The sequence below is a fragment of the Chryseobacterium mucoviscidosis genome (genome assembly GCF_002177115.1).
GTDB lineage: Bacteria > Bacteroidota > Bacteroidia > Flavobacteriales > Weeksellaceae > Chryseobacterium > Chryseobacterium mucoviscidosis.
Genome location: NZ_MVAG01000088.1, coordinates 1 through 96,287 on the forward strand (window position 1 = coordinate 1; position 96,287 = coordinate 96,287).

General features: G+C 36.5%; 87 protein-coding genes. 35 read left to right on the forward strand and 52 right to left on the reverse strand.

Annotated elements, in window-relative coordinates; all coding sequences use genetic code 11:
* Positions 1 to 112: 112 nt before the first annotated feature.
* Both B0E34_RS05200 and tsaD read right to left on the reverse strand, forming a co-directional pair.
* Positions 113 to 517 (reverse strand): hypothetical protein, encoded by a 405-nt coding sequence (locus tag B0E34_RS05200; protein WP_087707555.1) that lies wholly within the window; start codon positions 515 to 517, stop codon positions 113 to 115.
* Positions 514 to 1,530 (reverse strand): tRNA (adenosine(37)-N6)-threonylcarbamoyltransferase complex transferase subunit TsaD, encoded by a 1,017-nt coding sequence (gene tsaD / locus B0E34_RS05205; protein ID WP_087707557.1) that lies wholly within the window; start codon positions 1,528 to 1,530, stop codon positions 514 to 516. Before tsaD ends, B0E34_RS05200 begins: the two co-directional genes overlap by 4 nt.
* A gap of 4 nt (positions 1,531 to 1,534) precedes the next feature.
* Between tsaD and B0E34_RS05210 the strand changes: the two genes are divergently transcribed.
* The 3 genes from B0E34_RS05210 (at position 1,535) to B0E34_RS05220 (ending at position 7,381) form a co-directional block, all read left to right on the forward strand.
* Entirely contained in the window at positions 1,535 to 6,331 is a 4,797-nt protein-coding gene (locus tag B0E34_RS05210) for a translocation/assembly module TamB domain-containing protein (protein ID WP_087707560.1), read from the forward strand.
* Positions 6,332 to 6,465: 134 nt separating this feature from the next.
* Entirely contained in the window at positions 6,466 to 6,936 is a 471-nt protein-coding gene (locus B0E34_RS05215) for an Lrp/AsnC family transcriptional regulator (RefSeq protein WP_029298841.1), read from the forward strand.
* Between the two features lie 67 nt (positions 6,937 to 7,003).
* Positions 7,004 to 7,381, forward strand: a complete 378-nt coding sequence (locus tag B0E34_RS05220) for a hypothetical protein (protein WP_087707562.1) — start codon at positions 7,004 to 7,006, stop codon at positions 7,379 to 7,381.
* 80 nt (positions 7,382 to 7,461) lie between these two features.
* Here the strand turns inward: B0E34_RS05220 and B0E34_RS05225 are convergent, their stop codons facing one another.
* The 17 genes from B0E34_RS05225 to B0E34_RS05310 form a co-directional block, all read right to left on the reverse strand.
* Positions 7,462 to 8,409, reverse strand: a complete 948-nt coding sequence (locus tag B0E34_RS05225) for a transketolase family protein (protein ID WP_087707565.1) — start codon at positions 8,407 to 8,409, stop codon at positions 7,462 to 7,464.
* Positions 8,410 to 8,464: 55 nt separating this feature from the next.
* Positions 8,465 to 9,316 (reverse strand): transketolase, encoded by an 852-nt coding sequence (locus B0E34_RS05230; RefSeq protein ID WP_087707568.1) that lies wholly within the window; start codon positions 9,314 to 9,316, stop codon positions 8,465 to 8,467.
* A 209-nt stretch (positions 9,317 to 9,525) separates the two neighbouring features.
* Positions 9,526 to 11,151, reverse strand: a complete 1,626-nt coding sequence (locus B0E34_RS05235; RefSeq protein ID WP_228423019.1) for a sodium:solute symporter — start codon at positions 11,149 to 11,151, stop codon at positions 9,526 to 9,528.
* A gap of 153 nt (positions 11,152 to 11,304) precedes the next feature.
* Complete coding sequence (locus tag B0E34_RS05240; RefSeq protein ID WP_175608849.1) at positions 11,305 to 11,604, reverse strand: GNAT family N-acetyltransferase; 300 nt, start codon at positions 11,602 to 11,604, stop codon at positions 11,305 to 11,307.
* A 1-nt stretch (position 11,605) separates the two neighbouring features.
* Positions 11,606 to 12,004: an OsmC family protein gene (locus B0E34_RS05245; protein WP_087707571.1), complete on the reverse strand. Its 399-nt coding sequence runs from the start codon at positions 12,002 to 12,004 to the stop codon at positions 11,606 to 11,608.
* A complete protein-coding gene (locus B0E34_RS05250; protein WP_087707574.1) occupies positions 12,004 to 12,222 on the reverse strand; it encodes a (4Fe-4S)-binding protein in 219 nt (72 codons plus the stop codon). Before B0E34_RS05250 ends, B0E34_RS05245 begins: the two co-directional genes overlap by 1 nt.
* A 1-nt stretch (position 12,223) precedes the next feature.
* Positions 12,224 to 12,802 carry a TMEM175 family protein gene (locus B0E34_RS05255; protein WP_087707576.1) on the reverse strand — a complete coding sequence of 193 codons (579 nt, stop codon included), beginning with the start codon at positions 12,800 to 12,802 and terminating at the stop codon, positions 12,224 to 12,226.
* On the reverse strand, positions 12,802 to 13,335 hold the full coding sequence (locus tag B0E34_RS05260) for an NADPH-dependent FMN reductase (RefSeq protein WP_087707747.1): 534 nt from the start codon (positions 13,333 to 13,335) through the stop codon (positions 12,802 to 12,804). The genes B0E34_RS05255 and B0E34_RS05260 overlap by 1 nt, the downstream gene beginning before the upstream one ends.
* Positions 13,336 to 13,356: 21 nt before the next feature.
* Positions 13,357 to 14,259: a pirin family protein gene (locus B0E34_RS05265; RefSeq protein WP_076395687.1), complete on the reverse strand. Its 903-nt coding sequence runs from the start codon at positions 14,257 to 14,259 to the stop codon at positions 13,357 to 13,359.
* Positions 14,260 to 14,334: 75 nt separating this feature from the next.
* A complete protein-coding gene (locus tag B0E34_RS05270; RefSeq protein ID WP_087707580.1) occupies positions 14,335 to 14,919 on the reverse strand; it encodes a hypothetical protein in 585 nt (194 codons plus the stop codon).
* Positions 14,920 to 15,032: 113 nt separating this feature from the next.
* Positions 15,033 to 15,908, reverse strand: a complete 876-nt coding sequence (locus tag B0E34_RS05275; protein WP_087707583.1) for a pirin family protein — start codon at positions 15,906 to 15,908, stop codon at positions 15,033 to 15,035.
* Positions 15,909 to 16,330: 422 nt separating this feature from the next.
* Positions 16,331 to 17,737 (reverse strand): MFS transporter, encoded by a 1,407-nt coding sequence (locus B0E34_RS05285; RefSeq protein ID WP_087707589.1) that lies wholly within the window; start codon positions 17,735 to 17,737, stop codon positions 16,331 to 16,333.
* Between the two features lie 343 nt (positions 17,738 to 18,080).
* Complete coding sequence (locus B0E34_RS05290) at positions 18,081 to 18,893, reverse strand: hypothetical protein (protein ID WP_084196489.1); 813 nt, start codon at positions 18,891 to 18,893, stop codon at positions 18,081 to 18,083.
* Between the two features lie 272 nt (positions 18,894 to 19,165).
* Positions 19,166 to 20,839: an asparagine synthase B gene (gene asnB, locus B0E34_RS05295; protein WP_087707593.1), complete on the reverse strand. Its 1,674-nt coding sequence runs from the start codon at positions 20,837 to 20,839 to the stop codon at positions 19,166 to 19,168.
* A gap of 321 nt (positions 20,840 to 21,160) precedes the next feature.
* Positions 21,161 to 22,825 (reverse strand): GLPGLI family protein, encoded by a 1,665-nt coding sequence (locus tag B0E34_RS05300; RefSeq protein ID WP_087707596.1) that lies wholly within the window; start codon positions 22,823 to 22,825, stop codon positions 21,161 to 21,163.
* 332 nt (positions 22,826 to 23,157) lie between these two features.
* Positions 23,158 to 24,363 carry an RsmB/NOP family class I SAM-dependent RNA methyltransferase gene (locus B0E34_RS05305; protein WP_087707599.1) on the reverse strand — a complete coding sequence of 402 codons (1,206 nt, stop codon included), beginning with the start codon at positions 24,361 to 24,363 and terminating at the stop codon, positions 23,158 to 23,160.
* Positions 24,364 to 24,432: 69 nt separating this feature from the next.
* The gene (locus tag B0E34_RS05310; protein WP_087707601.1) at positions 24,433 to 24,663 is read right to left on the reverse strand and encodes a hypothetical protein; all 231 of its coding nucleotides are present in this window, start codon (positions 24,661 to 24,663) and stop codon (positions 24,433 to 24,435) included.
* Positions 24,664 to 24,821: 158 nt separating this feature from the next.
* Here B0E34_RS05310 and B0E34_RS05315 point away from each other — a divergent pair, with 158 nt between their 5' ends.
* The gene (locus B0E34_RS05315) at positions 24,822 to 25,166 is read left to right on the forward strand and encodes a zinc ribbon domain-containing protein YjdM (RefSeq protein ID WP_076395707.1); all 345 of its coding nucleotides are present in this window, start codon (positions 24,822 to 24,824) and stop codon (positions 25,164 to 25,166) included.
* A gap of 766 nt (positions 25,167 to 25,932) precedes the next feature.
* Here the strand turns inward: B0E34_RS05315 and B0E34_RS05330 are convergent.
* A complete protein-coding gene (locus B0E34_RS05330) occupies positions 25,933 to 26,868 on the reverse strand; it encodes a sulfate/molybdate ABC transporter ATP-binding protein (RefSeq protein WP_087707610.1) in 936 nt (311 codons plus the stop codon).
* Between the two features lie 85 nt (positions 26,869 to 26,953).
* Here B0E34_RS05330 and B0E34_RS05335 point away from each other — a divergent pair, with 85 nt between their 5' ends.
* The 4 genes from B0E34_RS05335 to B0E34_RS05350 all read left to right on the forward strand — a co-directional run bounded on the left by B0E34_RS05335 (position 26,954) and on the right by B0E34_RS05350 (position 31,290).
* Positions 26,954 to 27,613, forward strand: coding sequence for a YceI family protein (locus tag B0E34_RS05335; RefSeq protein ID WP_087707612.1), 660 nt, complete (start codon positions 26,954 to 26,956; stop codon positions 27,611 to 27,613).
* Between the two features lie 130 nt (positions 27,614 to 27,743).
* Positions 27,744 to 28,754 carry a phenylalanine--tRNA ligase subunit alpha gene (gene pheS, locus B0E34_RS05340; RefSeq protein ID WP_076395712.1) on the forward strand — a complete coding sequence of 337 codons (1,011 nt, stop codon included), beginning with the start codon at positions 27,744 to 27,746 and terminating at the stop codon, positions 28,752 to 28,754.
* A 176-nt stretch (positions 28,755 to 28,930) separates the two neighbouring features.
* Entirely contained in the window at positions 28,931 to 30,649 is a 1,719-nt protein-coding gene (locus B0E34_RS05345; RefSeq protein WP_087707615.1) for a sensor histidine kinase, read from the forward strand.
* Positions 30,646 to 31,290, forward strand: coding sequence for a response regulator (locus tag B0E34_RS05350; RefSeq protein ID WP_087707618.1), 645 nt, complete (start codon positions 30,646 to 30,648; stop codon positions 31,288 to 31,290). Before B0E34_RS05345 ends, B0E34_RS05350 begins: the two co-directional genes overlap by 4 nt.
* Positions 31,291 to 31,802: 512 nt before the next feature.
* Here B0E34_RS05350 and B0E34_RS05355 read toward each other — a convergent pair.
* Positions 31,803 to 34,226, reverse strand: coding sequence for a DUF5916 domain-containing protein (locus B0E34_RS05355; protein WP_087707620.1), 2,424 nt, complete (start codon positions 34,224 to 34,226; stop codon positions 31,803 to 31,805).
* Positions 34,227 to 34,342: 116 nt separating this feature from the next.
* On the reverse strand, positions 34,343 to 35,113 hold the full coding sequence (locus B0E34_RS05360) for a DUF3108 domain-containing protein (RefSeq protein ID WP_076395720.1): 771 nt from the start codon (positions 35,111 to 35,113) through the stop codon (positions 34,343 to 34,345).
* A 156-nt stretch (positions 35,114 to 35,269) separates the two neighbouring features.
* On the opposite strand from B0E34_RS05360, the gene B0E34_RS05365 reads away from it, so the two are divergent.
* Together B0E34_RS05365 and B0E34_RS05370 are read left to right on the forward strand one after the other, a co-directional pair.
* Complete coding sequence (locus B0E34_RS05365; protein ID WP_087707623.1) at positions 35,270 to 36,325, forward strand: NAD(P)/FAD-dependent oxidoreductase; 1,056 nt, start codon at positions 35,270 to 35,272, stop codon at positions 36,323 to 36,325.
* Positions 36,326 to 36,388: 63 nt separating this feature from the next.
* A complete protein-coding gene (locus B0E34_RS05370) occupies positions 36,389 to 36,718 on the forward strand; it encodes a 2Fe-2S iron-sulfur cluster-binding family protein (protein WP_087707626.1) in 330 nt (109 codons plus the stop codon).
* Positions 36,719 to 36,808: 90 nt separating this feature from the next.
* On the opposite strand, the gene B0E34_RS05375 is transcribed toward B0E34_RS05370, so the two are convergent.
* From B0E34_RS05375 to B0E34_RS05395, 5 genes are all read right to left on the reverse strand, one after another.
* Positions 36,809 to 37,693 (reverse strand): restriction endonuclease, encoded by an 885-nt coding sequence (locus B0E34_RS05375; protein WP_087707629.1) that lies wholly within the window; start codon positions 37,691 to 37,693, stop codon positions 36,809 to 36,811.
* Between the two features lie 74 nt (positions 37,694 to 37,767).
* A complete protein-coding gene (locus B0E34_RS05380) occupies positions 37,768 to 39,213 on the reverse strand; it encodes an aminoacyl-histidine dipeptidase (RefSeq protein ID WP_087707750.1) in 1,446 nt (481 codons plus the stop codon).
* An 84-nt stretch (positions 39,214 to 39,297) separates the two neighbouring features.
* The gene (locus B0E34_RS05385) at positions 39,298 to 39,789 is read right to left on the reverse strand and encodes a hypothetical protein (protein WP_087707632.1); all 492 of its coding nucleotides are present in this window, start codon (positions 39,787 to 39,789) and stop codon (positions 39,298 to 39,300) included.
* A 106-nt stretch (positions 39,790 to 39,895) separates the two neighbouring features.
* A complete protein-coding gene (locus tag B0E34_RS05390; protein WP_087707635.1) occupies positions 39,896 to 40,342 on the reverse strand; it encodes a hypothetical protein in 447 nt (148 codons plus the stop codon).
* A gap of 27 nt (positions 40,343 to 40,369) precedes the next feature.
* Entirely contained in the window at positions 40,370 to 40,975 is a 606-nt protein-coding gene (locus B0E34_RS05395; protein ID WP_076395739.1) for an LURP-one-related family protein, read from the reverse strand.
* A 178-nt stretch (positions 40,976 to 41,153) separates the two neighbouring features.
* On the opposite strand from B0E34_RS05395, the gene recR reads away from it, so the two are divergent.
* Genes recR through B0E34_RS05420 form a run of 5 tightly spaced genes read left to right on the forward strand, consistent with a single transcriptional unit; the run spans position 41,154 to position 45,929 of the window.
* Entirely contained in the window at positions 41,154 to 41,768 is a 615-nt protein-coding gene (recR, locus tag B0E34_RS05400; protein WP_076395741.1) for a recombination mediator RecR, read from the forward strand.
* Between the two features lie 19 nt (positions 41,769 to 41,787).
* Positions 41,788 to 42,942, forward strand: a complete 1,155-nt coding sequence (locus B0E34_RS05405) for a hypothetical protein (RefSeq protein WP_123956553.1) — start codon at positions 41,788 to 41,790, stop codon at positions 42,940 to 42,942.
* On the forward strand, positions 42,943 to 43,752 hold the full coding sequence (locus B0E34_RS05410; RefSeq protein WP_076395745.1) for a glycosyltransferase family 2 protein: 810 nt from the start codon (positions 42,943 to 42,945) through the stop codon (positions 43,750 to 43,752).
* Between the two features lie 18 nt (positions 43,753 to 43,770).
* Entirely contained in the window at positions 43,771 to 44,901 is a 1,131-nt protein-coding gene (locus B0E34_RS05415; protein WP_076395747.1) for an NAD-dependent epimerase/dehydratase family protein, read from the forward strand.
* Positions 44,898 to 45,929 carry a WaaS/CpsH family glycosyltransferase gene (locus tag B0E34_RS05420; protein WP_087707641.1) on the forward strand — a complete coding sequence of 344 codons (1,032 nt, stop codon included), beginning with the start codon at positions 44,898 to 44,900 and terminating at the stop codon, positions 45,927 to 45,929. Before B0E34_RS05415 ends, B0E34_RS05420 begins: the two co-directional genes overlap by 4 nt.
* Positions 45,930 to 46,008: 79 nt before the next feature.
* Here B0E34_RS05420 and secG read toward each other — a convergent pair whose 3' ends face one another.
* From secG to B0E34_RS05435, 3 genes are all read right to left on the reverse strand, one after another.
* Entirely contained in the window at positions 46,009 to 46,362 is a 354-nt protein-coding gene (gene secG, locus B0E34_RS05425) for a preprotein translocase subunit SecG (RefSeq protein ID WP_087707753.1), read from the reverse strand.
* A gap of 132 nt (positions 46,363 to 46,494) precedes the next feature.
* Entirely contained in the window at positions 46,495 to 48,540 is a 2,046-nt protein-coding gene (locus B0E34_RS05430) for a M16 family metallopeptidase (protein ID WP_087707644.1), read from the reverse strand.
* 49 nt (positions 48,541 to 48,589) lie between these two features.
* Positions 48,590 to 49,903 carry a M16 family metallopeptidase gene (locus B0E34_RS05435; protein ID WP_076395751.1) on the reverse strand — a complete coding sequence of 438 codons (1,314 nt, stop codon included), beginning with the start codon at positions 49,901 to 49,903 and terminating at the stop codon, positions 48,590 to 48,592.
* A gap of 184 nt (positions 49,904 to 50,087) precedes the next feature.
* On the opposite strand from B0E34_RS05435, the gene B0E34_RS05440 reads away from it, so the two are divergent.
* The 6 genes from B0E34_RS05440 to B0E34_RS05465 all read left to right on the forward strand — a co-directional run bounded on the left by B0E34_RS05440 (position 50,088) and on the right by B0E34_RS05465 (position 59,499).
* Positions 50,088 to 51,941, forward strand: coding sequence for a PAS domain-containing sensor histidine kinase (locus B0E34_RS05440; protein ID WP_087707647.1), 1,854 nt, complete (start codon positions 50,088 to 50,090; stop codon positions 51,939 to 51,941).
* Positions 51,942 to 51,944: 3 nt separating this feature from the next.
* A complete protein-coding gene (locus B0E34_RS05445) occupies positions 51,945 to 52,307 on the forward strand; it encodes a response regulator (protein WP_087707650.1) in 363 nt (120 codons plus the stop codon).
* Between the two features lie 87 nt (positions 52,308 to 52,394).
* Positions 52,395 to 54,728: an ATP-dependent helicase gene (locus tag B0E34_RS05450; protein ID WP_087707653.1), complete on the forward strand. Its 2,334-nt coding sequence runs from the start codon at positions 52,395 to 52,397 to the stop codon at positions 54,726 to 54,728.
* Between the two features lie 133 nt (positions 54,729 to 54,861).
* Complete coding sequence (locus B0E34_RS05455; RefSeq protein ID WP_087707655.1) at positions 54,862 to 57,582, forward strand: TonB-dependent receptor plug domain-containing protein; 2,721 nt, start codon at positions 54,862 to 54,864, stop codon at positions 57,580 to 57,582.
* Positions 57,583 to 57,685: 103 nt separating this feature from the next.
* Positions 57,686 to 58,504, forward strand: coding sequence for an alpha/beta hydrolase (locus B0E34_RS05460; protein ID WP_087707657.1), 819 nt, complete (start codon positions 57,686 to 57,688; stop codon positions 58,502 to 58,504).
* Positions 58,505 to 58,731: 227 nt separating this feature from the next.
* A complete protein-coding gene (locus B0E34_RS05465; protein WP_106408104.1) occupies positions 58,732 to 59,499 on the forward strand; it encodes a phospholipase D family protein in 768 nt (255 codons plus the stop codon).
* Between the two features lie 104 nt (positions 59,500 to 59,603).
* Here B0E34_RS05465 and B0E34_RS05470 read toward each other — a convergent pair whose 3' ends face one another.
* From B0E34_RS05470 to B0E34_RS05485, 4 genes are all read right to left on the reverse strand, one after another.
* Positions 59,604 to 60,701, reverse strand: a complete 1,098-nt coding sequence (locus B0E34_RS05470) for a serine hydrolase domain-containing protein (protein ID WP_087707658.1) — start codon at positions 60,699 to 60,701, stop codon at positions 59,604 to 59,606.
* 344 nt (positions 60,702 to 61,045) lie between these two features.
* Positions 61,046 to 62,068, reverse strand: a complete 1,023-nt coding sequence (locus B0E34_RS05475; protein WP_087707660.1) for an alpha/beta hydrolase — start codon at positions 62,066 to 62,068, stop codon at positions 61,046 to 61,048.
* A gap of 20 nt (positions 62,069 to 62,088) precedes the next feature.
* Positions 62,089 to 62,472 (reverse strand): DUF3037 domain-containing protein, encoded by a 384-nt coding sequence (locus B0E34_RS05480; RefSeq protein ID WP_087707663.1) that lies wholly within the window; start codon positions 62,470 to 62,472, stop codon positions 62,089 to 62,091.
* Positions 62,459 to 63,232: a HipA family kinase gene (locus B0E34_RS05485; RefSeq protein ID WP_087707666.1), complete on the reverse strand. Its 774-nt coding sequence runs from the start codon at positions 63,230 to 63,232 to the stop codon at positions 62,459 to 62,461. Before B0E34_RS05485 ends, B0E34_RS05480 begins: the two co-directional genes overlap by 14 nt.
* Before the next feature lie 166 nt (positions 63,233 to 63,398).
* Between B0E34_RS05485 and B0E34_RS05490 the strand changes: the two genes are divergently transcribed.
* Both B0E34_RS05490 and B0E34_RS21255 read left to right on the forward strand, forming a co-directional pair.
* Complete coding sequence (locus tag B0E34_RS05490) at positions 63,399 to 64,238, forward strand: alpha/beta hydrolase family protein (protein ID WP_087707668.1); 840 nt, start codon at positions 63,399 to 63,401, stop codon at positions 64,236 to 64,238.
* A gap of 83 nt (positions 64,239 to 64,321) precedes the next feature.
* The gene (locus tag B0E34_RS21255; protein WP_442547239.1) at positions 64,322 to 64,510 is read left to right on the forward strand and encodes a bacteriocin-like protein; all 189 of its coding nucleotides are present in this window, start codon (positions 64,322 to 64,324) and stop codon (positions 64,508 to 64,510) included.
* Positions 64,511 to 64,542: 32 nt separating this feature from the next.
* Here the strand turns inward: B0E34_RS21255 and B0E34_RS05495 are convergent, their stop codons facing one another.
* From B0E34_RS05495 to B0E34_RS05535, 9 genes are all read right to left on the reverse strand, one after another.
* Positions 64,543 to 65,145 (reverse strand): hypothetical protein, encoded by a 603-nt coding sequence (locus B0E34_RS05495; protein ID WP_087707671.1) that lies wholly within the window; start codon positions 65,143 to 65,145, stop codon positions 64,543 to 64,545.
* A 7-nt stretch (positions 65,146 to 65,152) separates the two neighbouring features.
* Positions 65,153 to 65,974 carry a flavin reductase family protein gene (locus tag B0E34_RS05500; RefSeq protein ID WP_087707674.1) on the reverse strand — a complete coding sequence of 274 codons (822 nt, stop codon included), beginning with the start codon at positions 65,972 to 65,974 and terminating at the stop codon, positions 65,153 to 65,155.
* A gap of 99 nt (positions 65,975 to 66,073) precedes the next feature.
* Positions 66,074 to 66,484: a GxxExxY protein gene (locus tag B0E34_RS05505; protein WP_087707676.1), complete on the reverse strand. Its 411-nt coding sequence runs from the start codon at positions 66,482 to 66,484 to the stop codon at positions 66,074 to 66,076.
* A gap of 122 nt (positions 66,485 to 66,606) precedes the next feature.
* Complete coding sequence (gene fahA, locus B0E34_RS05510) at positions 66,607 to 67,854, reverse strand: fumarylacetoacetase (protein ID WP_087707679.1); 1,248 nt, start codon at positions 67,852 to 67,854, stop codon at positions 66,607 to 66,609.
* A 96-nt stretch (positions 67,855 to 67,950) separates the two neighbouring features.
* Positions 67,951 to 68,436 (reverse strand): hypothetical protein, encoded by a 486-nt coding sequence (locus B0E34_RS05515; RefSeq protein WP_087707758.1) that lies wholly within the window; start codon positions 68,434 to 68,436, stop codon positions 67,951 to 67,953.
* Between the two features lie 71 nt (positions 68,437 to 68,507).
* Complete coding sequence (hppD, locus tag B0E34_RS05520; protein WP_087707682.1) at positions 68,508 to 69,638, reverse strand: 4-hydroxyphenylpyruvate dioxygenase; 1,131 nt, start codon at positions 69,636 to 69,638, stop codon at positions 68,508 to 68,510.
* Between the two features lie 231 nt (positions 69,639 to 69,869).
* Positions 69,870 to 70,649 carry a hypothetical protein gene (locus B0E34_RS05525; RefSeq protein WP_087707685.1) on the reverse strand — a complete coding sequence of 260 codons (780 nt, stop codon included), beginning with the start codon at positions 70,647 to 70,649 and terminating at the stop codon, positions 69,870 to 69,872.
* Between the two features lie 135 nt (positions 70,650 to 70,784).
* The gene (locus B0E34_RS05530; RefSeq protein WP_087707688.1) at positions 70,785 to 72,059 is read right to left on the reverse strand and encodes an acetyl-CoA hydrolase/transferase family protein; all 1,275 of its coding nucleotides are present in this window, start codon (positions 72,057 to 72,059) and stop codon (positions 70,785 to 70,787) included.
* Positions 72,060 to 72,257: 198 nt separating this feature from the next.
* The gene (locus B0E34_RS05535; protein WP_087707691.1) at positions 72,258 to 73,445 is read right to left on the reverse strand and encodes a homogentisate 1,2-dioxygenase; all 1,188 of its coding nucleotides are present in this window, start codon (positions 73,443 to 73,445) and stop codon (positions 72,258 to 72,260) included.
* A gap of 123 nt (positions 73,446 to 73,568) precedes the next feature.
* Here B0E34_RS05535 and B0E34_RS05540 point away from each other — a divergent pair, with 123 nt between their 5' ends.
* Both B0E34_RS05540 and B0E34_RS05545 read left to right on the forward strand, forming a co-directional pair.
* Positions 73,569 to 75,638, forward strand: a complete 2,070-nt coding sequence (locus B0E34_RS05540) for a TonB-dependent receptor plug domain-containing protein (RefSeq protein WP_087707694.1) — start codon at positions 73,569 to 73,571, stop codon at positions 75,636 to 75,638.
* A 210-nt stretch (positions 75,639 to 75,848) separates the two neighbouring features.
* Positions 75,849 to 76,304 (forward strand): thioredoxin family protein, encoded by a 456-nt coding sequence (locus B0E34_RS05545; RefSeq protein ID WP_228423020.1) that lies wholly within the window; start codon positions 75,849 to 75,851, stop codon positions 76,302 to 76,304.
* 223 nt (positions 76,305 to 76,527) lie between these two features.
* On the opposite strand, the gene B0E34_RS05550 is transcribed toward B0E34_RS05545, so the two are convergent.
* Positions 76,528 to 76,893, reverse strand: coding sequence for a DUF1304 domain-containing protein (locus tag B0E34_RS05550; RefSeq protein WP_076395792.1), 366 nt, complete (start codon positions 76,891 to 76,893; stop codon positions 76,528 to 76,530).
* Between the two features lie 68 nt (positions 76,894 to 76,961).
* Here B0E34_RS05550 and B0E34_RS05555 point away from each other — a divergent pair, with 68 nt between their 5' ends.
* Both B0E34_RS05555 and B0E34_RS05560 read left to right on the forward strand, forming a co-directional pair.
* Entirely contained in the window at positions 76,962 to 77,534 is a 573-nt protein-coding gene (locus B0E34_RS05555; RefSeq protein WP_087707700.1) for a Crp/Fnr family transcriptional regulator, read from the forward strand.
* 65 nt (positions 77,535 to 77,599) lie between these two features.
* Entirely contained in the window at positions 77,600 to 78,043 is a 444-nt protein-coding gene (locus B0E34_RS05560) for a carboxymuconolactone decarboxylase family protein (protein ID WP_087707703.1), read from the forward strand.
* Positions 78,044 to 78,313: 270 nt separating this feature from the next.
* On the opposite strand, the gene B0E34_RS05565 is transcribed toward B0E34_RS05560, so the two are convergent.
* The 3 genes from B0E34_RS05565 to B0E34_RS05575 are packed head-to-tail and all read right to left on the reverse strand — an operon-like array spanning position 78,314 to position 80,019.
* Complete coding sequence (locus B0E34_RS05565) at positions 78,314 to 79,066, reverse strand: type 1 glutamine amidotransferase domain-containing protein (RefSeq protein WP_087707706.1); 753 nt, start codon at positions 79,064 to 79,066, stop codon at positions 78,314 to 78,316.
* 51 nt (positions 79,067 to 79,117) lie between these two features.
* Complete coding sequence (locus B0E34_RS05570) at positions 79,118 to 79,405, reverse strand: putative quinol monooxygenase (RefSeq protein WP_087707708.1); 288 nt, start codon at positions 79,403 to 79,405, stop codon at positions 79,118 to 79,120.
* Positions 79,405 to 80,019 (reverse strand): NAD(P)H-dependent oxidoreductase, encoded by a 615-nt coding sequence (locus tag B0E34_RS05575; RefSeq protein WP_087707711.1) that lies wholly within the window; start codon positions 80,017 to 80,019, stop codon positions 79,405 to 79,407. Before B0E34_RS05575 ends, B0E34_RS05570 begins: the two co-directional genes overlap by 1 nt.
* A gap of 225 nt (positions 80,020 to 80,244) precedes the next feature.
* Here B0E34_RS05575 and B0E34_RS05580 point away from each other — a divergent pair, with 225 nt between their 5' ends.
* The 4 genes from B0E34_RS05580 (at position 80,245) to B0E34_RS05595 (ending at position 83,251) form a co-directional block, all read left to right on the forward strand.
* Complete coding sequence (locus tag B0E34_RS05580) at positions 80,245 to 81,156, forward strand: LysR family transcriptional regulator (RefSeq protein ID WP_087707713.1); 912 nt, start codon at positions 80,245 to 80,247, stop codon at positions 81,154 to 81,156.
* 27 nt (positions 81,157 to 81,183) lie between these two features.
* Positions 81,184 to 82,059: an aldo/keto reductase gene (locus tag B0E34_RS05585; RefSeq protein WP_087707716.1), complete on the forward strand. Its 876-nt coding sequence runs from the start codon at positions 81,184 to 81,186 to the stop codon at positions 82,057 to 82,059.
* A gap of 335 nt (positions 82,060 to 82,394) precedes the next feature.
* Positions 82,395 to 82,664 carry a RebB family R body protein gene (locus B0E34_RS05590; RefSeq protein ID WP_087707719.1) on the forward strand — a complete coding sequence of 90 codons (270 nt, stop codon included), beginning with the start codon at positions 82,395 to 82,397 and terminating at the stop codon, positions 82,662 to 82,664.
* A gap of 140 nt (positions 82,665 to 82,804) precedes the next feature.
* Complete coding sequence (locus B0E34_RS05595) at positions 82,805 to 83,251, forward strand: lipocalin family protein (protein ID WP_087707722.1); 447 nt, start codon at positions 82,805 to 82,807, stop codon at positions 83,249 to 83,251.
* Positions 83,252 to 83,303: 52 nt separating this feature from the next.
* Here the strand turns inward: B0E34_RS05595 and B0E34_RS05600 are convergent, their stop codons facing one another.
* The 5 genes from B0E34_RS05600 to B0E34_RS21260 are packed head-to-tail and all read right to left on the reverse strand — an operon-like array spanning position 83,304 to position 87,155.
* The gene (locus tag B0E34_RS05600; protein WP_087707724.1) at positions 83,304 to 84,641 is read right to left on the reverse strand and encodes a UDP-N-acetylmuramate--L-alanine ligase; all 1,338 of its coding nucleotides are present in this window, start codon (positions 84,639 to 84,641) and stop codon (positions 83,304 to 83,306) included.
* Positions 84,642 to 84,647: 6 nt separating this feature from the next.
* The gene (locus B0E34_RS05605; RefSeq protein WP_087707726.1) at positions 84,648 to 85,085 is read right to left on the reverse strand and encodes a hypothetical protein; all 438 of its coding nucleotides are present in this window, start codon (positions 85,083 to 85,085) and stop codon (positions 84,648 to 84,650) included.
* A gap of 11 nt (positions 85,086 to 85,096) precedes the next feature.
* The gene (locus tag B0E34_RS05610; RefSeq protein ID WP_087707729.1) at positions 85,097 to 85,903 is read right to left on the reverse strand and encodes a lysophospholipid acyltransferase family protein; all 807 of its coding nucleotides are present in this window, start codon (positions 85,901 to 85,903) and stop codon (positions 85,097 to 85,099) included.
* Positions 85,904 to 85,930: 27 nt separating this feature from the next.
* Positions 85,931 to 86,557 (reverse strand): NUDIX hydrolase, encoded by a 627-nt coding sequence (locus B0E34_RS05615; protein WP_087707731.1) that lies wholly within the window; start codon positions 86,555 to 86,557, stop codon positions 85,931 to 85,933.
* A gap of 46 nt (positions 86,558 to 86,603) precedes the next feature.
* Positions 86,604 to 87,155: a hypothetical protein gene (locus B0E34_RS21260; protein ID WP_165762951.1), complete on the reverse strand. Its 552-nt coding sequence runs from the start codon at positions 87,153 to 87,155 to the stop codon at positions 86,604 to 86,606.
* Positions 87,156 to 87,520: 365 nt separating this feature from the next.
* Here B0E34_RS21260 and B0E34_RS05625 point away from each other — a divergent pair, with 365 nt between their 5' ends.
* The 4 genes from B0E34_RS05625 to B0E34_RS05640 all read left to right on the forward strand — a co-directional run bounded on the left by B0E34_RS05625 (position 87,521) and on the right by B0E34_RS05640 (position 96,144).
* The gene (locus B0E34_RS05625) at positions 87,521 to 89,179 is read left to right on the forward strand and encodes a T9SS type A sorting domain-containing protein (RefSeq protein WP_087707734.1); all 1,659 of its coding nucleotides are present in this window, start codon (positions 87,521 to 87,523) and stop codon (positions 89,177 to 89,179) included.
* A gap of 3 nt (positions 89,180 to 89,182) precedes the next feature.
* Complete coding sequence (locus B0E34_RS05630; protein WP_087707737.1) at positions 89,183 to 91,954, forward strand: hypothetical protein; 2,772 nt, start codon at positions 89,183 to 89,185, stop codon at positions 91,952 to 91,954.
* A gap of 77 nt (positions 91,955 to 92,031) precedes the next feature.
* Entirely contained in the window at positions 92,032 to 95,727 is a 3,696-nt protein-coding gene (locus tag B0E34_RS05635) for a DUF6443 domain-containing protein (protein ID WP_087707740.1), read from the forward strand.
* Positions 95,728 to 96,144: a hypothetical protein gene (locus B0E34_RS05640; RefSeq protein ID WP_087707744.1), complete on the forward strand. Its 417-nt coding sequence runs from the start codon at positions 95,728 to 95,730 to the stop codon at positions 96,142 to 96,144.
* The last annotated feature ends 143 nt before the right edge of the window (positions 96,145 to 96,287 follow it).

The window sequence follows — 96,287 nt, forward strand, 5'->3', positions numbered from 1 at the left end:
ACTTTATCTAATGATTGACATTTATAACATTTCATAATACTAATTTATGAAATATATTTTAATTTAACAATACCAAATATTTATAATCTGCCTGAATTTTTCTAACTAACTATTAAAAATAAGTTTCATTTTCGCTTAAAAATGCCACTCCTGTTTTTATGGTTGTATAAATATCGCCTTCACAATCTCTGTAGGAACAGGTGTAAATTTCCTCAATCCATTTATTGTTGATGAAAATCAAGTTCAGATATTCGTTTTTTCTTAAATTATTTTTGATGGATAAATAATCTCCCTCTTTCGGTTCATATTCAAAACTGAAAACATTTTCTGCATTAATCTGCTCAATAATTTCTTCCTTAATATTCTGAACATATCCCGTTTCTGAGCTTGCCGGAAAATAATCGGCGAAATCCTCCGATGCTTCATTCTTACCCGTTACCGTTTCTAAGATCCAGTAATATTTTGAATTCTTCTTAGAATGTTTGCCAAGTATTTTTTCTTCTAACAGTATTTTCATAAATCGTATTTTGCGGTTGCTGAAGTTCTCAGATCGGTAAATTCTCCACGCTCAAATTTTAACTGAGCAACCATCGCAATCATCGCCGCGTTATCCGTAGTATATTCAAATTTCGGAATGTAAATATTCCAGCCCAGTTTTTCATGATTGTTCTGCATCGCCGTTCTCAATGCCGAATTTGCCGAAACTCCTCCTGCAATCGCTACTTCATTAATATTTAAATCTTTGGCTGCCTTTTCCAGTTTGTTCATCAGAATTTCAATAATCGTTTTCTGTACCGAAGCGCAAAGATCATTCATATTATTTTTAATGAAATCAGGATCTTTTTTTACTTCTTTCTGAATAAAATACAGCACCGAAGTCTTAATTCCGCTGAACGAATAATCGTAATTTTCCAGTTTAGGCTTATTGAAGGTAAAAGCATCCGGATTTCCTTCTTTAGCCAGTCTGTCGATAATAGGACCTGCCGGATAATCAAGGTCGAATATCTTCCCGATTTTATCAAATGCTTCTCCTGCGGCATCATCAGTCGTTTTCCCGATAATTTCCATGTCGAAATAATCTTTAACCAGAACAATCATTGTGTGTCCGCCGCTCACGGTAAGACATAAAAAAGGGAACTTTGGCGGCACAGGATTTGCATCCTCGATGAAATGGGCTAAAATGTGCGCCTGGAGATGGTTTACCTCAATAAGCGGAACATCCAAACTCATTGCCAAAGACTTAGCAAATGACGTTCCTACAAGAAGAGAACCTAAAAGTCCCGGTCCGCGTGTAAATCCTATCGCAGAAATTGCATTTTGTTGTATATTTGCTTTTGTTAAGGATTTTTCAACAACGGGGATAATATTTTGCTGATGCGCACGCGAAGCCAGCTCAGGAACCACACCGCCATATTCTTTATGGATCGCCTGATTCGCTGCAATATTCGAAAGAATAGAATTTCCCTTGATGATAGCTGCTGATGTATCGTCGCAGGACGATTCAATACCTAAAATTATAGAGTCGCTCATAATAATGGCAAAGTTAGAGAATAATAACGAGAATGAGAACAAAAAATCAGTAGCTGGTAACTTAGGTAATCAGGTACAGAAAGCTGTTGAAAATGCGGAAGGTGTTGTAAAAGAAACAGTTAAAGAAGCATCCGAACTTGCTTCAGATGCCATTAATCATCCCATTGAAACGGCTGGAGAATTTGGAAAACAGGCGGTAAAAGACGTTACGAGTTATTCCTGGTGGGCAAAACTTTTACTGATTCTCTTCTGGCTGGGTTTGGCTTTGGTGGCAGCCATTTTTGTAATTATTAATCTTCCTTCTACAAAGCAGTGGGCAGCAGATCAGGCGTTACAAATTGTTAATCGCGACTTTAAAGCACAGATGTCAACCGAAAGTGTTGAGGTTAATTTTTTCGGAAATGTAAAAATCAAAGGTTTAAAAATCAAAGATTACAAAGGATACGATTTTATTCAGTCCAAAGAATTTATTGCGAATTCCAACTGGCTTTCTTTAGCCTCCAATATTACCAAAAATAATTCTTTAAGCTTCAATTCCCTTACTTTAAAAAATGCGGATGTAAAAGTGATTACGTACAAAGGCGACAGCATTTCAAACTTTATCCGTTTTACACAATTATTCGACAGCGGTAAAAAAAGAGATCCCAATAAACCTCCGTTTCAGCTCGATTCGAGATTGCAGATTCTGGATTCTAAAGTTTCCATCGTCAATCTGAATTCTCCGGGTGAAAAAGGAAAATGGTTAACCGCAACCAACTTTAACCTGATTGCCCCGAATGTAAAAGTAAACGGAAGAAATATTTCAGGATCAATCAATAATATGTCTTTCACCACAACAAGATGGGGGAAATCTCATTTTGTGGATACTTTTTCTACCGAGCTTTCCATGACGCCGGAATATCTTTTCCTGAAAGATCTTACTTTAAATACAGATCACTCGCTTTTACAGGGAGATATTAAATTTAACCTTCATGATGACGGTTCGTGGGCAGATTTTGCAGACAAAGTAAAATGGGACATGAACCTAAAACTGGGAAGCCAGTTAAGCGGTTACGATATCAGTTATTTTGTAACGAACTGGGATAATTTTAAACCTTTCAATGTTTCAGGAAAAATGACAGGTCCGCTGAATGATTTTAAGCTGGATAATTTTCTCATTCGAAATCCTGATGTGAATATTGCCACCAAAAAAATGAAGGTGAATAAATTGCTGAAAGGTAATTTTTTAATTGAAACCAATGATCTTTCTGCAGACTTTACGTATAAAGACCTGAAAGCCATGATGCCTTCATTCATCGCTAAAAAAATGAAGAACTTTGCGGATGATTTCGGAAAATTAAAATACAACGGAACCGCAAGTGTAAATCCTAACCGTGTCTATGTTTCAAACGGAAATCTGATGACGGGAATCGGGCAGGCAAAAATCACGAATTTTTCTTTAACGGAATACAGCTCTCCGATGCCAAAATATGTCGGAATAGCCGAAGTGAAAGATCTTAATACTTCCGTGATTACAAAAAACAAATCAGTAGGATTAATTTCTGGGAAGTTCAATATCAACGGACAGAGTTTCGATGTGAATACGATGAAACTGACAACGAAATCACAGATTTCGAGCATTGAAATTATGAATAAGGAGATCAATAATCTGTATCTCGACGGATTATTGGATCATAAAAAATACAATGGACTCATCACCGTGAATGATGAACAGGCAAAAGCAACCATAAAAGGATTAATTGATTTCAGCACTTCAAGAATTTCGATGAATGTGAATGCGGATGTTAATTATCTGAACATGAATTATTTTACCAACAAACCCGGAAACCAGATTGTAAGCGGGAAGGTAAATGGTAAAATGGCAATGTCGTCCATCAACGATTTAACACTGGATGTGGAAGCCAGCGGAATTAATTTTGCAACGGCAACTCAGAAATATTCCATTCCGAATGCAAAGCTGAAGACTTTTGTAGAAAACGGAGGTCGTGTAATTGATGTGGATGCTCCGGGAGCTGTTAACGGAAAAATTTCAGGAAGATATAATTTAGGAGATCTTGCCGGAATGGTAGAAAACGGACTCAATAAAATTCTTGTGGGTCCTGCGCCGAGAAAAATGTACAGGGGACAGACTTTTGCCATGAATTTTGATGTGCAGCAAGGTTTGGTAAGCTATTTTTTACCGGATCTTAAAATTCCGCAGGGCGCAAAAGTAGAAGGACAGTACGACGGAAATTCCAATAATCTGATCCTGAATGTAGATGCGGCTTCACTGAAATATATCATGACGAAAACTCAGGAGATCACAGAAGCGGATAAAGCTCTGGCTGCTGCAAATCCTGATTATCAGATCAACGAAAGAGATAATATTACCAGAGACAGCGCGATGGTAGACAGCGTCATGGTAAGAATCAATACCGCAAATCTTAATGAGCAGATTTATGCTAAAATCAACAGGGTTTTATACAATAAAAATGTCCTTAAAGATATTACGTTAAGCGGAAGAAATGAAGATAATACCATTCTTCATCTTGCAACGAAATTTAAGCATGGAAGTCCAGAAGATGAGCTTGATGATAATCTTAAAGAATATGCCATCAACGTTAACCAGTCTACCAACGCAGGAGGAGATTTTGTGTTCAGGTTTGAGCCTACTGAGGTGAAGTTTAATGACGTAACGTGGGCGATAGATACCAGTCCTGAACTCAACCATTCCATTACCTACCGTAAAAAAGAAGGCGATTTTGATATTCAGAATCTTAGGATTTTTTCAGACAACAGTGCATTGTTTATTAAAGATGCCCAGTTTAAGTCGGCAAAGGATTTTTATGTAGATGCGGAAGTGGATAATTTTGCCATCGAAAAGCTGCTGGATATGCAGGCCGGAGGAAATTCTATGAACATTAAAGGTCTTGCAAACGGAAGCGTGAAGATTAAAATGGATAAAAACACATTGCAGCCTTTGGTGGATATGACGATTGATGATATCATGATGAACGGAAATGATATGGGGGATATTACCATTTCTGCAACCAACAGTTATTCCCTGAATGTATACGATGTAGATATCAAAGTAAATTCCGCAGGAATTATAGGCAATAACAGCCTTCATGTAACAGGAACGGTAAACAACAATACAGCTTCTCCAACCATTGATCTTACCGCAGAAATGCGTGATTTTGATGTTGCTTTTGCGCAGCAGTTCGTGACTTCAGTTTTTGGAAATCTGAGAGGAAAAGCAACCGGAGATCTTAAAATTTCAGGGAAATTCAGCAATCTGGATTACAGCGGCGATATTGCGCTTAAGGGATTCGGGTTAAAACTTTTGTTTACCGGTGTAGATTATTCTTTTGATGATACTGTAATTCCTTTAACCAAAGGTTTGGCGATTCTGAACAGCGTTGAGGTGCATGACGGAAGAACCAATTCTAAAGGGAATATTTCCGGAGCGATACAGTTTGAAACCCTCTCATCGATGGGAGTCAACCTCGTAATGAGAGCCGATAATTTATTAATGCTGAATACCACACAGAAAGATCTGGATTTATTCTGGGGGAGAGTTTACGGACAGGGTGATCTTTATGTAGACGGACCTGTTTCTGGGTTGAGTATTTCCACGCCTAATATGAAGGCTTTAAGCGGAAGTACATTTACTTTCAACTCGGGTTCTACCTCCAATGTTGAAGAATTCAAAATGCTGAAATTTTTAAAAGAAGGAAAAGACGGTCTGGTTACTTTGGATGAAAAGAAAAAATCCGGAGCGAATATGAATATTGATTTTGCTTTGGATGTAGATAAAGGAACCACCGTAAATGTTCTTATTGGAGATGGGGTAGGAAATATCATGGTAAAAGGAGCAGCGGAAAAACTTCGTTTCCAGATGAGCCGACAGGGAAATATTGCCATGAACGGAGCGTATAAGGTAGATAACGGAACTTTTGTTTCTAAGGCTATTCTTAACAAAACGTTCCAGATTGAGAAAGGAAGCAGCATAAGATGGGACGGTGATGCAATGAAGCCTGCTTTAGATATCACAGCGAACTATGTAAGAATGGTTTCCAACGCTGGAGAATACCTGAATATGGGAAGTCTTCAGCCGATTAGTGTTCTGCTTCAGGCAAATATTACCCAATCGCTGATTGATCCTAAAATTGACCTTAATGTAACAGCTTTGGATGTTTCCAGCCAGATTAAAGAAACTTTGGCGGCAAAAATGAGTCAGGAAGGAGAAAAAGTACTTCAGTTTGGATCAGTCTTATTGTTGAGTACCTTTAATGTTTCAGAGACAGGAGGAGTGAATGTAAATGTGGGAGATGTAGCACAAAATCAAGGGTATAATTTATTGCTGAAACAATTGGGATCTGTATTGAATACGATGAGCAGCGAATTCCAGATCGACCTGAATTACGTAAAAGGAGACCAGTATTCCAATGTAGGAGACAGAGCGAATGCAGGAGTTAGTTTTGCACTTTCTCCAAGAGTTAAAGTAAAGACAGGACTGGGAATTCCGCTTACGAAAACTGAAAATACAGACGTTAATTATCTTTCCGGGGAAGGAACGATAGAATATGATATTTCCAAGAAGAACGACGGAAGCCTTTTATTAAGAGGATATTCCAAGCCTTCCAATATTGGAATGGTGAACGGAGCAGGATCAAACGGAACGGCGAACCAAGCGTATGGAGCGGGTATTGTTTGGTCTAAGAGTTTTAATTCTATATTTAAAAAGAAGAAAAAAGATAAAAAACAAACGGCTGAGCAAACTGAAATAAAAACAGATTCTGTAAAATCAGGTAGTAAATAATCAGAATATTTTAATGATTTTTGTCATATGTGTTAATTATTGTTAATCTTTGTTATAATTTTTTTTGTTAATTTATTTTTTATAAATTTGCAAAAAATATGTAGATTTTTTAAAGAAATTGTAATTTAACTAATATGAACTATCAACTGGACGAAATAGACAAGAAAATTCTTGATTTCTTAGTAGAGAACACAAGAATGCCTTTTACAGAAATTGCTAAGCAGATGGATGTTTCTGCGGGTACAATTCACGTAAGAGTGAAAAAGATGGAGGATGCAGGTATTATTTTGGGATCATCTCTTAATATAGATTACGGAAAGTTAGACTATCACTTCACTGCTTTTATCGGGATCTTATTAACCAAATCCAACAGAACTCAGGAAGTTCTGAAAGAACTATCTACTATTCCAAACGTAATTGAAGCGAGCGTAATTTCCGGAAAATATAACATTTTCTGCAAAGTGAGAGCTAAGAATACAGACGACGCAAAGAGAATCATCTATCAAATCGATGATATTCAGGATGTAATGAGAACAGAAAGTATGATTTCTATGGAAGAGTACTTAAGCGACAAAAACAGACTGATTAACGCGATCTCTGTATAATCAAATTTTAAACGAATTATATAAAAGAACTTATGAAATCTCTCATAAGTTCTTTATTTTTGTAGTTATGGAAGAATACAGCTATTTTGACGAAGATCCGAGGAAAGGGTGGGGTTTCATCCTTGCTCTTGCAGCATTGCTCTTATTTACGGTTATGGGATTCGGGATCGATCTTGATGAATATTTGCAACACGAAACCCTTAATATCCCGGCTTGGTATGCTTACACTATTTTTGCGATTGATGCCTTAATGGTGATAAGTATTGTGTTGATATTTTTTTACAGAAAAATAGGCATCTTTGCCTTTCCTGCGTTATTGGTTCTGCATTTCTTCATGCACAACTATTACCTGTCTACTTTCCTTTACACCGACGTTACGAATCTTTTCCTTTTTACAGGTTTCGGAATGTTGGCGATTATTCCGAAATGGAAGTTTTTTAGGTAAAGATTTAAATTCATAGAAATTAAATTGGAAAAAAAAAGCTGTCCCAACCGGAACAGCTTTTATAATGTAAAACAAATTGATTATTTATCTAAAATTCTCTTCACTGCTTCTTTCACGGCAGTAGAATCAATTTTATATTTCTTCATCAGTTCAGCAGGCGTTGCAGATTCTCCGAAAGTATCGTTCACTGCTACAAATTCCTGTCTTGTCGGTCTTTTTCTTGCCAACATTCCCGCAACAGATTCTCCCAGACCACCGATGTAGTTGTGTTCTTCAGCCGTTACGATTTTTCCTGTCTTTTCAACAGATTTTAAGATGATTTCTTCGTCCAAAGGTTTAATCGTGTGGATATTGATCACTTCACAGGAAATACCTTCTTTTTCAAGCTCATCTGCAGCAAGCAAAGATTCCCAAACCAAATGACCGGTTGCAACAATCGTTACATCCGTTCCTTCCTGAAGCATAATCCCTTTTCCGATCTCGAAAGGCATATCTTCCGGAATGAAAACAGGAACTACAGGTCTTCCGAATCTTAAATAAACCGGACCTTCAAAATCAGCAATCGCAAGAGTAGCTGCTTTTGTCTGGTTGTAATCACAAGGATTAATCACCGTCATTCCCGGAAGCATTTTCATCATTCCGATGTCTTCTAAAACCTGGTGTGTTGCACCGTCTTCACCCAAAGTAAGACCCGCGTGAGAAGCACAGATTTTTACATTTTTATTGGAATAGGCAATAGACTGACGAATCTGGTCGTAAACTCTTGAAGTGGAAAAGTTAGCGAAAGTTCCCGTAAAAGGAATTTTTCCTGTAATGCTTAGACCGGCTGCAAGACCCATCATATTCGCTTCTGCAATACCTACCTGAAAAAATCTTTCAGGAGCCTTTTCAATGAATTTTTCCATCTTCAAAGAACCGATAAGGTCTGCACAAAGCGCCACAACATTAGGATTTTTATCTGCAAGTTCAGCCAATCCGGCTCCGAATCCTGAACGTGTATCTTTTTTTTCTGTATATGTAAATTTCATTTTTTTTCTAATTATTAATTAAGATTACTTATTACCAATTACTCATTACTAATAATTAATAATCAGCCGGAGCCTCTAAGTATAACTGTTTGAATGCTGTTTCCAGTTGCTCATCGTTCGGAGCTTTTCCGTGCCAAGCGTGAGTTCCCATCATATAATCTACACCGTAACCCATTTCTGTATGAAGAATAATGGCTACCGGTTTTTCTTTTCCGGTTTCTGTTTTTGCTTTTTCGAGAATAGCAATTACCGCCTCAAGGTCGTTACCGTTTTTCTCTTCCAGAACTGTCCATCCGAAAGCTTCCAGTTTTGCATGAAGGTTTCCTAAAGAAAGTACGTTATCTGTACTTCCGTCGATCTGTTGTCCGTTATAATCGATGGTAGAAATAATATTGTCAACTTTTTTGGCTGCTGCGTACATAAATGCTTCCCAAACCTGACCTTCCTGCAATTCGCCATCACCATGAAGAGAGTAAACCAAAGAGTGATCTCCGTCCAGTTTTTTACCCTGAGCAACACCCAAAGCTACAGAAAGCCCCTGTCCTAAAGAACCTGAAGCTACTCTTACGCCCGGAAGACCTTCGTGAGTCGTCGGGTGTCCTTGTAATCTTGAATCTAATTTTCTGAATGTACTAAGCTCCTGAACCGGAAAAAATCCGAATCTTGCCAAAGTAGAATAGAATACCGGAGAAATATGTCCGTTAGAAAGATAGAAATGATCTTCATTTTTACCTTCCATCGTGAAAGGAAGATGATAGTTCATTACCTTTCCGTAAAGGGCTGTGAAATATTCAGTACAACCTAAACTTCCTCCCGGGTGACCGGAATTTACAGCATGAACCATTCTTAAAATGTCTCTTCTGATTTGTGTAGTAAGAGATTTTAACTCTTCAATACTTTTACTCATTATATAAGATTTATTTGTATGCGAATTTACAATTTTTTAATGGCTTACGGAAATGTGGAAAATCCAGATATTTTACCCGGATTTTGTTTGTTACTTTGTCAAAGTTGAAAATCTTTGACAAAGTTTATATTGTATTTTAACTGCAGCCCGACTTTTTTGTGACACAAAAAAAGCTGGTGCGGAAGTTGATTAGCTGCCTGAATATAATATTAATTGATAAATAGTTTAAAAATTAACCTTGCAATGATAAGAATTGTTAAGAATATGTACCAAAATTTCTTTTCAGAATCAGATTTTCCTTGTCTTATGATAAATAAACCTACAAATGTTAATAGACCATTCAAAATAATTAATTCTACCCCGATTCTGTAATCCGTATACGTTGTTACCAGATAATTGATAATGTACGTTGCTACCGGAGCTAAAATCGTTACCGCCAAAATTGAATATTTCCTTGAAATCTGAAACTTTGTGAAAATTCCGAAGGCGAAAAGTCCTAAAAGCGGTCCGTAAGTATATCCTGCAATCTCCATGATGAGGTAAACAATCGATTTGTCATTCAAAGCTTTAAAGACCATAATCAGAATAAAGAAAATGATCGTGAACGTTAAATGAACCTTCATACGAAGTTGTTTTTTCTCTTTCTCCGTTTTGTTTTTATCTTCATTAAGATTTAAAAGATCTACGCAATACGAACTCGTAATGGCAGTTAAAGCGCCATCCGCAGAAGGAAATAATGCCGAAATTAATCCGATAATGAAGATAACAGAAATGATCATCGGGAAATGCCCCTGAAGCGATAAAGCGGGAAACAGATCGTCTCCCATAATATTTTTAATGTTACCCGCAGAATCTTTGAACCCGAAAATATTGGTAACGGTTTCTCCGTCTATTTTTCCATATTCTGCACCGTTCTGCAAAGCAAAAAGATAAAGAAGACCACCTAGAAACAGGAATGCAAGATTCACAAAAAGCAGCGTTCCTGCGAAAGTGAGCATATTTTTCTTCGAATTTTTAAGATTATCCACAGAGATATTTTTCTGCATCATTTCCTGATCCAGTCCTGTCATCGCAATCGTAATGAAAATTCCCCCTAAAATCGTTTTCAGGAAAAATGTTTTGGAATTCGGATCAAAATTGATGAAGTGGGTATAATTTTTCTGTTCTAAAATCGTATATGCCTCGCCTAATGATAAATTTAAATGGGATAAAATATAAACGATACAGGCAATGAGACTGATAATCATGAATGAAGTCTGTAAAGTATCGGTAATCACAATTGTTTTTACACCGCCTTCAAACGTATATAAAAGCACCATTAACAGCAGAACTAAAGCGGTAACCCAGAAAGGAACGCCCAAACCTTCCAGAAGGAAAATCTGAAGAACGTTGACCACTAAATATAACCTTGCCGTTGCACCAATTGCCCTTGAAATAATAAAAAATATTGACCCGATCTTATGTGCTTCAACATTGAATCTTTTGCCTAAATACGTATAAATTGAGGTGAGGTTCATTTTGTAATACAGCGGAAGAAGAATTGCGGCAACAATAAAATATCCGATGAAAAAGCCTATCACCATCATATAATATTCGAATCCGCCGTAGATGTATTCAGTTCCCGTCATTTTCCCGACTGTTCCGGGAACGGAAATAAATGTTACTCCGCTTAAGCTGGTTCCGATCATTCCGAAAGCAACAAGCCACCATTTACTTTTTTTATTCCCGATAAAAAACGACTGATTATCAGAATTTCGGCTTGTAAAATAAGAAATAACCAAAAGTCCGATGAAATAGATAAAAACAAACAGCAAAAGAACAGTTCCGGAATTCATGCTTTAATTTAAATTTTAGCAAATATAGTTTTTTTCTGTTCTGCCTAAAAAGAAAAAACCTTCAGGATATATTTCCGGAAGGTTTTATATGTAATGTTGAAGTTAAGGCTGAGAACTCAGAAGCTCAAACTTAACGTCAACCTTAGCCTAAAACTAAGCCTGTGTCTTATTTACCAGAACATCCTGAAGTTCTTCATGCTTCTGGAAAGTAGCCTTTGCAAAAGGACAAAGCGGAATAATTGTTTTTCCGTTCTTTCTTGCAAAATCTACTGCCGCAAGAAGCATTTCTTTCCCAACGCCTTTTCCGTTGTATGCTTCTTCAACTTCTGTGTGATCGATGATGAATCTTTCTTCTCCAGCCCAGGTGTATGTCATTAATCCTGCATGGTTTCCGTCTATGAATGCTTCAAAATTTCCGTGTTTCGGATCGTTGGTTTGTTTTACTTCAATCATATTATGAAAATTTGGTTAGTATTTCTATATCGTTTGTAAGAATTTTATGAATCGGACACGCATCTGCTATGGCGTGAAGTCTTTTCAGTTGTTCATCATCAAGATTTGTGCCTTCAAAGCTGATGTCTCTTTTGAAAATGGCTCTTTTCGTTAAAGGAAAATTTTCCAGTTCCACTTCAACATTTATTTTTTCTACGTTCCATTCTTTTCGGTCGATGTACATTCTCAAGGTTGCCGCTGTGCAGCTTGCGAGGGAAGTGGCAAGAATTTCAAAAGGATTGAAGCCTTTGTTTCCGCCGCCTTTGTCTACAGGTTCATCTGTAATCAGCGTGTTTTCTCCCGCAACAACTTCGGTGTAGTATTTTTCTGTTCCCAGACTTGCTTTTACTGTGATTGCCATTATTTTTCTTTATTGAATTGATAACTCAGTGCTCCTGAAGGACACAGGTCGATTTGGTTTTTAAGTTCTTCTGCGGTTGCATTTTCAGGTTTCAGCCACGGTCTTTCTTTCGGGTTATACACTTTCGGAAGTGTTTTTACACAAACGGCGGCGTGGATGCACTTTTTGGGTTGCCAGAGCACGGTAATCTCTCCGTTTACATATTCGTGTGTTTCCATATCAATTTTCGTTTAAAGTTTTTTCTATTCGTCTGTCCGGAATCAGCCAGAGCAAAGCAACCGTATAATATAGTGCTACTGCAATATAAGGATAAATAAATGAAACAATAATTCCTGAAACATAAAGCACAATGGATGCATTTTCCTTAAAACGGGAAGCGATGGCCTGTTTCAGCTTAGAGCTTTCCCCTTCGGATTTTATGATCGCATTTTCCAGAATCGTATAGGCAATCGCACAAAGTACCAGTCCGAATCCGTAAGTGGCTACGGGATTTTTGGCAAAATGTGTTTCTCCGATCCATTCCGTTGCAAAAGGCATTAATGAAAGCCAGAACAGCAGATGAAGGTTTGCCCAGAGAACTTTTCCGTTTACTTTTTTCACTGCCTGAAAAAGGTGATGATGATTGTTCCAGTAAATACCTACATACAGAAAGCTGAAAATATACGCCAGAAATTTCGGGATAAGCGGTTTCAGGCTTTGCCATTCGTTTCCTTCCGGAACTTTTAGTTCCAGTACCATAATCGTGATGATGATCGCAAGAACCCCGTCACTGAAGGCTTCTAATCTTCCTTTGGTCATTATTTGCGGATCGTATTTTTGAAATTTTCCACTTTACTGTTCAGCTCTTTCAGCATTTCAGGATTAATGACACCGCTTTCCAGATCAAAATTTTCATAAAATTTAGGAAGCGAGAAAGTTTCTTTGATATCCGCTCCGAAATTCGGGAAAAACGTCTTTGCTGTGTTCATCACATTTCCGCCGCCGTAACCTCCCGGAGAAGTAGACATCAGAAACATCGGCTTGTCCTGAAAAACCTTCACGTTGATTCTTGAAGCCCAGTCGAAAACGTTTTTAAAAGCGGCGCTGTACGATCTGTTGTGTTCTGCTAGCGAACAGATAATAACATCACATTCTTCTATCGCTTTCAAAAAGTGGTGTGCTTCTTCCGGAAAACCTTTCTTTTCACGGTCTACGGAAAAAACAGGCATATCAAAATCATTCAGATCAATCAGATTGATTTCTTCATCTTTAAAATCTTTTAGAACGAATTTTACAAGTTCCCTGTTGATGGAAGTGGAAGAGGAGCTTCCTGCAAATGCTAATATTTTCATCATGTATGATTTAAAATTGAATTACGGTTTTCTGTTTAAAATAGCTTTCGGAAGCGGGACATATTCGTTTTCATCTCCCGGAACCAAAGGAAAAGCATCGTGGTTCTGGTCGTGCCAGTTCACTTTTGCCTGATCGATCAGTTCTTTTTCGGAATTTACAAAATTCCAGAATATAAACCGCTCTTCTTCAAATGGTTCGCCACCGAAAAGATAAACCGTTCCGTTTTCGCTCATGTCAAATTCGCAGAGTTGGGTGTTTTTGGCAATCATCAGTTGTTTAGATCCGTAAGAATTTCCGTCAGTAGAAACAGTTCCGTCCAGAACGTACATGGCAGCTTCTCCGTAAAGATCTTTCCCAATGCTGATCTTTTTTGCCTCTTTGGTTTTAATTTCAATAAAAAACAGCTTGCTGTGAACCGGAACCGGCGATTTTTTTCCAAAAGCTTCTCCTGCAATTAATTTATACTGAATTCCGTCTTCCTCCCAAACCGGAATTTCATCTGCTTCAATGTGGTGAAATGTGGGTTCAGACTGTTCCAGATGTTTCGGAAGTCCTACCCAGATCTGGAATCCGTGAAGTCTTTTATCAGAATGTCGTAGGTATTCCGGAGTTCTTTCGGAGTGTACCACACCTTTTCCGGCAGTCATCCAGTTTACGGCTCCCGGTTTTATTTCCAGAGCGCTTCCGATGCTGTCTCTGTGAAAAATAGATCCTTCCAGAAGATACGTTAATGTTGAAAGCCCGATGTGCGGATGCGGCGGAACATCCAGATTCTGATAATCTTTTAAGTCGGATGGTCCCATATGATCGATAAAAACGAAAGGTCCGACTGCTCTTTTTTCACGGAAAGGCAATAATCTTCCGACCAGAAAGTTTCCGATGTCCGCAGATTTTTCTTCTATAATAAGTCCGATGTTTGACATGATGCGCGTGATTTATTTGTATTAATTTTTAATTTAATTTTGAATTCTTAAATGAGGACTTTTGAGGTTGAATGTTTATAGATTCCCATAAACTACGATTTCTTCTGCGAATCTCAGTTTGGAATTGAACCATTTAATCAGATTCCGTAAAAATAATTCTTCATCCGCTGTTTCTACAGGTAATCTTGCGATCTGATTTACAATTTTTCTCATCGTTTCATTTTTATATCGGTTATGACCTGTGATGTCAAACGTTTCAGAATCGGCAGCTTTAAAAATATCAATTACATAATCGAAATCTTTAGATTGAATGAAAATCCCCCTGTCTGTTGGGATGTAATATTTTTCCAGACTGCTGTTTTCAGCCCATAATATAAATCCTATTTTATGAATTTGCTGATTTGGTGTTGCTGTAAGATATAAGATTTTTTCCTGAATTTTTTTCATGGCTTTCTCTTCATCATGCTTACAGATATGGTAATATTTTTTTGCAGTTTTATCATCACATTCAGTTAATCTGCATATCGTATTAATTTTGTTGCGATGAAATTCCTGTATACTTAATTCTACATCATTATTGTTTCTCTTCAGGAGTTTTTGGGCTGAATGTAAAGGAATGTTTATTCTGTTTCTCAGTTCTTTAATCGTATTAGTTTCCATGTTTTATTTAATGGCTTGAAATAATTAGTAAATTATCCGGATATTTTCCGAACCATCGTCTAAATATATAAAATTAAGAAAAAGAACAGCTTGATGATGATTTTTAATTAAAATTAATCTGCAAGATAACCGAATCTCCCTAAATTGAAATCTTCAAAAGCCTGCATAATTTCTTCTCTGGAATTCATTACAAAAGGTCCGTGAGGAAAGATAGGCTCATTTAAAGGCATTCCGCTGATGATTAAAACGATTGAGTCTTCTTTTGCTTCTACCGTAAAATTTTCTCCTTCATTTTGAAACAAAACGAGATGATTAAGTGGTGTTTTTTCTTCATTATTAATGACAATACTTCCTTCAATCACCAATGCAGCAGTATTGAAATTTTCCGGAAAGCTGAATGCTGCTTTTCCACCATTTTTCAGTTTTGCATTCATCATGTGAACCGGACTGAAGGTAAAAGCGGGACCTTTCTGATTTTGAAATTCTCCGGCAATCACTTCAATATGTCCGTTTTCTCCAAGATCCACTTTCGTCATATCCGAATTTTTAATTGTCTGATATTTCGGACAGCTCATTTTATAAACCGACGGAAGATTTACCCAAAGCTGAACCATCTGGAAAATTCCGCCTTCTTTTGCCCATTCTTTTTCATGATATTCTTTGTGAAGAACACCTTTTGCGGCAGTCATCCACTGTACATCGCCCTCACCGATAATTCCGCCACCTCCTGCGCTGTCATGGTGCTGCACTTTTCCTTTATACGCTATGGTTACAGTCTCAAAACCTCGGTGCGGATGAACGCCCACTCCTCGAGGCCGATCTGTTCCGTTAAAGTGAAATTTTGAATTGTAATCGAGCATTATGAATGGATCCATCCTTTTCATATCCAATCCCTGAACGCCCGGAATAAAATTATGAACCCTAAAACCGTCGCCCACAAAATGCGCAGGTTTCGGAGATACTATTTTTTCTATTTTTTTAGTTGCCATAATATGGTTGTATTGTGAAGCAAAGGTATCTTAAGCAAAAATCCTGTACATTGATCTGTGTTAATAAGGGTGATTGATTGATGATTAATGATTGATGATTGCGCTGAGCGGATTTTTTCAGTTTTTTATTTGGGATTTAAAAAATTCCACTCCTTTGGAGGGGTGGCGAAAATTTCGAAGAAATTTTTGACGGGGTGGTTCCAGAAATAAAACTGTAATTTCCTGTTGAATAAATGTACTCCACAATTTCAGAGCTCATTGAGAGGTATGTCTGAGCTCTTTTTTTGGATTCGGCGGCTGCTAAGCAGCCGCCGAATCCAAAAAAAGCGAGTAGCGAAAGCTGCAAAAAACTCCTGAAATCAATGAACAATTGATTTTTTCTTTGCCTAAACTAGGAAATCGACAAATCGGTTTATTTTTTATCAATCCTCCTTCGATTTCATATTTTTCCCATCCGAAATATGAAGCCTGCGGAAAATAAATCCGGAAATGATCGTTAAAATTCCCACGGTAAGAAAAGTAAATCTGAAAGCATTGTGGATTTCTCCGTGGATAAGATCAGTATTTTCGAAAATTTTAAGCACAATTAATCCGAAAGCAATTCCGAATCCGATGGCAAGCTGCTGATTGACTGATATAAGTGAATTTCCGCTGCTGGTCTGGAAATTTCGCAGATCTGCAATAGAAATGGTATTCATGGAAGTAAACTGAATGGAATTAAAGAATCCTAAAATGGAAATAATAGGAATAAACCAATACAATGAGGTGTTGATATCGGGAATCGCCAAAAGACAGATCAGCGTTCCGATAATAAAAGTATTCGTCATTAAAGTCTGTCGGTAACCAAAACGGTCTAAGATTTTTATCACATACGATTTTCCGAACATTGCGGTTAAAGCCATCGGAGCGATGATCCAGCCGGAAGTTACCGCCGATTGTTTGTACGCAATCTGAATCATCAGCGGTAAAAGCAACGGAACAGAGCTGATTCCTAATCTGGTGGCAAGATTTCCGACAATTCCCACTCTGAAAGTTCTTACCTGAAATAAATTTAAAGGAAAAAGAGGGCTTTCATCACGTTTGGCGTGTCTGTAGTAGTAATATAGACAAAGAAATCCTAGAATGAAAATGACCAGAACCGGTGTTGTATTCTGCATGTCTCCGAAAAGTTCCAAAGCAATGGAAAGCAGGAGAGAGGCTGCTGCAAAGATCAAAAACCCTTTCAGATCAAAATCTACATCTTTGGATGTATAATTGGGCATGAATTTTATGCCTAAAACAATTCCCAGAATTCCGATCGGGATGTTAATTAAAAAAATCCAGTGCCACGAAAGATAATCTACCATATAACCTCCCACCAAAGGACCGAGAACGGGGCCGATCAGTGCAGGAATAATGGCAAAGTTCATGGCTTTTAATAATTCGCTTTTATCGAACGTTTTAATTAGAGCTAATTTTCCGACAGGTGTCATCAAACTTCCTCCGACTCCCTGAATAACTCGCGAAATAACCAGATGCGTAAGATTTTGAGACATGGCACAAAACAGAGATCCCAAACTGAAAAGAATCAGAGAAAATATAAACACTTTTTTGGTTCCGAAACGGTCTGCCAAAAATCCGCTTGCCGGCATAAAAACGGCTAAAGTAAGAACATAACTGATGATGGCGTTTTGCATATTCAGCGGAGATTCCTGAAGGTCTTTTGCGATGGAAGGCAAAGATGTATTCAAAATAGTGGAATCCAGCATCTGCATGAAGATTGCCGTTGCAAGAATCAGCGGCAGAATTTTTTTAATTGAATTTTGGGGCGGCGAAAGTGTTTCTGACATGTATTTTTACTGGAAAAGCTTCCAGATTTGTTTGGTTCAAAAAAAATGAGAATGTAATTTTCAAAGCAATTTTTATTCCTTTTAATAAAGAGAAGATGTTAATCGATGGATTAAGCTGTTATTTCCACGAACGAGAAATCTATTTGCCGCAATATTTTTCCTGATACTCCTGAACTGTTAGCTATTTTAAGTTTTTGATGATGTTATCAATAACGACATTTATAATATTCTATTTTCTTAAATTTTACGAGAAATTGTGAATATTCGTGCAAAAATTTGTGCCATTTGTATTAAAAAATATTCCAATAAAAAAGTCCTGCGAAATTTCACAGGACTTTTTAATTTATTTTCTTGGTTTTTCAACCCCTTTCCATTCTTCGCCGGCTTTTCTGTACTGGCTTAATTCGAAAGTTTTGAAATCTTTTGTTTTGTATTCGATGTTATCTGTATTTTGCTCAAACGGCATGATGTAGTAGAAATCTGCATCTGTTCTGTCCGTTTTTGTCCCTTTTTTCACAGAAGGAACATATTTTGAGAATTTATAGCTTGGAAGATACTGCTTCACTCTCGCATAGAACGCTTTATTTTCTTTCTCTTCAGGAATAATGTCTACGATATTGAAATCATCTTTTTCTTTATTAATCCAAAGATAATACGTCTTATCTTCTCCTGTATTTCTGTTGTTGGAGTTGAAAGCATAAAGCTCTTTCGGAACCAGTTCCTTAATTTTTTCTGCATCAACTTTTGTATAATACTGTCCTTTAGAAGGATCTACATACGTTTCCAGATTGTACATTAAAACAGAATTGTTATCCAGATTTTTGTTTTTGAAATACTGGTTTAAGGATAATTCTGCGGTTTCTCTAAGTTCTTTACCTCTTGCATCCAGTTTTTTAGTCGGATTCTGAGGATTCACTTTTTTTACAAATTCATATAAAACTTTCGGTTTTATATCTTTAAGGTGAGGATACGTTTTCAGCTGTTCCGCTTTTACCAGCCAGTAGTATTGTTGGTAGAAGTCGTCTTTATCGCCATCTTTCACACTTTTATACACCATTGCCAGTTTTTTGGAGCTAAGATATTTACCATATTTTCCCTGTCCGAAAGCAAAAGTCATGGATAATAAAGCAAATAAGATAGTAATGTTTCTTCTCATTTTTTTATAATTGATATTTTCGTTTTCCAAATATAATTATTTATTAGATAATATATTTGATTAACGGTTAAATTCTGACAATATTATTAAGGTAAATGCAAAAGAAAATCCTGTATTGCTACAGGATTGATAAATTTTTATATAAAGTTTAGATTTTTAGGGTTTAGTATTTCGTTTCAGAATGCTCATCTTCTATTTGTTAAATAAAAATAAGGAAGAATAAAAAAAATCTCAAAAACTCAAAAAACACTCATACTCTCATACTTCCGAATCTATTCTCCGTAAGACGTTTCATGCACTTTTACCGCTCTTCCGCTCGGATCGTTCATATTTTTGAATGCTTCATCCCATTCCAGTGCAATTGGCGTAGAACACGCAACCGAAGGAACCGAAGGAACTGTTGCAGCCGCAGTTTCACTTGGGAAATGCTCTTCAAAAATTGTTCTGTAACGGTATTCTTCCTTGTTTTGAGGCGTATTCAAAGGAAATCTGAATTTCGCATTTGCCATCATTTCATCCGTTACTTCTTTTTCAGCAACGGCTTTTAAAGTATCGATCCATGAATAACCGACTCCATCTGAAAACTGCTCTTTCTGTCTCCATACAATAGATTCCGGAAGAATATCTTCGAAAGCTTTTCTCAGAACCCACTTTTCAATTTTTCCTTCGGAAGCACTTACCATTTTATCTTTTGGATTCACAGTCATGGCGATATCCATAAATTCTTTGTCTAAGAAAGGAACTCGCCCTTCAATTCCCCAACTCATCAACGCTTTGTTGGCTCTTAAACAATCATACAGGTGAAGTTTTCCTAATTTTCTTACGGTTTCATCATGGAATTCTTTCGCATTCGGAGCTTTATGGAAGTATAAATAACCACCGAACAGTTCATCAGAACCTTCTCCGGAAAGCACCATTTTAATTCCCATCGATTTAATCACTCTAGCCAAAAGATACATCGGAGTAGAAGCTCTCACTGTTGTTACATCATACGTTTCCAGATGATAAATAACATCACGAACCGCATCCAGACCTTCCTGAACGGTAAAATTAACTTCATGGTGAACCGAACCGATGTGTTCTGCTGCTTTCTGAGCTGCTGCCAAATCCGGCGAACCTACCAAACCGACTGCAAAACTGTGCAATCTCGGATACCACGCTTCCTGTGTATCTCCGCTTTCCACTCTCTGTCTTGCAAATTTTGCCGTAATCGCAGAAATTACAGAAGAATCTAATCCGCCTGAAAGCAAAACTCCGTAAGGAACGTCGCTCATCAATTGTCTGTGAACCGCATCTTCCAGTCCTTTTCTTAATTTCTCAATATCCGTTTCGTTATCTTTTACGGCTTCAAAACTTTCCCAATCTCTTTTATACCATTGCTGAAGCTCGCTTCCGTCTTTGCTGTACACCAAATGTCCTGGTAAAAAAGTCTCAATGGTTTTGCAGACTCCTTCCAGTGCTTTTAGTTCTGAAGCAACGTAATAGTTTCCGTTTTTATCCCAACCGTGATATAGAGGACAGATTCCCATGTGATCGCGTGCAATGAGATACACATCATTTTCTGTGTCATATAAAGAAAAGGCAAAAATTCCGTTTAATTTTTCAACAAAATCTTTTCCGTATTTTTGATATAAAGCTAAAATAACCTCACAGTCTGACTGTGTCTGAAATTCGTAATCAGAAAATTCTTCTTTCAGTTCTCTGTGATTGTAGATTTCACCGTTCACGGCAAGAACTATTTTTCCGTCTTTGGTAAATAATGGCTGTTTTCCGGAGGTAGGATCCACGATGGCAAGTCTTTCATGAGAGAAAACCACTTTGTCATTCTGGAACACTCCGCTCCAGTCCGGACCGCGGTGACGAATTTTTTTAGACATTTCAAGAACCTGAGGTCTTAATATTTCGGTTTTTTGTTTGGCGTCAAACAAACATACAATTCCACACATTTTTTTTTATTTAATTTGAAACAAAAGTAGAATAGTGGTTTAAAAATAACAACAAAAAAATTAAATAAGTTAATATTTTTAATTAATTAATTTAAAATGAAGTAAAAATTTAATTATTTTAAATTGAAAATATGATTTTAGTTGATTTTTTTAACTCAGATCTCTAATTTATTCATTACATACGAAATTATTATGAGATATTTCTTAATGTATGGTAATTTATTCTACAAATTTTAACCCTTACTTTGTGGCTCGAAATAATTTTTTTTCATCATTTGTGTTTTTACCTTCTTGCAATTCAGTTTGCGAGAAGGTTTTGTTTTATTGAGACCCTAACAGAACTCCCGAAACATTCCATGAACTGAAGCTTGTTCCTTCGCTTGCGCCCTGCGGAATTTTCACCTGAATGGTATGTTTTCCGGCTTTTAAATCTCCAAGTTGTATGAAATTTGGATTGGTAACGGTTCCGGGACACCAGTTTGATCTGCTGAGATCGGATGATGAAAGCCCGTCCGGAAAATTTCCTGAAGCCGGATTATAAAGACGATAAGATCCGCAGTCGGTTCTCCATGGGACAAAAGAATAGGTCATTTTTCCGTCTAAAAAGATCGAGTTGGCTTTCGGTACAAATTCATCGCCGTTTTCCCAGCCTCCATGACCGGTTGTTGTATATTTCAACTGGGCATTTTTCAGATCCTTTTTTAAAGTAAACTCTACAAACAGTCCTTTATCATTATTAAACATGGTAGAATAATCCTGTCCCGCCATTTCCATAATGTTCAGAGTGTTGAATAAAGGAATAACCGTATTGTTTTTATAGATGGTCTGATCGCTTTTGTGAATGGTGATTTCCAGACTGACTTTATGACCGCCTTTATCGTAATTTCCGATGAATGTTCCGATCCATAATTCCTTTTCAGAAAGAGAAGGTTTAAGATCTGTAATATCTTCACGGTACGGACTGATGGTCTGCCAGTTTTTATCTTTTAACTGAATATGATTGAACTTATTGATCCCGAACGCCGTAAAAAATCTCATCATTTCTACCGCGGGATTGTAATTTTCCGTTGCTGTAATTCCGTAATATTGTTTTCCGTTTCCGTTTTCATAAACAGGAAGTGTTTTTACGCCTTTTTCCAGTCCGTCGAAAAACGACTGCGGTTTGTCCTGTGGTACAAAAAATACGGTTCCGGTTCTGTCGTAAGCGTCGCCGTTGGATTGTTGTTTTAATTCAACGAAAATATTTTCGCCCTCGGAAATTTTAGGGAACTTAATTTTTTTCATAATAATGGTTCCGTTAGCGAATCTTTTTATGTTTTCGTCAGATTTAGATTGATCCGAAAAATTAATGGTTTCATCATCAAAAACTTTTAGGGTGGTGAATCTGCTTTTCCACAAAAGATCTCTGTAACCTAACTGATCGGTTGAATTAATCGATCCTTTCAGAATAGCATCAATGTCAGTTTTCTTAACTTTTTTAATAGATTGAGCGGTGATCAGAGAGTTTTTATTTCTTTCAATTTCCAGAACAAATCCCAGATTTTGTCCGATTACAGAAGGCCCTCCCTGAATTTTCAGATCGTTGGTATACCATACTTCAATAGTGTTGGAATTGATTTTGGTAACTGCTTTTTTGCAGGTGTAGCCTAAAATTCTCTTGGTTTCATTGGTAAATTCAAAAGTCTGTTTTGCTACAGATTCTTTGTCTGAAGTTGAAATAATTTCGTCAGATTTTAGAAACGCATAAGAAATTACCGTATTCGAAGGTTTTTCAATTTTCGTAATTTCGAAAGGGAAATCTGCTTTTTGTTCTCTGATTTTGTTATTCAGGATAAAATTTTCCTTTTCATTTGTCCAAACTAAAGTGGGAGACTGTTCTGTTAAAACTTTTCCGTTGGATGAACTGAGGTACTGTACTTCGTACGTCTGTGCAAAAGATAAACAGCATAAAAAAGTAAAGAAGCTTACTAAAATTCTTAGATGCATAATTTGAAATGGTTTTAGCAAAGATAATTGTTAACTGAATAGATATTATTTAGAAATTCATTTTTATATTGTTAGAAAATAATTGCCTGTAATTTATCTTGTTGGAAATCTTTGAGTTCTTTGCTGAGTGACACGCCTTTGCGAACTTAAAAACAGTTGGTATATAAAAGAATCTTAGCGATCCTTTGCGTTAAAAAGCAGTATGATTAATATCAGATATCAAATTAAAAAAGAAGAAAAGAAGATATAAAGATTTAAAGATTACGAAATATAAATGTAACAAAAAACTACCCTGAAAAGAGTAGTTTTGTTCATTATATAAAGAATATTTTTTAAGAAACTCTTTCAATTAAAGCCATATAGAATCCGTCATAGCCTTCACTTGGCATTACTTTTTCGTCTTTAATCATTTTAAAGTTCGGATTGTTTCTGATGAATTCATCAACCTGCAAATTATTTTCAGAAGGTAGAATAGAACACGTTGCATAAACCATTTTTCCCCCTTTTTTAAGCATTTTAGAATAATCCTGAAGAATCTGCTGCTGTTCAATTTTAATTCTGTCGATAAAAGCCTGATCAATTTTCCATTTGCTGTCCGGATTTCTTTTTAAAACGCCCAACCCTGAACACGGAGCATCGATCAATAATCGGTCTGCCTTTTCATGAAGCCTTTTGATTACTTTGTTATCAGAAATCATGCGGGTTTCAATGTTATGCGCTCCGGCTCTTTTTGCACGTCTTTTCAGTTCGGCAAGTTTCCATTCGAAAATATCCAGTGCGATGATCTGTCCTTTATTCTGCATCAAAGCGGCTAAGTGAAGCGTTTTTCCTCCTGCACCTGCACAAGCATCAACAACTCTCTGTCCTTCCTTTACATCAAGGAAATATCCGATTTTTTGGGAAGAAGCATCCTGAACTTCAAATAGACCTTCTTTAAAAGCAGTCGTCAGGAAAACATTCTTTTTTTCCTCCAATTGTACCGCATCCGGATAATTTTTAATAGGATAAGAAACGATGTTTTCATCAGAAAGATCAGAGATAAGCTCTTTCGTTGTTGTTCTCAGAGAATTTGCTCTTAAAACCGTCGGAGCCTGCTCATTCAGGGCATACATTTCTTTTTCCCACTTTTCACCCAGTTCTTTTTCTAAAGTTTCGGCAAGCCATTCCGGAATAGAATGTTCGATTGCTTTCGTAGGAACGGTTCCTTTTTTCAGTTTGGTAAGAATGTCGGCGATTTTTATTCCGTCAAATTCTTCAAATTTTTTATAGTTCGTTTTGCTCCAAAGAAGATAAGCAATGATTAATTTATAAATATTGTTGGGCTTTACACCTTCCCCCATGTAATATTCAAGGCGTTTTTTCCAACGGATGATGTGATAGAAAATCTCAGAAACCACTGCTCTGTCCTGGCTTCCCCATTTTTTATTCGCTTTCAAAAGTCTTTCGATTACTTTATCGGCGTATTTATTTTTTTCGAAAAATGTTTCCTGCAAAGCATCGTGAATTCCGATTGCCAGGTTTCTGTGTATCAATTCCATAAAATTGGGTTCTGCTATTTTGAATCTGCAAAAGTACGAATTTCTGCTGAGAATTTCTGTTTCAAAATTTTAGTCTGTGAATTCAAAATTTTGCTTTGGGCTTTCTCTGTGGTTAGAAAAATAGAAAAACAACTGAATAATAACCAAAACAACGATCATTATAAGCTGCGAATTGGCTTTATCTGATCTTTCTTTGTTGATTTTCTGATATTTGTAAATCTGGGATTTTGAATATTCTTTAGATTCATTTAAATTCTGAAAATGGTCGACTTGGTAAATTTCTTCATCAACAAATGTCATTGTGTAATTAGGAATTAAGTCAACTTCATTAAATATTTGAACAAATAACCTGAAAAACAGGACTAAAGAAATAAAAATTAAAAATCTACGTGTATATCTCATGTTATTAAATTTTAATTGAAGATATTAAAAAATTAACTTTGCAAAAAATTAAAAATATGAGTGATACTGTACTTTGTCCAAAATGCAGCTCCGAGTTTACTTATCCGAGCGACAATATGATGGTTTGTTCCCAATGTTTCTACGAATGGAATCCCGAAGAAGAAAGCGCAGATGCATCAAATTCAGGGAAAATCTTAGATTCTAACGGAAACGAGCTTCAGGATGGAGATTCTGTGGTGGTTATTAAAGATCTTCCCGTAAAAGGAGCTCCAAAACCTGTAAAAGCAGGAACAAAAGTTAAAAATATCCGTCTGAGACCGGACAGCGATCATAATATCGACTGTAAAATCGATGGTTTCGGTTCTATGGCACTGAAATCTGAATTTGTGAAAAAGGCTTAATTTTTAACAAATTTCAGCATTTAAATTTTTGTAATGCAGAACATTTTAAGGAATATTGCTGCAAGTGTCATAGGATTTATTTTATCCTGCATTGCTTTCCTTATGTTTTTTAAAATAGAAGGTCAAGGTGGTGTTCTGGCATTGGTTTTTATATTTTTACTGTATGTTATCTTACTAATATATAGTCTGGTTACAGAAAATGTTTTGTTTTTTTCTATATAAAGGTAATTCCGAAAATGCTTTTGGGGTTCCTTTTTCTATGCTTTTTATTTTTTCGGTTTTTTATTGTGTCTATTCAGAAGATTATAAACAAGTATTAAATGCTGTTTCGTTATCTATATTCTTTTTACTTCAAATTGGAGGATTTTTCTATCAGAAGAAGAAAATAAAGCAATAAAAAAAGGAAAGAATTGGACAGTGTAATCTTTCAAGAGACGGCATTGTTTGTCTAGAATAAACGGATTTCGTCTCAGGAGGCAGAAAGAGTATTAACCAAAAATTTCCTTATGCTGTTGATATACAAATGTAAGAAAAAGTTTTAAACCTGATTCTTATGTTTGTATATTTTTTTATCCACAAATCCACAGTAAGTTATGTAAAATGTGATGATTATAAAGTTTTTAGGAGCTTTTTCCAGCTTTCGCTACTCGCTTTTTCGTTGGTTTCGGGGGCGGCGGCCCCCCCCCCGAAACCAACGAAAAGAGCTCAGACACGCCGCTTAATCTGGGCTATGATTTTCAGCTTCGTCATAAATATTCGTCAGAATTTAACCGAATGAAACAGCGATAGTTCCGTTCAGTTTTTCATCAGAATACAGAATAATTTCTTTGTTTTTTGCCCTTATTTTATTCCAGTAATGGTTTCCTGCGAAACGGCTTTCCAGAACTTCCGCCTCAAAACCGCTTTCAGAGATTTTTATTTCTTTCGGATAATAAGAAAATTTTGAAATCTGAAAATCCTGCATTTCACTTTCACTGAAAATATTTACTTCCCCGAAAAGTTTGGCAACGTAAGAATTAAAAGGATTTTTAAAAGCTTCTTCCGGATTTCCTTTCTGTACTATTTTTCCTTTTTGCAATACAATAATTTCATCCAGCCACGGAATGATATCCTGAAGTTCGTGTGTGGAAATTACCAGAGAAATGTTATTCTGCTTTACGTATCGGAAAAGCTTTTCCCTCAGTTCAATCTTTCTCGGAAAATCCAGATTGCTGAAAGGTTCATCAAGGATCAGAAGCTTCGGAAGTACAGAAAGTGCTCTTGCGATGGCAACTCTTTGCTGTTGTCCGCCACTCAGATATTTAGGTAAAATAGAAGCAAATTCTTCTAACCCGACAACTTCCAGAAGTTCAGCAACCGTTTCCCTTTTTTTTGCGAGATTAATATTCGAGATAAATTTTCCTACATTTTCCGCAACCGTTGCATAAGGCATCAGATCAAAATTCTGGGCAACGAATTTCATCTCGGCTTCTCCCGGAACCAGATTTCCCTTCGGTCCCAGTAATTTTTTACCGTCAAAAATAATATCACCGCTTTCCCAGTCCAGCAATCCGTAGATCAGGCTTAGCAAAGTAGATTTTCCGCAGCCGCTTTCTCCGGCAAGCGCAATAATTTTACCTTCCTCAAAGCCGAGATTAAGGTTCTGAAACAAAGGTTTTTCTTTAGAATAGGAAAAGTTTAAATGATTTATTTCTAATAGCATACTACAAAAGTAATGAATTGAAATGTTTTTAGGAAAGAACAAAATTTTTTATTATTTTAGCAGGAATAATAAAAAATTATAAATCATGAAGAAAAAGCTGTTTTCGTTGGTTATTCCTGCATTTTTCGCGTTAGCGGCAGTAGTTTCCTGTAAAAAGGAAAAGCCTCTTACCAGCGATAGCAATGAAGTGGTAACCACAAAAGACGGAACACAATATGTTGTGGATACCCTTAACAGCAGAATGGAGTGGAAGGGATATAAAATTTTTAAATCTGAAAATACAAGCCATTTCGGTACTATTAAATTCGAAAGTGGCGATGTTACTGTAAAAGAAGGAAAGCTGGAGAGCGGAAAATTTGTGGCAGATATGGCTTCCTTAACTTCTGAAGATCTGAAAAACGATACCAAAAATTTAAACAAACTTAACGGGCATCTGAAAAGCGGGGATTTTTTCGAGGTAGAAAAATTTCCGACGGCTTCATATGAAATTACCAAAGTAACCCCTTCATCCGAAGGAGATTATAATACTTTACTGGATGGGAATTTAACCATCAAAGGAATTACAAAACCGGTTCAGTTTAAAGCCAATGTTTCCGTGAAGGAAGGTCTGGTAAATATTGCTACAGAACCGAAAGACATTATGAGAGAAGAGTTTGGGGTGAAATTTCAGGCTCCCGCCGAAAATGGCGTGATAAAAGATGAGGTAACTCTTCAGATCAACGTGAAAGCTTTAGAAAAAAAATAATTTTTTTATTTAAGTGAAATAAGTGATTGAAGTCTGCCTCCCCAAAAGAGGCAGATTTTTTTAACATTTTTAAGAAAATTATTCAACTGAAAAACCGTATTTTTGCAAAACATTTTGAAAGGGTAAAACAATGATAGAAAAGATAGAAGAATTACTCGTTGAGGTAAACGGCTTTAATGCTACATCTAAGGAGGAGATCGAAAACTTCCGAATCAAGTACAATGGTAAAAAAGGAATTCTGAATGATTTTTTTGAAAAATTCAAAGAAGTTCCCAACGATCAGAAGAAAGATTTCGGACAGAAGATCAATACTCTGAAGCAGGCTGTTAACGTAAAACTGGAAGATTTGAAAAATGCTTCCGCATCTTCTATTATCGTAGAAAAAGAAGACCTTACAAGACCTGCGTTTCCTTTGGATCTGGGTTCAAGACACCCGATCAATCTGGTGAAAAACAGGATTATCGAGATTTTTAAATCTATCGGTTTTGCTGTTGCGGACGGTCCTGAAATCGAGGACGACTGGCACAATTTTACTGCACTTAATCTTCCGGAATATCATCCGGCGAGAGATATGCAGGATACTTTCTTCATCGAGCAGAATCCGGATATTTTATTAAGAACACACACTTCTTCCGTACAGATCCGTTACATGGAAGAAAATCAGCCGCCGATCAGGATTTTATCGCCGGGACGAGTGTTCAGAAACGAAGCGGTTTCCTCGCGTTCTCACTGTATCTTCCATCAGATCGAAGGTTTATATATTGATGAAAATGTAAGCTTTGCAGATTTAAAGCAGACCATTCAGTTCTTTACAACAGAGCTTTTCGGAAAATCAAAAATCAGACTGAGACCTTCTTATTTCCCTTTTACGGAACCAAGTGCAGAAATTGATGTGTATTGGGGATTAAACTCAGAAACAGATTACAGGATCACGAAAGGAACAGGATGGCTGGAAATTATGGGATGCGGAATGGTAGATCCTGCCGTTTTAAAGAATGTAAACATCGATCCGGAAAAATATTCAGGTTATGCTTTCGGGATGGGAATTGAAAGAATTGTAATGCTTCTTTATCAGATGAGTGACATCAGAATGTTCTTTGAAAATGATATCAGAACATTAGAGCAATTCAAAACTTTATAATTCGTAAAGTCTAAATAAATTTAAATCCTGTAAAAATTCAATTTACAGGATTTTTTACTATTTTTATGGTAAACTTGTTTAAAATTTTCAATTTTTACAGAAAGTTTTAACAAATGGATCTGTTTCTTTACTGTTAAAAAATAAACAAAAACACACTTACTAATAACTTACACAAAATGTCCAAAAAATTATTGAATTTTAAAGCGAGAAAAATTATCCATTACTCATTGCTCGTTTGTATTCTGCTCATTCAGCTTCTTATTGCCGGTTTTTTCTATAATGAATTTATTTCGAGGAAAAATTTAACCTTTTTTGAAAATCAGCTTAAAGAAGTTCATACGCTGGAAAATCTTACGGACAATTCCCGCGGAGAACTCCTGAATGCACAGAGTTTTCTTCAGAAATATATGGTGAGTAATGATAATACCTATCTCGATTCTTATTTTACTTCTCTTAATAAACTGGGTAAAAATCTCGACAGCATCGGACATTACGAAAACAAATATCCGAAGCTTAAAAACGTTTTAACCTCCAAGAAGAAAGATTCTATGGAGATTAAAAAGCTGAAATCTCTGATAGATTCTACCTACGAATATTCTACGAAATCCAACTTTAAGGTAGAGAACAGCCTTCCGAAACTGGAAAAATACAGCGTCAACTACGATTTCGATAAATTTAAAGTAGAAACAAAAACAATTTCCGATACGGTAAAGAAAAAAGGGCTTTTCGGACGTTTGGGAGATGCTATTTCCGGAAAGGAAAATGTACGGAAAGAAAGTACGATTATTACAGTAAAACAGGGAAAAGAAGCCAGCCCTGCCAATATTAAGGCTGAATTCGACAGTATTTTTAATGAAGTGAACAATCATTATAAAGGAGAAATTAAGAAAATTCAGGTAAATGTGGTCAGAAACCAGAACAACAGCGGTAATTTCTATAAAATCTTTAATAATCTCCTCTTTTACAGCAATGGTCTGATGAATATTTATGATGTTGCCATTAAAGATTCGAAAGCTGAACTGGAAAAAGAATATCAAAAGCAGAATTCCGAAAGCAACAGAATCAGAAAGAATCTGGTATTCGGTGCGATGATCCTGATGTTCATTGTTTCCGTTTTGATTATGTTCCTGACCAGAATTGCATTTATTTATGAGAAAAAACTGAATGCCGCGAATAAACAGATCAGCGAAAACCTGAACTTCAAAAACAGAATTTTAGGAATGCTGAGTCATGAACTAAGATCTCCGCTGAAAATCATAGGGTTATTCATCAACAGAATTAATAAAAGAACAGAAGACGAAAAGGTGAAAGAGTATCTGAAATCCATCAGTTTTACCAACGATTCTCTGCTGATGCAGGCAAACCAGATTTTGGAATACACAAAAAATCAGGCGGTTGAAAATAAACTGATTCCGGTGAAATTTAATCTTAAGAACGAGATCACTTCCATTCTTACTTCTATTGAACCTTATATAGAAACAAGAAATAATCAATTTATTGTTGATGAAAATATTAACCAGAACATCAACGTTTATTCAGATAATAAAAAAATCAACCAGATTTTCATGAATATTCTGGGAAATGCTAATAAATTTACTGAAAACGGACAGATAAAAGTCATCACAAAAACGCAGCCTGTTGACGAAAATACAATATCTTTGATTACAGAAATCAGCGATACCGGTGTCGGAATTTCCAAATCTGATCTTGAAAAGATATTCGAACCATATTATCAGGGAGTTTTATCGGAAGATGTGGAAAATCTCGGGGCAGGATTGGGATTGAGTTTATGCAAAGAAATCATTGGTTTGTATGATGGCGATATTTCGGTTTCCAGCGAGGAAGGAAAAGGGACAACCGTACATTTTTCTGTTAATTTAAACATCAGTAAATGAGTGAAATAAAATCGGGAGCTGTGAGATTTTTGCTTGCAGATGATCATAGTCTGATAAGGCAGGGGATTGTTTTTCTTCTGGAAGATATGGATTGGGAGAGTGAGATTTCTCATGCTTCCAATTTGCAGCAGCTTATGAATTCTATACAGGAACAACCTGTGGATATTGCAATTATAGACGCTCATTTTCCCGATGGAAACAGCATTACCATTGTGCCGGAGATTAAAAAAATAAGTCCGGAAACCAAGATTCTTATTTTTACAGGAATTGAAGAAAGCGCCCATTCTTTAAAATTCTTAAATGCGGGAGCAGACGGATTTCTAAGCAAACTGAGCGAGGAAGAGGAGATTGCAGAAGCAATAAAGAGAATATACACCCATGGAAGTTATATTTCTGAGGTTACACAGGCTTTGTTGAGAAATTCCATAAGCAACCCGACACTCATTAATCCTTTATTGTCTTTAACGGAAAGAGAACTCCAGATTGCGGAAATGTATGCGGAAGGTCTTGGAAATCTTGAAATTGCCAACCGGCTTGATATTAAACAGAACACGGTAAGTACACTCAAGAAAAGAATTTTTGATAAACTTAACATCGAAAATATTGTAGAACTTATCGAAGTGATGAAAAATCATTACTAAACTTTAAAATACATTTTGAAATTGAGATCATGAAATAATAATATTTCGTGATTTTTTTTATTAAAATGATTGCTTTTTCGCTAAAATATTGAATTGTTTATTGTTGTAGATAAATATCTACAAGCTTAGCGATATATATCTAAAGGATTTATTAGAATTATATACCACAATGTGCCTACATTTGTATCAACAAAAGCAAACAATTATTAACCGATAATTAAAAGTGATTTTTGATTCTGAAAACACAAATGATGAAAAAAAATTATTTCAGAATCAGAGATACTAAGACACAAATGATATTTGTATCGTGATTGCAGAGCAGCAATGCTCTGTAACAGATACTAAAAAAAGGGTAGCAAAGGTTAGAAAGCAGCCTAAAAAAACACACACAATGAAAATCAAGCCTCCGAAATTTCGGAGGCTTGACGTTTTTAATTACTGACCTAAGAAACAAAACGTAATTAAAAACAAGATTCTATTGAAAATATACAACGGTTTTGTTAAATCAACGATTAACCTTTCTTCTTCGTCCAGTTTTTTATCCTGTTATAATCCAGAAAGTACGTTAACTTTAGAGAAATATTATTTACAGTAGGTTCGCTGAAAAGCATATCATAGTTTTTCTTCACATTCAGCCTTGAAAATTCAAGATAATTGGAAGTGGCATTCCTGTATAATAATGTCAACTGGCTTCCCGGAGCAAACCACCACGAAAATCTAAGGTCTACATTCCATGCATTGTAGGTTCCGTTTAAATTTTTATCAAAAGCATTCGTTTCTGCAAGACTTCCGTCCTGATTCAGCGTGTAAAACTGTTTGTACGTAACATCCGAAAAATAGTGTCTGAAAGTTAATGTAAGAGCCATTTTTTCATTAAAAGTATACTTTGAAGTCAGTGCATTTTCGTAAGTATTTCGCTGTCTTCTTCCGATGAAAATATCAGAGCTGTTTTTCCCTGCAAAACCTGTTTCATTATTGCTGAAGCTCGGATTAAAGCTCCAGTTTACATTAAATTTGTCTGAAAAACGGTAACGAAGTCCGAAATTGGTAAGAACCTGATTTCTGCCTTTTTCATCATACGCATAATAATCGAAACTGAAATTAAGCTGTAATTTCTTTCGGCTGTCGCTTTCAAACCAGATCCAGGAATCAAAATATTTAGGAACCTGAAGATGTCTCCCAAAAGTTCTCGGCTCGTAAATATCGTTTTGTGTAAAAGGTGTAAACTCTATTCCTCCTCCGAAAACCCTGAAATTTTTATCGGTAAAACTGTTATTGTTATTAAAAATCAGATTCTGAAAAATGAACGGTTCTAATCTGTGAAAATAATTCAGATTAAAATTCAGATACATATTATTGAATGTTTTTGTAGGCTGCAAAATTCTGTAACCGTACCACGCGTTGTAATTTCCGAAATTGGTTCTTGTAGAAAATCCTACATCGTTGATGTCCCAGTCTTTTGTAGTGACATTTCCGTTGATATTAAAACGGTTTTTGCCTGAAATTTTTGCAAAACCAAGCTCACCTTTAGTCCCGAATTTGGTTTCACCATCCATCACCCAGCTTCCTTTTAAACTTCCGAAAGTATTGTAAGTGTTTTTTTTGTTGTTGATGTCCCAGAGAATTCCCGTTGCATTCGCATCGCGGAAATCTCCATCTCTCGTAACATTGGTGTTTACCAAAGAAACAGAAGAATTTCCGTTGAATCGCTGATCAAAAACCAGAACATTGTAATTCGTCCACGGTTCTACAACCTCTCTTCTCACTTCTCCGGTTTCGTGGTTTAAAATTGTAGCTTCCATTTTTTGCGTTATCCCATTAAAAAAACCTATTCCCAATCCTTTTTTTGTTCTTCCCGAAATTTTAAAAGCATTGAATAATTTTACCTTTGAAGGATATTCCGTTACCTCTTCATTGTCATTGGTTGCAGGATATCTCGAAGGCTGTCCGCCGACTCTTCTTGAATAAAACATTCCACCTTTACTGAATAATTCGGTTCCTTCGGTGAAGAATGTTCTCTGCTCGGAAAACTGCTGTTCAAACGGGGTTAAATTTAAAATAGAATTATCAAAATTTGCCTGCCCGAAATCCGGAATCAGAGTCATATCGAAGGTAAAAGCATCATTAATACCATATTTTACGTCCATTCCGCCATTCACATTGGCAGTTGTTTTTCCGTCGAAACTGTTCACATATGTTGAAAAATAAGGTGTAAAAGACAATCGTGTCGGAGGATTGATATTTTCAATTCCGTTTAAAACACCATCAAATAATGTATAAGAGTTTTTTGCATTATCCACAAAATTCCAGTCATAAGTAGTTTTTGTACGCTGAATCCTGCGGAACATATTCATTCCCCATTCCTGGACGTTACTTTTTGGAAATCTCAGTTCAGAATAAGGGATTTTCATTTCTATCGCCCATCCTTTTTCGTTGATTTTTGCCCCGCTGTACCAGATAGAATTCCATGTATCATCTTCTCCGTCCGTTGTAATTTTTGCATCAAACTGAACGCCGGCTGCGGTTACCATAAATTCCAGACTCTGCTGTTTGTCGTTGTACCCGTTTAAAGTAACTCCGAAGAAATCATCATTTCCTACGCCGTCTCTTTCTGTGAGTTCTTTGGCAATTTTATGAGGAGTAGGATCGTACATCTGGGCTCCGAAATAAATTCCTGTATCATCATATAAAATTCTGACTTCCGTTCTGATAGAATCTGCCTGAAGTTTTCCGTTGTTGGGCTGTCTTTCTATAAAACCGGTAGCAACAGGAGCATTCCGCCATTCTGCATCATCCAGAATTCCGTCTATTTTGGGAGATGATGAGGTTTTTGTGATGACGATGTTTTTTCTGACAATCTGCGCATCTTCCTTTTTCTGAGAATAGGTAAGTAGGTAAGATAAAGTAAGGCAAATTGCCAGGATCTGAGTTTTCATAGTTCAGTTCTTAATGTTTTAAAGAAGACAACCGAAATCTGAAATCTATTACATAAGAAACAAAAAAATGTCTGCAAAATTTGCAGACATCTTATTTCTAATGATTTACAAAGAATTTATTTTGTAAACTTTAAAGGATATTTTACATTTTTATATCCGTCGATACTTGCTTTTAATGATCCGACTGCCAATTCAGCTTTCAATAAAATAGGAATATGGTTGGCGTCGTTAGAAACCCACATCGTTACTCCTTCTTTCTCTTTAAAAACCCTTCCGCTCTTCACAGACGGAATAATTTTTAAACAGTTAATTGTCCCGAATTTGGTATCCAGATTTTCAGTTCCCACCACTTTTAGCTGAAAAGGAAACATTTCATCATCAATCCATACATTCATGTTGATTACTGTTCCTGTTCTCAGTTCAGCAGCAGTTTTACTTCTTAAATAATAGAAGCAGGAAAGCATATCCTGAACTCCTTTTACAGATTTTATTACTTTTGATCCGTTTGCCGGCGTTTTCTTGTCCGTTAAAACCAATGTGTTGTTGTCGTGGTTGAATGTCGTTTCCAGATGCTGTCTGTAGCTTCCTTCCCTCACGTTTCTTACATAAAAGCTCGGAAGTTCAGTCTGCATATTGATGTAGCTTTCATAAAAATCTTCTACCTTAAAGAATGCTCTTACTGCTCCCGTTGTCTGTCCCGTTCCTCTTACATGAAGATGCGGAGCTCCTTTGAACGTAGTTTTCTGTGCCGTAAGATTAGCGGTACCCGCATTCAGAAATCCGTAATGGATTCTCAGCGTAATAGACTCTCCGTCTGCAATATTATCAATCTGTCCAAATCCCAGAATGAATATAAATATCGAAATAATACTTAAAAATTTCTTCATAATTTAAATTTTACAAAAACATTGCCAAATTCAATAACTTTAAAATATGAAATATATTTGACAAATCTCAGTTTTTTATTTAGACTGAATTAAATATGCTTCGCATTAAAATTAGTAAATTTGCGCTCACAAGTATAATTAAATTATCTTATAATTATGATAACGACGGATATATTGATCATAGGAGCCGGTCCTACAGGACTTTTTGCTGTATTTGAAGCAGGTTTATTAAAAATGAAGTGCCATATTATTGATGCACTTCCTCAACCGGGAGGACAGTTGGCTGAGCTTTATCCTAAAAAGCCTATTTTCGATATTCCGGGATATCCTTCTGTAAATGCGGGAGAGCTTGTGGATAATTTGATGGAGCAGATCAAGCAGTTTCAGCCGGGATTCACTTTGGGAGAGACCGCAGTTTCTTACACAAAAGTGGATGACGAATGGTTTGAAGTCATTACGAACAAAGGAACTGTTCACAGAGCGAAAGCTATTGCTATCGCAGGAGGTTTAGGAACTTTCGAGCCAAGAAAACCTACCATTGAAAATGTAGCCGATTACGAAGAAAAAGGTCTTGAATATTTTGTAAAAGAGCCTGAACATTTCAGAAACAAAAAAGTAGTGATTGCCGGAGGAGGAGATTCTGCACTGGACTGGAGTATTTTCTTATCTAATGTAGCGAGTGAAGTTACGTTGATCCACAGAAGAAACGAATTCCGTGGTGCTTTGGATTCTGTAGAAAAAGTTCAGGATCTTAAAAATCAGGGTAAAATTAAATTAATTACTCCTGCAGAAGTTACAGCGATTAAAGGTGACGGAAAAGTAGAAGCGATTACGGTTGCTATTGACGGACAGGATCCTTACGATATTGAAACAGATTATTTTATTCCGTTATTCGGTTTAACACCAAAATTGGGAGAAATCGGAAACTGGGGACTGAATATCGAGAAAAATGCAATCGTTGTAAACAATGCTTTGGATTATCAGACGAACATCGACGGAATTTACGCGATCGGGGATATCAATACTTATCCGGGAAAATTAAAGCTGATTCTTTGCGGATTCCATGAAGCTACTTTAATGTGTCAGAGTGTTTACAACAGACTGAATCCGGGTAAAAAATTCGTTCTGAAATATACAACGGTAAGCGGCGTAGACGGATTCGACGGAAGCAGAAAAGAAGCAGAAAAAGCTGTTGTTAAAAAAATTGACTAATTTTGTTGTCTGTTGTTGAATATCAATTACCATCAACAATCAACTATTAACGATCAACAAAAGATGAGCGATATTAATATAAAAATTACCGATAGGGAAGGAGTTACACACGATGTCGTTGCGCCAACGGATATGTCTATGAATCTGATGGAAATCATCCGTTCTTATGAATTGGCGGAAGAAGGAACCATCGGAGTTTGCGGAGGAATGGCGATGTGTGCTTCGTGTCAGGTTTACGTGACAAACGATCCGGGACTTGATGAAATGGGCGCAGAAGAAGATGCCATGTTGGGTGAAGCATTCCATGTACAGGAAAACAGCAGACTGGGCTGTCAACTGCATATCGTTCCAGAAATGGAAGGTCTGGAAGTAGAGATTGCTCCTTATCCTTAGAAAGATTTTAACTTACCATAAAATAAAAGCCTCCCGAAGATTTTCTTCAGGAGGTTTTTTAATAAGTTTTGATATTAGAAATAAAGAGATTTATTTTTTCATATAAATCTCGAAAAAATTATAATCAACTTCATAAATTACTTTAGGTTTTAACCCTAGTTCAACTTTCTCGAATAATTCAACTAATTTTTTTCCATCAATTAATTCTATCGGAGGCGCGCCATCTCGTGATGCTTCTCTTTTCGCATCTTCAGAAAATGTTCCAGTTGTAAGAATTATACCTTTATCAGCTCTTCCAATCATGGCATTTCTAAAATCTCCGATTTGGGATCTTGAGACTGTCCCTTTGTATCTTTTGCATTGAAATAAAACTTTCATACTTACAAATGGATTAAGTTCTAACGTTCCATAGCCATCGATTCCACCATCATGAGAGGCTTGCGTCACATTTACATTTTCAAAGCCATGCTCACGAAGCAATCTTTTACAAATATGTTCAAATCCATTTGGGGTTACAGACTGTAATACTTCCAATAATGTAGGAGTAATTTCATGTTCTAATTCTTCAGGTTCTTCCTCTTCTTGGAATTCAACAATTTTGGCTTTCGGTGTTTTTTCTTTTTTAGCTTTCTGATGAATTTCAACCCATTTTAAGAATATTTTTCTTGAATCGTCTAATGTTAAAAAAGTATTTTGACCTTTAGATGATAAAGTCCAAACACCTTTTTTAGAGTTGTCTAGTAAACCTTCCCATACAAGATATTGTCTTGCCCATGCTACTTGATTATCAAATCTTAGAATCCCAGATTTCATGACTTCTTCACGTTGAGAATCCGGAACTTTTTCTTTTTTAGCAATTTCTTCCACAACTTCTTTAGGTCGTCCAGAACCACCTAATTCTCTTAAAGCATTTAAAAGTGGACCAAACCAATTTGTAAATGCAGCCTGCTTAGTTTTCTTTTTTGCTTCACTCATGTTACATAGCTTCTTATAATTGAATATCCAAAATCAAAACGACTTTGGATATTCAATATAGCAATTTTACAATTTTATTTCTGAGGAATGTTGGCTAAAATATCTTTCAGGAAACTCCAGAATTTCTGGGCTGAAGGAATATTTGCCTTCTCATCCGGAGAGTGCGCTCCGCGAATGGTGGGTCCGAAACTTACCATTTCCATTTCAGGATAATTGGCTCCGATGATTCCGCATTCCAGACCTGCGTGACAGGCTACAACGTGAGGTTTTTCAGTGAATTTCTCAACATAGATTTTTTCCATCAATTGAACGATTTCAGAACCCGGTTTAGGTTTCCATCCCGGATAAGAACCACTGAAAACGGTATTCATTCCGGCAAGTTCAGCAACTGATTTCAACTGTTCAGCCACCGAATCTTTAGATGATTCTACTGATGATCTTGAAAGGTTTAAAATTTTTAATGCACCGTCTTTTAATTCAACTCTTGCGACGTTGTTGGAAGATTCTACCAGATCTTTTACATCCGGACTCATTCTATACACTCCGTTATGAAGAGATTTCAATGTTAAGATGATCTTTTTTGAATCTGCTTCTGAAATCGCTTTCTCTGAAGTTGTCGTGTTTTCGATATTGATCTGAAGACCGGCTTCAATGCTTGCAAACTCGTCTAAAATTTCTTTTTTAAGTCCGTTCGTCACTTCTTCGATAAATTCCTGAGCATTTCTTACGGAAGCAACAGCAACGGCTTCTCTCGGGATAGCATTTCTCAATCCGCCTCCGTCAATAGAAATCAACTGAATGTTTTCTTTTTCCAAAGCTTTATAAAGCAACCTCCCCAAAATAACATTTGCATTTCCAAAACCTTTGTGAATATCCATTCCGGAATGCCCTCCTTGTAAACCTTTTACTTCAAATCTCACGATTTGTCCGTTTGCCGCTTCAGTTTCGTAGTTTTGAGAAACGGTAACATCAATTCCTCCGGCGCAGCCGATATCAATTTCATCGTCTTCTTCGGTATCAAGATTCAGAAGGATATCTCCCGTTAACTGTCCCGGTTTCAGACCTAAAGCTCCCGTCATTCCTGTTTCTTCATCAATGGTGAAAAGTGCCTCCAAAGCAGGGTGCGGAATATCTGAACTTTCCAGAATAGACATGATTGTCGCTACTCCTAAACCATTGTCGGCTCCCAAAGTGGTTCCTTTTGCTTTTACCCAGTCTCCATCGATTTCCATTTTGATTCCTTCTGTTTCAAAATCAAAATTTACATCATTGTTTTTTTGGCAAACCATATCCAGATGCGATTGCAAAACCACAGATTTGCGGTTTTCCATTCCTGCAGTTGCCGGTTTTTTGATGATTACATTTCCTACTTCATCAACAGTAGTTTCCAATCCTAAGTTTTCACCAAATTCTCTGATGAACGCAATTACTTTTTCTTCTTTTTTTGAGGGTCTCGGAACCGAATTTAATTTGGAGAAATTTTTCCAGATAATCTGCGGTTCTATATTAGATAGCTCCATGAAATTTATTTTTATCAAAATTACGAAATAAAAAATGCTTCCGATCATTCAGAAGCATTCTTTTTTATTGTTTTAAATGTATTTTCAGCATCCGCATTCTCCGTAAATAGGTAGGGTAACAACCGTTCCGTCCGGTTTTTCAATCGTAAGCGTACCTTCAAAAAGTAAAGCTTCTTCTCCTTTTATTTTTTTACCTTTTACCGAGATTTTATAATCGTCGCTTTCAATTTCTTTGCTCAGTTCTTCGTCTACTTCCATATCGCTTGAAGAGATCAGATTCATGGCAAGTCTTTTTCCGTCCAGCTTCATGTAGGCTGTTTTTCCGGCATCATCTGCATAAATGTATTTTTCGTTTTCAAAATCCGACTTGCTTTTTGCAAAATAGCATGAGCATTCCTTAATTTCTTTTGGAAAAGGAAATGGATCAACAACAATGCCTGTTTTCTGGGCATCTGTTTTTACAGAATCCTGAACTACCGTTACAGAATCTTTTTTTGCCGAGTCGGAAACTGTTTCTTTATCCTTTTTGCAGGCAACCAAAAGGAAAGCCGAAAAGAAAATGATTACATATTTCATCGTGTATTATTTAATTTAACCTAAAAATTTTCGAAACTTAAAGGTATGAAAAATTTAATTTATTGATTTTTCTGATAAAGTTTGACCGTTTAAAATCATTCATATATCATTCCGAATTCATCAATTTTTTCAGAATGATATTGCTCCAGTCTCCTTCATCCGGTGAAATGATGATGGTTTTAAATCCGAATTTTTTTCCTTCCATTTCAATTCCGGCAGAATCATCAATATGAATATTAATGCCAAATTCCGGAGGAAATTTAGAAATATTTTTTCCTTTCATTTTTACTTTTCTGTCATGCAGTTGCTGATTGATGATAAAATCAACCGGAATACTGTAAGATAGAAACATCAGCTTAATTTTTAAGGTACTCTTGTAAGAAGTCGTATAAATATAAATTGTATGTTTTCTATTTCTTAATGCTTTAAACGATGCAACTGTTCCGGATCGAATCCTTTCGCATCCGATAATTTTAGCCCAAAAAGTCTCTTTTTCTAAAGGAAATCTATGGTTGGAAATAATGGTATCATCTAAATCAAAAGATATTTTCATAGATTGAAAACTGCGGAAATTCTGAGGCTATCCTCTCGCTCTTTCAAGCAGCGTCATCATAAGCAATGAAAGAATGACCAGGCTTTCTTCTTCGTCATCAATATCAACCAGTCTGTCCAGTTGAAATCTTCTTCCGAAGAAAGACGGCATTTTTTTCAGTTTAAAATATGCTTTTCCGTCTATTCCGGCTACGGTGTAGGAAGGATTTAAGAAATATCCGGTAAACATTCCGATCACAGGGATTTCGCTCACCATTCCGTCCAGAAACTTTGTCCATGCGTTGTCTTCTGTGATGGTAAATCTCTCTTTATCGTTACTGTCCAGAACGTTGTAAGTCGATTTCCAGAAAGAACGCATCCCTTTTCTCGCAAGTCTTCCAAAGCTTCTTCCTGTCGCTATTTCAGTTAAAGAATAAGAGGCATTAAAATCAAGCCATCGATCGGCTTTGATTCTGAAAAGTTCTTTAGACTTGCTTTCATCATTAAAAATGATAACGTCTTCTTTCAGTTTGAACATTTTCTGGCGCACATAAGCGACGTAATTTCCGTTTTTGTCTGTAATATTGAAATCACTTGCCAGTGTTGAAATTTTAAATTTAAAATCCAGTGGATAGTTTAAATTGTTAAGAACCATTGAGTTTTATTTTTTTAAGTTAATATTTGGATGATCAAATATAAGGTTTTTAATCTGAGCTTAGAAAACGGAACTGTGGAAATGGAGGATTATTAAAAAGATTTAAAATTTATTTTTAGGCTCTTAACATAAAAACAACAGGTAGTAAACTGTCAACAATTATCATTATTTTTGTTCTATGGATTACCCGAGTAAAGTTTTAGCGAAAGCAGTGGATGAAATTGCCGGATTGCCCGGTATCGGAAGAAAAACGGCTTTGCGTTTGGCGTTACATTTACTGAAACAGCCCAATTCCAGAGCGACGAGCCTTGGAAATTCTCTCATTAACCTCGTAAACGAAATAAAATACTGCAAAGAATGTCATAATTTTTCAGATTTTGAAATTTGTGAGATTTGCAGCAACGAGAAGCGAAATGATGAGGTGATCTGTATTGTGGAAGATGTACGCGATGTAATTGCTATTGAAAATACGGGAAAATACACAGGGAAATATTTAATTCTTGGGGGTAAAATCTCTCCGATGGAAGGAGTAGGACCCAATCAGCTAAACATTCCGAGCATCGAAAAAAAACTGAATGACGGAAAGGTGAAGGAGTTTATTTTTGCGTTAAGCGCAACGATGGAAGGGGATACCACTGCTTATTATATCTATAAAAAATTTAAAAATTTTGAGGTAAACTTTTCCAGCATTGCAAGAGGAATTTCTGTAGGAGATGAGCTGGAATACGCAGATGAAATTTCTCTTGGAAGATCGATTATGAACAGGCTGCCTTATAATGAAGGAAATTCTTAAAATTAAAAGAAAATACTTCATGGAAGCTGCATTTTCAAATATCCCAATATCAGAAAAACTGAAAACCTACAGTTTGGTCTGTATTTATCTTGCTGTAAATTCTCTTTTTATCATTAAATACGGAGAACAGTATAATATTCCAATTTTGGCAGGATATCTTATTATATTTTTCGGATTGGGTTTCTTTTATCTAAAATTTCATTTCAAAGAATTTTTTTATAAAACGGCTTTTTTCCTGGGAATATTTTTCTTCTTTCTGTTTAGCATTTACCTGAATTATAAAGTAGATGGAAATACGCTGAATGTTGATCGCTGGTCGGCAATGGAAATCGGGATAAAGGCTGTTTTCAACGGACAGTATCCTTACAACATTCCGGATCATATGGAAAGGGAATCTTCCAATCTGCCGGTTCTTATTATTTTTGGGATGCCTTTTTACCTGCTTTTCGGAAGTGTAGGCTATCTGCAGTCTTTTTCTTTCCTGCTTTTTGCTTATTTAATTTTTAAAATTTTTTCGGATTACAGGCAGAGACTGGCTGTATTAATATTGCTTTTCCTTTCGCCAAGTTATTTGTGGGAAATTTATGTTAAAAGTGATTTGTTTTCCAATTTTATTATCATTGTAGGATCGGTTTATTTAATTTGGGAAAAATTCATTAAAGAGAAAAAGATAAATTCTGCGGTTGTATCGTTTTTATCCGCTTTAATTTTACTCACGAGGCTTTCCGCGGTTATTCCGCTGACGGTTTTATTGTTTAAAAAGTTTGTTGATTTTTCAATAAAAGAAAAACTGCGTTTTACGGCTGTTTTTTTAGTTACAGTGATTGCGGTCTGTTATATTTTCTTTCAAAACGCACCAGATTTTGATGTTTTTTTGAAGCATAATCCTTTTGCTATTCAGGGAGCAAAACAACCTTTGATATTAAGTATTTCTTATATTGTTGCGGGCTGTATACTTTCATTTAAAGTAAAATCTTTTTATGAAACCCTGCTTTGGTCAGGAGTTTTACTGTTTATCTGTGTTTTTGTTCCGTTTGCGATGTTTTTCGCAGAATATGGCTATGAGAATATGATCGTTAATTCATATTTTGATATCAGTTTTTTCAATATGTCGATGCCGTTTGTAATGACCGCTTTAATTTTGGGCATTTTTAAAAATAATATAAAAGTATAGATGGTTTCCGTAATTATTCCCATGTATAATGCTGCACAATCCATTGTTTCTGCTTTGGATTCTGTGAAAAATCAGACTTTTCCACTGGAGAAATTTGAAATTATCATTGTGAATGACGGTTCCACAGACGAAAGTGCTTCTAAGGTTACAGCTTACATTAAAGATCATTCTCAGCTTAATATAACTTTATTACATCAAAAAAACGGTGGGGTTTCGAGTGCAAGAAATACAGGTTTAAGAATTGCAAAAGGAGACTATATAGCCTTGTTGGATGCCGATGACGAGTGGGATTCCGCGAAAACTGAAAAACAGATCCAGTATTTTGAAAATAGTAATCTGAAAATAGATTTTCTTGCCACGGCGAGAAATAACAATAAAATTCTTTTTCCTTACCGTATAAAAAATGGTCTTGCAGAAATTACCTTTAAAAAGCTTTTGATAAGAAACGAAGCACAGCCTTCTACGGTAATGTTCCGAAGAAAAGTTCTGGAAAATACAGGATATTTTGATGCCGAGCAGCGGTATGCGGAAGATGTAAACTACTGGATGAAGGTTTCCCTGAAAAATAAAATGTACATTCTGAATGAAAGTCTGGTTCTGGTAGGCAAAGGAAAAAGAAGTTTCGGGGTTTCGGGTTTGTCTGCAAATCTTCCCGAAATGGCAAAAGGTTTTAAAAAGAATCTGAAGGAAATGTATGATTTAAAAGAAATAAACTTTATTCAATATACCACATTTAAGCTTTTTTATAAAGCAAAATATTTACTTTTGCTCCTTCGGACTTTTTATTATAATTTAAACAGAACAAAATAAACATTTCACAAGTATCAAATGAAAATACTCATCACAGGGGGAGCCGGATTTATTGGAAGTAAGTTGTCTTTAGAACTTAAGAAGAAGGGGTATGAAGTTACGGTTCTGGATAATCTTTCTTCTCAGATCCACGGAGAAAATCCTGATGAGGATTCGCCTTTGTACAGAAATATTTTAGGGAATGTAAATTTCATTAAAGGAGATGTTGCTCATTTTGAAGACTGGGAAAAAGCGATTGAAGGGCAGGATGTTATTGTACACTTTGCGGCAGAGACCGGTACCGGACAATCCATGTACCAAATCGAGAAATATACGGATGTGAATGTTTCCGGAACGGCAAAAATGCTGGATATCCTCGTAAATAAACCCCATCAGGTAAAAAAAGTGATTATTGCTTCTTCCAGAGCGGTTTATGGAGAAGGAAAATATCTTCATCCCGAATTGGGACTGATTTATCCAAGACCCAGAAACGTGGAAGAGATGCGAAAAGGAAATTTTGAAATTATTTATCCCGACGGGCAGATTCTTCGCGCTTTGCCAACGGACGAAGAGTCTAAAATACATCCGACTTCCATCTACGGAATTACAAAATATACACAGGAACAGATGGTAATGACTGCCTGTTCTTCTATGGGAGTTGCTCCGGTTGCGTTGAGGTTTCAGAACGTTTACGGAGAAGGACAGTCTCTTCTAAATCCTTACACAGGAATTTTATCTATTTTTTCGTCCCAGATTCTTAACGGAAACGATATTAATGTTTTTGAAGACGGAAACGAATCCAGAGATTTCATTCATGTGGATGATGCCGTGGAAGCAACAATTCGTTGTATTGAAAATGATGCAGCGAACGGCGAAGTTTTCAACGTGGGAACTGGGGTTTCTACCGCAGTAACTACGGTAGCGGAAAATTTCAGAAAATTTTACAATGTCGATTTTGAAATTAATGTTTCCGGGCAGTTTCGTTTAGGAGACATCAGACATAATTTTGCAGACATCAGTAAGATTAAATCAAAATTAAATTTTCAGCCGAAAATATCTTTTGAAGAAGGAATGTCTAAGTTTACCCATTGGGTTCTGCAACAGAATATTCAGGATGTAAAGTTCAAAGAATCTCTGGAAGAAATGAAAGTAAAAGGACTTTTAAAATGATTGCTTTAAAGGGTAAAAAAATACTTTTTCTGTCGGTTAGTTTTTTTAAATATGAAAAAGCCATAGCAAAAAGACTTTCTGAACTGGGTGCTGAAGTGGATTTTTATGATGAAAGACCTTCCAATTCCAATTTTTCGAAGGGTATTATCCGTCTTAATAAAAGATTCTACCATCTTAAAATAAACAATTATTATAACCGGATTCTTGAAGAAATTAAAGACAAAGAATACGATTATTTTTTCCTGATAAAAGGAGAGGCCATTCCTGTTTTTTTTCTTGAAAAAATAAAGAATGATAATCCCGGAATGGAAATGATTTACTACAATTTTGATCCATTGACGGAATATCCCAATCTGATTGAAAATCTTAAATATTTCGACAAAAAGTTTACGTTTGAATACAATGATTCGGTAAAATATAACATAAGCTTCAGACCTTTGTTTTATGTGGATGAATATAAAAGTTTACAACAGTATTCTCAGAAACCGGAATATGACATTGTTTTTATCGGAAGCGCTCATACGGATCGTTATATTGTAGGAGAAAAGATCAGAGTAATGGCAGATCGGCTGAATCTGAAATCTTACTTTTATTACTATGCAATGGGAAGAATCGCATTCCGACTGAAAAAGATGATTGATAAAAACCTGAAGCAGTTTGACATTACAAAAGTAAGTTTTGATAAACTGAATCATCATCAGATCATCGATTTTTACAAAAAAACAAAATCTGTCCTGGATATTAATAAACCATTTCAGAATGGCTTAACCATAAGAACCTTTGAGGTATTGGCTTCGGGAAGAAAATTAATTACCACCAATTCGGATATCAAAAATTATCCTTTTTACTGTCCTGAAAATATTTTGGTGATCGATCGGGAAGATATTCAGTTGAAACCTGAATTTTTTGTATCAGATTTTAAAGAAATAGATCAGGAAGTTTTATATAAGATGTCTTTGGATTCCTTTATAGACTGTCTTTTTGGAGAAGATCAGAATGATTACTGGAATTCTTTCAGAAATAATTAAAGTAAAATTCCACCGGTATAAACCACAAAAAAAGCAACTCGATCGAGTTGCTTTTTATATATGTAAAAATAAAATTTACTTACTTTGTTGGCGCAGGAGTCTGAGCCGGAGTAGTTGTTGTAGAAGCAGCAGGAGATGAAGATTGCTTAGCCGGAGCTTCTTTTTTTGCAGGCGCCTGAACCGGAGCTGTTGCCGAAGGCTTCCCTGTAATTACAACGCTTAAAAGAATAAGAACGATAATTGTTCCTCCTAAAGTCCATGTTGCTTTCTCCATAAAGTCGTTGGTTCTTTGTACTCCAAACTGAGCAGAAGATGCTCCTCCGAAAGTACTGGAAAGACCTCCTCCTTTAGGATTTTGAGCCATAACGATGATAACCAATAAAATACTGGCGATCATAATAAGAACCATCAATAGTATAAATATAGAATCCATTAATTTGATATCTTTTTGAATGGGCAAATTTAATCTTTTTTTACCGAATGACAAAGAAAGATATTATAAATGTTAACAAAAATAAAAAACGGCAACAACTGTTGCCGTTTTTTCTGTAAAAACAGAAGGTTTTTATTTAAAATCAGAATCTTTCGCCTGATTCACTTCGTACGATTTTACGTTCATTGTCATATCCATTCCCATTTGGCTTACGGTAATGGTATAAGGCATTTTCACGCCTGCAACATCTTTGTAATCTGAGTATGTTGTAGGAACAGTCATGGTTTGTCCCATCGCTTTTACTGTTTTTGTTTCTCCGGTTTTAAGACCTGTTTTTACGCTGTAATAGTAAGTGTTATCACCATTTTTTACAGCATAAGAATCTTCACCGCCGATTTTTTCAATTCCTGCAAGTTTGTAGTCAGCAGATTTTGCAAAACCAAGCTCTGGGAAAAGTTCAGTATTTTTAAGCTTTTCAGCAATTTGCTCAGGTTTCATTTCCACTTTTTTCCCCATTTGTTCAGAATATCCTGTCTTTCCGTCGAATACCTGTTTCTGAAGAGTCTGTCCCATACCTGTCACAGTAGTAAGTTCTTTTCCTCCTTTCGCTTTCATCATTTTCAGATCGATATTCTGTCCCTGCATAGACATGGAAGCATTTACGGTGTAAGAAGAAACTTTATCGATGTTTGCTTTTCCTCCAATTGCGTTGATGTATTTATCTGCAACAGAAGCAACAGTAACTCCTGCATCCACTTTCTGTGTTGTTGGTTTTGCTACAGGATTGGCTTCTTTATCAAAATATTTTACCGGATATCCTAATTTTTCCAGACCTTCAGAAATATCTGCTGCTTTTCCGGCAATGAAAATTCTGCTCTGGTTAGGAAGAATAGTAGATTTTACAGCATTAGAAACATCGGCAGCCGTTACTTTATCAATAGATTTCAGATAATTGGTATAAAAATCATCAGGAAGATTCTGTACTTTCTGGTTTAAAGCAAATCTTGCAATGGTCGCAGGCTGCTCCAGAGACATGATGAAAGAACCTTTCAGTTTAGCTTTTGCATTTTCAAGTTCTTCAGGCTTAACGGTAGAAATCGCGTTAAGTTCATTCATAAATTCCTTTACTGCCTTATCCGTAACTTCATTTCTTACACTTGCGCTTGCAGAAAACTGCGGAGAATATTTGCTTGCGCTAAGATTGGAGTATGCACCGTAAGTAAAACCGTTTTTCTCACGAAGGTTCATGAAAAGTCTTGCTTCACCGCCACCACCAAGAATGTAATTGGCAATCGTTGCAGGGAAGTAGTTAGGATCTTTCATTTTCAGCGTGTTCAGGTTGTTCAAAGAAACCACAGACTGTACCGCAGAAGGAACATCCACTACGTTAATTTCCGTTTTAGCAACATTAGAAGCCGGTTCTAAAGGAGAAATTGGAGTATTTGCTTTTTTCCATCCACTGAACGCTTTTTCAACCATAGGTTTTACCTGATCGAATTTTACGTCTCCAACAATTACCAGATAAGCATTGTCCGGAGCGTAATATTTTTTGTACGTATTCTGTACATCAGCCAATTGAATTTTGTTGATTGATTCTACTGTTTCAAATTCTCCTCTTGATGTATTTTTACCATACATTAAAGCGTTAGAAACCTTTGAAGCAATAGAAGAAGCATTTTTCTCTTCAGATTTTAAACCTTCAATTGCTCTGTCTTTAGAATTCTGGATCTCTTCAGCAGAAAATTTAGGATTGATGATCGCATCTGCCATCAGGTTAAGAACCTGAGGAAAATATTTTGAAAGTGAATTTGCCGCAGCTCCGTTAGAAGAAAAGTTTAAGTTCGCTCCAAGATAATCCACCTTTTTGTTGAATTCATCCTTGCTCATGTTAGTGGTTCCGTTTTCGAACTGTTCTGCCATGATTTCGCTTACGCCTGCTACACTACCTTCATAATAAGGTGCTCTGTCCATGCTAAGACTTGCGCTTACTCTCGGAAGTTTATTGTTTTCCACCACCATTACCGTAAGTCCGTTGCTTAGCTGGAAAGTTTTTGGCTTTGCAATGTTAATGGCCGGAGTTGGTCCCGGTTTTGGCATGGCATTAAGATCTATCTTTTGTGCTGAAACCATTCCTGCGAAGAAAAATGCTGCAGCTATATATGTTAATTGCTTTTTCATTTGTAAAAATTTAATTTTTAATAATCATTTTAACCTAATTACCGGTAGATTACTTCTTCTCAGGTACGTAATTGATGATTATTCTTTGGTTGGAATTAAGATACTTTTTAGCTGCATTCTGAAGATCCTGTCTTGTGATGCTTCTGTAGATATCAATTTCTTTGTTAATCAGGTTTGTATTGCCCATCAAAACGTGGTTGGTTGCCAGTGAAGCAGCAATCCCCTGAATATTGGAATTAGAATTTACAAACTGGTTTTCAAACTGGTTCTGAAGTTTTTGATAATCTTCCTCAGAAATTAAAGTCGTCTGCAGTTTTTTGATCTCTGCATCGATGTCTGCCTGCAAAGTAGCCTTTGTGGTTTGTCCCATCGGGATCGCAAAGAATGCAAAAATACCGTAGTCTTCAAGACCTTGGTTGAAAGCCTGTACCTGAAGCGCTTTTTTATCCTGATCTACTAATTTTTTGTATAAAACAGAAGATTTTCCGCTGCTTAAATAAGAAGAAAGCATATCTAAAATGTAAGCATCTTTCTCTTTATTACCCGGCGTTCTGTAAGCAAATACATAAGCAGGAAGCTGAATATTCGGATCCGTAGCCGTTACTTCTTTTTCCTGAGTGATAGGAGCGTCTTTCGGGAAATCTTTCGGGTAAACTGTTCCTTTTGGAATTCCTCCGTAGTATTCCTTAATCCATTTTTTAGTCTGTTCAGGCTTAATGTCTCCTGCTACCACCAAAGTAGCGTTGTTCGGAACATAATATTTCTTATAAAATGCCTGAAACTCTTCTAATTTCGCAGCATTAAGATCCTCCATAGAACCGATTGTAGGCCAGTTGTATGGGTGATTAGTGAATAAATTTTTCTGTACTGTTGTGAAAAGATTTCCGTAAGGCTGGTTATCCATTCTCAATCTTTTTTCTTCCTTTACAACCTCTCTTTGAGTATCTACACCAACCTGATTAATCACCGCATGGCGCATTCTCTCAGCCTCCATCCAAAGACCCAACTGCTCGTTGTTTGATGGGAAAGTTTCGTAATAATACGTTCTGTCATTCGTTGTGTTAGCGTTGTTTTGTCCCCCGTTTGAAGAAACTATTTTGAACCAGTCACCTCTTTTGATGTTGGGTGTTCCTTCAAATAAAAGATGCTCGAAGAAGTGTGCAAAACCTGTTCTTCCTTTTACCTCGTCTTTTGCACCTACGTGATACATTACCCCTGTTGTTACAACCGGAGCCGAGTTGTCCTGATGAAGAATTACGTGAAGACCATTTGGTAAGTCATACTCTTCGAATTTAATTTGTTGTGCATTAAGAGCCATTCCGAAGAAAGCCGCTGCAGCAACAGAAAGAAGTCGCTTTTTCATAAAGTAGAAATTGTTTTGTCAATTAGTTCCAAAAATACATTAATTGTTACATTATAATCAAAATAAAATTAGCTTTAAAAGCACTTCTTTGAAATAAAATTTTATTATGTTAAAAAGTGGTATCATATTTTCAGTGAAAGTTTAGAATAAAAATTAATTTTGTAAAACAGAAACCATTATTGTAATGAAAAACTTTTTAGACCAGAATATCTCTCATGAGTCGCTTAAAATATTATTCAGTCAGGCTCCGGTGGCGATGTCTTTGCTTATGGGGGAAGATTTTATCATCAGTAATGCCAATCAGCAGATTCTTGAACTCTGGGGAAAAGATGCATCCGTTATAGGAAAAAAGCTTGAAGAGGTGCTTCCTGAAATAAGACCACAGGGAATTTTTGAAATATTAGACAATGTTTACAGGACAGGAGAAGTTTTTAAAGGCAATAAATGGTCGGTTTTTTTAGAAAAATTCGGAAATTACGAAGAACACTTTTTTAATTTCATTTATGCACCTGTGTATAATGAGGATCACAAAATTACCGGAGTAAGTGTTGTAGCCACAGAAGTTACCGAGCACGTTATTTCCGAGCAGAAACTTTTAGAAAGTGAGTACCGTTTTGAAGACCTCATCAGACAATCAGATTATTCCACCGCTATTTATCATTCAGAAGATTTATACATAGAACTTGCCAACGACAGGATGCTGAAAACCTGGGGAAAAGATGCCTCCGTAATAGGAATGAAGCTTGAAGAAGCACTTCCCGAACTGGAAGGACAGCCATTTATCGGCTTATTAAAAGAAATTTTTAAAACAGGAAAAACCTATTCTGCAACAGAAGACCCTGCAGATCTTGTAGTAGACGGCAAACTTCAGACTTTTTATTACAACTTTTCTTATAAACCGCTTAAAAACTCCAATGGGGAAGTTTATGCGATCCTTAATATGGCAGTAGATGTTACAGATCTTGTAAAAGCCAGAAAAGAAGTACAGGAAAGTGAAAAAAAATACAGAGATCTTGCGGATTCTATGCCTCAGTTTGTCTGGACCTGCGATAAGTATGGCAAAATAACTTACATGAACGACAATTGGTACAAATACATGAAGTTCAAAAAAGAAGAAGATGCCAATGACGCCATTAAAAATATCATAAGACCTGAAGTTTATCCTGATATTTTAAAAATCTGGGAAGAAAGTGTAAAAACAGAAAAACCCTTTGAAGTAGAATATGAATTTTCGGATCCCGATGACCCGGAAGTTTACCGCTGGTTTCTGGGAAGAGCGGTTCCCAATCTTAATCCCGACGGAGAAATACATCAGTGGATCGGAACTTTTACCGATATAGATGATTTTAAACAACTGCAGAACCAAAAAGATAACTTTCTGGGCATAGCCAGTCATGAACTTAAAACTCCGCTTACCAGTTTAAAACTCTACACCCAGTTTATTGAAATGAACCTTAATAAAAAAGGCGATTATAAAAATGCAGAGGTGGCAAAAAGAATGAACGACCAGATTGATAAACTGACGGAGCTTGTGAATGATCTTCTGGATGTAACCAAAATTCAGAAAGGACAGATCCAGCTTAATGAATCTGATTTTGATTTTGATCAGCTTGTGGAAGACGTTATTGTAGAACAGCAGATGACCGCAAGACATAAAATCCTTTTTAATAAAAGTGAGATCGGGAAAGTAACCGCAGACAGGCACCGTATTTCTCAGGTGATGAGCAACCTGATCAGCAATGCCATCAAATATTCTCCTGATGCAGATGAAGTTATTGTTTCTACTCAGATGAAAGATAATATGATAAAATTCAGTGTGAAAGATTTCGGAATTGGAATTCCGGAAGACAAACAACACAAGGTTTTTGAGCAATATTACCGGGTAAGCGGAACAAAAGAACATACCTTTCCGGGTTTAGGATTAGGACTTTACATCTCCTCGGAGATCATCAAAAGGACAGGAGGAAAAATTTATGTTCACTCCGTGGAAGGAAAGGGGTCTGATTTTTGCTTCGAAATACCTAAAATTAAAATATAAAACATGTCTACACAAATTTTAGTCTTGGATGATAGTCCTGCAATTGTTGATTCTATTGAGATGATGATGGAGCTTGAAGGACTTACCGTTGCCAAGTTCTATAAAGGATCGGATATGCTCGATGCACTGAATACACAGCCAAAACCGGATGTTATCCTCATGGATATGTGGCTTTCCGGAGAAGACGGAAGAGATATATGCAGAACCATAAGAGCCGATGAAAAGCTACGCGATATTCCGGTGCTTATTATGTCCGCAAGCCGAGGACTGGAGCAGTCTGCACTCGATGCGGGAGCCAATGATTTTATCGCAAAACCTTTCGATATGGGAGATATGATTTCCCGTGTGAGAACGTATATTAAATAAAAACAGATTTTCTTGAAACATCAAAATCCAAAATTTGAATTCTCCATATAATACACTAATTTTGTGTTCCCAAAAATTTTTTGCAGCATGGAGGATTATCTGAAAGGACTGAATGAATCACAATACGAAGCCGTTACCACATTAAAGGGACCATTAATGGTTCTCGCAGGAGCGGGTTCCGGAAAAACGCGTGTACTTACCATGCGTATTGCCCATCTCATTACCAACGGAATAGATCCTTTCAATATTTTGGCGCTTACCTTTACCAATAAGGCAGCAAAAGAAATGAAAGAACGTATTGCAAAAGTAGTGGGCCAGAGCAATGCAAGAAGTCTCTGGATGGGAACTTTCCACTCTGTTTTTGCAAGAATTCTGAGAAATGAAGCGCATTATCTCGGATATCCTTCCAACTTTACCATTTACGATCAGCAGGATGCATTAAATGTCATCAAAAAAGTGTTGAAAGACATGAATATTGATGCCGATCTGTATAAACCCAAAAAAGTTCAGGCAAGAATTTCGACATATAAAAACAACCTCATCACCGTAAAAGCTTATTTCAACAATCCTGAGTTGATGGAAGCCGATGAAAAAGCCAATATGAAATTCATAGGGCAGATTTACCAGCGGTATGTAGAGCAGTGCTTCAAAAACGGATCGATGGATTTTGACGATTTGCTGTTAAAAACCAACGAATTGTTAACCCGTTTCCCTGAAGTGTTAGCAAAATATCAGGACAGATTCAGATACATTCTTGTGGATGAGTATCAGGATACGAACCATTCTCAGTATCTTATCGTTAAAGCTTTAGCCTCAAAATTTGAAAATATTTGTGTCGTAGGAGACGATGCACAGTCAATCTATTCCTTCCGTGGTGCGAACATCTACAATATTTTAAACTTTAAAAAAGACTATCCGGATGCAATGACGGTTGCTTTGGAGCAGAATTACCGTTCTACGCAGAATATTGTAAATGCGGCGAATGTAGTGATCGCGAAAAACCTTCAGCAGTTCAAGAAAAATGTTTTCAGCGAAAATGAAGAAGGAGAAAAGATCAAAGTATACCGTTCCCTTTCCGATGCCGATGAAGCGAATTTCGTAGCCGGAAACATCTGGGAAACCAGAAACCGTGAGCAGAGAAAATACAGTGATTTTGCCATTTTATACAGAACCAACTCTCAGACGCGTGCTTTCGAAGATGCGCTGAGAAGAAAAAATATTCCTTACAAAGTCTACGGAGGTCTCTCTTTCTACCAGAGAAAAGAAGTAAAAGATCTCATCGCTTATCTGAGACTTTTAGTCAATGAAAACGATTCTGAAGCGTTGATGAGAATCATCAACTATCCAACCAGAGGAATTGGAGAAACCACTCAGAATAAACTGACTGTTTTTGCAGATGCTCAAAATATTTCCATTTCACAGGTTCTCGATAATTTACCGATGTATGCGCCACATTTAGGCTTTAACAACGGAGTTTTAAACAAACTGAACGACTTCTGGTCGATGATCAAAGCCTTTCAGGTACTGCTGAAAACGGAAACTGCGTACAGTGTTGCGATGGAAGTGGCAAAACGAAGCGGACTGATTAAATTTTTAAAAGACGATCAGACTCCCGAAGGAATTTCCCGTGTAGAAAACGTTCAGGAATTAATGAACTCAATGCAGGGATTCATTGAAGAACAGATGCAGTTGGAAGACGGAGATCCGAGCTTACCGAATTTCCTTGAAAACATTGCCCTTTCTGCCGATACACAGGATAAGAACAATGAAGAGGATATGGTTTCGCTAATGACGATTCACCTTTCAAAAGGCCTTGAATTTCCGGTTGTACATTTGGTAGGGCTTGAAGAAAACCTTTTCCCGAGCTTTATGAGTTCTTCCACAAGAGAAGATCTGGAAGAAGAAAGACGTCTCTTCTATGTTGCTTTAACAAGAGCCGAAAAGCAGGTGTTTTTCTCTTATGCCGTTTCGCGTTTCCAGTGGGGGAAAATTACCGATGCGGAACCTTCAAGATTTTTAAGTGAAATAGATGAAGAATATATCGAATTTGTAAATCCTGCAATTGAAAAACGTTTTATCAACAATTCGGGCATCAAATCCAATATTTTTGATGAACATCCATCGGAAATGAGAAGTTTCAAAAAGGTGGAAAAGAAAACCATCGAAAGAAGCGACAGCTCAAAACCGATTGCAGAACCACGCAAACTGAAACCTGTAAGTACGGCAAAAATCATCAATCCGAGCGGAGCTTCTTCTCAGGATATCGAAGTGGGCGATAAAGTAAGACACGACCGTTTCGGAATCGGAGAAGTGACTTTCCTCGATGGAACAGATCCTCAGAATATCAAAGCCAAAGTAGTCTTTCAGTATGAAGGCGAGAAAAATCTTATCCTGAAATACGCGAAACTCACTAAGATCTAAAATTCATTTCAACTTTAAAAAATAGAAGATGACAATATTCATTTTCTGCATTCTTTTAGTCTATTAATTTTGTAGACTAATAAATATAATTTACATTTGCACTTTTAAAACATGAATTTAAAGTGAGGAATGTATGAAGAATAAAAAAACTATTTTTTCGGCATCGGTATTATTTTTCCTGGGAACATTTGCGTACGCACAGGAAAAAGATACAGTAAAAACAAACAACTTAGAGGAAGTTGTTATTTTAGGATCAAGAGGCGGAGCAAGGTCTAAAGTAGACAGTCCGGTTCCGGTGGACGTTTTCAATATCAAAGAATCTTCGGTTATTTTACCGCAAACAAACGTCGCACAAATCCTTAATTTCATTGCACCGTCGTTTACATCAACCATACAAACCAATGCAGACGGAACCGATCATTTGGATCCTGCACAGCTCAGAGGGTTGGGTCCCGATCAGGTTTTGGTTCTTGTGAATGGAAAAAGAAGACACACTTCTGCGTTAGTCAATGTAAACGGATCTCCCGGAAGAGGAACAGTAGGAACCGATCTTAATGCCATTCCGTCTTTTGCCATCAATAAAATTGAAGTTTTAAGAGACGGAGCTTCTGCGCAGTACGGTTCGGATGCCATTGCCGGAGTCATCAATTTAGGATTGAAAAGAGATACCGGAAAACTGACGGGACAACTAAGCTATGGCGGAAATCTTACTCCAACGGCCAACGATCACACAGGAGATTTTGACGGACAGAATATTCAGGTAGACCTTAACTACGGAAATAAAATTGGGAAGAAAGGCGGATTTTATAACATTACGTGGACATCCCAGTTCAGAAATCCTACCTATAGAGCGGGAACAGAAAGCGGAAACATTTTCAATGCTTACAACGCGATTGAACAGCGTGCTTTAAATAACGGCGTGAATCTTTCATCCCTTTTCACGAATATTAACAATACTCCGAATTCCCAACAGATCATCAATTATATTCATCAGTATGCGCAGGAAGTCAATTATTTTTCTCCGACGTTACAGAACCAGATTCAGTCGGCGAATACAATTTCCGCATTACAGGGAATTTTAAATACGAATGTGACGGATCAGGAGCTGGCTTACAGAGGTTTGTCCAGAAAAGATTTCAATATGCAGGTGGGACAGTCTAAACTGAATAATCATCAGCTTTTTGCTAATGTAGAAGTTCCGCTGAACGACAACTGGAAAGTTTATACTTTTGGCGGATACAGCTTCAGACACGGAACTTCGGGAGGATTTTTTAGAAGACCTAACCAAAGCAGAACATTTACAGGATTGTATCCCAACGGTTATCTGCCGCAGATCGGAACAGACATTCAGGATCTTTCGCTTTCCGCAGGAATTAAAGGAGACTGGAAAGGCTGGAATATCGATTTCAGCAATACTTTCGGGCAGAATTCTTTCAGTTATGATATTAAAAATACCGGAAATACCTCTTTAAGATTCAATTCTCCGAATGAATTTGATGCAGGAGGTTTAAGATTTTCCCAAAATACAATCAATTTAGATTTTTCAAAGAAATATGATGTCTGGAGCGGAATCAATGTGGCTTTTGGAGCAGAACACCGTTACGAAAATTTCAAAATAACAGCAGGAGAAGAAGCATCTTACGCTACGTATGATGTTTCCGGAAATCTCTGGACCGGAAATACAGTTCGTCCGACCGACTTTTTCGGCGCTACACTTCCGGGAGGTTCTCAGGTTTTCAGTGGATTTAAACCAGAAAACGCAGTAAATAAAAACCGACAGGCAATTGCTGGATACGCAGATGTTGAATTCAATTTTACCAACTGGTTATTGGCAGATGCAGCCGTGAGATATGAAAATTATTCAGATTTCGGTTCTACATTCAATTATAAACTGGCTTCAAGAATCAAAGTAAATAAAGACCTTAATTTCAGATTTGCGGGTTCTACAGGATTCAGAGCGCCTTCCATTCATCAGATTTATTATAATGTAACGTCAACTTTGTTTACAAACGGACAGCTTCTGGAAGTGGGAACGTTCAGCAACGATTCAAAAGTTGCCAATTCATTGGAAATACCAAGTCTGAAACAGGAAACTTCAAAATCTGCAAGTGTAGGATTTACCTATAAAATTCCTTCGGCAAAACTTACGCTTACCGCAGACGGATATTTCATCAGAATTGATAACAGAATTCTGCTTACCGGTCAGTTTGCAAGATCTGCCGTTTCTCCGGCAACGCAGTTGATTTACGATGCCGAAAGAGTAAATGCCGTACAGCTTTTTACCAACGCAATAGATACGGAAACCAGAGGACTGGATATTGTTCTTGCGCATAATGCAAAATTCTCCAACATCAAACTGGATAATAATTTTGCGATCAATCTTAACCAGACCAGAAAAGTCGGAGCCATCCATTCATCCGGATTATTACAGTCTTCAAATCTGGAAAATGTTTATTTTTCCGAAGCATCGAGAGTGTATCTGGAAGAAGCAGTTCCCAGAGTAAAAGCCAGCTTATCCAATCAGCTTACTTGGGGAAATGCTATTTTCTATCTTAGAAATACCTACTTCGGAAAGGTAACGAGTCCCGATATTATCGATGCAAACGGAGACGGTGTCATTTCTCCGAACGAACATCAGGAAATTACAGATAAAATCATAACCGATGTTTCTCTGGCTTATCAGTTGACCAAAAATATAGGACTTACCGTTGGTGTCAATAACCTATTTGATATTTACCCAACGAAAAACCTTCCTGCTTCTTCCAATAACGATCAGTTTATTTACTCAAGATCAACTTCACAGTTTGGGCAGAACGGAAGATATGTATTCTCAAGACTTAACTTTAATTTTTAAGTAATTTTTTTAATTCTTAATCTGAAATGAATCCGGTTTTTCCGGGTTCATTTTTTATTTGGCTGAAAGACAATTTGTATCTTTAAACCATAAAAGTTTTATAATGAAAAGGATTCTGCTATTTTTACTTCTTATCCTGTTTTCCACACCGCTTTTTTCTCAGGAATACCGTACCGAAAATAATATCCATTATTATGATGAAAAAACCAGTAAATCTGATGCTTACATCAATGAAAGATGCGTGCTGGATATTTATATTCCGAAAAATGTGAAAAATTTTCCTACGGTGATCTGGTTTCACGGCGGAGGATTAACCGGAGGTGAAAAGGAAATTCCGGAAGGGCTTAAAAATAAAGGAATCGCAGTGATTGGAGTCAATTACAGACTCTCTCCGAAAGTTAATGCCCCGAAATACATTGAAGATGCAGCCGCAGCAACAGCATGGGTTTTTAAGAATATTAAAAATTATGGAGGAAATGAAGATCTTGTCTTTATTTCAGGACATTCTGCGGGAGGTTATCTTGCCATTATGGTAGGTTTAAATAAAATGTACCTGAACAAATACGGAATTGATGCCAATAAATTTGCAGGAATTATCCCTTTCAGCGGACAGATGATCTCGCATTTTACCACAAGAAAAGAAAAAGGAATTGATGAACTGGATGCCAGAATTGACGAATATGCACCGCTGCATTTCATAAGAGCAGATGCACCGCCTTTGTTATTAATTACCGGAGACCGCGAGAAAGAGCTGCTCGGAAGATATGAAGAAAATGCTTATATGGCGCGAATGATGAAGCTCAAAGGTCATAAAGAAACCACTTTATACGAACTTCAGGGCTTTAATCACGGCGGAATGGCGCAACCCGCTTTTCCTTTGCTTATCAACGAAATTAAAAGAGTGGAAAAGGGCAGGAGATAGGATGGAGGAAGGAAGTAGGAAGATGGAAGTATGATGAGGTAGGCTAAAGCGGGAAGAGGGAAGTTAGAAGCAGGAAAATTTGATGTTAATAAATATACATACAGATTTTAAACTTCCATCCTCCAGCTTCTAACTCCCATCTTCCACCCTCCAACTTCTCTCCTAATTATTTTGCAAAGTTTTTTATTTTTTCTTTCTTTGGAGCGAAAATAAAATGATTTCGAACGATGGGTATGTTTTACAACAATGCGGTTTGTGATATTTATATAGGAAAAAGTGCAGGAGCTAAAATGATGCAGGATATCAGAAATGCTCAGAGAAATGTGAAAATTGTTTCTCCCTATCTTTCTCCTTTTTTAATTAAAGAGCTGATTTATCTTCATTCCAGAGGAATTAAAATAAGATTGGTTACCAGCGATGAAATCGAAGATTTTTACGGCTACGACAAGAATATTCACAAACTGATTATTCAGAATAAACACGTTGACGAAAAGGCAAAACAGACCAGAGACAATCTGGTAAGCCTCTCCGGAACCCTGCTTTTTGCCATGATCGGTTTGGGCGTGGTTTTGCTTCCGTTGATGTATCTTTTAAACAATTTTAAACTTGCTTACGGATTTATTATTGTCATTTTAATGTTTCTGATAAGAGATTCCATCGTTAAAAAAATAAAAAGGACTAAAGTTTACCATTACAGCTACAAGCAGCTTTTTCCCTTCAAGGTTTTTGTTTCTCCGAATAGCGGAAATTCTACCAATAAAACCTTCATTCACAGTAAAATTTACATTATTGATGACGAAATTGCTTATTTAGGTTCTTTAAATTTCACAGGAAGCGGCGTGAAAGACAACCACGAAACCAGAATACGAACAACCGATCCGGAAGCCGTTGCTAAAATCATCGAAGAAGTTAAAGAAATTTTTTATCATTCCAATCTTCCGGAAAGAGATATTCAGTTTTGGGGAAGTCAGTTGTATGAAGAACCGGATAATTAATTTTGTTGATAGTTGATAGTTGATAGTTGATAGTTGATGTACGTTGGATTAGATTTTTAAGCAAAAAATTCACAATTGACTGCAGAGCAAATTCACCATTCACTTTAATTAATCACCGCATTTATTTTCTGCCACAAAACATCATCAAAATCCGAAAGAGCAAGATTCACATTGTCTGCAGCATCACCCATTCTGATGATGACGAGTTTTTTGCTTGGAACGACATAGATTTTTTGATCATTTTTACCTAAAGCACAAAACATATCATCCGGTGCACTCGGAATCAATTTTCCGTTGAACTGAAACTGAGTCTGCGGCATATGATAACTTGTCTTTCCGTTCAGCCACCACAGATAACCGTAGGCTAAATTGATACTTTGGGAAGTATTTGTCGCACTTTGAAAATAATTCGAGTTGATGATCTGTGTTCCGTTCCAGTTTCCGTTGTTTAAAGCCATTAGTCCGAAACGCGCCATACTTCTCGTTGTACTCCAATACACACTGTTGTCACCACTCTGGATCCAGTTTCCTGTCATCCCGATTTTATCTCTCAGTTTGGTATTGAAATATTGTGACCATGTCTGTCCTGTTGCTGCAGCAACCACATCCTGAAGTTTTACATAAACATTATGATACGCCCATCGTGTTCCTGCATCGGCTTTATACTGTAGATTTGCCGGACTTACATTATCTCCGAGACTGTCGTCCAATCCGGAAGTCATCGTCAGTAAATTCCGGCAGGTAATTAAATTTTCTTTTGCCAAAGGAGCGCTTGTCCAGCCGGTTCCGATGTATGTGGAAACTTTATTGTTGATATTGATAAATCCTTCCTGTTCTGCAATTCCCGTTACGGTTGAGGTTAATGTTTTTCCGGCACTTGCCCAATACCAAGGTGTAGTAGAAGTATGTCCCGAAAAATAGTTTTCCATAACAATTCTTCCGTTTTGCAGGATCATAAAACTTTTAGAATGTTTGGTTTCCAGATAGGTCAGAAGATCCTGAACTTTATCCTGATGCCAGTTTAATGAAGAAAGAGATTTGGTTTCCCAGACATCACTGTTGGAAGGAGGAAAGTACATCGCTTCCGTTGTAGAAACCGTACTGTTCGGATCTGAAGAGGGTTCCGTAATATCATCAGAAGAACTGCAGGATAATGCTAAAAAACAAAATGCAGGAACAGAAAATAGATTTTTTATTTTCATACGAAATTAGTTTAAATTCTGATTTTTAGATCATCATAACAATGAATAGTTAAAAACCTTTCATGAAAAATGTTAAAAAGATCTTCAATTGCAATTTAAACTAATTTCAGAATCAACCGCAAAAGATGCAAAAGATAATTATAAAGCGAATTTCCAGAATAATCAAAGCGCTCAAAAGAATAAAAATCAAAGATTTTTAAAACTATTGTGATCTTTTTCTTTTAAAATCAGCACTTTGAATAAGGATTATCTTATCTTTTGTACCTTTTTTGGTTATATAAAAAGGTTAAATATTCTTTGTTGAAAAGCAAATTATTTTCAATTAGAATTTAAACTAAAACTTTTTACTTTTTATGTGCTTCAATGAAACGGATCATATCATCCGTAAGCTGATCCATATATTTTTTATCAGTTGTTCCGAAACCATGTATTCCGTCTTCAACCACGACAAGTTCAGCTTCTATGTTTTGTTTTTTCAGTTTTTTTACCAGTTTTTTAGAATGACTCAATGGTGCCACCTTATCTTTATTTCCATGAAGAATAAAGGTCGGAATACCGTTTTCAGTCTCATTGATCGGGGAAATCGTTTCCAGATAATCTATAGCTTTTCTTTTTTCATCATTGATATTGTAGCCGGAAATTCCGTAAACCAGTTTCTTTCTGATCTCAACAATCGGCTTAAAGAACAAACCGACAATAGACACCGGAACTTTTCCCAGTCGTGTATGAAGAAGTTGATTGATATCAGTCGGTCCGAAATTATCAACCACATAATTTACCTTTGCCGAATAAGAAGATAATTCAGGGCTTCCCAAATATTCATTATCATTCGTGTATGCAGCCATCAGAGCGAGATGCGCTCCCGAAGAAGCTCCGAAAAACCCTATGTTATTGGGATCAAAATGATACTGATCTGCATTTTTTCTTACCCATCGCACCACATCTTTAGTATCCTGAATCGGCAGCGGAAAATGTACGGTTTCGCTTACAAGGGTATAATCGATGCTTACCACAGCATAATTTTTTTCAACAAGCTTTAAAATGAAATTTTCGATATAATTGTTGGATCTTACTACTTTATCACCTTTTGCCCATGCTCCGCCGTGAACATAAATAACCACCGGAAGTTTTGCAGAACCCGCGTTTTTCGGTTTGTACAGATCCAATTTGATGGGGTTGCCGGAAGCATTATTTTTATACGTAATATTTTCTGAAAAATCCGTTTTTTCAGGAAGAAGAACACTTGGCGGTGTCGGAGTTCCTTCGATCGGACCCTGAGAATAACTCAACGTAAAAAAGCTGAGCAGAAAAATAAAAAACAGGCTTTTAGAAAACCTGTATGCCGTATTGTCATTCGTAAATTTCATAGAATATTTTTTTGAGGGTATTATTTTACTAACTCCTCAAAAAGCCTACCAAAAGTATTTTCCAGATTTCTGGATTTTCCCGGATGAGGTCTTGAAGTCTGAACAACAGAACTTCTTACGGCAGTCAGCCAGCGGAATCTTTCAGGTATTTCAAGCTGTGCAATCGGTCCGCCGTCTTTTGCGCCGTCAGCGATTTTTTTGAAGCTTTCCAGATTCTGGATCACGTCTTCATAGTCTATTTTGCTTCTCATCAGCTTAAATTTATCCGGACAGAGGTAAAATTCCACCTTAATGAATTTTTCTTTTTTTGAAAACATTACCAGTCCGATATTGAAAAATTCTTCTCTTTCAACCTTTGGAACCAATCGTATCACCGCGTATTCGTAGATTTTATCCTCTTGCATTTTTAGCTTCGTTTAAAAAGATTTCAGAATGTTCTAATCGGGTCTTCAGGAAGTTGAAATAGATTTCACGGATTTCTTCATGCGTTTCTTCCGCATCGTTCCAGTGCAGCCAGTCTTCGGGAATGATATTCACAATTTCCCTAAACACCTTTTCGTTCAGTATTTCTTTGGCAAACAGATCGGCTTCATCCAGTTTTGATGCCTGTGGAAGCAAAACATGGTCTTTTACATATTTAAAAGGTGTTTTTGCTGCCGCATCAAAATTCTGCCATGAATGATGAAAATAAAAAGAAGCTCCGTTATCAATAATCCACAGTTCTTTATGCCACATCAGCAGATTCGTGTTTCTGAAAGTACGGTCGATGTTTGTGATAAATGCATCCAGCCAGACTATTTTCGAAGCGAGAAGCGGATCGATCTTCACACTCGGATCATAAGTAATGGAACCTGAAAGATAATGAAGCCCCAGATTAAGACCTTCGGAATTTTTCAAAAGATCCTGAATTTCTTCATCGGCTTCGGTTCTTCCGAAATCCACATCCAGATTCACAAAAACAAGCTCGGGAATTTTCAATCCCAAAATTTCTGTAATCTTTCCGCCGATCAGTTCAGAGATCAGCATTTTTACTCCGTGACCTGCTCCACGAAATTTCAGAACATATTTAAAATCATCATCTGCTTCTGCCAGAGCAGGCAGAGAACCTCCCTCCCGAAGCGGCAGAATATAACGCATGACGGTTACCTTTCTTAAATCCAACATAAGGCAAAAATAAGATATTCCTTTGTCTTTATTTCTATTTATACTATTTTTAAGTAAAAATTGATTGTTTCGAAATTATTATTGTTATTCTGAGCTAAGCTCGCATCTATTAATGCTTTGTCGGAATAACAAAAAAAGTTTTTAATACATTATTATACAATACAATATGCAGATCACAAAAAAGCAAAATATCATTATTTCCAATCCTGAAACCAGAGATTTTCTCGCCGATGCCTTTTTTCCGGAAACAGAACAGAAATTACCGTTGGTCATTTTCGTTCATGGCTATAAAGGCTACAAAGATTGGGGCGCTTGGAATCTTATGGCTGAAAAGTTTGCGGAAGCAGGATTTTTCTTTGTTAAATTTAATTTTTCGCACAACGGAACAACAGTTGAAAATCCTCATGAATTTGCTGATCTTGAAGCGTTTGGAAATAGTAATTATTCTAAGGAGCTTTCGGATCTGGGAACCGTGATTGATTACTTCGTTAAAAATGAAAAAGCAGATGCTGATAAGATTATCCTGATCGGTCACAGCAGGGGAGGAGGAATTTCAATCATCAAAAGTTTTGAGGATGAAAGAATTCATGGTTTAATTACGCTTGCAAGTGTAGATACACTGGATCGTTTCCCGAAAAACGATGCCTTCGAAAAATGGAAGGAAGCTGGAGTGTATTATGTCATAAATGGAAGAACAAAGCAGGAAATGCCTCATTATTATCAGTTTTATGAAGATTTTGAAAATAATTTTCACCGTTTTGATGTCGAAAGGGCAACCGAGATGGCGAAAGTACATTATTTAATCATTCATGGGACGGAAGACGAAGCAGTGAATGTAAAAAGCGCAGAACATCTTCATATTCTGAACCCAAATTCTGAACTGCATCTGGTTGAAAATGCCAATCATACTTTTGGAGCAAAAGAACCTTGGAAAGAGTCAAAACTGCCAAAAGATCTCAATGAAGTTACAGAAAAATGCATTATGTTCATTAAAGAGAAAATATGATTTTTCTGGATTTATAAATAATTCATATTCAAATTAAAAATTTTTCATACATTAGTGATATCAACAAATCTAAATCGTACACTATGAAAAATTTAAAAAAATTGAGCAGAGAAGCTAAAAAGAGTATTGTAGGGCAAGGACCTATTTGTCCGCCTGTAGGATGTTATAATTTCTATCTCAGCGATGGAGACAGTACTTGTATCGCTTCTGGATGTCCAAACGATTATGGTACAATCGTCACTGTAAACGGACGTTCTCAGTGTTGCTTTTAAAAAAATAAAGGAGTGAAATTTTTCACTCCTTTTTATTTGTTGATCCTGATCGCATTCTTTTTTACCGATTTTAAAAGACTTCTGAAGTTTTTCATCGTCATCATTTCAGTAGACGGTGTAAAGATGGTTGCTTTCTCACCTTTTTCTACAGAAACTTCCGAATAGGCTTTAAGGGTGTAGATCTTCTTCAATGTTTTGATGTCATAAACATCCATCATCGCAAATGTTTCATTTTTTCTGTATTCGTCTTGTACGCCTAAAGTATGGTCTAAACCGTTTCTAACTTTGAAAGTATAAATATTCACCAGAAAATTGATATCGGAATTGTTTTTAAGGTCTTCCAGATCATCCGTTTCCGGACTGAACGGAATATCATGACTGAGTAAGTTTTCGGATTTTGCTGTTTTTAAATCATAGGCTTTTCCTTCACTTAACTGAGTAAATAATTTCATGGTTTCTGCAGTCATCATTTCCCGGTGGTGCGCATCAACCGTAGTATTGATATTGTTTATCAGCCATTTTTGATCTTTTGAAAATACGAGCGATTTGCTGTAAATTCCATAATCTTTTCTAACCGGATAGTAGCATGACTGTAAACCCAGCAATATCATTAATAATAAGAAATATTTTCTCATAAATCCCTTAATAAATCAGAATTTTCCACGCTTCTTCAATTTTACTTTCCAGTAATAATTTCTGAGCTTCCAGATGAACATTCTCGTCGGAATGATAGTTTCCTGCCGGTAAGATTTCAACATTCGCCAACATTCCCAGGTCGTTTCCTGTGAATATTCTGCTGAATTTTATTTCGTCTGGAAGGAGATCAAAACCGATTCCTTTCGTTACAAGAGGTTTTGGAACTTCAAAAAGATTGTCTGCCTTATTTCTGGAATACCAGTTGCTTCCCAATCTTGCCACCATATCAAGTTTTGCCTGATCCAGATTTCCGTTTTCATCCAAATATTCTTCCCGGATGTGGATTTTCAGAACTTCACAGATCACCAGATTTCCTGCACCACCCTGATCGCCCAAATATTTTACTTCTAGCACTTTACATTCAAAATTTACAGGACATTCTTCGATTAATTTAGGCTTAATAATCTCTGCATCTTTCATCGTTAAACCGGATTTGATGAACTCGTTAACGCCTTCTTCATATTCCGTTGAAGCCAGAGAGATCTGCTGTACAATTGGAAAATTAACTGTGCCGATCACCACCTCCGGAACTTCCAGAACATTTTCCAGCGTATGTTTGATGGTATTGTCACGAACTCTTCTCGAAGGTGAAAAAACCAAAATCGGAGGAACCGTGCTGAACATATTAAAAAAACTGAACGGCGACAAATTGCTGTTTCCGTCTTTATCAACCGTTGATGCCAATGCAATCGGACGCGGCGAAACGGCAGTCTGCATAACCGTTTGCAGTTGCACGGGAGTTATTTCTGATGGGATGAGTGTTTTCATTATTATATTGTTTTTTTAACACATAAGTCACATAAGTTTAAAGTTCAAAATATTGAAAATATTTAGTACACATTAGTTTGAAAATCCATAGATTTTCATTTATAACAGATTTTCAAAGTCTTTATTTACAAATGTTTCCGTTCCTTCATGATAAAGATTATAAACATTAAAATTTACAAGAATTGATTTTGAAACTTTAAGCAAATTCATATAATTCATTGTTTGCGCTCTGTGAATGTTATGAAATTCTGTAACGGATTTTATTTCCAATACTATAGTATTTTCAATTAGAAAATCACATTTAACCTTACAGTCAATCTTTAAATCTTTATAGATTAGTGGAATTTCAAGTTCACTTTTATATTTTATGCCAAGCAGATCAAATTCTCTTTCTAAACATTTATGATATATTTCTTCATAAAGACCGGGACCAACAATTTTATGAACTTCTATACATGCACCAATTATCTTATACGTAAGCTCATTGATGTATTTCTTAGTAATTTCCATAATTGTGTTTTGCCTTGATTCAATGAAAATCTGTAGATTTTCAAACTAATGTGTTCTCTTATGCAGATAAAAAAATCTTCTTTGTGACTTATGTGTTAAAAATTATCTAAAAAATTTTATATTTAAACAGTAGGAATAATTTTCCCTGAAACTTCACCGAAACCAACTCTTACCCCGTCTTTTTCAGCCCAGGCTTTCATGGTTACCGTATCGTTATCGTTGATGAATTTTCTTTCTTCACCGTTGTTTAACTGAATCGGATTCTGACCTCTCCACGTTAATTCCAGCATGGAACCGAAAGATCTCGGATCGCTTCCTGAAATGGTTCCGCTCGCGTAAAGATCTCCGACTTCCACGTTACAGCCGTTTACGGTGTGATGAGCCAGTTGCTGCGTCATGTTCCAGTACATGTGTTTGTAATTGCTTTCGGAGATCAGGTTTTGCTCTCCGTTTTCAGGTTGAAGATAGACTTCAAGATTGATGTCGTAATTTTTATCTCCTTCAAATTTCAGATAATCCAAAACTTCAGGATCCTGTGTAGGAGAAGCGGTTCTGAATGGTTCTAAAGCTTCCAGAGTAACCACCCACGGCGAAATTGAGGAACCGAAATTTTTAGCTAAAAATGGTCCCAGCGGAACATATTCCCAAGACTGAATATCTCTTGCCGACCAATCGTTGAAAACCACCATCCCGAAAATCGCGTCTTCAGCATCTTTGGTGGAAATACTTTCGCCCATTTCGGTGTTTTTATTGATGATGAATGCCATTTCAAGTTCGAAATCCAATTGTTTACAAGGTCCGAATATCGGCTTTTCTACATCTGCGGGTTTCATCTGACCTTTCGGACGGTTGATTTCCGTTCCTGACACTACAATAGAGGAAGCTCTTCCGTGATAACCTACCGGAAGATGTTTCCAGTTAGGAAGCAGTGCATTCGCAAGATCTCTGAACATTTTTCCCACGTTGGTTGCGTGTTCGATACTGCTGTAAAAATCTGTGTAATTCGGAATATGAACCGGCATCATCATTTTTACCTGATCCAGCTCATAGAAAGCTTCTTCGATGGTTTTTTCATCTTTTGATAAGATAGAATTTTCTAGCAGTAATTCCTGAATTTTTAAACGAACGGCATTCGTTACAGGCTTTCCAAGTTCGATGAATTCATTTAAGGTATAGGCTTCGAAAACGTTATCGCCTAAGCCTTCGATTTCTTCGAAATATCCCAGATCGTATAACGTTGCAAGATCGATGATCTGATCGCCGATTCTTGTACAGCATCCGATGTATTCTTTGTTGAAAACCGCTACACCAAACGGAATATTATGAATAGAAAAATCTGAATCTGATGAATATTCTACAAATGATTTCATAATTTTAGAATTTAGTTTGGATTTTATACAAATCCGTTAGATTTTAAATTTTAAATATTCTGAAGGCTTTTTAATCAGTTTAAGCGTTCAAAATATTTACTTTTTAGATTTGGTTTTGTTTTTAACTTTAGAAAAAGATTCTTCGTCAATCCATCGCGCTTTTGTATTTACGTCGATCAGGTACAGAATATTGTCCTGTCTTGTTAAAAGCAATGTTTTGGTAACGGGGATCGGAACTTTTTTGTTTTCCAGAAGATCCGCTCTTAAAGAAATGATGTTCTTTTTGTTTCTTACAATATCCCCTGAAAAAACATTAGAACTGCTTTCTCCGGTGGCTTTATCGTCAAAAACTTCTACATAAGTCGCTTTGTTTCCTTTAATAACAATAAAATCCCTTTCGGTATGGTCTGCTTCATCGTTAATGTAGACAAACTTTTTATTGTCAATGTTTACCGCTTCCAGATTCTGGTTGACTCCCTTTCTTTCTTCAAGTCGGGTAAGAATATCATTTAGTGAACCGTACTGCGCTTTTAATCCAAAGCTTGCTCCTAAAAATAACATTCCTATTAAAAATTTTCTCATATTAATGTGTTTTTTAAAAAAAGTTTTGTCAAGACTGTTCATCCTGACAAAACTCAATATTACAAATAAAATTACAGGTTTCCTCTTCTTTCCTGTTCTCTTTCCAATGCTTCGAATAATGCTTTGAAGTTTCCGGCTCCGAAGCTTTGCGCTCCGTGTCTTTCGATGATTTCAAAGAATAGGGTAGGACGGTCTTCTACAGGTTTTGTAAAGATCTGCAGCAAATATCCTTCCTCGTCATGATCGATAAGAATTCCCAGTTCCTGAAGTTTTTTAAGATCTTCGTCGATGTGTCCCACTCTTTCAGGAACCATATCGTAATAGGCTTCAGGCGGCGCAGATAAAAACTCAACACCACGTTTTTTTAATTCTGTTACGGTGTGGATAATGTCTTTTGTAGCTACTGCAATGTGCTGTACTCCTTCACCTTCGTAGAAGTCCAGATATTCTTCTACCTGAGATTTTTTCTTTCCTTCTGCAGGTTCGTTAATCGGGAATTTTGCGTAACCGTTTCCGTTGGACATTACTTTAGACATCAAAGCAGAATATTCTGTGTTGATCTGCTTGTCGTCAAAAGAAAGAATATTTACAAACCCCATTACTTTTTCATACCATTCTACTGTTGGAATCATTCTGTCCCAGTCTACGTTTCCTACGCAGTGGTCTACATACAATAAACCTGCATCTTCAGGCTTGTAATCGCTTTCCCATTTTTCGTAACCCGGCATGAAAGGACCGTTATAGTTTTTTCTTTCGATAAACATATGAACGGTTTCTCCGTAAGTATAAATTCCGGACATTCTTACCTCACCGTTTTCGTCTGTTAATGTTACAGGTTCCAGATAAGGTTTTCCGCCTCTTTTTGTGGTTTCTTCAAACGCAGAATAAGCATCATCTACCCAAAGAGCCAAAATTTTCACTCCATCACCGTGTTTTTTTACGTGCTCATTGATCGGAGAATCAGACTTAAGTCCTGTGGTAAGTACCAGTCTGATTTTTCCCTGCTGAAGAACATAAGAAGCACGGTCTCTTACTCCTGTTTCTGGACCAGCATATGCAACAGACTGAAAACCAAATGCGGTTTTGTAATAATGTGCAGCCTGTTTAGCATTTCCTACATAAAACTCAATGTAATCTGTACCGTTGATTGGTAAAAAATTCTCAGCCTGAGCAATTTTTTCGGCAAATGTAAGTGTTGACATATTTCTATTTTTACTTTTATATTTATGGGAATGCAAATTACGAATTTCTTACTAATACGAAAAATATTAACAAACACCCGTTAGGTTAATTTAACATAATCGTAAAGAAAAGTTCATTTAAGTATGCTTAAGTTTATTGTTTTGGTAATAATGTTTATAGATTTGTATTGCTAACAAATGAAAAAAAAATATTTCGAAAAATGAAGCCACAGGTTTTCCCTGCGGCTTTATTTATTTTATATTGTTTAATCTACCTGCGTCGGGATTATAATTATCCCAGATTTTCCAGACATTGTCTATTTTGCGGATGAAATAGATTTGGGTATTCAGTTGGTTTACAAAATGCTCTTCATCTGTTGCTCCTACTTTGAACAGAAGATTCCAGAATTCCTGAGATTCCAGAATTTTTTTGTCCGGTTCATCCGTCACGATATGGATATCGAATACTTCATAATTCGAACGGTTATTTTTCGTTACCAGATGAAAATCCCTGTCGCACAATTCTTTGCTGAAGTGCGATGCTCTTTCCAGAAAGGGGGATTCATTAAAAACCAAATCTTTGAAGAGTTCCGTTTTATGATCCGGAAACTGTTTATAAAATTCAAAAACGGTAGCGCAGTAATCATACACCATCTGGAAAAACTTCTGGTTGTTGTTTTCTTCATTCCCCTGTCTTTTTTCTTTTACAAACTGGATGTAGGCATTTAAATCTTTATACCCCAGAAAAATACAGATCTTATCCAGTGTTTTCAGAAACCGGAGATCGTTGTGCGTTTTGTCCTGATAATCATTTTCAAAAAAACGCTGAAGGGTAACATGGGAAATCGTATTCCCAATTTCAAACTTTTTTCCGCCTTTAAGTTCTTCAGCCTCAGAAAGTTCATCTTTAATGATTTCAGAAAGAATAATATAATGGCTTCGCTTCCATTCCTGTACATTTCCCAGAACCGAATTTTTCACTTTGGGATGTTTTATAACCTCTTCTCTTATCGAATTATATATCGTTTTCAATGTCCTGTTTTTAAAAGCTCTTTAGCAAATATACTGCCATTTAACTGAATTTTTCCGACTATTTCATTATGTTAAATTGAAGGTGTATTTTTTTTAGGACATAGAAACTGAAAATCGGGTGAAATATTGAAAAAATTATTGCTTAAACCTTTCATAAGCAGCTTTTTCCAGCATTTCCCTGTCATCGGGATGCGCGATGCTGATTAATTCCTGAGCTCTCTGTCTTAAATTTTTTCCGTAAAGATAAGCAGTACCGTACTCCGTTACAACCCAGTGAATATGTCCTCTTGTGGTTACCACTCCGGCTCCCTGTTTAAGGAAAGGAACAATTCTGGACACTCCTTTTTTGGTTCTCGAAGTAATGGCAATGATCGGTTTTCCGTCTTCGCTTAATGCTGCTCCTCTCATAAAGTCCATCTGTCCGCCGATTCCGCTGTACTGCATCGTTCCGATAGAATCTGCACAAACCTGTCCGGTAAGATCAATTTCAATCGCCGAGTTAATCGCAACCATTTTATTATTTCTCATGATATTGATCGGGAAATTTACCGTACTTACATCATCAAAAGAAAATACCGTATTATCGTCTACATAATCATACAGTTTTCTTGTTCCGAAACAGAAACTGGTAATGGTTTTATTGTCGTTGTAACCTTTATATTTATTATTGATGACATCATTCTGGATCAGATCAATTACTCCGTCACTCAGCATTTCGGTATGTACTCCCAGATCTTTATGATTGTGAAGACATTTCAAAACCGCATCAGGAATGGTTCCGATTCCCATTTGCAGGGTGGATTTATCGTCAATTAATTCGGCAACATTTTTTCCGACCAGCATTTCTTCCGGACCTACTTTTGCTCCGTAATCTACGGTTGGAAGTTCTTCTTCATGCCATACAAGCTTATGAATTCTGCTGATGTGGATCATTCCGTCACCATGCGTTCTCGGCATTAAAGGATTGACCACGGCGACAATTATTTTTGCAGTATCAACTGCAGCTCTCGCAACATCAACGGAAGTTCCCAATGTACAGAAACCATGTTTGTCCGGAGGGGAAACGGTAATTAAAGCAACATCAAGCGGTAAAATATTTTTTCTGAAAAGGATAGGAATCTCGCTTAAAAATACAGGGACAAAATCTCCTCTGTCAGAATTCACTGCATCGCGTACAGGAGACGAAACAAATAAAGAATTAACGAAAAATTTGTCTTTGTACTCAGGTTTTGCAATTTCCACATTTCCCTGTTGGGTAATAGAAACCATTTCTACATTATCCAAACGGTGGGATTGCCTCGCTAGTTCGTCGATTAAGTAATTCGGAGTACAGGCGCTTCCGTGAAAAAATACACGGTTTCCGCTTTTAATGGTATAAATAGCTTCTTCTGCGCTGATGTAATTTTGCATATTGAAATTTTTTATGAATTTTTCTTAGTCTTAAAGATAGTTCATATTGTTTTTACTTAGTCTTATTATTCGAAGATTTTTATCATGTTTTAATTAAATTGATTCAAAAAAAGGACTGAAATATTAATATTCAGTCCTCAATATATTTTGATAATAATTTCAGTGCTAAAAGCCGGAAGCCAGTCGCCAGAAGCTTTATTACTCCTGAGAACGGTCTTCAAGATGGTTGTCTTCGCTTTCCAGCCATGAAGTTTTGTAAGAAGGATCTTCCACTTTTAAAGCTTCTTCCGTAATTTTCAAAGGTCTGAAAGGATCTACCATTACAGCATATTCTTCTGTGAATTTTTTACCGATGCTTCTTTCCATAGCTCCCGGATGCGGTCCGTGAACAATTCCTCCCGGGTGAAGCGTAAAATCCATTAAATCGATATGATTTCTGCTCATGAAATCGCCTTCCGTATAAAATAAAACCTCATCAGAATCGATATTTGAATGATTATAAGGAGCCGGAATGGCTTGTGGATGATAATCGTACATTCTCGCACAGAACGAGCAAACCACAAAATTATGGGCTTCAAAAGTCTGGTGAACCGGTGGCGGTTGATGAATTCTACCTGTGATCGGCTCAAAATTTTTGATATTGAATTTATAAGGATAAAAATAACCGTCCCATCCTACAACATCAAACGGATGCGTTGCGTAGATGAAGTCTGTAATCTGGTTTTCTTTTTTTACTTTAATTAAAAATTCTCCCTTTTCGTCTTTAGGTTCCACAAAAGTAGGAGTGATGATGTCCCTTTCGCAGAAAGGAGAGTGTTCCAATAATTGTCCGAATTCGTTTCTGTATCTTTTTGGCGTATAAATCGGGGAGTGGCTTTCTACCACGAAGAAAATGGTATCATCAGAATGCAGTTCCAACTGATAAATCGTTCCTCTTGGTATAATTAAATAATCCCCCACAGAAAATTCAAGATTTCCTACAAAAGTTTTTAAGATTCCGCTTCCGCTGTGCGCGTATAAAAGCTCATCGCACTCAGCATTTTTGTAGAAATAATCCATTGATTTTCTTGGCTTCGACAGTCCCATTTTCAGGTCGTTGTTCACCATTAAGAACTTACGGCTGTCCATAAAATCGTCTTCGGGAGTTACGTTCATTCCCTTAAACATTCTTGGCGTTACATTTTTTTCAACAGCAATTTTCGGGGCTACATCTTTCGGTTCACCGATGGATTTTATCTGTGTCGGACGGTGAATATGGTACAATAACGAAGAAATTCCATGAAAACCTTCCGTCCCGAAAAGCTGTTCATAGTAAAATTTATCTTCAGGAGATTTGAAAATCGTGTGTCTTTTTTGGGGAATATTTCCCGACTGATGATATCTCATTTTACTTTTATATGTTGATTCTCAAATTTAACACTTTTTCATGAATTCAATTTAATAATATTTTTCCAATCATGTTTTGTAGTTGGAAAATAATTGTTAGCTTTGTCTAACAATTATAATTTCATGAGGCGAATATTATTTTCTGCAATCTTCTTTTCGGGGTTCTGCTTTTCACAGGAAACTGACAGTCTGATTTTGAATGGGTCGAAAGAGCAGGATTCTGTAAAAGTTTCAAATCGAAAAATCAAAACAAGAGATATTGATGATGTGGTGATTACAGGAACGATAAAACCAATCAGCAAATCAAAAAGTCCTGTAAATGTTGAAATTTATTCGCAGAAATTTTTTCAGAAAAACCCGACGCCGAGCATTTTTGAAGCTATTTCTATGGTCAATGGAGTAAAACCTCAGTTAAATTGTTCCGTCTGCAACACAGGAGATATTCACATCAACGGACTGGAAGGTCCTTACACGATGATTTTGATTGACGGAATGCCGATTGTCAGTTCGCTGTCCACCGTTTACGGACTGAGCGGAATTCCGAACAGTCTGGTTGACAGGATTGAAGTGGTGAAAGGTCCTGCTTCCTCTATTTACGGCTCCGAAGCAATGGGCGGAGTCATTAATATCATTACTAAAAATGCTTTGACTGCAACCAAATTAAGTGTCGATCTCATGACGACAACCTGGAGTGAAAATAATGTTGACCTTTCCACGAAATTTAATTTGGGAAAGAATGTCGCTTCGCTGTTGAGTATGAATTATTTCAACTATACAAAAAGATTCGATTTTAATAAAGATAATTTTACAGATGGAGCTTTGCAGAACAGAATTTCAGTTTTTAACAAATGGAATTTCCGGAGGAAGAAAAACCGATTGGGAAGTTTTGCTCTGAGATATTTATATGAAGACCGCTTTGGCGGAGAAATGCAGTGGAATAGATCCTATCGGGGAAGCAATGAAGTATACGGAGAGAGTATTTATACGAATAGAGTAGAAGCTTTCGGGGTTTATCAATGGCCTTTAAAAGAGAATATTATCACCCAGTTTTCTTATAATTTTCATGACCAGAATTCTTTTTACGGCAATAATCCTTTTCTAGCGAATCAGAAAGTGGCTTTTACCCAGACGTATTGGGATAAAAAATTCGGAAAACACGATTTGATTCTGGGGGTTACGTTTAAAAAGACATATTATGATGACAATACGCCCGGAACATTGTCTGCGGACGGATTAACCAACGAACCCATGAGGTCGCCTATTTTTGGGGCTTTTGTTCAGGATCAGTGGGAAATTAATGAGAAAAATATGTTGTTGCTGGGGTACAGATTGGATTATGACAAAATTCATCATGCTGTACATTCGCCTCGTTTTGCATGGAAATTTTCACCGAATCCTTATCATACTGTACGATTCAATTTTGGGACGGGTTTCCGTGTGGTGAATTTGTTTACCGAAGATCACGCTGCATTAACGGGTTCGCGTGAAGTGGTGATTCAGTCGAATTTAAAGCCTGAAAAATCGATCAACGGAAATGTAAATTATGTATGGAAAATTCCGGTTGGAGATCATTTGATTAATTTGGATGCTTCAGCATTTTATACGTATTTCAGCAATAAAATTGTAGGAGATTTTGATACCGATCCTGCGAAAATTATTTATGATAATCTTCAGGGGTACGGAATTTCGAGAGGAGCTTCTTTAAATCTGGATTATACTTTTGATTTTCCTTTGAGCGTTAATCTGGGAGTGACGTATCTGGATGTTTATCAGAAGTTTGATGGGGAAAATGAAAAAACGCAGCAGCTTCATGCCCCGAAATGGAGCGGAACTTATAATCTGAGTTATCGGTTTAAAAATAATCTGACAGTCGATTTTACAGGACAGTTTTACGGATCGATGCGGCTGCCGGTTTTACCGAATGATTACCGGTCGGAGTATTCTCCCTTGTATACATTGGCGAATATTCAGATTTCAAAGAGTTTTAAATCGGGATTTGAAGTGTACTGCGGAATAAAAAACCTGTTCAATTTTACTCCGAAAGATCCTTTGATGCGGCCTTTTGATCCGTTTGATAAAAATGTTGATGATCCGGTAAGCAATCCTAATCATTATACTTTTGATACGACGTACGGATATGCGCCGATGCAGAAAATAAGAGGTTTTTTGGGGGTGAAATATACTTTAAAATAGTTGTGAATTTTTAACGCAAAGATTTTTCTAATGAACAAGAATATTTTTAGAAATCAAAGGCAAATAAATTTGCTTCACGAAGCGTAAGGAAAAGCTTTATCAAATCAACCTGTTGATCCATCTTTGCTCACTTATATGAAATAGAAAAAATTAAAACTTTGCGTTTAAAAGATTTTTATAAGAAAAAACATATATAAAATGAAAAGCCTAATGATATTTTTATTTTTAATGTTGGTGCCGTGTTTTTGTCTTTCGCAGATGAAAACCGGCACTTTTGCGGATTTGGAAATTCAGCAGAAGGAAGATCCGAAACCAATCATGATTCATCTTTATACAGATTGGTGCAGTGTCTGTAAAATCGAGAAATTCAATTTAAATAAAGATAAAGAGCTGGTTGAACTCATCAATCAGCATTTTTATATTATTAATTTTGAAGCCGAAAAAACAAAAGAGAACATCGTTTTTTTAGGAAAAGAATACCATTATCTGTCTAACGGAAATTCAGGAATTCATGAGCTGGCTCTGGCTTTATCGAAAAATAAAAGTCAGCCGGTTTATCCTGCGTGGATTATTCTGGATAAGCATGGAAATTTGGCTGAATATCATGAAGGATTGTTTAAAACAGAGGGATTAAAGAAGAAGCTCAAAGAGATTTTGAAGCAGTGATTTTGTTTATTATATTGATAGGAAGCTGTGGATTTTCTACGGTACGCTGAGCGGAGCCGAAGCGTGCGATGTGGTTATTGTAGAAATATCTTATTACTGTACGCTTCGGCTCCGCTCAGCGTACAGCAGAAGGTTACCAATACAAGTATTCCTCATCTATTTTATTGGAGAGGAAATTTTTACTTCAAAATGATGAAGGGTTATAAAATCGGCGGGAGAGGTTTTATTTCAAAAGCACTGCAGCAATTGCGAGAATTGCCGGTAACGCCTGAACAAAAAATATTTTCTTCGTGGCAGAAATGGCACCGTAAATTCCGGCTACGGCAACGCATCCTAAGAAAAATAAAGCGATATTGGTCTGCCATTTCGGATCTTCGATGAAGAATGACCAGATGAGTCCGGCTGCAAGAAAACCATTGTACAGTCCCTGATTGGCGGCTAAACCTTTGGTAGGTTTAAACATTTCGGGAGGCAAGGCTGCTTTGAAAACTTCTTTTCCTTTGGTTTCCCAGGCAAACATTTCCATCCAGAGAATATAAAGGTGTTCGAGGGCAACAGCGGCGATGAGTATTTTGGCTACAATTTCCATAATTTACGTTTTTGTTTTGTAAAACTAAAAAAATAAAGTTAAGTTTGGTTATACAATTTTCAAAAAAAATGGAAACTTTCAGGCAGCATTTGGAAAAATTTATTTCGGTAACCGATGATGAATTTTCTTCCATTCTTTCATTTTTTCAGCCGATGGATAGTAAGAAGAAACAGAATCTGATGACTGAAGGAGAAATCTGCCGGTCGATGTATTTTGTGGTAAAAGGCTGTCTCAGAAAATTTTTTATCAATGAAAAAGGAGTAGAGCAGACTACGGAATTTGCGATTGAAAACTGGTGGATCACCGATACTTTTGCGTATGAAAGACAGTCTGTCTCGAACTTTTCCATTCAGTCGGTCGAAAAATCAGTCATTTTGAAAATTGATTCAAAAGATCAGGAAGAACTGCTGAAAAAACATCCCGTTATGGAGCGCTATTTCAGGATGATTTACCAGAGAGCGTATGCCGCTTCAGAAAGACGCATCCGCTATCTTTACGAATTTTCACGCGAAGAACTGTATGTGCATTTCAGTACCCAATATCCGTGGTTTATTCAAAGAATTCCGCAATATTTAGTGGCTTCTTTTTTAGGTTTTACTCCGGAATATTTAAGTGAAATCAGGGCGAAATTACGTTCTTAAACCAGTTTAAGATTTTTAAAGACTTCAAACCGGAACTTTGTCTCAGAAATTTAAACCAAAATATTATGAGTGCAAGATTCAACTGGACAACCGTTCATCCTGCTGCGTACAAAGCGGGAATAGGCATGGAAACTTCTCTTCAGAACAGCTTTTTAAGTCCGATTCAGAAAGAATTAATCAAAATCAGAGCTTCGCAGATCAACAGATGTGCTTTTTGTCTGGATATGCATACGAAAGATGCGTTGAAGTATGGCGAAACACCGCAAAGAATTTTCCTGCTGAATGCGTGGAGAGATGCAAAAGAACTTTATACGGAGGAAGAGCAGGTTATTCTGATGATTGCGGAAGAAATTACGTTAATCAGCCAGAAAGGATTAGCCGAAGAAACCTATCAGAAGGCAAAAGGGCTTTTTGATGAAACCCAGATTTCAGATATCATTATGGCAGGTATTGTCATTAATATGTGGAACAGAATTGCAATTTCTACCCATATGCCGATTGGGAAATAGATTTTAATGCAAATAGTAAAAAATAAAAGAGCTTTCTATATCTGAAAAGCTCTTTCATTATTAAGTCTGTTTAAACTTTTTATTTAACCGCAAAAGTCAAAAAAGATCAGCTAAACTTTTATTTAAAGTTGGTGATTATAAATAAAAAAAGGTCACAATAGTTTTTAAAAATCTTTGGTTTTTATTCTTTTGAGCACTTTGATTATTCTTGAAATTCGCTTTATCATTATCTTTTGCGGTTTATTCTGAAATTAGTTTAAACTAGTCTTTTTATTTTTTCAATTCCTTTAGAATTTCTTCGCCTACACTTTTTGCAGACTGAGGATTCTGTCCGGTAATTACCCTTTGGTCGCTCACTGCGTGAACCTGCCAAAGTCCGGATTTCTCAAATTTTGCGCCTCTTTCTTTCAGCTTATCTTCTAGGAGAAAAGGAACCACATTGGTTAATTTCACCTCCGCTTCTTCTTCGTTGGTGAAAGAATTGATCTTTTTACCGTCAACCAGATATTTTCCGTTATTCAGTTTAATGTTGACCAAACCAGCCGGACCGTGGCAGACTGCTGCAACCACACCGCCGTTTTCATAAATTTGAGAAGCGATGGAAGCCAGTTCGGTGTTGTCTGCAAAATCCCACATCGCACCGTGACCTCCCGCATAAAATATTGCTTTATATTCTTCCGGATTCACTTCCGATGGTTTCATGGAATGATCGATCTTGTTTTTATACTTTTCGTTTTCCCAGAATTCTTTATTTACCGGATCTTTCAGATCAAATCCGTCTACCGGAGAAGTTCCGCCTTTCGGACTTACAAAATCGATTTCATATCCTGCTTTGTGAAGAACTTCCCACGGATGAGCTACTTCACCCAGATAATATCCTGTTTTTTCGCCGGTGTCGCCTTTTGTCCCATGACTGGTAATGACGAATAAAATTTTCTTTTCCATATTTTTAAACTTTTTGGTTTGTGCCTGCATAAATCCTGCCATAAAGATGGCAAGGACGAGTAATGTTAATTTTTTCATGCTGATATTTACTGTTAAATAGACTGTTGAAATTCAGTTATTTAATGTGTTTTAAATTATTTCTGTTAAAAAAATCTGTGGTTGCTCCTGAAGCTTTTCATTCACTAATTCTCTGAAAGCTTTGATGTAAGGCTGCTCGTTATGTTGTGCTAAACTTTCACTGCTTTTCCAGATTTCATAAAATACAAACTGGTTTTTATCTTCAATTCCCTGATGAAGCCTGTAAAGTTCGTTGGCTTCCTCTTTCACGGTCTCTTTTACCATATTCTGAAGAACTTCCAGAACTTCCGCTCTGTACTCTTCTCTGGCTTTAATAACTGCGGTTAAATAAATCTTCATTACGCCAACTGGGGTTTTAATTCTTTTTCAAAAACTTCGGTAAGATGTTCTCTGTACAGCTTCATATCTCTTTCTACATCAGCATTTTTTTCTACATCATGAAAATGGAAACTTTCTAATTTTTCAAGAGAAACGAAAGCATTCATACGGTGGAATCCAAATAACGGTCCATTGTCTACACTGGTTTCCTTAAAAAATTCTCCTGGTAGCGTAAATGCTGTTGCAGGGGCGTTCCAGCTTGTGGTTACCATGTATTTTCTTCCGCCAAGCATTCCTCCGGTTCCATAGTTGATCTTCGGATTATCGGCGCTTCTTCCGTCGCTCATATAAATTCCTTTGGCGTGTCCTGCGGTGAAGACTTCATCGATGTATTTTTTTAAACCGTTCGGTAACTGAAACCACCAGATCGGAGTGTGGTAAATAATGTAATCTGCCCATACAAATTTTGCCACTTCTTCATTTTTATCATACCCTTCATCTACGTTGGTGATCTTTACATCTACATTTTCAAAGTTTTTAAGCACTTCCAGTGTGTTCTCTGCGATGGTCTGGTTATATTTTCCTCCGGAATGTCCGAAATTCTGTCCTCCGTTGATAATTAATACTTTTTTCATTGCTTTTATGATTGTTTAAATTTTACAGGGACAAAGGTATTGGCTAAATTGCTATAAGAAAAATAATAAAAATTATACCTAAGTATTATTTAAATGATAATTAGTATATGTAATTGATTATCAGTTTTTTATTTTAAATATAGACCGCCTTTATCGCTTTCATTGATGCTGAAAATATCATAATCATGATTATTTAGGTACATTTGCATCATAAAAGTAATACCTATGGTTAATTTAGAATGGTACAGAACTTTTAAGGCAATTTACAAAACAGGAACGCTTACCGAAGCTGCGGATACGCTGTTTATTTCCCAGCCGGGCGTAAGTCTGCATCTCAGTTCGCTTGAAGCGTATGTCGGGTATAAATTATTCGACAGAACCGGAAGGAGAATGATTCCGACGGAAAGAGGAAAGGTCTTGTATAATGCCATTACCGAACCTTTGGCAAAATTGGAAGAGGTGGAGAAAAACTTTCAGAAATCGACGGAGAAACTCACGCCTACCATCAGTGTCGGCATGTGTTTTGAAACCTTTCAGACAACACTGGAGCAGTATGTTTCCAGTCTGCCGTTCAACCTGATCATCAGTTTCGGAGAATACCGCGAAATGCTCGATCAATTAGATAAAGGAATTTTAGATTTAATCATTACTCCCAAAAAAGGAGTTTCGCCGAATATTGAGCATGAAGCATTTTCTTCCGAACAGATCATTCTTGTGGGAGGAAAAGAGGTTGATAAAGATGAGTTTGAAATTATTTTAAATGAAAAGGGAATCGAACACGCGGAAGAATGGCTGAAAAACGAAAAATGGTACGGAACAGCGGGAGATATGGAGCATCTTTTTCAGTTCTGGATCCTGAATTTCGGACATAAACCGAACTTCCGTCCCAATTACATTGTTCCGAACCTGAATTCAATTGTGCGTTGTCTGAAAGGCGGAACAGGTTTGGCAGTGGTTCCTGATTTTCTATGCAAAAAAGAAATTGAAAACGGAGAAGTACAACTGATCTGGGAAGGCGAAAAACCATTAAAAAACACGCTCTATTTCGGATGCCGGAAAAAGACCAATTATCAGACGGAGATCGATCATATCAAAGAACTTTTCAGGAAGATGATGGGAAAAGATATTGAGATTTAACAAATTATAAATAGATAAATAAAAAGTATGCAACAGAAAACATACACAGGGCAGCCTGTAATTACACTGAACAACGGAGTGGATATTCCGGCTTTAGGATTCGGGGTTTGGCAGATGGAAGATATGCAGGAATGTGAAAATGCGGTGATCAAAGCCATTGAAACCGGCTACAGAATGATCGACACGGCTTCCATTTACCAGAATGAAACCGCAGTAGGAAATGCGATCAAAAACAGCGGAACAGACCGTGAAGAATTATTCATTACTTCAAAACTTTGGGTTCAGGATACCTCTTATGAGCAGGCAAAAGGGGCTTTTCAGAGAACTTTAGACCGACTGCAACTGGATTATCTGGATATGTATCTTATTCACTGGCCATATTCTGATTTTAAAGGAGCATGGAAAGCGATGGAAGAACTGTATCAGGAAGGGAAAATAAAAGCAATCGGGGTTTGTAATTTCCCTGAAGATAAAATGGAGGAACTGAAAGCGGATGCAACCGTACTTCCTGTCATCAACCAGATCGAGCTTCACCCGATTTTCCAGCAGAAAGAACTTCAGGTGTACAACAGGGAAAATAACATCATTACGCAGCCTTGGAGTCCGCTTGGAAACGGAAACGCAGGATTACTGGATAATCAGGATCTTAAATCAATCGGCGAAAAATACGGTAAAACGGTGGCGCAGGTAATTTTAAGATGGCACTTACAGGAAGGATTCTGCGTGATTCCTAAATCGGTTACCCCTTCCAGAATTGAAGAAAACTTTAATGTTTTTGATTTTGAATTAACCGAAGATGAAATGAACGTGGTTCGTTCTTTAGAAACCGGAAAAAGATTATTTTTCAATCCGAAAGATCCGGAATGGGAGCAGAAAATGCTGAAATCGGTAGCGGATATTTAAGATCTGGAATTTCATTAAATAGTTTTCATTAAAAGTCTGTTTAAACTTTTATTTAACCACAAAAGTCACAAAAGATGTACTAAATTTTTTATTTAAAGTTGATCATTATCAATGAAAAAGCTCACCATAGTTTTTAAAAATCTTTGATTTTTATTCTTTTAAGCGCTTTGATTATTCTGGAAATTCGCTTTAACATTATCTTTTGTCCCTTTTGCGGTTAATTCTGAGATTAGTTTAAATATGTTTTAAATAAAAAGAAGTAATAATTATTTATTGCTTCTTTTTTTATTAAAAAATATCATTTAACTTTACCATTATACTTAAAAACTAAAATTATGGATACAAAAGTTAATGATCAGATCACCGATGCCGTAACTCAGGCTAATGTAAAAGTTTTAGGAGAGGCTCCTGCAGTGGCAATGGGAAATCTTTATCAGGCTATGGCACATTCTACAGGCATACTTTTTCAGAATGCAGTAAGCGCTCAGAATCAGCAGAATATCTTGGCTCAGGCTGCTGTGACACAAGGTGTAATGCAGATTTACAGCATCGATACAGTTGCGGATGCGATTTCCATTACAAAAATATTGAATCCGGGCTCCTGAATATTCAAAAATTTTTTGAATAACAAAAACATCTGATTTTTTTTCGGCATAATATGTATAAGCCGTGAATTTCATCTATTTTTGCGGACTTACAATACCTCTGTTTAAGAAATTAGACAGCCAGAATACTTTTTATCAATATGAACAAAATACTCATGTCATTTCTTCTGCTCTCTGTTATTTCCTGCATCGGAAGTGATGAAGATCAGAACACAGACAATAAATCTTCCATAATCGGAACATGGTATGTCGAAAAAACCGAGATTTACAAATCTTTAAATCAGCAGGTTCTTGTTTCTTTTTCAACGGAATGTCAGAAAATGAGTACCCACGAATTTACTTCTACCCATCTTTTCTCCATTTCTTTTGCCCAAAACAACAATACCTGCGAAAAAGCAGATGTTGTAATCCAAAAATATACGTTTGTTGAAGCAAACAGTACATTTTGGTTTGAAGGGCAGGAAAAGTATCCGTACTACATCACAAAGCTTAATGAATCTGATATGGTGGTAGAAGACCGCACTCAGGATTTCGACGGCGACGGAGCCAAAGATGTTTTGAGACGTTTTTATAAAAGAATCAAATAAAATAAAAACTCCTTTCAGACCGAAAGGAGTTTGTTTTTTATATTCTGTACAGTTATTTCGTAAGATCAAGACCTCCGAAATTTCCGGAGCTCATCATGAGATAAACGCCCTCAGTTTTATCCAGTGTGTTCCAGTACGCATGAAGTTCTTCCGCGTTGGTGAACACTTTTAAATTTTCATTTTTGAACTTTTCTTTAATCAGTTCCGGTGAAATCGGCTCCATTCTTTTGATTTTCAGGGCATCTTCAGAATAGAAAACAATCGCTTCATCCAGTCCGTCCATTGCGTGATCGTACTGCTCCAGAAAAACAGGATTTAAGCTGGAATACGTATGAAGTTCAAGGAAACCATATTTCTTTTCGTTTTTAAACTGCTCACAGAATGCTTTTACGGCTGCCTTTACCTTACTCGGCGCGTGTGCAAAATCTTTATACAATGTTCCGTTGTCTTCTCTTTCCACCCTTTCCAGACGCTTTGAGGCTCCTTTAAAGCTCATAATGGCTTCATAGAAATCTTCATCCATAATTCCAAGAGTATGGCAGATGTGTCTTGCGCCTTCAAGATTTAGTAAATTGTGTGCGCCAAAAACCGAAAGCGGAACATCGCCCATTTCCGTTTTCAGGTGAACTTTTCCGTTTACAATTTCGTATTCAGGGGTTTTGTAAGGAATTTTTCTGAAATAATTTTCAGCACTTTCCACCACTTTTACCACTTCGGCATCTTCTTCATTGTATACCAGAACACCGCCCGCTGTAATGCTTGCCACAAACTTTCTGAACTGCTCCATGTAATCATCAAACGTTTTGAAAACGTTGATGTGATCCCATGCAATTCCGCTCAGCAAAGCAATATTCGGCTGATACAGCAAAAATTTCGAACGGAGATCGATAGGAGAGGAAAGATATTCATCCCCTTCCAACACCATAAAATCGTTGTCTTCGCTAAGTTTCACCATACAGTCGAAACCTTCTAGTTGTGCTCCCACCATGAAATCCACCTCTTTCTGATGGAAATTCAGCACATGAAGAATCATGGAAGTAATCGTTGTTTTTCCGTGTGAACCGGCAATAACCACTCTTGTTTTATCTTTAGACTGTTCGTATAGAAATTCGGGATACGAATAGATTTTCAGTCCAAGCTCTTTGGCTTTTGCCAGTTCCGGATTATCCTGATGTGCGTGCATTCCGAGAATAACGGCATCGATATCGGAAGTAATCTTTTCCGGAAACCATCCCATTTCTCCGGGAAGAATTCCTTTCTTTTCCAAACGTGATTTCGAAGGTTCAAAGATGGCATCATCCGAACCTGTTACATGGTATCCTTTATCTTTTAATGCAATGGCAAGATTGTGCATCGCACTTCCGCCGATCGCGATGAAATGGGTTTTCAACTCTATTTACGGTTTTTTTACATTAGTATTAATGATCTCCTGAAAAGCATTGGTAATGTTCGTCCAGTTTGTTTTGTAATTCGGCATTACCGAGCTTGCATCGGTTTTGCTGCCTTCATTCGGACCTTTTTTTATGTTGATCGTCGTGGCAATCCCGTCATAAATTTTCTGGTGGTCTTCCTGTATTCTTCTGAAATTATTCTGGGAAAGTGTATTGTCCAGCTTTTTAAGATCTTCGTCTGTAATTTTAAAATCCTGCTTGTATTTTTTACCCTGTCCTTCGAAAGAATAATGGGCAGTATTTCCTTTAATCAGAAGATTTTCATATATCGGTGCAAATCCCCCGCTTTTCGAATAGCTGATGTCGAAATCCGAATACACTTTCTGGCTGTTGCAGGATACTAATACTATGATTGCGAATAAAATTCCTAATATTCTTTTCATCATTTTATACTTTAATTATCTGACTCTTTTTGCTCTGATTTTTTAGCTTTTAATTCTTCATCATAACTGTGCAGAACATTGAAGTCCTCCGTCTGCTCAATCGCCGTCATGATTTTATGCAGAATCTGCTGTGCATTTTCTTTATCGTAATCTATATCAAGAGGCGCTTTAAATTCCATCGTTGGTTTTACGCCCGTAACTTTTACACGAAGTCCCTTTTTATCGAAAGCCCTTCTGAATCCGTTGATTTTAATAGGAATAACAATAGGACGTTGGTTTTTAACCAGTTTCGCCGTACCTCTTCTTCCCTGTGCAAATGCTGCCGTGGTTCCCTGAGGAAAAGTAGCTACCCAACCGTTATCCAAGGCTTTCATGATATTATCGACCTCGCTCATGTCTACCATTCGGTTGACGTTTTTACCTTCTGCTCTCCACGTTCTTTTTACCGTTACTGCTCCTGCAATCTTAAAGATTTTAGGAAGAATCCCTTTATTCATGGTTTCTTCCGCAGCTACATAGTAAAAATCGATTTTAGGATTTAGAAGATAGATCGGGTTTTTAATGGTATTTAAATAGCCGTTGTTTACTGAGCAGAATGCATGATACATCGCTGCCACATCTGCGAAATACGTCTGATGGTTGGATACAAACAGTACATTGGAGTCGGGAAGATCTACAAGATATTCCGTTCCGCTGATTTTCAGTTTATTAAAGCCGTTGAATCTTCTGTAAGATACCAGTCCTAAAATAAAAATAATTAATCTTTTTAAAAAATAAGGAGTTCCGAACGCGTCGGTGAAAATGTTTTTCTTCGCCATCTCTCAATTAAACACGGTATTGCAAAGTTACATTTTTTTCAGCAACTGGCTGAATTCACTCAGAATCATGGCGGTAGCGCCCCAGATAATATATCCGTTGAAATTAATAACAGGAACTTCATTTCCTGCCGTGCTCGGTAAAACCATCATTTCCGGCTCATCCGGAAGATTGAGAAAACAGGTGATGGGAAATTCGATTACTTCCACTGCCTCGCTCTGCTGCAGAATAAATTCCGGATTCTTTTTCGTATACGAAATATAAGGATACACATAAAAGTTGCTGGGCGGAATATAGATCGGCGACATCTCACGGATCATCCGCACGTAATGTTTCTCGATGCCGATTTCCTCTGAAGTTTCCCGCACGGCAGTTTCTGCAAAATCCTCATCCGTTTCTTCGCGTTTTCCGCCCGGTAAAGAGATCTGTCCGCTGTGTCGGTCGTGCTCATTAATGGTTCTCTGGATTAAAGGGAAATGCCACTCATCGTTTTTCAGGTACAAAACAATATTTACGGCAGCAAACTTTGGTTTTTTTTCCAAAACCTCTTCATACGTAAAAACAGGGCGGGAAGGAGGCGAGAAAACACCGTGCGCGTGGATTCCCGGCAATTCCGCAGTTTTTATTTTCTTTAATAAATCTTTTCCAAAACTCATTCTCAAATTTAATCATTTCTTTTGAAGAAAGGAAGAGCGGAGAATGTTAATTAATGGTAAAAGTGGAGGAGTGGCGGTTGGTTGTTTGTTGATGGTTGATGGTTGATGGTTGATGGTTGATGGTTGATGGTTGATGGTTGATGGTTGATGGTTGATGATTGATTATTGATGATTGATGGGTGGGTGATGATGATTGTTGTGCGCTTCGGCTTCGCTCAGCGTAGTGCTTGGTTGATTTGTTTGAATGACTGAATTTATGAAATCTGTTTTTTTTGCTTGTTTTTGAAGGATGTTTTTTTATGAACGGGTTAAAATTACCACAGAAATGTCCATTTTCCACCATCATAAAAAATTCTGACCGGTTTTGACTGCTTTTGACCGGTTTTGACCGGTTTGAAAACCCATTTCTTCGGATCATGTTCGGGTCTTCTTCGGATCGGCTTCGGAAAAATGGGATTTTTTCCGAAGAAAGACCGAACAACAATCGAAGGATTTCGGGAGAATTTTGATTACCGTCTTTCTTTAATTGTACGCTTCGGCTCCGCTCAGCGTACTTTAGTGCGATTCCATTTAAACAAATCATTGCAACCAAACCCATCACCGTACGCTGAGCGGAGCCGAAGCGTATATTAAAACATACATTTTAAAAAATTTCACCATGATTTCCAACCTTTTTCAAAAAAATTGCATCCTTTAAAATAAAGCGACATGTTTTGTCGTTAATGGATTGTAATTTTGCAGAAGATTAAAAAGGATGAGATTTTCTTTCTACCATTCTGAACAAAAATTAATAAAGACAAGCTGCTAAAAGCTCATAAAAAACTAAAAAACCATGATTAAAACAAATAAATTTCGGACAGATTCTATTCAGAACAACTCTTTAAGAATGTGGATTTCCAGATTTTTCTAAGCATTCCCTTTCTTAATTTTCACCTTATAATAACTTTTAAAATTACACGACACATGAAAAAACTCGCCATGAGTATGCTCACCTTGTGCAGCATTCTGGGTGTTTCCGCCCAGGAAGTAGTCTGGCAGAAAGACATCCGGTCTTCTACGCAGGACTTTCTCTCACAGATCACCACGACCATCGATCAACAGTATTTAATTACCGGAAGCAGCATCCGTCCTGACAAAAATCAACCAGCATCTGACAACAAAAAGCAGAACAACGGTTACGATTTCCATTTGGTTAAACTCAACCAGCAGGGCGAAGAAGTCTGGAAAAAATATTTCTCAGGGAAAAACCATGACTTTCTTTCGGCAACGGTTAACACTCAGGAAGGCGGATTTCTTCTGGCAGGTTCCAGTTATTCAGGAAAAGGGCTGGATAAAAAAGACGACTCCAAAGGAGGCAGTGATTTCTGGCTGATCAGAATCAACGAATTTGGCGATGAATTATGGCAGAAAACCATAGGCGGAACTTCGGATGAAGAAGCACGAGCCGTGATTCAGACCACTGATATGGGGTTCTTTGTTGCAGGAAATACAACCCTTCCCTTCGACTCCGCTCAGGGTAAACAAGCTCAGGATCCGAAAATGAAGGGCTACGGTTCCAAAGATGTTTTGGTGGTACGACTGGATAAAAACGGAAAAGAATTATCCCAATTGATTTTAGGCGGAAAAGGATTGGATGAAGTGGAAAAGATGATTCCCACTAAGGATGGAGGTGCTTTATTGGGAGTGTATTCCAGAAGCGCAGCTTTGGCAGGAAGCGGGAAGACGGAGGCAGGAAGTAATAAAACCATCAACTATCAACCAAAAACAAGCAACAATTTTGGCGAAGGCGATTACTGGATCGTTAAGCTTTCGAAAGACGGAAAAGTAGAATGGGAAAAGAATTTCGGAGGAAAAGGCGACGATCATGTAAGAACACTGGCACTGACTTCAACAGGCTATCTGATCGGAGGGGAATCCAGATCGGAAAGATCGGGAAACAAATCAGTTGATATTGAAGAGGGAACCGATCTTTGGCTAATCTCCATTGATGAAAGAGGCGAAGAAATCTGGCAGAAATCCTACAGCTTTAAAAACCGGGATGTTCTGATGGGAATGAGCGTCATTGCCGGGAAGCAGGAAGATGGAAGTGGGAAGTCCAAAGGGATTCTTTTAGGCGGTTACACACAGGCGGAAGGCAGGATTGAAAATGATGACGAGACTTTCTGGATGCTGTATCTCGACCAGAACGGAAACGAGCAGTGGAGAAAGCACGTGAAAGGAGAATCCCGAAAAAAAGAAGAGAGATTATCTGATATTAAGCTGAACCGTGACGGATCGATTATACTCGCAGGAACCAGCGCAGAAGAACTGGGAAAAGAAAACTGGAAGATCGTGAAGCTTGGTGACAGACAGGTTGACCAACTGATCGAAAAACAGGATATCAGGATCTACCCGAACCCGGTAACGGATTATGTGTATGTGGAGCTTGGGTTTGAGGGCTTGAGAGAAGGAACGTTTGAGGCTGAAATTGCGGTGTACGATATGGGCGGAAGAAAGCTTGAAACGGTGAAAACAAAAAATAAGATCACCAAAATCAATACCCAGCCTCTGATTCAGGGGGCGTATCTGGTAGTAGTGAAGACCAATGACAAAACGGCGAACGCCAAATTGATTAAAAAATAAAAAATGAAGAAAATATTTTTATTAGCATTATATCTTTTAAGCTGTAGCCTATATTTAGGTCAACAGGAAAGTCAAAATATTGGAGTGACTCAACCAACTCCAACGGCTGCTTCTTTAACAGCATATAAAAATATCCCGGTCTCAATTCAGACCGGAGTTCCAAATATATCTTATCCATTAATTAACTTATCTACTAACAGTAAAAAAGTTGAAATAAATCTTGGATTAAACTATCATACTGCTAACGTTTCCGAGGATAAATGGGCAAGTAATGTTGGTAAAGGCTGGTCTTTATTAGGAACAGGAGTCATTTCAAGAGAAATAATAGATGATTTTGATGAGTCATTTGATGATGCTACTTTCCATAAATATCAAAAAAATTATTTTGATGATATTTACAATTTTAGCATTCCTGGAGAGACTGGAAAATTTAGGATTATAAGAGATACAATTAATAATACATTTCAAATCACAAAATTAAGTAATTATACAGCTAAGGTAGAATATATTAGAAATAGTAATACTGCAACACTAATAATAGATTCTTTTATCGTAACTAGTGATACTGGTATAAAATATAAGTTCGAAAACTATGATTTGGATATAATGACGGTTTGGAGGTGGAATCATCCATTGACAGGCCCAAAATACTCCGAAGGAAAATATAGAAGCGCTTTTTACCTGACATCTATTTATGATGAAAATGATAATGAATTAGCAAGATATACTTATATAAAGGATTTGAAGTATCCTCCAGGCGTAGATCAGGTTACGGAAACAGAAACCAATAAGCTGGTGAGTATCGAAGTAAAAGATCAGGGAATTATAGAAATTAATACATCTAAGGAAGATGTTGCTAATACAAAAAACGACAATTTCCGGATCAATGATATAATTTTAAAAACCTTTGATAATCGTTTTATTAAAAAATACCATTTTAATTATTCTTATACACTACCATTAACCAGAAATTTAGATTCGTTTCAACAGGTTGATATTAATGGAGATATAATTGAAAAGTATAGTTTTTACTATACGGGAATACAAAATGGATTTGAGTCTGAAGACGAAATATCTGCAACTGTTTTAAGAAGAATTCAATTACCAACAGGAGGTATAATAGAATATGATTTCGATTTAATTCCTTACTCATTTATAACTGAATACATTCAACATCCAGCACCTACAACACCTTACGGAAGTATTTCTTTTAGTAACATCAATTCAAATACGAAAAAATATTTTTTCACGGTAAATACTACAAGTGATATTACAATAGATGCAAATATTGCAAATCTATCTGATCATACTTGGGCATTACAATTTTATAGAAAAGTTGGCAGCTCTTTTCAACTCTCTCCTTATTCAATTGGAACACCTGTTGATCCCGACCCGGGATATCCTTTACAGCAAATTAGAACATTTGAGCCCGGAGAATATTATGTTGAATTATTTACTAATGATATGTTCGTTAATTTATCATCTGATGTTACATTTGAAGCAGCGATCAGAACGGGAGATCCATTTACAACAAATGTTCTAAAAATGGCTAAAGGACTTCCAAGAATAAAAAAGATAAAATCTTTAAATGTAGATTATAATAACACATATAATGCAATGCCATCCGGAATTGAGGAATATGAATATAGTATGTTCGATAATCCTGCTACGTCTAGTGGTGAAATTATAGAAGGAGGTTCTAAAGATGGACTTATAATGTATAATCCTGTAATTATTTACAAAAATGTTAAAGTTTCAAACGGGAACAATAATGGCTATACTAAATATTATTTTAAAGCTCCAAGCAATTATCCTTTCAATCAAGGTTTTTGGCCAAATTATAATCTTACAAGAGAAGGTCTTATCAATAAAAAAGAAATATATAATTCTCTAAATCAGAAACTATCCGAAGATCTTTTTGATTATACTTTTGAGGAATTTGGACCACAATATTTAGTAGCCCCAAGCAATGTCTCCGCAAATTTTCTTATCAAAACGACTTGGTTAAAAAATGAAAAGGTAACATCAAAAAGTTTTTTTGACTCCGGAGTGTTGGAAACACAAAGAGAAATTATAAGAAATACCAATAATTTTAAAACAAGTTTGGAAAGAAGTACATCTTTTGATGGATCTATTCAGGAAACAAGTTATCAATATCCATTTGATAAAAATAATCAAAAACTTCTTAATGCTAATATTACAGGGATTCCTTTGGAAACAACATTGGTTGTAAAGAAAAATTCTTCGGATGTAAGCAAATTGATTTCAAGATCTGAAACTAAATTTGATAATGTTTCTCATTTCTTCCCAACCTCAACAGTTTCTTATGATTCTCAAAACAATATATCTTCAGAAGCGGTATTCAATCAGTATGATGCTAAAGGTAATTTAGAGCAGTATACCACTAAAGATGGAATTCCTGTTTCTGTAGTCTGGGGATACAACAAAACACTGCCGATAGCTAAAATTGAAGGAGCAACTTACAGCCAGATTTCATCATATACATCAGATATTATTACAAAATCAAATGCAGATGTTGATGTTTCCAGTGAAAAACTCTTACAGGATGCTTTAGATATCTTTAGAAATAATGCAGCATTCTCAAGCTATCAAATTACAACGTATGTTTATGACCCTTTGATTGGAATGAAAAGTTCTACACCTCCTTCAGGAATAAGAGAAATTTACAAATACGATAAAGCCAATAGATTAGAACAGATCATTGATGAGAATGGAAAAGTGCTGAAAAAATACCAATATAACTACAAACAATAATTTATGAGTAATAAGTACTCGGAAATAAATATTCATTTGCCGATCTCTTATACTTTATAACTTAATTTTTATCAACTATGAAAAAAATATTTTTAAGCAATATATTCTTGTTTGTAATGGTATTAGTCCATGCTCAGACAAGCACAGAAAACTATATACAAAGTACAACCTGCTTAGATGCAGATTGTGTAAAAAAGACGGTAACTGTACAGTATTTTGATCTTTTAGGGAGACCAAAACAAATAGTTAATGTAAAGGCTACACCATCAGAAAAAGATTTGGTTACCCCGATTGTATATGATGATTTAGGAAGGCAAACAAGAACTTATCTTCCTGTACCTCAAAACTCCACAGCCAATGGAGCTGTTTATTCGCAAACATCAGATATGGCGGCATATCCGGTTCAGGATATTACAAATTTTTATGCTGGTGAAAAAGTATATACAGAAAAATCATTTGAGAAATCGCCATTAGAAAGGGTTTTACAACAAAAACAGGTCGGAAATAGCTGGGATACAAAACCTGTTACTTTTGGATATGATGTAAACAATTCATCAGATCATGTAAAAAGATATGATGTTACAACCACTTGGAATCCTACCGATAAACTTTATAATAATCAGCTACACCCTGAAACCGAATACGGAACGGGCAAGCTTATCAAGAACACCGTTACCGATGAAGATGGAAACAAGGTTATAGAGTTTAAAGACGGTTCCGGGCAGACAATCCTTCTAAGAAAAGTAATAGATGACAATCACGGTGCAGATACCTATTACGTTTACAACGAATATAAACAATTGGTATACGTTATTCCTCCTTTGGCTTCAGCTTCAATTTTAAACGGGACTGTTTTAGACAATTTATGTTACCAATACAAGTATGACAGTAAAAGCAGACTGGCAGAGAAAAAACTTCCCGGGAAAGATTGGGATTTTATGGTGTATGATAAACAGGATAGGCTTGTGTTGTCTCAAGATGGTCTCTTAAGAACCATCAATAATAATTTCGCTGCTAAAGGGTGGTTATTTTCTAAATACGATGAATTTGGAAGAATTGTCTATTCAGGGTTCTTTGCCAACACCTCATCCAGAATTGCCATGCAGACTGCAATCAATAACATGGTTGCCAATTCCGGAAATAATGAGAAAAGGGATAATGCCAATCCTATTGTGCAGAATGGCGAAAATATTTATTATTCTAAAAATGCTTTTCCTACAGGAAGCATGACCATTCTTACCGTTAATTATTATGACACTTATCCATCTCTCCCTACCGGAGCAGAGATTCCAAATTCCATCATCAATCAGGAAGTACTAAAGCAACCGGGACAAAATATAACACCTAAAAGCACAAGAACTCTACCTTTGGCATCATATATCAAAAATATAGATGATAATAACTGGACAAAGAATTTTAGTTATTATGATGAAAAAGGAAGAGTGATCGGTACTTATTCTATCAACCATTTAGGAGGATATACCAGAACGGAATCTGAACTGGATTTTACCGGAATGGTGAAAAACAGCAATATCTATCATCTAAGAAAACAAGGCGAAGCAGGAATTGCTATAAAAGAAAGATTTATTTATGATTCCCAAAACAGATTGCGACAGCATTATCATCGGGTAGATAATAAGCCGGAAGAGCTTTTGGCAGAAAATTTTTACGATGAATTATCCCAACTGAAAAATAAAAAAGTTGGAAACAATCTGCAGAGTATAGATTATTCTTATAACATTCGTGGCTGGATGACGGGAATCAATAAAGATCAGATGGCGATGCCTGATCTTGGAGGAAAACTCTTTTCGTATAAAATAAAATACAACGAAAAAGAGGGAATCGATAATCCGGATTCTGTATTGTTTCCAGGCAAAAATGTTGTTCCGAGATATAACGGAAATATCGCCGAAATAGACTGGAGAACAAAAGAAGAAAATGCTTCTTTAACTCCCAAAAGATATGGTTATGCTTATGATAAATTAAATAGGTTAACGGCAGGTTACTACCAAAATCCTGATAATCCAAATAATAAAGAAAATACAGAATCTTTATTGTATGATCTGAACGGAAACATCACCAATTTATACAGAACTTCTATTCCTGAATTTGGAAATACTACGGCAACGGTTATTGATAAACTTGAATATATCTATGATGGAAAAAATCAGGTTTCAAAAATTAATGATATTTCCCAAAACCCTTCAGGATACGAAGGCGGTGGAAATACCATTACGTACGACATCAATGGGAATATGAAAAGCATGGTGGATAAAAACATCAAAGCCATTACCTATAACTTTTTGAATCTTCCTAAAAAAATTGAATACGGAGGTGGAACAATCAGTATAGATTATCTTTATAATGCAGCGGGAACCAAGCTTCAGAAAAAATATCCAAGAACGGAATGTGGTATTATGAATTGTACTACTTTTATGGATGTTACAGATTATCTGGACGGATTCCAGTACTTATCTAGCATTAGTTCAGGAAATGGCGGCGGTGGCGACCCTGTAGAAATGTTGAGTTTCTCTGAGAAATCTTCAAGAGCCATGGAAATGCAGGCTTTTTCGAGGGAATCTAAGACTGTTCCACAAGCCATTAAAACTCAGGATCTACAGTTTTTTACAACATCGGAAGGTTTTTACGATTACACAAAAGATCAGTATATTTACCAATATTTAGATCATCTAGGAAATGTAAGGGTTTCTTACGGAAGAAACAGCGCAGGAGTTCTTGAGATTACAGATAAAAATGATTATTACCCTTTTGGGATGAATCATTTTGGAACGGGTAGTGCAATGTTCGGACAGGGAACTTACAAAAACCATAAATACAATGGTAAAGAGCTTCAGGAAACAGGCATGTATGATTACGGCGCAAGGATGTATATGGCAGATATTGGAAGATGGGGTGTCATGGATGCAATGTCTGAAAAATCAAGAAGATGGAGTCCTTATCATTATGCTTATAATAATCCTATCCGTTTTATAGATCCTGATGGTAACTTTGCGGTTACTTATTCTGGTGAAGCTGCACAGCAGGCGTTTACGGCTTATAAAGCAAGTATGTCTATAAGTGCAGAAACAGGAAATAGTAATTCCTTTACAGGATTTAATTTTGAAAGTCCTTTTGTTGGTGGAGGAAGCTCACCTACTTTTCAATTTCCGAAGGGAACTGAAGAATATTATAAAAAGAATTTTCCGGCTTTCTATGACTTAGTAAAAAACAAGTTACCTAATATGATTAAGGATGAAAAGTTTATGTCAGCCTTAAGTACAGCAAGTGGCTTTTCAATAGATGAATTAAAAGAAATATTCACATATGGAAAAGGAATGGAGCTTAAAGTAATGGACTTATCATTTGGTGATGCTGAATATTTACATGGAGGTTTAACGGAAGGAAGCACATTAAACACAGCAGCCATTCAAACCGCACTAGCTAACTGGTTTGAAAAAGCTAATAAAGATACAAACTCGATTGAAGGGCTATCAAATTTACTATATACTAGCGCAGTAATTGCCCATGAAACAGCTCACTGGGGAGATGATTTAGGCAAAAGAAAATCAAATTATGAAGATATTGCAAATTTCATGTTAAAAAATCAAGGATTTAGACCAACCGATGTAGGTAACTTTTTTGAGTATAAAGCTTTTGGAAGAGGAGAACAAGGTATTGGGATAGGACATTATAATACTGAAGTATCAGGAAATATCATTAATTATGTAAAAGCCAACTTTAAATTATTGCAAAGTATTTTTAAAACAAAATAAATGAAAAAGTCTATCAAAATTTTAAATATATTATTACTACTTGTATTGTTTTCCTGTGTAAATATCAAAAGTAATAAGCAAAAAGATATTTTTTTATCAGAATTTTTTAATACTGAATCCGTTTATAATAGTTTAATTGATTACTATTCAAATAAATCTATTATTATATACGATAAAGAAAAATTATTGGTTCAAAATTCAAAAGAATATGGAATTAATAACAAAGTTATAGATATAGTAATTGAAAAGCCCAACAAAGATTATTTTGTAGTTTATAATTTTACTTTAAATAAAAATTTAGCGACAATTGTATTAGCTACTTCTAATATGGATTACGGCGTAATTTATTATTTGAAAAGAAATAATGAAAATGAAAAATGGAAAATTATGAATATAATTCCTAAAAATAGTCGGTAATATTCATTCGTGAGCAATAATAAAAAAAACCACCGCTTTGCGGTGGTTTTTTTTTATTTAGAAAACCCCCTGATCTCGCGGATTTGTAATCCGTGAGCAATAATAAAGAACCCACTGCAATTGCGGTGGGTTTTATGTTTTAT

Excerpts from the sequence above, each read along its gene's own strand:
- B0E34_RS05200 (WP_087707555.1), bottom strand. The coding sequence starts at position 517 with ATGAAAATACTGTTAGAAGAAAAAATACTTGGCAAACATTCTAAGAAG.
- tsaD (WP_087707557.1), bottom strand. The coding sequence starts at position 1,530 with ATGAGCGACTCTATAATTTTAGGTATTGAATCGTCCTGCGACGATACA.
- B0E34_RS05210 (WP_087707560.1), top strand. The coding sequence starts at position 1,535 with ATGGCAAAGTTAGAGAATAATAACGAGAATGAGAACAAAAAATCAGTA.
- B0E34_RS05215 (WP_029298841.1), top strand. The coding sequence starts at position 6,466 with ATGAACTATCAACTGGACGAAATAGACAAGAAAATTCTTGATTTCTTA.
- B0E34_RS05220 (WP_087707562.1), top strand. The coding sequence starts at position 7,004 with ATGGAAGAATACAGCTATTTTGACGAAGATCCGAGGAAAGGGTGGGGT.
- B0E34_RS05225 (WP_087707565.1), bottom strand. The coding sequence starts at position 8,409 with ATGAAATTTACATATACAGAAAAAAAAGATACACGTTCAGGATTCGGA.
- B0E34_RS05230 (WP_087707568.1), bottom strand. The coding sequence starts at position 9,316 with ATGAGTAAAAGTATTGAAGAGTTAAAATCTCTTACTACACAAATCAGA.
- B0E34_RS05235 (WP_228423019.1), bottom strand. The coding sequence starts at position 11,151 with ATGAATTCCGGAACTGTTCTTTTGCTGTTTGTTTTTATCTATTTCATC.
- B0E34_RS05240 (WP_175608849.1), bottom strand. The coding sequence starts at position 11,604 with ATGATTGAAGTAAAACAAACCAACGATCCGAAACACGGAAATTTTGAA.
- B0E34_RS05245 (WP_087707571.1), bottom strand. The coding sequence starts at position 12,004 with ATGGCAATCACAGTAAAAGCAAGTCTGGGAACAGAAAAATACTACACC.
- B0E34_RS05250 (WP_087707574.1), bottom strand. The coding sequence starts at position 12,222 with ATGGAAACACACGAATATGTAAACGGAGAGATTACCGTGCTCTGGCAA.
- B0E34_RS05255 (WP_087707576.1), bottom strand. The coding sequence starts at position 12,802 with ATGACCAAAGGAAGATTAGAAGCCTTCAGTGACGGGGTTCTTGCGATC.
- B0E34_RS05260 (WP_087707747.1), bottom strand. The coding sequence starts at position 13,335 with ATGAAAATATTAGCATTTGCAGGAAGCTCCTCTTCCACTTCCATCAAC.
- B0E34_RS05265 (WP_076395687.1), bottom strand. The coding sequence starts at position 14,259 with ATGTCAAACATCGGACTTATTATAGAAGAAAAATCTGCGGACATCGGA.
- B0E34_RS05270 (WP_087707580.1), bottom strand. The coding sequence starts at position 14,919 with ATGGAAACTAATACGATTAAAGAACTGAGAAACAGAATAAACATTCCT.
- B0E34_RS05275 (WP_087707583.1), bottom strand. The coding sequence starts at position 15,908 with ATGGCAACTAAAAAAATAGAAAAAATAGTATCTCCGAAACCTGCGCAT.
- B0E34_RS05285 (WP_087707589.1), bottom strand. The coding sequence starts at position 17,737 with ATGTCAGAAACACTTTCGCCGCCCCAAAATTCAATTAAAAAAATTCTG.
- B0E34_RS05290 (WP_084196489.1), bottom strand. The coding sequence starts at position 18,893 with ATGAGAAGAAACATTACTATCTTATTTGCTTTATTATCCATGACTTTT.
- asnB (WP_087707593.1), bottom strand. The coding sequence starts at position 20,839 with ATGTGTGGAATTGTATGTTTGTTTGACGCCAAACAAAAAACCGAAATA.
- B0E34_RS05300 (WP_087707596.1), bottom strand. The coding sequence starts at position 22,825 with ATGCATCTAAGAATTTTAGTAAGCTTCTTTACTTTTTTATGCTGTTTA.
- B0E34_RS05305 (WP_087707599.1), bottom strand. The coding sequence starts at position 24,363 with ATGGAATTGATACACAGAAACCTGGCAATCGGAATTCACGATGCTTTG.
- B0E34_RS05310 (WP_087707601.1), bottom strand. The coding sequence starts at position 24,663 with ATGACATTTGTTGATGAAGAAATTTACCAAGTCGACCATTTTCAGAAT.
- B0E34_RS05315 (WP_076395707.1), top strand. The coding sequence starts at position 24,822 with ATGAGTGATACTGTACTTTGTCCAAAATGCAGCTCCGAGTTTACTTAT.
- B0E34_RS05330 (WP_087707610.1), bottom strand. The coding sequence starts at position 26,868 with ATGCTATTAGAAATAAATCATTTAAACTTTTCCTATTCTAAAGAAAAA.
- B0E34_RS05335 (WP_087707612.1), top strand. The coding sequence starts at position 26,954 with ATGAAGAAAAAGCTGTTTTCGTTGGTTATTCCTGCATTTTTCGCGTTA.
- pheS (WP_076395712.1), top strand. The coding sequence starts at position 27,744 with ATGATAGAAAAGATAGAAGAATTACTCGTTGAGGTAAACGGCTTTAAT.
- B0E34_RS05345 (WP_087707615.1), top strand. The coding sequence starts at position 28,931 with ATGTCCAAAAAATTATTGAATTTTAAAGCGAGAAAAATTATCCATTAC.
- B0E34_RS05350 (WP_087707618.1), top strand. The coding sequence starts at position 30,646 with ATGAGTGAAATAAAATCGGGAGCTGTGAGATTTTTGCTTGCAGATGAT.
- B0E34_RS05355 (WP_087707620.1), bottom strand. The coding sequence starts at position 34,226 with ATGAAAACTCAGATCCTGGCAATTTGCCTTACTTTATCTTACCTACTT.
- B0E34_RS05360 (WP_076395720.1), bottom strand. The coding sequence starts at position 35,113 with ATGAAGAAATTTTTAAGTATTATTTCGATATTTATATTCATTCTGGGA.
- B0E34_RS05365 (WP_087707623.1), top strand. The coding sequence starts at position 35,270 with ATGATAACGACGGATATATTGATCATAGGAGCCGGTCCTACAGGACTT.
- B0E34_RS05370 (WP_087707626.1), top strand. The coding sequence starts at position 36,389 with ATGAGCGATATTAATATAAAAATTACCGATAGGGAAGGAGTTACACAC.
- B0E34_RS05375 (WP_087707629.1), bottom strand. The coding sequence starts at position 37,693 with ATGAGTGAAGCAAAAAAGAAAACTAAGCAGGCTGCATTTACAAATTGG.
- B0E34_RS05380 (WP_087707750.1), bottom strand. The coding sequence starts at position 39,213 with ATGGAGCTATCTAATATAGAACCGCAGATTATCTGGAAAAATTTCTCC.
- B0E34_RS05385 (WP_087707632.1), bottom strand. The coding sequence starts at position 39,789 with ATGAAATATGTAATCATTTTCTTTTCGGCTTTCCTTTTGGTTGCCTGC.
- B0E34_RS05390 (WP_087707635.1), bottom strand. The coding sequence starts at position 40,342 with ATGAAAATATCTTTTGATTTAGATGATACCATTATTTCCAACCATAGA.
- B0E34_RS05395 (WP_076395739.1), bottom strand. The coding sequence starts at position 40,975 with ATGGTTCTTAACAATTTAAACTATCCACTGGATTTTAAATTTAAAATT.
- recR (WP_076395741.1), top strand. The coding sequence starts at position 41,154 with ATGGATTACCCGAGTAAAGTTTTAGCGAAAGCAGTGGATGAAATTGCC.
- B0E34_RS05405 (WP_123956553.1), top strand. The coding sequence starts at position 41,788 with ATGGAAGCTGCATTTTCAAATATCCCAATATCAGAAAAACTGAAAACC.
- B0E34_RS05410 (WP_076395745.1), top strand. The coding sequence starts at position 42,943 with ATGGTTTCCGTAATTATTCCCATGTATAATGCTGCACAATCCATTGTT.
- B0E34_RS05415 (WP_076395747.1), top strand. The coding sequence starts at position 43,771 with ATGAAAATACTCATCACAGGGGGAGCCGGATTTATTGGAAGTAAGTTG.
- B0E34_RS05420 (WP_087707641.1), top strand. The coding sequence starts at position 44,898 with ATGATTGCTTTAAAGGGTAAAAAAATACTTTTTCTGTCGGTTAGTTTT.
- secG (WP_087707753.1), bottom strand. The coding sequence starts at position 46,362 with ATGGATTCTATATTTATACTATTGATGGTTCTTATTATGATCGCCAGT.
- B0E34_RS05430 (WP_087707644.1), bottom strand. The coding sequence starts at position 48,540 with ATGAAAAAGCAATTAACATATATAGCTGCAGCATTTTTCTTCGCAGGA.
- B0E34_RS05435 (WP_076395751.1), bottom strand. The coding sequence starts at position 49,903 with ATGAAAAAGCGACTTCTTTCTGTTGCTGCAGCGGCTTTCTTCGGAATG.
- B0E34_RS05440 (WP_087707647.1), top strand. The coding sequence starts at position 50,088 with ATGAAAAACTTTTTAGACCAGAATATCTCTCATGAGTCGCTTAAAATA.
- B0E34_RS05445 (WP_087707650.1), top strand. The coding sequence starts at position 51,945 with ATGTCTACACAAATTTTAGTCTTGGATGATAGTCCTGCAATTGTTGAT.
- B0E34_RS05450 (WP_087707653.1), top strand. The coding sequence starts at position 52,395 with ATGGAGGATTATCTGAAAGGACTGAATGAATCACAATACGAAGCCGTT.
- B0E34_RS05455 (WP_087707655.1), top strand. The coding sequence starts at position 54,862 with ATGAAGAATAAAAAAACTATTTTTTCGGCATCGGTATTATTTTTCCTG.
- B0E34_RS05460 (WP_087707657.1), top strand. The coding sequence starts at position 57,686 with ATGAAAAGGATTCTGCTATTTTTACTTCTTATCCTGTTTTCCACACCG.
- B0E34_RS05465 (WP_106408104.1), top strand. The coding sequence starts at position 58,732 with ATGGGTATGTTTTACAACAATGCGGTTTGTGATATTTATATAGGAAAA.
- B0E34_RS05470 (WP_087707658.1), bottom strand. The coding sequence starts at position 60,701 with ATGAAAATAAAAAATCTATTTTCTGTTCCTGCATTTTGTTTTTTAGCA.
- B0E34_RS05475 (WP_087707660.1), bottom strand. The coding sequence starts at position 62,068 with ATGAAATTTACGAATGACAATACGGCATACAGGTTTTCTAAAAGCCTG.
- B0E34_RS05480 (WP_087707663.1), bottom strand. The coding sequence starts at position 62,472 with ATGCAAGAGGATAAAATCTACGAATACGCGGTGATACGATTGGTTCCA.
- B0E34_RS05485 (WP_087707666.1), bottom strand. The coding sequence starts at position 63,232 with ATGTTGGATTTAAGAAAGGTAACCGTCATGCGTTATATTCTGCCGCTT.
- B0E34_RS05490 (WP_087707668.1), top strand. The coding sequence starts at position 63,399 with ATGCAGATCACAAAAAAGCAAAATATCATTATTTCCAATCCTGAAACC.
- B0E34_RS21255 (WP_442547239.1), top strand. The coding sequence starts at position 64,322 with ATGAAAAATTTAAAAAAATTGAGCAGAGAAGCTAAAAAGAGTATTGTA.
- B0E34_RS05495 (WP_087707671.1), bottom strand. The coding sequence starts at position 65,145 with ATGAGAAAATATTTCTTATTATTAATGATATTGCTGGGTTTACAGTCA.
- B0E34_RS05500 (WP_087707674.1), bottom strand. The coding sequence starts at position 65,974 with ATGAAAACACTCATCCCATCAGAAATAACTCCCGTGCAACTGCAAACG.
- B0E34_RS05505 (WP_087707676.1), bottom strand. The coding sequence starts at position 66,484 with ATGGAAATTACTAAGAAATACATCAATGAGCTTACGTATAAGATAATT.
- fahA (WP_087707679.1), bottom strand. The coding sequence starts at position 67,854 with ATGAAATCATTTGTAGAATATTCATCAGATTCAGATTTTTCTATTCAT.
- B0E34_RS05515 (WP_087707758.1), bottom strand. The coding sequence starts at position 68,436 with ATGAGAAAATTTTTAATAGGAATGTTATTTTTAGGAGCAAGCTTTGGA.
- hppD (WP_087707682.1), bottom strand. The coding sequence starts at position 69,638 with ATGTCAACACTTACATTTGCCGAAAAAATTGCTCAGGCTGAGAATTTT.
- B0E34_RS05530 (WP_087707688.1), bottom strand. The coding sequence starts at position 72,059 with ATGCAAAATTACATCAGCGCAGAAGAAGCTATTTATACCATTAAAAGC.
- B0E34_RS05535 (WP_087707691.1), bottom strand. The coding sequence starts at position 73,445 with ATGAGATATCATCAGTCGGGAAATATTCCCCAAAAAAGACACACGATT.
- B0E34_RS05540 (WP_087707694.1), top strand. The coding sequence starts at position 73,569 with ATGAGGCGAATATTATTTTCTGCAATCTTCTTTTCGGGGTTCTGCTTT.
- B0E34_RS05545 (WP_228423020.1), top strand. The coding sequence starts at position 75,849 with ATGATATTTTTATTTTTAATGTTGGTGCCGTGTTTTTGTCTTTCGCAG.
- B0E34_RS05550 (WP_076395792.1), bottom strand. The coding sequence starts at position 76,893 with ATGGAAATTGTAGCCAAAATACTCATCGCCGCTGTTGCCCTCGAACAC.
- B0E34_RS05555 (WP_087707700.1), top strand. The coding sequence starts at position 76,962 with ATGGAAACTTTCAGGCAGCATTTGGAAAAATTTATTTCGGTAACCGAT.
- B0E34_RS05560 (WP_087707703.1), top strand. The coding sequence starts at position 77,600 with ATGAGTGCAAGATTCAACTGGACAACCGTTCATCCTGCTGCGTACAAA.
- B0E34_RS05565 (WP_087707706.1), bottom strand. The coding sequence starts at position 79,066 with ATGAAAAAATTAACATTACTCGTCCTTGCCATCTTTATGGCAGGATTT.
- B0E34_RS05570 (WP_087707708.1), bottom strand. The coding sequence starts at position 79,405 with ATGAAGATTTATTTAACCGCAGTTATTAAAGCCAGAGAAGAGTACAGA.
- B0E34_RS05575 (WP_087707711.1), bottom strand. The coding sequence starts at position 80,019 with ATGAAAAAAGTATTAATTATCAACGGAGGACAGAATTTCGGACATTCC.
- B0E34_RS05580 (WP_087707713.1), top strand. The coding sequence starts at position 80,245 with ATGGTTAATTTAGAATGGTACAGAACTTTTAAGGCAATTTACAAAACA.
- B0E34_RS05585 (WP_087707716.1), top strand. The coding sequence starts at position 81,184 with ATGCAACAGAAAACATACACAGGGCAGCCTGTAATTACACTGAACAAC.
- B0E34_RS05590 (WP_087707719.1), top strand. The coding sequence starts at position 82,395 with ATGGATACAAAAGTTAATGATCAGATCACCGATGCCGTAACTCAGGCT.
- B0E34_RS05595 (WP_087707722.1), top strand. The coding sequence starts at position 82,805 with ATGAACAAAATACTCATGTCATTTCTTCTGCTCTCTGTTATTTCCTGC.
- B0E34_RS05605 (WP_087707726.1), bottom strand. The coding sequence starts at position 85,085 with ATGAAAAGAATATTAGGAATTTTATTCGCAATCATAGTATTAGTATCC.
- B0E34_RS05610 (WP_087707729.1), bottom strand. The coding sequence starts at position 85,903 with ATGGCGAAGAAAAACATTTTCACCGACGCGTTCGGAACTCCTTATTTT.
- B0E34_RS05615 (WP_087707731.1), bottom strand. The coding sequence starts at position 86,557 with ATGAGTTTTGGAAAAGATTTATTAAAGAAAATAAAAACTGCGGAATTG.
- B0E34_RS21260 (WP_165762951.1), bottom strand. The coding sequence starts at position 87,155 with ATGGGTTTGGTTGCAATGATTTGTTTAAATGGAATCGCACTAAAGTAC.
- B0E34_RS05625 (WP_087707734.1), top strand. The coding sequence starts at position 87,521 with ATGAAAAAACTCGCCATGAGTATGCTCACCTTGTGCAGCATTCTGGGT.
- B0E34_RS05630 (WP_087707737.1), top strand. The coding sequence starts at position 89,183 with ATGAAGAAAATATTTTTATTAGCATTATATCTTTTAAGCTGTAGCCTA.
- B0E34_RS05635 (WP_087707740.1), top strand. The coding sequence starts at position 92,032 with ATGAAAAAAATATTTTTAAGCAATATATTCTTGTTTGTAATGGTATTA.
- B0E34_RS05640 (WP_087707744.1), top strand. The coding sequence starts at position 95,728 with ATGAAAAAGTCTATCAAAATTTTAAATATATTATTACTACTTGTATTG.